The following is a 115,343-nucleotide window of genomic DNA, read 5'->3' as shown; positions in this document are numbered from 1 at the left end:
GCGGACAGTTGCCCGCGCCCGCGCCCTGGCCCGCGAGTGAGGCGTCGACGCGGATCGCGCCGGCCTCGACCGCGACAACCGTGTTGGCCACGCCCAGCGCGAGATTGTGGTGGGCGTGGATGCCCAACTCGGTCTCCGGAGCGAGGACTTCGCGGTAGGCGGAGAAGCGGTCCCGTACCCCGTCCATCGTCAACCGGCCGCCGGAGTCGGTGACATAGACACAGTGAGCGCCGTAGGACTCCATCAGCTTGGCCTGGCGGGCGAGTTCGGCCGGCTCGGCCATGTGGGACATCATCAGGAACCCGGCCACGTCCATGCCCAACTCCCGTGCGGCGGCGATGTGTTGGGCGGAGATGTCGGCCTCCGTGCAGTGCGTGGCGACCCGTACCGAGCGGATGCCCAGCGCGTGGGCCTGCTTGAGGTCGTGGACGGTTCCGATACCCGGCAGGAGAAGGGTTGTCGGGATCGACTGCCGTACGACGTCGGTGACCGCCTCGATCCACTCCCAGTCGGTGTGGGCGCCGACGCCGTAGTTGATGCTGGAGCCCGACAGTCCGTCGCCGTGGGCGATCTCGATCGCGGCAACCCCGGCCGCGTCCAGGGCGGCGGCGATCGCGCGGGCCTGGTCGACGGTGTAGCGGTGCCGTACGGCGTGCATGCCGTCGCGGAGGGTGACGTCCTGGACGTAGAGGGACGGGGTCACTTGGCGGTCTCCTTGCCGGTCCGGGCGGCCATGCGTTCCGCGGTGCGCAGGGCGGCCGAGGTCATGATGTCGAGGTTTCCGGCGTAGGCGGGGAGGTAGTGGGCGGCGCCCTCGACCTCCAGGAACACCGAGACCTTGAGCAGGTCGCCTGTGCCCGGGGCGAGGGTGCGCAGCGGGTCGGCGACGGCCACCTTGTCGTACTGCACCTTCTGCTTGAGCCGGTAGCCGGGCACGTACGCCTGGACGCGGCCGACCATCTCCTCGACGGACGCTGTGACGGCCTCGGTCGCGCTGTCGGAGACCAGGCAGTGCACGGTGTCCCGCATGATCAGCGGGGGTTCGGCCGGGTTGAGGACGATGATCGCCTTGCCGCGCGCGGCGCCGCCGACCGCCTCGATGGCCCGGGAGGTGGTCTCGGTGAACTCGTCGATGTTCGCGCGGGTGCCCGGTCCGGCCGAGCGGGAGGCGATGGACGCGACGATCTCGCCGTAGTGGACCGGCGAGACGGCGCCCACGGCGGCGACGATCGGGATCGTGGCCTGGCCTCCGCAGGTGACCATGTTGACGTTCGGGGCGTCGAGGTGGGCCTCGCCGTTGACCGGCGGGACGACGTACGGGCCGATGGCCGCCGGGGTGAGGTCGACGAGGGTGCGGCCCAGGGGCCGTAGGACCTCTTCGTGGTGGCGGTGGGCGCCGGCCGAGGTCGCGTCGAAGACGAGGTCTACGTCGGCGAACTCGTCCAGTTCGACGAGTCCTTCGACGCCCTTGTGTGTCGTGGCGACCTTCAGGCGGCGGGCTCGGGCCAGGCCGTCGGAGTCCGGGTCGATGCCGGCCAGCGCGGCGATCTCCAGGGTCTCCGAGAGACGCAGGACCTTGATCAGGAGATCGGTGCCTATGTTGCCGGAGCCGATGATGGCGACTTTCGTGGTCACTTGCCGTCCTCTTCCGTTTCCGTGGCGAAGCGGACCCGTACCGAGCCCAGGTCCGAGATGCGGGCCTCGAAGGCGTCGCCCGGGGCGGCCGGGGTCATCGGGCCGAGGGCGCCGGTCAGTACGAGGTCGCCCGCGCGCAGCGGGTCGCCGCGCCCGGCGAGGGCCGAGGCCAGCCAGACCGCCGCGACGAGGGGGCTGCCGAGGCAGTCGGCGCCGGTGCCCTCGGAGACGGTCTCGTCGCCCCGGCTCATGGTCATAGTGACCGCGCGCAGGTCCACGGCGGTCAGCGGTACGGGCGTGCCGCCCAGGACGTACAGACCGCAGGAGGCGTTGTCGGCGACGGTGTCGATCAGGGAGATGTCCCAGTTCCGCACCCGGCTGTCGACGATCTCCAGCGCGGGCAGCGCGAAGTCGACCGCGCGCAGCACGTCGACGATCGTGCACTCGGGGTGCGGCAGGTCCCGACCGAGGACCAGCGCGACCTCCGCCTCGACCTTCGGCTGGAGCAGTCGGCCCACCGGCACCTCGCCGCCGTCCGGCACCGCCATGTCGGCGAACAGGGCGCCGAAGTCCGGCTGGTCCACGCCGAGTTGGCGCTGTACGGCGGGGGAGGTGAGGCCGATCTTGCGGCCGACGACGCGACGGCCGGCGGCCAGACCGCGGCGGACGTTCAGCTGCTGCACGGCGTAGGCGGTCTCCAGGCCGCCGCCGTCGAGCAGGTCGCGCACCGGCGGACAGGCGACCCCGGTACGGGTGGCCTCCGCCAGCAGGTCGGCGGCCTTGACCACGGCCGGGGACACGGCGTCCGGGCGGGCGCCGTCGGGCACGGTGGGCACGGGTTACCTCCTGGGAGAGCAGTGCGGGTACACCCCTCGGTATAGACAGCATCCCCGCCAAGGGACAATCTTTGTTCCGTGACACGGAACAACGCGGGCGGCAGCATGCTGGAGAAGGCCGCGCTCATCCTCGACTGCTTCAGTCCGAGCGGCGGACCGTACCGCCTGTCGGAACTTTCGGAGCGCACCGGACTGCCCAAGCCCACCGTCCACCGGCTGGCGGCCGACCTCGTCCGGCTGGGCTGGCTGGAGCGCTCGGGCCCCCGCTATCTGCTCGGCGCGAAGCTGTTCGAGCTGGGCTCGCTCGTGCCGCACCGGCGCGATCTGCGCGAGACGGCCCTGCCCTTCCTCCAGGACCTGTTCGAGGCCACCCGCGAGACCGTCCACCTCGGTATCCGAGAGGGCTTGGAAGTGGTCTACCTGGAACGCATCCACGGCCACGAGGCACTGAGGCTGCCCTCCCGCATCGGCGGCAGCCTTCCCCTGACCTGTACCGCCGTCGGCAAGGCCCTACTGGCCTTCTCCGGCGCCGAGTTGACGGAGGAGGTGCTGTCCCGCCCGCTGCCGAACCTCACCCCGCACTCGATCACCGATCCGGCCCGGCTGCGCACGGCCCTGGAGAAGATCCAGGTCTCCGGCCTCGCCTACGAGGAACAGGAGGCGGCCTCGGGCGTGAGCTGCATCGCGGCCCCGGTGTTCGCCGGCGACACCGCGGTCGCCGCGCTCTCGGTCGCCGTACCGCGCACCCGCTTCCGGCCCGCCCAACTCGCCCCGGCAGTACGGACGGCGGCGTTGGGACTGTCCAGGGTGCTGCGTGGCGGAGGAGTCGCGAGGGCGCCCCTGTCCTAGCGGTGAACCCGACCGTACACTGACAAGTCACGGTAACGGGGGCGTTGTTGAGCGGGGGGAGAATCATGTCCGGGGACCAGTACGGCGGTTATCAGGGGTATCAGGGCTTCACCGTTCCACCCATGCCCTCGTCCCCGCCACCCGCTCCGCCCGACCGACTCAGATCCGTCGCGGTCGGTCTGCTCAACCTCAGTGGCCTCGGCCTCGGTTACGCGCTGACGCGCCGCTGGCTGCTGATGGCCGCGTGCTGGGTCGCGACCGCCATCCTGCTGCTGGTGGCCCTGCCGGCCGACCCGGACGGCGTCTCGGGCCCGCTCGTCGTGCTGTACGTCGTGTTCCTCGTGTTCGCCGCCGCCCACGGTGCGTTGGTCGGCCTGCGCACCCGCCTGACCTGGCCCGCACCCACACCGCTCGCGATCCTGCTCGGCCTGGTGCTGCTCGCCGTACCAGCCGGGGGAGTCGTGCTGTACGACAACGCGCGTGACGAGGCGACCCAGCAGATGCTCCTCGACCGGCTGGAGAAGGCCGACCAACTCGTGGCGGACAGCGGGAGGTTGTCGTTCTCCGCGGCCGAACCCCACTACCGCCAGGCGCTGGGCGTGTACGACGACCTCACCACCGCGCACTCCGGATCGCGGGCGGCCGGCAAGGTCCCCGACCGGTTGAAGACCTTCTACACGACGGTCGCCGCGGCCTACCCGCAGAAGAACTACTGTGACGCGATACCCCAGTTGAAGTATCTGCGGACCGTCCCCGGCACCATCGGCAAGAAGCAGTTGGGCACGCTGACCACCTGGCCGGACGACCGGCTGGCCACCTCCCTCTACGAATGCGCCTCCGCCTCGCTGGCCACTCGGAGCGCCGACTGGCCCACGAACTTCGGGGAGCTGCTGGCCACGTTCCCGCAGTCGTCCCAGGCCGGCCAGGTCGAACCGGCCGTCAAGTCGGCCGTCACCAAGGCGGCGCAGGGCGTGAGCGGTAGCCAACCGTGCGCGGCCGTCGAGCAGTTGCAGAGTCTCTCCTCCCAGATCGGGACCTTGTCGGGCGAACAGGCGGGCGTGGCCGACGAGCTCGGCGCGGACGCCACACGGGCCGGCAACCAGGCCGACGCCGGGGCCTACCAGTGCGGTGTCTCGCAGTACAAGGCCGGTGACTTCGACTCGGCGCTCAGCACGATGAACGACTTCGTGAAGAACAACACGCACGACAAGAACCGGGCCCGCGCCAAGAAGATCGCGATCGCCGCCGAAGTGGCCCAGACGGTCCCCGCCGCGGGCAAGAAGCTGCCCACGACCGCGTCCGGCGGCAGCATCTCCGTCACGGTGAAGAACGACAGCCCCGACGACATCACCGTCCTCTACACCGGGCCGGTCACCGGCAGCTTCACGCTCAAGGGCTGCGGCAGCTGCACGACGTACTCCCTGAGCACCACCCTGCTGTCCGGCTTCAAGCCGTGCAGCAGCGGCAAGAACTACCCGCAGAAGACGATCAGTCTGCCGACCGGCACCACGTACTTCGTGCACCGGCCGGACAGTTCGACCGCGAGCCCGGCCTCCGACACGGCCAAGCTCAGGTCGGGCTACATCTACACGGAATGCGCCTACGCCACGGGGGCCTTCGGCACCGGCTGACGCGCGAGGGGCCGCTCACAGCAGTGCCGGTGCGTGGAAGGTGCCGAGGCCGGTGGTCAGGTCGCGCTCCATCCAGTACCGGCGCGGCTCCGCGAGCATGACGGAGACGCTGACGCCGAGCAGGCCGGGAATCCTGGCCAGTTCGGCGTCGACGAAGAGCGCCAGGGCGGAGCGGTCGGTCACCAGACCGGTGGCCAGCACCGACATGTCGCTGGCGACATGCGCGGCGAGCCGCGTCTGCGGGAGCTGGTCGATGCGGTGCATGACCTCGGGCGTCGCGCCCGGCGCCACCCTCAGGCGCAGGATGAACGGGGTCTGGAAGCCGAGCCATTCCGACACGATCTCCAGGCGCGGCTTGACCCATCCCTCGTCCAGGACCCGGCGGACGACGCGGTGCGCGGTGGAGGTGGCCAGACCGGTGGCCCGGGAGACGCTCGCGGCGGACGCGCGACTGTCCTGGAGCAGCTCGGCGACGACGCCGCGCTCCGCCTCGCTCAGCGGCTTCGCCGGGGGTGTCGCGGTCGCGGTGCCCTCGGGGCGGGCGCCGACGAGCTTGAGGAGCTCGGAGCGCTCGGTGTCCGTGAGGAACTGCGGGTCCCACGTCCGGCCCCGGCGCAGCGTGCTGAGCGCGGGCAGCGCGTTGACACGGCGGACACCGGGGACGGAGAACATCCGGTCGATGGCCTCGCTGGTGGCCGCCTCCGACGGGGCGTGCACGACGGCGTAGAGCGGGTAGTCGCCCGAGATCTGCGCCAGCAGCTGGAGATGGGGCAGGCCGCGGAGCCGGTGGAGGACTGCGAGCGGGCTCTCGCCGGTGATGTCCAGGAAGACGTGGACGGGCATCGCCGTGGAGTGGATGCCCCAGTCGGCCTGCCCGATCACGCGCACCATGCGGGCCTCGTGCAGCCGGTCGTAGCGGCGTTTGAGCGTGCTCGCGTCGGAGGCCAGGATCTCGCCGATGTCGTCCCAGGTGGCCCGGGGCGCCAGGTGCAGCGCGCCGATGAGGCGCCGGTCGAGCTCGTCGAGGAGAGGACGGGTCATAGGGCCTCACTCTAGATGCCGTTTAATCCCACCGTTACATCTAGGGGATGGAGAATCTCTCACTTGAATGCCATTGTTCGCAGGAACATCCCCCCACCGTGTGAAGAGGTACCGATGAGTGCGACCTCGGCCCAGCCTCAGCCGCCGTCCACCGAGCCTCGGTCGAGGGCCCTGCGCACCGCGTTCCGGGGCCTGACGGCGATAGAGAAGATCGGGAACAGACTCCCCAACCCCTTCTGGCTGTTCTGGATCCTCGCGGGCATCGTCGCCGTCCTCAGCGCCGTCCTCGCGACGACCGGCCTGAGCGCTGTGCACCCCGGCACGCACGAGACCATCAAGGTGCAGAACCTGCTCAGCAAGGACGGCCTCACCATGGCCGTCGAAGGAGCCGTCGACAACTACGCGGCCTTCCCGCCGCTGGCCACCATCCTCACCGTGATGTTCGGCATCGCCGTCGCCGAGAAGAGCGGACTCTTCGCCGCCCTGCTGCGCCGCATGGTCGCGCGCGTGCCGGGGAGGTACCTCACCTTCGCCCTGTCGATGACGGCCATGGTCAGCCACGTCGCGGGCGACGCCGCCTACGTCACCCTGATCCCGCTCGGTGCCCTGGTCTTCCGCGCGGCCGGCCGCAGCCCGGTCCTCGGCTGTGTCGTCGCCTACGTCTCGATCGCCGCCGGCTACGACGCCTCACCCTCGCTCACCACCACCGACGTCCTGCTGTCCGGGATCTCCACGGCCGCCGCCCACACCATCGACTCGCACTATGTCGTCACCCCGGTCGCCAACTACTTCTTCGGCCTGGGTTCGTCCGTCCTGGTCGCTCTCGTGATCACCCTCGTCGTCGACAAGGTCCTCGCCCGCCGCTCCGACCTGGAACCCGACGAGCCGGTCGCCGCACCCGACGCGGAGGAACTGGCGGAGATCGAGATCACCGAGCGGCAGCAACGCGCCCTGCGGGTCACCGGGTTGGTGGCCGTCGGCTTCCTGGCCTTCGTCGCGGCGGCCATGATCCCCGTCTCCTCACCCCTGCGCGGCGAGGGCGGCGGCATCGTCAACTCCCCGCTCATCGGCGGGATGGCGCTCGTCCTGGGCCTGTTCTTCGCCGTGCTCGGCACCGTCTACGGCCGGATGACCGGCACCTTCACCGCCGCCCGCGACAGCATCGGCGCGATGGTGGACGGCACCCGCTCGATGGCGCCGATCCTCGTTCTGTTCTTCGCGATCGCCCAGTTCCTCGCCTACTTCAAGTGGACGAACATCGGCAACATCCTCGCCATCAAGGGTGCCGAGACGCTGCGCGACCTGCACCTCCACGGCTGGACCGTGCTCGTCGGCATCGCCGTGCTGATCACCTTCATGAACCTCGTCATCACCAGCGGCTCCGCACTCTGGGCGCTGGCCGCGCCGGTCCTCGTGCCCATGCTGATGCTCATCGGCATCGAGCCCGAGACCACCCAGGCCGTCTACCGCGTCGCCGACTCGGTCACCAACTGCGTGACGCCGATGAGCCCCTACTTCGTCATGGCCCTCGGCTTCATCCAGCAGTACCGCAAGTCCGCCGGCATCGGCACCCTGGCCTCCTTCACGATCCCCATCGCCGCCGTCGTGTGGGTCGTCTGGGTCGCCTTCTTCGTGGCCTGGTACCTGCTGGGCATCCCGCTCGGCATCGGCTGAACCCCAACTGCGCAACGTCACCCGCCGGTTCGGAAACGAAAGCAGACAATGACCGCCTCACCCGCACCCGCCGCCGCCCTCACCACCCGCGCACACGACGCCAAGTCGCGGATCGTCGACGACATCCTGACCCTCGTCCGCCACGAGACCGGCAGCTACGACCTTCCCCGCCTCGCGACCGGCCTCGACCTGCTGCGCGAGCTGACCGTGGAGCGGCTCGGCCGCCCCGACCACGAGCAGCGCCGTCCCGGCGGCGCGTACGGCGACACCCTCACCCTGACCTACGCAGGTTCCGGCGCCGGCCATGTGGCGCTCATCGGCCACTACGACACCGTGTGGCCGACCGGAACCCTCGCCGGATGGGAGCAGCCCGGGGCGCCCGAGGACGGGCGGCCCCGGTTGAGCGGACCGGGCATCTTCGACATGAAGACCGGTCTGGCACAGGGCATTTGGGCCCTGAAGCTGGCCCGGGAGAGCGGTTTGCCCCTGCCCACCGTCACCTTCCTCTTCAACGGCGACGAGGAGATCGGTTCGCTGTCCTCGCGGCCGGTGATCGAGGAGGTCGCGCGGAAGGCGGACGTCACGCTCGTCCTGGAGCCGAGTGCCCACGGCGCGGTGAAGACCGCCCGCAAGGGCACCGGGATCTTCCAGGTCACGGCCACCGGCGTCGAGTCCCATGCGGGGCTCGCACCGCAGGACGGGGCGAGCGCGATCACCGCGCTGTCCGAGTTCGTGGTCGCCGCCGCGGCCGTGGCCGCCCCGGACAAGGGCACCACCATCAACACCGGTCTCATCAGGGGCGGTTCGGCCATCAACGTAGTCGCCGGGCAGGCGACCGCCGGTGTCGACATCCGGGTGAGCAGCGCGGCCGAACAGGACCGGGTCGACGCCGAGTTGGACGCCATCAAGGTCAGCGACCCGCGCGTCCGCATCGAGATCGACCACGCCTGGAACCGGCCGCCCATGACCCTCAACGCGGCCTCCGCCCCGCTGCTCGACCTCGCTCGGACGGTCGCCCGCGAACAGGGCCGCGCCCCCCTGCGCGACACCGCCGTCGGCGGCGCCAGCGATGCCAACTTCGTCGCCGCGCTCGGCCTGCCGGTGCTGTGCGGCATGGGCGCGGTCGGCGACGGGGCGCATGCGCAGGGGGAGTTCATCTATCCGGACACGGTGCCCGGGCAGACCGCGCTGGTCGCGGGGATGTTGGGGCGTCTGGCGGACAGTTGAAGGGCTGACCACGACCGGCCGGGGCCCCCAGGGCGGGGCGCGTCGGGCGACCGACCCCTGACCGGGGACAATCGGTGTCATGACGGACGACAGAGACGACCCCGCGAGCCGCCTGGCCAGGATCGAGCGGCTGCTGGAGGACGGCAGCCGCGATGTGGTGCCCGCGTGGCGCCAGGTGACGCAGGGCGAGACGCGGTGGGCGGTGTCGGCCGTCATCCTGGTGGCGGTCGCCCTCCAGCTGATGCTGCCGCACCGGCTCGCCTTCCAGCCGTACTGGCTGCTGCCGGCCCTGGAACTCGCCCTGATGGTCGGTCTGTTCGTCGCCAATCCCCGGCGGATCGTGCCCGGGACGCGGTGGCTGCGCTGGCCGAGTCTGGTCCTGACGGGGGTCATCAGCCTGGCCAACAGCTGGGCGGCGGCCCGGCTGGTGGTGGGCCTGGTCAGGGGCACCGAGGGCCTGGACGCCGGACCGCTCCTGCTGACCGGCGGGGGCATCTGGCTGACGAACGTCATCGTGTTCGCGCTCTGGTACTGGGAGTGGGATCGGGGCGGGCCCATGGCGCGGGTCATGGGCGACCACCGGTACGCCGACTTCCTCTTCGTCCAGATGCAGAGCCCGGAGACCGCGCCACCGGACTGGGAACCGGCGTTCCTGGACTACCTGTACCTGTCCTTCACCAACTCCACGGCCTTCAGCCCGACCGACGTGATGCCGCTCTCGCGCTGGGCCAAGATGCTGATGATGGGCCAGTCCTCGGTCTCCGTGTCGATCGTCGTCCTGGTCGTCGCGCGGGCGGTCAACATCCTTCGCTAGCGGCGGACTTCGGACTTCGGACCTCGGACAGCGACGCCGAGTACGCCCTGCTCAAGGCGTAGTCGACGTCGCAGCCCATGTCCTACTGATCCCGCCGGATCAGCAGGAGCCCTCGTCCTGCCAGGGGCCCCACTGGGAGGCACCGGGCACCTCGTTCTGGGTCCACCACTTGGCCACCCAGTTGTGGTTGCCGTACGACACCTCGTTGCCCTGCGTGTAGACGGCCGTGGAACTCCACGCCGTCTTGCACGTGCCGGGGGTCGGTGTGGGAGTCGGGGTCGGTGTCGAGGTCGGCGGGGTCACGCCCGCGAACTGGACCGAGTACTTGGCGAAGTCCCACGCGTTCTGCGCCACGCTGGAGCAAGTCCCTGACGTGGTCCCGCCGTTGTCGACCGGGCTGCACTGACGGTCGCGGTTGAGGGACCAGAACGTGAAGCGGTCCATGTTGTGGCTGGTGGCGTAGTTCAGGACCGTCTGGAAGTCGGCCTGGGTGAAGTACTCGCCGGTGTCGCTGCGCCCGTTCATGCCCGAGAAGCCCTCGTGGGCGTACGCGGTCGCCTGGTCCCAGCCGAACGTTGACTGCAGGATGGAGTTGAAGTTGGTGAGCGCGCTGGTCTGGGAGGCCGCGCCGTTGAAGCCGCCGTCGAACGGCATGATGGAGAAGTTGTTCGGGGTGAACCCCTGCGACTTCGCCTCCAGCAGCATCTGCTTGCCGAACCAGCCGGTGCCGTCCGCCGTACCGGCCGTGGTGACGGAGACGTACAGTCCCGAGTTGTTCTGCTGGAGGATCTTGGCCGCGCCGATCTCGTTGTGGATGGCCGCGGTGTTCTCGTACTCCGGCTCCTCCAGGTCGAAGTCGATCGCGTGCAGGCCGTACTTGGTGATGACCTGCTGGTAGGCCGCGGCGGTCGAGGCGGGGTCGGAGCAGGCCTGGCCGAGCTTGGTGCCGCCGTAGCCGCCGATGGAGACGGAGACGTCGCCGCCCTTGGCGCGGATCGTGTTGATGACCGACTGGACGGCGGTGTCCGAGGAGACCGGTGAGGTGCCTCCCCAAGTGGGGGTGCAGCCGCCGCCGTTGGGGGCGAGGACGAAGGCGAGCTGGAAGGCCTTGAGGCCGGTGGCGTCCATGATGGTGCCGGCGTCGGGCGGGTTGTTGTCCGTCGGCATCAGGTAGGGAGCCGCGGCGTACCAGCGGTTGCTGAGCGCGGTGGCCGCGTTGGTCGCGCCCTGGGCGGTGGTCGCGATCAGCGCGGTCGTGCCCGCGGCGGCGAGCGTCACGGCGGCTGCCGCGCCGAGACATGCGCGAAGACGTGTCACGTTGTGCCTCCGGTGGGAGTGGGGGAGGCTCCCAGCTTCTGGCGCTGTCGCGGTCACGTCAATGGATTGGACTGGACCAAAGCTCGCTTTGGACTAGACCATACGATTTCTTTACCGTCGGCCCGTTGGAGCGCGTCGCGCGACACGTTTGCGACTAGTGTCCCGGCTCACATGGCGTTATAGGGGTGACGCCGACACCATGGTGCACGTCACCGGCAGGCTGAAGGGATCGGGAATGTTCCGCAAGGTGCTGGTCGCCAACCGTGGAGAGATCGCGATTAGGGCGTTCCGCGCCGGCTATGAGCTGGGCGCGCGAACCGTCGCGGTCTTCCCCCACGAGGACCGCAATTCGCTGCACCGGCTCAAGGCCGACGAGGCCTACGAGATCGGTCAGCCCGGGCATCCGGTCCGCGCCTATCTCTCGGTCGACGAGATCGTCCGCGCGGCCCGGCGGGCGGGCGCCGACGCGGTGTACCCGGGCTACGGGTTCCTCTCCGAGAACCCCGAACTCGCCCGCGCCTGCGAGGAGGCGGGCATCACCTTCGTCGGTCCCAGTGCCCACATCCTGGAGATGACCGGCAACAAGGCCACGGCGATCGCCGCCGCCCGCGCGGCCGGCGTGCCGGTGCTCGGCTCCTCGGAGCCCTCCACCGACGTCGACGAACTGGTGCGCGCCGCCGAGGAGATCGGCTTCCCGGTCTTCGTGAAGGCGGTCGCCGGTGGCGGCGGACGCGGTATGCGCCGGGTCGAGGACCCCGCGACCCTGCGCGAGTCCATCGAGGCGGCGGCCCGCGAGGCCATGTCCGCGTTCGGCGACGCCACCGTGTTCCTGGAGAAGGCCGTCGTCGACCCCCGCCACATCGAGGTGCAGATCCTCGCCGACGGCGAGGGCAACGTCATCCACCTCTTCGAGCGCGACTGCTCACTCCAGCGCCGCCATCAGAAGGTCGTCGAGCTGGCCCCCGCGCCCAACCTCGACCCCGAACTGCGCGACCGCATCTGCGCCGACGCCGTCCGCTTCGCCCGCGAGATCGGCTACCGCAACGCGGGCACCGTCGAGTTCCTCCTCGACCCGCACGGCAAGCACGTCTTCATCGAGATGAACCCGCGCATCCAGGTCGAGCACACGGTGACCGAGGAGGTCACCGATGTCGACCTCGTCCAGGCGCAGTTGAGGATCGCCTCCGGGGAGACCCTCGCCGACCTCGGCCTCTCGCAGGAGACGGTCACCCTGCACGGTGCGGCCCTCCAGTGCCGTATCACCACCGAGGACCCCGCCAACGGCTTCCGCCCCGACACCGGCCGCATCAGCGCCTATCGCTCGCCCGGCGGCTCCGGTATCCGTCTCGACGGCGGAACCACCCACGCCGGTACGGACATCAGCGCGCACTTCGACTCCATGCTGGTCAAACTCACCTGCCGGGGACGGGACTTCACCACCGCCGTCAACCGCGCCCGGCGTGCCGTCGCCGAGTTCCGCATCCGCGGCGTGGCCACCAACATCCCGTTCCTGCAAGCGGTACTGGACGACCCGGACTTCCAGGCCGGACGGATCAACACGTCGTTCATCGAGCAGCGCCCGCACCTGCTGACGGCCCGTCACTCCGCCGACCGCGGCACCAAGTTGCTCACCTACCTCGCCGATGTCACGGTCAACAAGCCGCACGGCGAACGCCCCGACCTGATCGACCCCACCACCAAGCTGCCGCCGGTCCCCACCGGTGAACCCCCGTCCGGATCACGGCAGTTGCTCGCCGAACTCGGCCCCGAGGGCTTCGCCCGCCACCTTCGCGAATCACCGACGATCGGCGTCACCGACACCACCTTCCGCGACGCCCACCAGTCGCTCCTGGCAACCCGCGTCCGCACCAAGGACCTCCTCGCGGTCGCCCCGGTGGTCGCACACACCGTGCCGCAACTGCTCTCCCTGGAGTGCTGGGGCGGTGCCACCTACGACGTGGCGCTCCGCTTCCTCGCCGAGGACCCGTGGGACCGGCTGGCCGCTCTGCGCGAGGCCGTCCCCAACATCTGCCTCCAGATGCTGCTGCGCGGGCGCAACACCGTGGGCTACACGCCGTATCCGACCCAGGTGACCGACGCCTTCGTGCAGGAGGCCGCCGCCACCGGCATCGACATCTTCCGCATCTTCGACGCGCTCAACGACGTGGGCCAGATGCGCCCGGCCATCGACGCCGTACGGGCGACCGGAACCTCGATCGCCGAGGTTGCCCTCTGCTACACCTCGGACCTGTCCGACCCGGGCGAGCGCCTCTACACGCTCGATTACTACCTCCGCCTGGCCGAGCAGATCGTCGAGGCGGGCGCCCACGTCCTCGCGGTGAAGGACATGGCGGGTCTGTTGCGCGCACCCGCCGCCGCGACCCTTGTCTCAGCGCTGCGCCGCGAGTTCGGCCTGCCGGTCCACCTGCACACCCACGACACGGCGGGCGGCCAGCTCGCCACCTACCTCGCCGCGATCCAGGCCGGCGCGGACGCCGTCGACGGCGCGGTGGCCTCCATGGCGGGCACCACCTCGCAGCCGTCACTGTCGGCGATCGTCGCCGCCACCGACTACTCCGACCGCCCAACAGGCCTCGATCTCCAGGCCATTGGCGACCTGGAGCCGTACTGGGAGAGCGTCCGCAAGATCTACGCCCCCTTCGAGGCGGGCCTCGCCTCGCCCACCGGCCGTGTCTACCACCACGAGATCCCCGGCGGCCAGCTCTCCAACCTGCGCACCCAGGCCATCGCGCTCGGCCTCGGCGACCGCTTCGAGGACATCGAGGCGATGTACGCCGCCGCCGACCGCATCCTCGGCCACCTGGTGAAGGTCACCCCGTCGTCGAAGGTTGTCGGCGACCTCGCCCTGCACCTGGTCGGCGCCGGAGTCAGTCCCGCCGACTTCGAGGCGTCTCCCGACCGGTACGACATCCCCGACTCGGTAATCGGCTTCCTGCGCGGCGAGTTGGGCACCCCGCCCGGCGGCTGGCCCGAGCCGTTCCGCACCAAGGCACTCCAGGGCCGCGCCGCCCCCAAGCCCGTACAGGACCTGACCCCCGAGGACCGCACGGCCCTCGACAAGGACCGCCGCGCCACCCTCAACCGCCTGCTGTTCCCCGGCCCGACCCGGGAGTACGAGACGCACCGCCAGACCTACGGCGACACCAGCGTCCTGGACAGCAAGGACTTCTTCTACGGCATCCGCCCCGGCAAGGAGTACACGGTCGACCTGGAACCGGGCGTCCGTCTCCTCATCGAGCTGGAGGCCGTCGGCGAGGCCGACGAGCGCGGGCTGCGTACGGTGATGTCCACGCTGAACGGCCAACTCCGGCCGATCCAGGTACGGGACACCGCCGCCGCCTCCGACATCCCCGTCACCGAGAAGGCCGACCGCACCAACTCCGGCCATGTGGCAGCCCCGTTCGCGGGCGTGGTCACCCTCGCGGTCGAGGAGGGCGACGAGGTGGAGGCCGGAGTCACCGTCGCCACCATCGAGGCCATGAAGATGGAGGCGGCGATCACCGCTCCCAGGTCCGGCCGGGTCTCGCGCCTCGCGATCAACCGCATCCAGCAGGTGGAGGGCGGCGACCTGCTCGTCGAACTGAGGTAGCCGGCGGAACGGCGACAGGCCCTCTGCCGGGTGACCGAATCGGTCCGGACCCGGACCCGATGCGGCCTGTCGCCGCCCCACCCGCACGGCGCATTCTTGGGACATGACCCGAGCACTGATCGTCATCGATGTCCAGGAATCCTTCCGCGCCCGCCCGCTCTGGGAGACCATCTCCGACCCGAAGATCGCCGAGCAGGCCGACCGCCTGGTGCAGCTCGCCCGCCGGGCCGGCGACCTGGTGGTGTGGGTACTGCACTCCGAGCCCGGCAGCGGCGACGTCTTCGACCCGGCCCTCGGCCACGTCCGCCTCATCGACGGACTGGAGCGCGCCGAGGGCGAGCCGCTCATCCACAAGACCTCGCACAATGCCTTCACCACCACCAACCTGCAGCAGATCCTCACCGAGCACGGCGTCCGCGAGCTCACCGTCTGCGGTATCCGCACCGAACAGTGCGTCGAGACCACCACCCGGGTTGCGAGCGACTTCGGCTACCAGGTCACCTTCGTCACCGACGCGACCGCCACCAACCCCATCGCGCACCGCGACGCCCCCGCCGACCAGACCGTCGCCGAACTCCTGGCCGACCCCCGCACCCTCCCCGCCGACGAGATCATCCGGCGCACCGAGTACGCCCTCGCCGGCCGCTTCGCCACCATCGCGACGGTCGCCGAACTGGAAGCCGCCGCGGCACATCAGGCATGATGACCGGATCGTGAGCCACGTCGTCTTCTTCCTGGTACCCGGAGTCCATCTGCTGGACCTGGCAGGCCCCGCGCAGGTCTTCTCCACGGCGGCCGACTTCGGGCACCCCTACACGCTCTCCTACGTCGCCGAGCAGCCCCAGGTCACCAGCGCCCAGGGGCTGCCCCTGGCGGCCCGGCTCGACTGGCCCGAGCTCGGCCTCGAGGACCTGATCGTGGTGCCCGGCTGGCGTGCGCTCCGGCTCGCCCAGGGGCCCGCCATCGGCCCCACACCCCTGCGGGCCCTACGGGACCACCACGCCCGCGGCGGAACGGTGGCCAGCGTCTGCGCCGGAGCCGACGCGCTGGGCCGGGCCGGACTTCTCGACGGCCGCCACTGCACCACCCACCACGACGTGCAGGACGAACTCGCCCTGCGCCACCCGAAGGCGACCGTCGTCCGGGACGTCCTGTTCACCACCGACGACCGGGTCATCACCTCGGCAGGCATCGCCAGCGGCATCGACCTCGCCCTGCACCTGATCGCCACCCGGCACGGCCCCGCCGTGGCCGCCCAGATCGCCCGGGACATGGTCGTCTACGCCCGCCGCAACGGCCACGAACCGCAGACCAGCGCGATGCTCCGGCACCGCTCCCACCTGGACGACACCGTGCACCGCGCCCAGGACCTCATCGACACCCGTTTCGACGAAGCACTGCCCCTGCCCGCCCTCGCCTCGGCCGTCGGCGTCAGCGAACGCACCCTCACCCGCCTCTTCACCCGGGCCACCGGACTCACCCCGCTGCGCTACCAGCAGACCCTCCGCCTCGAACGCGCCGAGCACCTCATCAGGCACGGCACCACGATCGACACCGCCGCCCGCTCCGTCGGCTTCGAGGACCCGCGCATGCTGCGCCGACTGCGCGCCCGCAGCCAGTAATTGACGGGTGGCTCGGCGGGAACGCTGTTAGGTTGCCGGGTCGACGACCGACCGGCTCGCCCCCAGGAGTGCCCAGTGATCCCACCCCGTCTGGCTCCGCTGCTCGACCAGTTCGACTTCGCGTGCGAGCGCCTGTCCGGCCGTATGACAGGGCCCGTCACGGACAGCGGTGACGGGACGGACACCCGGGTCGGGCCCATCACGGACGAGGAGTACTTCTGGGAACCGGTGCCCGGCTGCTGGTCGGTGCGGCGGCGCGCGGACGGCCCCGGAGCGCGGGCAACTCTCCTGGCGGGACAGGGTGATTGGGGCCGTGACGCAGCCGCCTACCCGCACCCCTGGCCGCCGCCCTTCACTACCCTCGCCTGGCGCCTGAGCCACCTCACAGAGATGCTGACCCTGCGCGCCGACCACACGGCCGGCAGCCGCACACTGACCCGCGACGACCACCCCGTCAGCGGCGATGCGGTCGGTGCCGTCGAGGCTTTCGACGCCGGTGCGGGCGCCTGGCGGAAGGCGGTGCTGAGCGTCGACGACACGGCGCTCGACACCGTCGGGTACTGCACCTATCCGCACGGCAGCGACGCGGAGGAGCCGCTCATCGACATCGTGTGGTGGGTCAACCAGGAAGTACTGCACCACGGAGCCGAGATCGCCATGCTGCGCGACCTGTACCGAGAGCGCGGCTGAGCGTCACAGGACCGCTCCCATGCGCCAGGGGACGATCTCCTCCGTCCCGAAGCCCAGCGCCTCGGACTTGCTCTCCGCACCGGAGGCCATGTCCACCAGAGCCTCGAACAGGGCGGTGCCGTAAGCGACTTGATCGGTGTGGCTCATGGCGGGTCCGGCGTCGAAGTCGATGTCGCCGCGCATCCGCTCGTACAGTTCGCTGGTGGTGCTGATCTTCAGCGACGGCACGGGACGGGAGCCGAACAACGAGCCGCGTCCGGTCGTGAAGGCGAGCAGGTTGGCGCCGCCCGCGACCATCCCGGTGGCCGACACCGGGTCGTAGCCGGGAGTGTCCATGAAGGTGAGGCCCGGCGCGGTGACCGGCTCCGCGTAGTCGACGACGTCGTTGAGCGGACTCGTCCCGGACTTGAGCACGGCGCCCAGGGACTGCGCTTTCGGGGAGGGGCCAACTCGCTTGCGGCGCTGGCTACTTGGCGGGGGCGAAGACGTGCTGGGCGGCTATGGCGGCGCCACCGCGGGCCCATTCCTCGAAGGGGAGGGGCCTGACGACGAGGTCGCAGTCGACCGCCGCTCCGAAGGCACGGGCCGCGAAGGTGGCGCGGATCTGGTCCTCGTACAGGTCGTAAGTGGCCACGCCCTCACCGGAGATGATGATCCGTTCGGGGCCGATGAGGTTGGCGACGGAGGCGATGGCCAGGCCCAGGGCGTGACCGGCCCGGGTGAAGACGGCGCGGACGGCGGCGTTGCCCGCGTGGGCCAGGCGGACCGCGCCGTCCATCGTCAGCTCCGGGTCGCCTGTCGCCTGGCGGGCCTGCTCGGTGATGGCCTGGGTGGAGGCGACGGCTTCGACGCAGCCGGTGTTGCCGCAGGTGCACACCCGGTCGGTGCCGCCCACGGGAAGGTGGCCGACCTCGCCCGAGACACCGTGGGCACCGGAGACGACCCGGCCGCCGATGGAGATGCCGCAGCCGATGCCCGCGCCGACGGTGACCAGGGCGAAGGACGACAACCCGGCCCCCACGCCGAACCACTGCTCCGCGACGGTCAGGGCACGGACGTCGTTCTCGATGACCGTCGGCAACTCCGTTGCCGTACGGACCAGTTGGGCGAGGGGTACGCGGCGCCAGTTGAGGAAGGGGGAGTACTGGACGGTCCCGGTGTGGCCGTCGACGTCCCCGGAGATCGTGACGCCGATGCTGTGCAGGGCACCCGGTGCGAACGGTCTCGCCTTCGCGTTCAACTCCTCGACAAGCCGGGCGACGGCCAGGACGACCGTGCCGACGTCACGCGAACCGAGCGCGGACCGCGCGGTGGCCAGTGTCCGTGCGGTCAAGTCGGCCAGTACACCGATGAGTTCGTCACCGGTGATCTTCACACCCACGAAGCGGGCGCGCTCGCCGCGCACCGCCATGAGCGTGGCCGGCCGGCCCTGGGTGCGCTCGGTGGAGCGGCCCAGCTCGGTGATCCAGCCGTCGGTCAGCAGGGGAGTGGCGACCTTCGTGACCGCGCCGGGCGACAGACCGGTACGACGCCCGACCTCGGCGCGTGTGAGCGGGCCATGGGCCAGGAGGGTCTGGAAGAGCAGAGATGCCGCGGGTGGCTGATCGGCGAGCGTCATGCGGTGACCATACATTTCCATTGGAAAAGAAGATAGAAGAAGGATCGCGTGGATCCACGCCCGTCTTCCGTGCTCATCTCCTGAATCCGGCTCCATTCTTTCCGTGAATGTCGATGATTCGCGCGGCGCAATATGTTGACGCTGGAAGAAAATCCTGGCTACATTCGCGGCACCTCACGACAGGTGCATGGGACGTCCACCGATGCAGGTGGCGGCCGGTTTCCTCCCCGACCGGCCGTCGTCGTACGGCTACGAGGGCGGATCCGAACGCCCACTCACCAATTCCCCATGCGGCTGACCGTGCAGGGGCACTTCCGGACCTTCCTGGGCCCCGCCGTGCCTTTTCGCGCCGAGATGGAGTAACCACGTGCCTCGTCCAGCAGGACCCGCTTCATTCGTACGGCGCAGATCCCGTGCGGGCGGTGCGCTCCTCCGTCACCTGCCCGTCCTGGCCGCCAAACCCTATATGGGCTGGAGCAGTTGGAGCCTGGAGGCCACCAGCTATCCCTGCTACGGCGGACAGAAGATCGGCAACCTCGGCGGCGGGGTCGTGGCCTTCACCCACGTCAGCGCGCCGAAGGACGGCACGTATCTGCTGAAGCTGGACTACGTGGACGGCGACTCAAGTCGCGTCATCGACCTGACCGTTGGGGCCACCACCCTCCAGATCCCGGTGCCCGGCACCAACGACAACGCCTGGGGCACCCCGCAGTCCCTCGCCGTCCCGGTGCATCTGGCGGCCTGCGCTGCGGCGGTCGTCGCGGCGGGGCCCTGGCTGGGGGCGCGCCCACGGCGGGCGCTGTGGGCGCTGGCCTCCTTCTGTGCCGTGCTGAGCGTGGCCGCCGCCGCGATCGTGCCGCTGGACGCCGTCGCCGCACTCGCCATGGGCGGCGCGGCCGGGTCGGCCGTACTGCTGCTGGCCGACGCTCCCGCCGACCGCCCGACGGCGCAGGCGGTCGCCGACGCCCTTGCCGCGTCCGGGATTTCGGTCACCACGCTGCATGAGCTGCCCGCGAGTGAGCAGCTGCCGGGGGAGGGGACCCGCTACCGGGCCGAGACCTCCTCCGGGTCCAGGCTGGCGATGCGGGTGCTGGCAGCCGAGGACCACAACCGGGATCTGTTCCACCGGCTCGCCCGGCGGACCCTGCTGCGCCACCCCGCCGACACGACCGCCCCGACCCCCCTCGTTGCCGCCGAGCACGAACTGCTCATGCTCGTCTTCGCGGCCCGCACCGGCGCCCGGGCCGACGAACCGGTGATGGCCTATCCGGTGGTCGGCGGCGGTGCGCTGGTGGTGACCACCGCACCGGACGACGCCCGTGCCCTGTCCGCCCTGCGGGACGAGGAGTTGACCGATCCTCTCCTCGCAGGGGTGTGGAACTCCGTGGCCCGCCTCCAGGAACACCGGCTGGGACATGGGGAGTTGCGCCCGGAGCACGTTCTCGTCACGCCGGGCGGTGGGAGCCGGCTCACCGCGTTCGCGCGCGGCCGGCTCAACGCCCCGTCCGAGGTGCTCGGCAGCGATCTCGCGGAGTTGCTGGCCACGACCGCGATACGCGTCGGGCCGCAGCGCGCCACCGCGTGCGCACTGGCGGGCCTGGGACCGGAACTGCTCGCGACCGTGCTGCCGTACCTGCAGCCGCTCGCGCTCATGGGGCGCGCGCGGAGTGCGGTCGCCCACTACGACCAGGCCCGTACACGGGCGGCCCGGGAGAAGGCCGGGCGGCGGACGCTGCGGGCAGGCGGCCGGCCCAGTCTGCTGCGTGATCTCACCGTCGAGGTCTCAACGACCACTGGCGCGAAGGAAGTTCAGCTCGCGCGGCTGGCGCGGTTCACCTGGAAGAGCGTCCTGGGGCTCGCAGGCGCGTTCCTCGTACTCCACCTCGTACTCCCGCAGTTGGCCAACGCGCCCGCGGCCGTCGACGCGCTGCGGGACGCCAACTGGTGGTGGGTGCTCGCGGTGTTGCCGATCACCTTCCTCTCGCAGGCGTTCTCGACCTTCCTGCAACAGGGCACCATCCCGGAGCGGCTGCCGTTCGGCCCCACCTACCAGGTGCAGTTCGCCAGTTCGTTCCTCAACCGGATCACCCCGAGCAACGTGGGCGGCATGGCGCTCAACCTGCGCTACCTCCAGAAGACGGGGATCGAGACCGGAGCCGCCACCGCCTCCGTGGGGCTGCAGAGCCTGGCCGGCGCGCTCTCCAACACCGTGGTCGCCGCCGTCTTCCTCACCTCGGCGGGACGACGTCACTCCGGAGTACATCTGGACCTGTCCGCGGGCCGCCCCGTGCTGTGGGCCCTCGCCCTTGTGCTCGCCGCCGGCGGACTGCTCGCCTTCACCCCGCCGGGCCGGCGTTTCCTGGGCGACAAGGTGTGGCCGTTCCTGCGGGCGGCCGGTTCGACCGTCGCGGGGATCGCGACCTAGCCCGCCAAGATCGTCGTGGGCACCGTCGGCGCCCTGGGCCTCCCCCTCGTCCAGGTCGTCGGCCTCGCCATGAGCCTGCACGCACTGGGCGCCGACCTCTCCTTCGTCCAGGTCGGTGCCGCCTACATGGCGGCCCGGCTGATCGCCAACGCGGCTCCCGTGCCCGGCGGGCTGGGGGCGCTGGAGGCCGGACTCATCGCCGGCCTGACGGCCCTCGGCGTCCCGGCCGGGGCGGCCACCTCGGCGGTGCTCGTCTACCGGCTGCTCACGTTCTGGCTGAACGTCCCGCTGGGCGCCCTGGCCCTGAACGTCGTGCAACGGCGCGGCTACGTGTGACCGGCCCGGCCGTCGTACGGTGGACGAGCGGGCGGGTGCCGCAGCCGTACAGTTCCGGGCGCGGTCGGATGACTCAAGCCCTGCCGCCGGGGAGAACCCTACGATCCCGCTGATGAAGACATGAGGTGTCCTGGACGGCTGGAGGGCACATGAACGAAGCCGAACTCCTCGGCCGTGGACCGCAGTTGAGGATCCTGCACGAGCTCCTGGGCAGGCTGCCCGACGCCGGCGGTGCCATGGTGCTGCAGGGCGGTCCGGGGGTCGGCAAGTCCGCGCTGCTGCGGGCCGTGGCGGAACGGGCCCGGGCGGCGGGATGGCGACTCCTGGAGGTGACCGGGGGCGCCGACGACACGCCGTTCAGCGGTCTGCGTACGCTGCTGCGCCCGATGTTCGGCACGGCGGACTCCTTGCCGGCGGGGCAGGGCGAGATCCTGCGGGCGGCCTTCGCCGCCGGTTCGGGGCCGCCACCGGAGACCTCGCGGGTCGCCCTGGCCGCGTTCAACCTGCTCACGGCCAGGGCCGCCGAGCAGCCCACCGTGTTGATCGCCGACGACACGACGAGACTCGACGGGCCCACCCGGGACGTCCTGGCGTTCATGGCCCGCAGAGCGAGCGACAACCCGATCGTGGTCCTCGCGGCACTGCGCGGCGGACGGACCCTGCCGGGAGTCCCCGTACTGGACGTGCTGGCGCTGGACGAACCCTCGGCCCGGCGGCTCCTGGCCCGGCACGCGGACGCACTGCCGCAGGCCGTCCGGGAGCGGATCCTCGGGGAAGCCTTCGGCAACCCGCTCGCGCTCGTCGAACTCCCCGCGGCCTGGCACCCGACGGGACCGCCGGGATCCTGGGCCCACCTGCCGGTGAACGCCACGTTGGCGAGCGCCTTCGCGACCGGTCTCGGCGAACTGCCGGACCGGACCCGGGACGCCCTGCCCGCCGACGAACGCGCCCTGCTGCTGGACACGTTGGAGGCCTGGTTCGACTCCGGCGGCTCGGCCGGGGAGGCCGCCAAGGTGCTGTACGTCCACCCCAACACCGTGCGCACCCGCCTGCGCCGGATCGCCGAACGAACCGGCCGCTCACTGACCGACCCCCGCGGCATCACCGAACTGTCCCTGGCGCTCCGCGCCGTCCGGCAGACCCCGAGGCCCCCGTCCTCGGAGTCGACCGGTGCGAACTAGGCGGCGGTTCCGCCCGCGTAGTCGCTCTTGAAGGTGGTCTCAATGGTGGTGGCGACGGACTGGGCCACTCCCGTGCCGGTGAGGATGATGCCCAACTCCCGGTTGTTGGAGAGGGAGTTGCTGCTGATGTTCATCGAGCCCGCCTCCACCTCCTGGGTGGAGAGACCGTAGTCGGCGACCATGGCCTTGGCGTGGATGTAGAAGCCGTTCGGGTCGGAGTACCCGACGACCGTGCCGCCGGCCGCCTTGATAGCGGACACCTCGCTGGCGTAGCTGGACGGGGTCTCCAGCACCACCCGCACGGTCACGCCCGCCTTCGCCCTGGCCACGATCGCGTTGACCACCGTGCTGTCGCTGAACTCCAGTTCCTCGACGTCGAGCGTCGTGGTGGCCGCGTTGATCACGGTGAGCAGTCGGCTCCGGGAGTCCGTGGGGGACCAGAGCAGGTGGTCGCCGTCGGTCGGGGTGATCGAGGTACCGGCGTAGTCGGCGTTGAAGACCTTCTCGATCGCGGCGACATCACGGGTGTCGTCGGTGAAGACGCCGTAGTCGCGACCTGTCGTGTAGTACTGCGAGGTCAGATTGCCGGTCAGGATCAGGGACTTGGTACCGTCCACGGTGATCGTCTTCTGGTGGGTGTAGACGAAGCTGGACGGCGACCACACCACGCCGACGCCCGCGTTCGTCAACGCCGTGTACGCAGAGCTGTTGGCGGACTGGTGCGCGTTGTCGAGGACCACCCGTACGGTGACGCCCTTCTTCTCCAGCGCTATCAGGTCATTGACGGCGGTGGTGTCCTCCAGCTCGTACATGGTCATGTCGAGCGAGGAGGTGGCCGAGTTTATGAAGTCGTAGATCGTCGGCTCGCTGGTGGTCTGCGAGAAGGCGAACGCGGTGTAGGTCGCCGCGTCGGCGGGGACGGCAGTGACGAAGACGGCGGCGCCGGCCACCAGGGTGACGCCGGCACGGCTGAGGAACGTCCTCAACATGCGTGACTCCTAGTCGAGTTGATGCCCACGTGGGGGGTGGTGAGCATGCGCATGACACCACGCGCGTAGAACGCTGAGGAAGAGAACCTCGGTGAACTCGGGATTACCGGCGTCGAGCAGGAGCGGACAAAGGGGACTTCGTGCAGGTGGGGGTCGGTTCATGGAGTCCCCGCGAGTTCGCAAAAACTTCGTAGTCGCGCTCGTGGGCACGCCGACCGTCGGCTCAGCTTGCTGTCGGGCTCTGCGGACCCCCCGGTCGGGTGAACCCCTGGCTCCGCTCCACTTTCGCCACGTGCAGCGTGTAGCTCTCGTACCACTCGGCCCGACCGCGCTGCTGCGCCGCGCGGTGCTCGGTGTTGTTCCGCCATTCGGCGAGGGCGTCGGCGTCACGGAAGTAGCCGACGGTGATGCCCAACCCGCCCGGGGTCTGCGCATGGTCCATCCCGAGGTACCCGGGTATCTCCCTCACCAGGTCTTCCATACGCGCGTTGGTCTCGCCGTAACCGCTCTGCTGCTGGGTCCGAACGGTGGTGAAGACGGCCACGTAGTACGGGGGTTCAAAGGCCTCGACGGGCGTGACGGGTGTTTCGGTGGGATCGCTCATGGCGCCACTGTAGGGCGGCGTGAGCCGCCTCCCGTTACGGCAGGACAGGACGGACCACGGCATCCTGGACACCGTTAGAGGATCTCCAGAAGACGCATGCCCGACCATGCCCTTCCCCGTGGTAAAGGATCTTTCGATGAGCCAGCAGAACACGCAGGACGATCGGTTCGACGTCGTCGTACTCGGCGCGGGCCCGGGTGGCTATGTCGCCGCCATCCGTGCCGCGCAACTCGGCAAGCGGGTCGCGGTGGTGGAGGAGAGGTACTGGGGCGGCGTCTGCCTCAACGTGGGCTGCATCCCGACCAAGGCACTGCTTCGCAACGCCGAACTGGCGCACATCTTCACCCGCGAGGCGAAGACCTTCGGCATCAAGGTCGAGGGGGAGGTCTCCTTCGACTACGGGGAGGCGTTCCGCCGCAGCCGCCGGGTCGCGGACGGCCGGGTCAAGGGCGTCCACTACCTGATGAAGAAGAACAAGATCACGGAGATCGACGGCCGCGGCACCTTCCTCGACGCGCACACGCTCCAAGTGGCCGGATACGACGGCGACACCCGCACCATCGCCTTCGAGCACTGCATCATCGCCACCGGCGCCACCCCGAGGCTGCTGCCCGGCACCCGCCGCACCTCGCGCGTCGTGACCTACGAGGAGCAGATCCTCGCCGACGACCTCCCGCAGTCCATCGTCATCGCGGGCGCCGGCGCCATCGGCATCGAGTTCGCCTACGTGCTGCACAACTACGGCGTGAAGGTCACGATCGTCGAGTTCCTGGACCGCGTCGCGCCCCTCGAAGACATCGAGGTCTCCACCGAACTCGCCAAGCAGTACCGCAAGTTGGGCATCGACGTCCTCACCTCCACGCGTGTCGAGTCGATCGACGAGTCCGGCCCGCAGGTCCGCGTCACGGTCACCGACAAGGACGGCACCCAGCAGGTCCTGGAGGCCGACAAGGTCCTCCAGGCGATCGGCTTCGCACCGAACGTCACCGGCTACGGCCTGGAGAACACGGGCGTACGGCTCACCGAGCGCGGCGCGATCGACGTCGACGGCCGGTGCCGTACCTCCGTCCCGCACCTGTACGCCATCGGCGACGTCACCGCGAAGCTGATGCTCGCGCACGCGGCCGAGGCGATGGGCGTGATCGCCGCCGAGACCCTCGCCGACGCGGAGACGATGGAGCTGGACTACGCGATGATCCCGCGCGCCACCTACTGCCAGCCGCAGATCGCCAGCTTCGGCTACACAGAGGCGCAGGCGCGGGAGTTGGGCCACGACATCAAGGTGGCGAAGTTCCCATTCACCGCGAACGGCAAGTCGCACGGCCTCGGTGACACCACCGGCTTCGTGAAGCTGATCAGCGACACGAAGTACGGCGAACTCCTCGGCGGCCACCTCATCGGCCCCGACGTCACCGAGCTCCTCCCTGAACTGACCCTGGCCCAGCAGTGGGACCTCACCGTCCACGAGGTCGCCCGCAACGTCCACGCCCACCCGACCCTGGGCGAGGCGGTGAAGGAGGCGGTGCACGGCCTGGCCGGACACATGATCAACATGTGACCGTCCTCTCCACTCGCCGACCTTCGAGCCGGTCACGGCAGCCGTCACCGTGACCGGCTTTCTCACGCCCGGATCAGGGTCTGTCCGGGAGCTCACGACCCCGTCCCCGGCGTGGCCCAAATCGTTCGCATGGGCAACCAGAGGTCGTCGGAGCGTCGGGCCGGACAGGTCTGGATCAGTCGGATCCGTGAGTGAACCTCCCCCCAATCGCCCTTCAGGAACCGGCTGATGTGTGTCCGGCCCCGGGAGGACGGAAGGGTCACACTCGCGAACAGAGTCCTCACCGTGGAGCGGAGCGGGGAGCGGACCAGGGAGAGGATCGTGACCGACGAAGGGCTGAAGCAGGCGCTGGGTACCTGGTTCGGGATCCATCTCGACGAGGCGCCGAAGATCCCCGGCAGGACCGCGGTGTCCGCCGCTGCCGGAGAGGGGCGTGCGTAGCCATGGCCGGGAACGTAGCTCAGGATCTGGCCCGACTCGCCCATTTCAGAGGGTGGGAGGACCGGATCGCCTTCCTGGCCGACGACCGCGCCTGGACGTTCGCCGAGGTCTTCGACGGCGCGGCGCGGGCCGCGCGGGGGTACCGGTCGGCGGGACTGCGCCGGGGCGATCGCGTCCTGCTGGCGCTTCCCGACAGCGTGGACATGGTGTGGTCCGTGCTCGGCGCCCTGCAGGCCGGTCTTGTCGCCGTTCCGGTCAACGTCCAGATGAGTTGGGAGGACCTGACGCGGGCCGTCGAGACGGTGGAACCCGCGCTGGCCGTGATCGACCCGGACACGGCAGGACGGCTGGAGGCGCCGGGCTTCGCCCCCGCCGTGAAGGTCTCGACACTGGTCGCGGGCGAACCGGACCCGGACTTCGCCGAGGGCGGGGACGCTCCGGCGCTGGCGGTCTTCACCTCCGGCACAACGGGTGCTCCGAAGCTGTGCTTCTTCCTCCACAGCAACTTCGTCGGCCCGTCTGGCCGGCAGGACGGCGACCTCAGGACCGTCGGCCTGTCGGTGTCGCGCATGTACTTCCTGGGCGGACTGCACTTCTCGGTGCTCACCACCCTCGCCACGGGGCAGACCGCCGTCCTGTCGCGTGCCCGGGCGACCCCGGCCGAGGCGATCGAACTGATCGACCGGCACCAGGTCACGAACCTCTTCGCACAGCCGAGCTTCCTGGCCCGCATGCTCCTTGCGCCCGGCCACACGGAGACGCTCGGCCGCCTCCGGGAGGTGTCGAGCGCGGGGGAGGTCCTCTCGCCACGACTGCGCGAGCAACTGGTGCCGATCCTCGGGAACCGGCTGATCAACAACTACGGCGCCACCGAGATCGGCGTGATCTCCATGGGCCGGCCCGCCGCGTGCGACACCCCCTCGGCGGTCGGGCCCCCGGTCCCCGGCCGTCCGATACGCATCGTCGATGCCGACGGCCAGGTGGTGCCCGCGGGCCACCAGGGCGAGCTGCACGTCTACGTCGACTACGCCTCCCGGGGCGTCGTCCGGGGGAGCGGGGGCCCCGATCAAGTGACGAACACCTGGTGGCCGACGGGAGATCTGGCGTCCATCGATGACGACGGTGTCGTCCATGTGCACGGCCGGCTGGACGACGTCGAGGTGATCGGCGGGCAGAATGTGGTGCCGGGCGAGGTCGAACGGCTTCTGGAGAGCCATCCGCGCGTCCTCGAAGCGGCGGTCAGCTCGGTTCGCCGTCCTGCCGGGGACACGAGTCTGCGCGCCTATGTCGTGACCGTCCCCGAGAAGGAGCCGGACGGCGCGGCGGACGGCGACGCCTTGGACGCCGAGCTGATCGCCCTCGCCCGGTCCCGGCTGTCCTGGTACAAGGTCCCGCACGATGTCGTGCGGATGGACGCGCTGCCCCGCAACGCGAACGGCAAGATCCTGCGCAGACACCTTCGCGCGGCGGGCGGCCAGTTCGTCTGATTCCGCGACGGGACGTCGTACGAGAGACAGCGCGCACAGCTGATCAAGTCGCCTTGTCCCATGCGCAATTGGCCCGCAACCCTGAGTCCGGCCGAGCACCGCACAGCTCGGCAGGAACGGGAACCGCACGGGTGGCGCTACGCTGCCGTGTCGTGCAGCAGACACGCCTCGACACGGCTCGGATCAGGGCGGCCCGCCGGGTGATCGACCCGATGTTCCTCGACACTCCGCTGTACCGCTGCGAGGCGCTGGAGCCCGGCCTCGGGTGTGCGGTGAGCATCAAGCTCGAAACGGCGAACCCGGTCCGCAGCTTCAAGGCGCGCGGAACCGAAGTCGTCGCGAGTCGGCTCGCCGACAGTGGCGTGCGGGCCGTCGTGTGCGCCAGCGCGGGCAACCTCGGCCAGGCCCTCGCGTGGTCCGGTCGCGGCCGGGGGATCGACGTCACCGTAGTGGCGTCCCGTTTCGCGACCGCGGCCAAGCTCGACCGCATCCGCGCGTTGGGCGCTCATCTGCAACTGGTGGACGGGGACCACGAGTTGGCCCGCGGGCGGGCGGCGGCCGTCGCACGCTCCGATGGCATGCGGCTGGTCGAGGACAGCCTGGACATCGAGACGTGCGACGGCGCGGCGACCATCGGGCTGGAACTGGTGGACGCGGCGCGGCCGTTCGACACCGTGCTGATCGCCCTCGGCGGCGGGGCGCTGGCCACCGGAGTGGGCCATGTGCTGAAGTCCCTGGCGCCCGAGGTGGAGGTGATCTGCGTCCAGCCGCTGGGCGCACCGGCGTTGACGCTCTCGTGGCGCGCGCGGCGGGTCGTCAACACCGACTCGGCGGTCACCATCGCCGACGGTGTCGCCGGCCGGTTTCCCATCCCGGCCGTCCTGGACGACCTCCTCCTGGTCGCCGACGACGCCGTTCTGGTCCGAGAGGAGTCGATCGTCACCGGTATGCGGATGCTCTTCGACCACGCCGGCCTAGTCGTTGAACCGTCGGCCGCGCTCGGCATCGCGGCGGTCCTCGAAGACCGTGACCGCTTCGCCGGCCGCCATGTGGTCATCATCGTGTGCGGCGGCAACGTCGATGCGGACACGTATCGCCGCTGGATCGGTTCGGCTCCGCTCTAGGGGGCCTCTTGCACGGCGCCCCGGGCACGCTCGTCACGTGCCCGGGATGTCCCGCCGCGGTGGCCGCTTTCCCTTCACCGTGGCGGTGTCCACCGGTGTGCGGGACCAGAGTTGCCGCTGTGCGGCGACGGGTGAAGGCCTCGGGAGGCCGCGTCAGACTCTCGTAAGATCCACTCCGCGCACTCGCTTACGGGGTAACGGAGTTGGTCCAGCGGACCGGGTGACCGGACGCATCCGTGGTGAGCCAGGTGCCGTCGCCGAGGGGATGGACGTCGTAGGGATTGTCCGTGTGCGGGTCGAACTCGGTTTCGACCCGGCCGGAGCGCACATCCACCCGGTAGTGCCGGAACCACTCCTGCTCGTCCTCGGTCTCGCCACCGAGGGCGACGACGACGGTGTCCGGGTCCAGGTAGCCGCCGCTCCATTCCACGTAGACGTCGTCGGGATCGTGTCCGAAGGCGTCGACGGAGAGCGTGAACCGCACCTGTCCGTCGGGGTAGGTGTGGAGGGCGACGTCGGCCTGCTCGTGGTGAACGGTCATGAACTGATGTCCGTCGGGCGACAGGGCGATGAGGCACCGGTCGTCCCACGGATAGGCGACGAGATCCATCCGGCTCCCGGTCAGCGACGCGCGGAAGACGACCGAGCCGTCCTGTCCCTCGCCCACATCGAGGAGGATCTCGTCGCCCGCCGGGTGCAGCAGGTGCTGCCCGCCGTGCCCGACGGTCGGCAGCTCCGCCTGTGCGACGGCCTCCCCGGTCGCGGCGTCCAGGGCGACCCACTGGTCGTGTGGGTCGCGGCCCGCCATGGCGTCGGGCCGGTAGACCCACATGATGAGTTCGTCCGACGACAGCACACAGCCGGGACGGTGCCCGTGTGGCCTGTCCGACCGTGGTTCGAACCGCGACCGCCAGACCTCGGTCCCGTCCGCCGTCACGCAGACCGCCGCGTGGAGGGTCGTGTAGTAGGCGCGCTGACGGCCGACGGCAACGGCGTGGTCGACGACATCGTCATCGGGGGACGGTCGGCAGACCAAGACCGGCGACAGCACGCCCTTGACGTCGCCGGCCAGGTCGTAGGCGCAGATCCGTCCCTCGATGAACCGTGTGATCGTCGGTAGGGGACGAGGTGATGGAGGCACGCCCCGGAGGCTAGCGTCCCCGCGTCTTCGGCGGTCAGGGGGGATCCCTCACGTACTCGTCCACCTGGCGCCGCAGCGGCCGACGACCCGCCGACTCCTCGTGCGGTCGTCCCACTCCGTCCGGATCGTGCTGCCGAACAAGTGGCGCCGGGCCCATCCGTGCCTACTTGAGGGCGTTCGGCGAAGCGAGTGCGCTGAAGGTCGACGTCGACGAGATGTCGAGCGTGATGATCAAGTACTGAACCCGCGACGACTTCAAGATCCCCGTCCCCTCCGCACCGATCTCCGGGGGCCCTAAAATGTGGAGCTATGCCAAGATCACCAGGGCACGGGCCGGACTTCGAGATCAGGCGTCAGGAGATCATCGACAAGGCGGCCGCGTTGTTCGCGAGGAAGGGCTACGCCGCCACCGGTATCGCCGAGGTGGGAGACGTCGCCGGTCTCGGCAAGGGCGCGCTCTACTACTACATGGGCTCCAAGGAGAATCTCCTCGTCGAGATCCAGGACCGGGTGATGCGCCCCTTGCTGGCCTCCGCCCACCGGATCGCCGCCCTGGAGGACGTCGACCCGGTGCTGCGGCTGCGCATGCTCTCGCAGACGCTGCTGGAGAACACCCTCGCCCGGCTCGACCATGTCTGGGTCTACGAGCACGACTACCGGAACCTGCGGGGAGCCAACCTGGCCCGACTGCTGGACCAGCGCCGTGAGTTCGAGGAGCTGGTCGAGGACCTGCTCGTCGCCGCGATGGACGACGGTTCGTTCCGCCCACTCGATCCCAGACTGGCCACTCTGCAGTTCCTCAACATGCACAACCACACCTATCAGTGGGTGAAGGTCGACGGCGCGTGGGACGCGTATTACCTGTCGCGCGCCTACTGCACCACCCTCTTCCGCGGCCTGGGCGTTCCCGGCAGCCGGTTCGACTACATCGAGGACCAAATGGTGGAGTACCTCGCCAAGAGGCAGTCCGCCGTCCCCGAGCCACTGCCCCACTCCGCCACGGACTGACTCCCGTTCCCGGCCGCGAGGCCCAATGCGCCGGAGACCAGGTGGATCTCGTCACCGGCACTCTCGTGCACGCACGCGATCACGGGGCCGAATGGTTGGATACGGGCATGGACCACGGCGGCCACCAGGAATCGGGCCTTTCCAAGAGCGTCTGGAGTGACGCCGACTTCCCGGAGATGGGCTGGCACGACGCCACCGTCCACGGCCTGTCCGTGCAGCCGACCGACGACATCCTGCCGCGACTGCTCCTCGACCTCGACTACATCGTCCGCTGGGTCCACCCGGTCCCGCCGGCGACACATTTCTCCTTCTGGATCGCCCCGGCGACGCTCGTCTTCGACGACGTCTGGGACCTCGAAGGAGACCTCGACTTCAAGGGCACGACCCCGGACCTGGAGATCGACGGCGTGCACCGACTCGTGCCGGACGACGGCCGCGATGACCTTCCGCTGTGGCACATCGAGGGCCACGCCTTCGACTTGAGGTTCCGCGCGTCCGGCTACCGCCAGTACTTCCGGAAAGCACCGACGCTGGCAACACGCCAAGCGCTGCCTCACGCGGCCCGGGGCGGGTGTGCCTTCACCGAGGTCGGCTTCCGCTGACCCACCCAGTGGCCGGATCTCGCGAACCAGCAGCGCTGCACGCCAGGTTCAGCGTGGCCGCCGCTGTACGACGTCGGCGAGCACCGTGGTCACCAGCTTGCCGACGGTTGCTGTGGTCGGAGGGTCCGAGGCCCGGTCGGCGAACAGGAGGTGCCCGCCCCCGACCAGGGAGAGGGTGAGCGAGTCGATGTCGGCGTCGGCCGCGATACGGCCCCTCGCGCGCTCGTCGGCCAGATAGGCGGAGACCGCCGTCGTCACCTGGGCCAGGATGGCGATGCCGCCTCCGGGCCGGGCCTGCCGCAGCCGTGCGCGCAATTCGTCCCGGAAGGTGATGAGCGGGATGATCGCCACCGGAACCGGTCCGAACAAGGTGGTCAGTGCGTCGGTGAGGTTGTCGGCGACGCTGCCGGTTCCGGCCGAGTCGCGCAGCGCCTGAGCCTGCGTCTCCAACTGCGCGGCCCGGTCGAGAACGAGCTCGGCCAGGAACGCGTCGAAGTCGGTGAAGTGCCGGTGGAGGACGCCTTTGGCGCAGCCCGCCTCATCGGTGACGGCCCGGCTGGTCAACCCGTTCGGGCCGTCCCGCAGCAGTACGCGTTCGGCGGCGTCGAACAGCTGCTGCCGCGCATCACGAAGGTGCACCCCGGTCGGCACTTGTGGATCCTCTCCCGCGCCAGTTCGCTGGCACCCATTGGCTTGTGGGCGCTTGCCCACTAAGGTGAACGCATGCCCACTTTACCGCGAGAACAGCCGGAGCCCGCCCCACTCCATCAGGCCCGACAGATGGCCGAGTCCTTCGGCGCGGACGCGCAACGCTACGACCAGGCTCGCCCCGGCTACCCCGATGACCTGGTGGCCCAGGTCGTCGCCGGGAGCCCGGGAACCGACGTGCCCGACGTGCTCGACGTGGGCTGCGGCACCGGCATCGCCGCCCGCCAGTTCCAGGCCGTCGGCTGCACCGTGCTCGGCGTGGAGCCGGATGCGCGCATGGCCGACTTCGCCCGGTCCCGCGGCCTGCCGGTCGAGGTGACGACCTTCGAGGCCTGGGAACCGGACGGCCGTACGTTCGACGCGGTGACCGCCGCCCAGTCCTGGCACTGGGTGGACCCCGTCGCCGGTGCCGTGAAAGCCGCCCAAGTGCTGCGCCCGAACGCCCGATTGGCGATCTTCGGGCATGTGTACGAGCCGCCCGCCGAGGTGGCCGAACCCTTCGCCACTGCCTACCGGCGCGTGGTGCCCGACTCGCCGTTCAGAGGTGGGTCGGCCCGCCGCCCGCTGGAGATGTACCAGGCGGCGTACGCGAAGGTCGCCGACAAGATCCGCGAGACCGGACAGTTCCACGACCCGGAACAGTCGCGATTCGACTGGGAGCGGTCCTACACGCGCGACCAGTGGCTGGACCTCCTCCCCACGACCGGCGGCCTCACCTGCCTCGGCCCCGGCCAACTGGCCGAGATTCTGGGCGAGGTCGGCCTGGCCGTCGACGCCCTGGGAGGCAGCTTCACGATGCCCTACACCACCCTGGCGGTCATCGCCGTATGCGCCACCACCCCCCTCTGATCCCCTTTGATCCACTCTCTTTCGGAACGGCGGGTTCCAGAGCGTTGCTTTCCGAATATCCCGCTCGTTGATCTCCGCATGCAGTGAGCGGTGCCCGAGCGGCATGGAGGCATGGATCGACAGTGGTGCCCGGCGGCCTCCCGTGGGCAGGCGAACGGAGAGCCCTGTGCGCATGAGTGACCTTCAGCGGTGCGAGATCCGTCCCGGACGACTCGTCGAGTGGACGCTGCACCCGACGGCCGTAGGAGCGGCGCGGGTGCTTCCCGACGACGTGCGGCCACCGGCGTATGTGCAGGAGTCCCATATCCGTACGGCGCGTTCGGTGCGCGAGGACGGGCTGTTCGTGCCGACCTGGCTCGGTACCGCCTTCGACATGCCGGGGAGGATCGAACTCGACGTTCTCCAGGGCGCGTTGCGGGCCTGGATGCTCCGGCACGAGACGCTGCGCAGCGGCTTCCGGTGGGCCGGTGACGAGATGCGCCGCTTCACCCTGGACGCCGACGCGGTGGCCCTGCACCGCGAGGACGTGGGCGAGTTCGCGGACGCGGGGACTCTGACCCGGTATCTGCAGGACCGTTTCGATGTCGCGGCGGACGCGCTCACCTGGCCCAACTTCCTCTTCGCCGCGGTCGTTCGGCAGGACTGCACGAGCGTGTACCTGGCGTTCGACCACAGCAACGTCGACGCCTACTCGCTCCATCGCATCGCGGGCGAGGTGCACGAGTTGTACGAGGCCGGGCTCGCCGGGAAGACGGTCCAGGCGGCGCCCGTCGCCAGCTACATCGACTTCTGCGCGGGCGAACGCACGGACGCCGACCTGATCGACGACACGCACACCGTCGTCTCCCGCTGGCGCGAGTTCATCGCCCGCTGCGACGGCAAACTGCCGAACTTCCCCGTCGACCTCGGCCTCGACCCCCAAGGGCCGCTGCCCACACAGAAGTTCCTCCAGGAGATGCTGACCGACGACACGGAGGCGGCGGCCTTCGAGGCATACTGCCGCCCGTACGGCGGAAGCCTCGTCGGTGTGCTGGCGGCCGTCGCCCTCGCCGCCCGCGAGATCAGCGGCCTCGACGTGTACCGCACCGTCGTGCCCTTCCACACCCGGGCCAAGTCCCGCTGGGCCGACTCCGTCGGCTGGTACGTGGGCGGCGCGCCGATCGAGATCCCCATCGAGCGGGCGACGGACTTCGACGACGCCCTGCGGATGGTCCGCGCCACCCTCCGCGAGAACCGCTCGCTGGCCCGTATGCCCATCGCCCGCGTACTGCGCCTGCTGGGCGCCGACTTCCGGCCCACGTCCCCCGACCTGTATTCGATCGTCTCCTACGTCGACTCGCGCGCCCTGCCCGGTTCGGAGCGCTGGCAGGAGCTGAAGGCGTACGGGCTGATCCGGGTGTCGTACGGCGACCAGGTGTGCGCGTGGGTGACCCGGGTCCACGAAGGCCTGCAGTTCGCCTGCCGTATCCCGGACAACGTCATCGCGGACAAGAACATGCGGCTGTGCATGGAGCTGGTGGGGGAGCACCTCGTCTCGGTGGCCCGGCGGGCACTGCCCGTGCGTCTCTAGCCCGTACACGACAGGTGATGCGCCGCAGCCCGGAATTACGCATCACGTGTTGAATGCCTGTCCCCTGCCGTGATGTCACACTTCCTGAAAGCCGAACCCGGCGCTCCGTTCTGCGGGGCGCCGCCACGGCCGGGACGCTGCTGGCCGGCGGTGCCCCGCTCGCCGCGTGCGGGCGGCAGCCGGTCCCGGCGTCGGCCGGGCCGACCGGACCACCGCGCAGGGGCGGCCGGCTGCGGCCGATGCTCGCGACGTCCTGTACTCGCTGAAGTGGATGGCGAAGCCCGGCAACGGGCTCGCCCTCGACATCGCCGACGTCGACCTGGAGAAGGTGTCCGCACCGGAGCCGTACACCGTGGTCGTCCCATGGAAGGGTCCCGACCTGCTCCCTGCCCGGGCCACACCATCGACCTGAGCACCTTCTCCAGGCTGCGGCCCGTCAACGACAAGAACTCGGGAACGGTCCTGGGCTGACGGTCACCGCCCCGCCTACACGCCGGCCCGGCGGACCGCCGCGCGCGGGTCCCAACCGCTCCAGGCGGGGATCGCCTCCAGGGCCTCCCGCCAGGCCGACGGGATGCCGCCGGTGCCGGTGCGGGCCGCGACGACACCGCCCACGATCGCGCACGTCGTGTCCCGGTCGCCCCACCCGGCGACGGTCTGCCACAGGGCCTCCGGCAGGTCGTCGGGATGCCCCGCTGCCGACCACAGGGCGAACGGCACCGTGTCCGGAGCCGAGATCAGCGTCCCCGAGCCCAGCACGGACGCCGCGTGCCGCACGGACGTCCGCGCGGAGAAGCCCGCTGCCACCAGCAGACGGGAGCGGACGTCGCCGTCCGGCACGTGCGAGGCGACCTCCCGCAGGAACTCGGCGCGCGGCAGGGCCTGTTGACCCGCACCGGCGGCGGCCAGCGCGGCGGCGACCGCCACGGCCACCGCCCCCGCGACGGCCTCCGGGTGGGCGTGCGTGGTCAGTGCGGAGAGCCGGGCCTGCTCGGCGGCGACCTTCGGGTCGTCCCGGAACCAGGCGCCGAGCGGGGCGACCCGCATCGCGGCGCCGTTGCCGTAGGACCCCTGCCCGCCGAACTGCCCCGTGGTGACCGCCCGCCAGTCCTCGCCCTCGCCGATTCGGCGCAGCACACCGTGCATGGAGGGGCCGTACTTGCGCCCCGGTTCCCGCTCGTACTCGGCGGCGAACTCCCTTGCCAGCGAGTCCGGTTGTACCTCCCCATGGGCCACCAGATGTGCGAACAGGACGAACGCCGTCGCCGAGTCGTCCGTCCACAGCCATGGCGCGGGCCGCAGTTCCCGCGCGGCCCACAACTCCTCGGCGGGCTCGTCGGACCGGGTGAACCAGCTGTCCCCGAAGGCGTCGCCCGTCACCAGCCCGTCCAGGGAGGCGTGGGCGTGTTGCGGACCGCTCATGGTGGGGCTCCTGTTAATGATCGGTGGACTTCGCACATGGTAGTTAGGGTGCGTGGATGGAGCGGATCCTGGTGGTCGGGGCGACGGGCGCGGGCAAGTCCACGCTGGCCCGGGGCGTGAGCGAGCGGCTGAAGCTGCCGTACCACGAGATGGACGCCCTCTACTTCACCGGCCCCGACTGGGCCGTCAACGAGGCCCTGACCGACGATGTTCTGCGGCTCACCGCCGAGCCCCGCTGGATCGTCGACTCGATCGGCTCGCCCGAAGTCCGCGACCTGCTCTGGGAGAAGGCCGACACGGTGCTCTGGCTGGACTATGGGAGACGCGTGATCATGCCGCGTGTCCTGCGCCGCTCCCTGTGGCGCACGGTCACCCGCGAGCGCATCTTCGGAGGCAACAGGGAGACCTGGGCGGGCTGGTTGAGCCGCGAGCACCCGGCTTGGTGGGCCTGGTCCCAGCACGCGGGCCGGCGCCGCGAGATCGAGCGCCGGACGAACGACCCGCGCTTCGCTCCGCTCACCGCACTCCGGTTCGCCCACCCCCGGGACACCGCGGCCTGGCTGGCGTCCCAGGGTTGAGCCGTCAGAGGAAGGGGGTGCCCGCGTCGAGTCCGGAGAGGACCCGGCCGTACAGCTCCAGGTTGGTGGTGGGGTTGACGAAGGAGTGCAGGCTGAGCGCGTGCAGATCGCGTACCGCCCGCTGGACGGGGACGTCCCGGTGCAGCGAGGACGCGCCCGACGCGGACGCGATGAGGTCCACGGCCTCCTTGCACAGCCGGGTCGTATAGCCGCTCTGCGCGCGGATCCTGGCCCGTTGCTCCTGTGTGTACGGTTCGCCGTGCTCGGCCGCGGACTCTATCCGGGCGACGAACTCTCGGGTCAGCAGTTCCGCGCAGGAGATCTTCAACGCGGCCTCGGCGAGCTGGAGATGGGTGACGCCCGCCTCGTACTGCCGCTCGTGGAAGGTGTACGTGATGCCCCGCCGGTGGATGCGCTCCGTGAACTCCGCGAGGGCCGCCCGCGCCAGGCCCAGCGCGTTCGGCGCCGTCCAGGCGCAGAACAGCATCAGGACCGGCATCCGGTAGAAGGGGTCGTCGGCGTTGGCCTTGGAGGGGAAGCCGCCGCCCAGCAACTGCCCCACGGGCAGGATGCGATGCGCGGGCACGAACACGTCCCGTGCCACGACGCTGTTGCTTCCGCTGCCCGCCAGCCCCGACACGTACCAGTCGTCGAGGATCTCCAGATCCGACATCCGCACTGCGGTCCACAGCACCTCGGGCGGCCCGCCGTCGGACTCGACCCGGGCCGTCAGCAGATGCCAGTCGGCGTTCTGACAGCCGGTGGCGAAGCCCGAGGTGCCGTTGACGACATAGCCGCCGTCCGTCGCCACCGCGACGGCGTCCGGGATGAGCGTGCCGCCGACCCGCACGTCCGGGCCGGTGAAGATCTCGTCCTGCGCCTCGTCCGGGAACAGCGCGGCGATATAGGAACACCCCGCCTGGATCAGCGCCATGAAACCGGTCGAACCGCATCCGGCGGCGATCTCGCTCAGCACCTCGACCTGAGTGCTCAGCCGACTCTGGTAACCGCCGTACCGCCGTGGGACGTTCATCCGGTACACCCCGGCGTCCGTCAGCGCGGACACCACCTCGGCCGTCACCCGCCGCTCCTGCTCGGTGCGCAACGCGCTGTCACGGAGCAGGGGTTGTAACTCCCGTACGCGTTCGACGAGACCGGCATCGGACGGGAGCGGAGCCATGGGCGACCTCCGAGCGCTACGGGCCCTCACCGTGACGCGGATCGCACAAGGTGTCAACGCCTGTGCTCAGACAGGTGAGTTGAGGGACCGGTAGAAGTCGAGGTGGCCTCGGGCCGCGGTGTCCCAGGTGTGCCGGGCGGCCAGCTCCCGCCCGGCAGCCTGTCGCGCCGGGTCTTCGACGGTGAGGGCGTGACCGAGTTCCGTGGCCAGCTCCTCGGGCGAGGCGGCGAACCGCGCGGCGGCCCCGAACACCTCACGCAGCACGGGCAGATCCCGCACGACCAATGGCACCCCCGCCGCCAACGCCTCCATGGCCGCGAGCCCGAACCCTTCCTTCAGCGACGGGAACGCGAACACCTCCGCCGCCCCGACCAGAGACGGCAGCTCGTCCTCCGCGACCTGCCCCAACACCACCGGTTCTACGGCGAGTTCGGCGGCCCGCGCCTCCCACCCCGCCCGGTAGTCGCGGTAGTCGAAGAGGGTCTCGCCGCCCGCGATCACCAGTCGGACATCGGGACGCGCGGCGCGCAGCAGGGCGTAGGCCTCCAGGAGGTCCAGGGAACCCTTGCGGGGCTCGATGCCGCCCACGGTGAGGACGTACGGGCCGAGACGGGAGCGCCAACTCGCCCGCGCGGCCCGGTCGGTGACGGCGAAGCGGTCGTATGCCACCCCGTTGGGAATGACCCGCGCCTCGATGCCCCAGCCCTCGGCCAGCTCCCCCGCGACCGCTTCCGACACACACAGGTGCGCGAACGGCTCGACGATCGCGCGCTCGTGGCAGGCGGCCAGTTCGGGGGTGGTGAAGTGGTCCAGGTGGTGGACGGTGCGGACGCAGCGGCCGGCCGCGTTGGCGCTGATGCAGTCCTGGGCGTGGACGATGTCGTACGGGGTGGGGTCGAACGCGGTGCGGAGGGTCGTGATGGAGCGCAGGACGCGTGCGCCGACGGTCTCCTCGGGCGGGCCGTCCGGGAACGGCACGACCTGGAGCCGTACCGCCGGGTCCACCGGGCGGAAGAAACCCACGTCGCCGCCCCGGCCCAGGGTCCACACCGTGACGTCCTCGCCCAGGGCCGCGAGGGCCTCCGCGAGGGCGAGGGTGTGGACGACCCCGCCGCGCGGCCTGGTGGAGTAGCTGAGCAGGGCGATCTTCACGTGCGGGTCTCCCGGTAGGCGTCGGGGCGGCGCTCGTCCAGGTGCCGCAGGACGCGTCGGGCGCGGTCGGTCTCGGCGGCGACGTCGATCTCGGCGACGGCGAGACCGGCCTTGGACCAGGTGCGGGCGAGGATGTCGCCGCCGGGGCCGACGACCTTGGCCTGGCCGAGGAAGCGCATGCCGCCCATGGCGCCGGTCTGGTTGGAGGAGGCGAGGACGACCTGGTTCTCGGCGGCGCGGGACTGGTCGTAGAGGTCGAAGAGGCGGGCCTGGCGGTCCTGGGCCATGCGGGGGGCGCGGTTGGTGATGCTGGTGGGCCAGGCGGAGAGACAGGCGAGGATCTCGGCGCCGTCCAGGGCCAGTGAACGGGCCGACTCCGGGAAGGTCTTGTCGTAGTCGATGAGCATGCCGATCCGGCCGACCGGGGTGTCGAAGGCGTCGAAGCGGTCGCCGGCCGAGTACGCGGCGACCTCACCGGCCGGGAGGTGCACCTTGCGGTGCCGGCCGAGGACGCCGTCGCCGCTGACGCACACGGCCGCGTTGTAGCGCTCGGTCCCGCCGTCCTCGCAGTAGCCGACGCACACCACCATCTCGGCCGCCAGCCGGGCGACTTGGAGGATCAGCGGGTCGTCCGGCTTGAGCGCCGGAGGCAGCGCCTGGGGATCGGGGTGGCGCAGGTCGGAGAGGTAACCGCCGAGGGCGGCGTCCGGCAGCACCAGCAGTCCGGCGCCGTTGCCGCGGGCGTCGTCGATGAGCTTGCCGACACGCGCGAGGTCGAACTCCAGGTCGCGGCCGAAGTGGGCGGCCGCAGCCGCGATCCGGACGGTGCTCATACGGTGACTGCTCCCGGGGCTGGGCCATAGGTCTCGGGTCGCCGGTCGCGCAGGTGCCCCATCGACCGGCGGGCGGTCTCCAGAGCCTGTGCGACGTCGAGTTCGGCGACGGCGATGCCGGCGGTCACGCCCGTGTCGGCGAGGATCTCGCCGCCCGGGTCGACGACCTTGGCACTGCCGACGAAGCGTAGCGACCCGAAGGTACCCGCCTGGTTGGCGGACAGCCACACGATCTGGTTCTCCAGGGCGCGGGCCCGGTCGAACAGGTCGAAACGGCGCTTCCAGCGGTCCTTCTCCAGGTCCGCGCTCGCGTTCGTCCGCGCGCCCGGCCAGGCCGACACGCACACCCCGATCTCGGCGCCGTCCAGGGCCAGCGCCCGGGCCGACTCCGGGAACGCCTTGTCGTAGCAGATCATCATGCCGATCCGGCCGACCGGGGTGTCGAAGGCGTGGAAGCGGTCGCCGGAGGAGTAGCTGGCGTCCTCGCTCAGGGGCTGGTGGACCTTGCGGTGGTTGCCGAGGACGCCGTCGCCGGTGACGCAGACGACGCTGTTGTAGCGGGTGTCCCCGGAGACCTCGCAATACCCTGCCACGACCGTCAACTCCCCGGCCAAGGCGGCCAGTCGGCGGATCTCCGGGCCGTCGAGGGCGAGTGCGGGCGGCCCTTCGTCCAGTGCGCTGTCGTCGTCCAGGCTCAGCAGGTATCCGCCGAGGCACGCCTCCGGCAGGGCGAGGAGCCCCACACCCTGCTCCCGGGCCTCCTTGATCAGCCGTTCGGCGATCGCGAAGTCCTCCTCCAGGTCGCGGCCGAACTCGGCGGCCACGGCCGCCATCCGCAGCGTGCTCATGCCGTCCCCATTCCGGTCACCGTCGAGGTGACCGCCTCGGTGATCTCTCCGTCGGGCCAGCGCAGCCCGACGCCCTGCCCCGTGGTCAACTCCCCGCACACAGTGCCGATCGCGGGCCCGGCGGGCAGCGGGGGCGCGTCGGGCCCGTCGGCGGTGAGCATCGCGAAACCCGGGAAGCAGGTGAGCCAGTCGCCCATGGACGCGCCCGCCGGACGGGGTACTGCGGCCACGTCGAGCACCGCCCCGCAGCCGCTCGCCTCGGCGAGCATCCCCAGCGTGCCGGCGATCCCGGCCATCGACACGTCCTTCGCGGCGGCCGGTCGTGCGGCGGCCACCGCCCTTGTCATCGTGCGGAGTTCGTCGGTACGACGCCGGGTGGTCGAGTCCCACTGGCGGCCCCGGTAGCCGGTGCGCCAGCCGCCGCCGAGGTCGGCCGTGAGCCGTACGGCATGTCCGGGACGACCGCCACCGCCCGGTACCGGCCGGCCGGTGCGGCCGAGCGCGGTCACCGACAGGGCGGCGGGGACGCCGAGTTGGGTGTGCCCGCCGAGCACCGGGACGCCGTAGGCGCGCGCGGCCCGGGTCAGTCCGGCGAGGACCAGGGCGGCATGCGCCGTGTCGCGCGCGCCGATCGCGTCCAGCAGGCCGACCGGTGAAGCACCCATCGCGGCAAGGTCGTTGACGTTCACCAGGACCGCGCACCAGCCCGCCCACTCCGGGTCCCGCTCCACCATCGACGGCACGATCGCGTCGCACGCGGCGATCACATCGGTGCCGAGGACGGGTGCGCCGTCGTCGCCGACGAAGCCGGGCGGCGCGGGCAGCGCGGCGAGCAGGGGACCCAAAGCGGCTTTCGTGGCTGCCACTTGGGCCGCGACTCGCCCTATGGGCCACCGCATGAGGACGTGCGGGGTGCGGGCGATCTCCGTGGCGCGCACGGACCGCCAGCCGAGTCGCCGGAACAGCACCTCGTTGCGGGCCTGCACGGTCGCGTCGAACCGCAGCACACCCTCCGCCTCCGCCCGTGCGCAGGCCGCCCGGACCAGCGCTGCGCCGATCCCGCGCGGACCGCGTGCCTTCGGCGCGACGACCAGTCGGCCGCCCTGCCACCAGCCCAGGTCGGGCCCGTCGTCGACCGGGCCCAGCCGCACCCCGCCGATCACCGTGCCGTCCGGGGCCTTGGCGACCAGCACGACGGTACGGGTGTCGGCGTCACGGTCGTCGAGGTCGTCGCCGGTGAAGAGTCCCTGCTCGTGGACGAAGGTGTCGGTACGCAGTCGTCGGTAGGCGCTCAACTCGGTCTCGTCAGTGGCCTGTTCGAGGTGGAACGCGGGGCGGCGGGCGAGGGTGCTGCGGTCGCCGAGCAGCGCCAGGATGTCCACCGGCCCGTCTGCCACGAGCGGTGCCGCCGAGCCGTCGAGGTACACGGCGTTCACCCGCCCGCGCTGCGCAGCACACTGCACGCGCCGCAGGCCGCGCAGCCCGCCTTCTGGTCGGCGCCGCTCATCCCGGCCGTGCGCAGCCCGGCGGCGACGCCTTCGGTGACGTACCGCAGGAGTTCCGCACCGGGCGGCTCGATCCCGTCGCGGGCGGCGAGCGTGCCGCGCATCGGACGGAAGGGGACGACGAAGGGGTACACCCCTCGGTCGATCAACTCCACTGCACCCGCGATGAGTTCGTCGGGATCCTCGCCGAGTCCGACGAGCAGGTAGGTGGAGACGCGGTTCGGTCCGAAGACCCGCACCGCCTCGTCCCAGGCGGCCTCGTACTCGGACATCGGGACACTCGACTTGCCGGGCATCCAGCGTCGGCGTACCTCCTCGTCGAGGGACTCGACATGGATGCCGATCGCGGTGGCCCCGGCCTCGTGCAGGGCGCGGATCCAGGCGAGGTCGCCGGGCGGTTCGCACTGCACCTGGACGGGGAGGCCGGGTACCGCTTCGAGGACGGCGCGGACGGATCGTACGAGAGTGCGCGCGCCCCGGTCGGGTCCCGTCGTCGTGCCGGTGGTCATGACCATCTGCCGCACGCCGTCCAACCGGACGGCGGCCTCGGCGACTTCGGCGAGTTGCGCCGGAGTCTTGGCGGCGACGGTCGCGCCGGCGCGCAGGGACTCCTCGATGGTGCAGAAGCGGCAGCGGTCGGACTCGGCGTAGCGGATACAGGTCTGGACGACGGTGGTGGCGAGGACGTCGGCGCCGTGCAGGCGGGCGATGTGCTCGTAGGGTATGCCGTCGGCGGTGGTGAGGTCGTAGAACTTCGGGCGGTCCACGGCGGACAGCGTCAGGCCGGTGTCGTCGTTGCCGAGCCAGACCCTGCCGTCCCGTACCGAGTAGGGGCTGTCGGGGTTGGTGGGCAGCGCGGCGTTGGCACCGTCGACGAGGACATGGCCGTCGTCGCTGGGTCCCGCGCCGTCCGGCCGCCGTACCGGAGCCTCCAACCGGACTCCGTGGAGGGCGAGTTCGGCCCGGGTCATGATCCGCACGTCCACCGCTGTGTTGGTGCCAACGCTCACGGCCCGCCCCTTACAGCTGGTAGGTGGAGTTGATGATGGCGCCCTTGCGGGCGTAGTGGATCAGCGCGTCCTGGACGTCGAGGGGGTGGGTCGGGATGACGCCCTCGATGAGGTCCTCCTCGCGGGCGCCGTGCAGGGAGAGGCCGAAGCGGCAGCAGAAGACCTTGCCGCCCTCGGAGATGAACGTCTTGAGCTGGTTGTTGATGTTGTGCTCGCCGGGGAAGGCCGAGTTGCCGGTGGTCGGGAACCCGCGGGTGGCAAGGCAGTTGAGGGAACCGGGGCCGTAGAAGTAGATGGCCGTCTCGAAGCCCTTGCGCAGGGCGCGGGTCGCCTGAAGGACGGCGACGAAGGAGACCGACGACTCGTGGGCGATGCCGTGGACGAGCGTGAAGTACGTCTCGCCGTCCTCGGCCTTGTAGTCGGGGAACACCTTGGTGGAGCCGTAGATGCTGGTGCCCTCGGGGAGGGACGGGTGGGGGATCTCGGTGAGGGACTTCTGCTCGATCTCGCTGAGTTCGACGGTTTCGGACATGGCTGTCTCCTTGTGCGTTACCGGACTTGAGAGGGGAGGTGGAGGTCGGTCAGTCGTAGAGCGCGGCGAACGTGTCCCTGAAGACCAGGTCGCCGAGTGCGCCGCCGCCGGTCGCTTCGGCGAGGCGGGCGTACTCGCCCGTGAAATCGCCCCACGGCTGGTCGCTGGCGAAGAGCACCCGGTCGTGGCCGATGCCGCGGCGCTCGATCTCCTTGGCCAGCCAACGGGGAGTGAAACCGATGGCCCAGGAGAGGTCGGTGTAGACGTGCTTGCCGGCGGTGATCCAGTCGAAGAACCGGGAACCGGCGAGCTTGATGTGGCCGCTCATCCCGCCGCCGAAGTGCACGAGATGGACGGGGACTTGATCGGCGTACCAGTCGACCAGGTGGCCGACCTCGTCGATGTCGGAGGCGGCACCCGGGGAGGTGTGGACGTGCACCACCAGCCCGTGCCGGGCCGCCACGGCGAAGATACGGTCGAGGTGGGGGCGGCAGGCCGGGTCGGTGGGACGCCCGCCGAGCAGAAAGCTCAGCTTGAGCGCCCTCACACCCCGTTCGCCCGCCAACTCCAGCGCCTGGGCGGTGCGTTGCTCGTCCTCGGGGCGCGGGGAGACCCACAGTCCGGCCCGGATGCGGTCGTCGGTCTGGGCGGCCTCGACGGCCAACTCGTTGAACGAGAAGGCGATGGAGGGATCGGGGACGCCGTAGTTGGGGATTACCAGGGCACGTTCGGTGCCCTCCGCGTCCAGGTCGGCGATGAGTTGCTTGACCGTGGCGCGGGCGGTGGTGTCGGGGTTGACGGGCGGGCCGCCGTAGAAGGGGTGGGCGGGCAGGACGCCGATGTGGCGATGTGCGTCGTGGACCATGGTGTTCCCGTTCCTCAGCCGATCGGGAGGGCGGAGGCGAGGTCGGTGGGGGCGCCGGTCAGGGTGCCGCACACGTCGGCCAGGCGGCGCGAGGCCTCGATGTGGTTCGCGAGGAACTCCGCGTCCCTGCCCACCGCTTCGAAGCGTCCCGAACCCCATGAGTGCTGCCAGGGCAGGCCCAGGAAGTACAGGCCGGGGACGCTGGTGGCGCCGCGCCAGTGCATCGGGTAGCCGCGGCCGTCGAAGACCGGTGCCTCGATCCAGCGGTGGTCGCGGCGGAACCCGGTCGACCAGACGACGGAGGTGATGTCGGCCTGGTCCAGGTCGAGTTCGCGGGGCTGGTCGTCCGGTTCCCACACGGGTGTGTAGCGTGGTTCGTCCGGTGCGGCGATGCCCTGCGCGGTGATGTGGGCGTCGACGGCGTCCTTGATGCCCTCGGCCACGGCGTCCGCGTGGTCGAGGTTCACCTTGAGGTCGTCGGCGAACTCCAGTGCCGTACCGCCGACTTCGGTCAGTCGGCCGTACAACCGCATACCGTCGCGGGCGAAGGCGCGCAGGTCGATGTCGCGGCCTCCGTCGCGGCCGGTGACGTAGTGGTTGACGCGCATCCGGACCGCGCCCGCGTCGTCGAAGTCGTCGATGCTCTTCGCGTAGTGGCCCATGTCGTCGAGCCAGGCCACACAGTCACGGCCGCGGTAGAAGCGGGCCACGCGCGGCGCACTGCCGACGGCCAGGTGCACCTGGCGCCCGGCGAGGTGGAGGTCCTCGGCGATCTGGCAGCCGGACTGACCGGTGCCGACCACCAGGACCGCGCCCGGGGGGAGTTGGGCGGGGTTGCGGTAGCGGGAGGAGTGGACCTGGGTGACGGAGTCGGGGAACTGCCGGGCCATCGGGGGGAGGGAAGGGGCGTGGTAGGGGCCGGTCGCGATCACCACCTGGTCGGCGGTGAAGTCCCCTGCCGTGGTGGAGAGTTCGAAGGCTCCGCCCGGGGAACGTCGCAGCCTGGTGACCGTCACGCCCTCGACCAGCGGTGGCCGGAAATGGGCGACATAGCCCTCCAGGTAGCGCACGATGTCGTCGCGGACCATGAACCCGTCGGGGTCGTCTCCCCGATAGGGGTAACCGGGCAGCCGGCACTGCCAGTTGGGGGTCACCAGACAGAAGGAGTCCCAGCGGCGCTCGCGCCACTCGTGGCCGACCCGGTGGGCCTCGACGACGACGTGGTCGATACCGCGTTCGCGGAGTTCGTGACTGACGGAGAGTCCGGCCTGACCGCCGCCGACCACGGCGACGGAGTAGTGTGCGCGGACAGCGAAGTACATCTCGGGCATGACATCCTCCATGCCGCGCGCCGAGGTCTTGCCACCTCGCCGCTCTTCATGGCGACCAACTTCAGCCCTGGGGATTTCCGAGTGAAGTCATCGGGAACAAAGGGGAGTTGCGAAAACCTCACCGTTGCCGCAGAGGCAAGTCGGCTATTCGGCGATCCTGGTGGCCGCTTCCGCGTTCGGCCAGCGGGCGAGCGAGATCATTGCCATCACCCGGTGGATCAGATAGCCGGCCAGTGGCAGTTCGGCGAAGACCGCGAGGGCCGCCGCCGACCAGACGTCGTCGGTGCCGAAGGCCAGCGACACGTCGAACCAGGCGTCGCAGATCAGCAGCGCTGCCGAGAAGACCGCCGCCACGATGACGCCCCGGTGCCGCCGCCAGCCGAGCAGCGCGGTGGCCGCCATCGCGAGCACGAGCAGGACGTCGAACCCGACCCAGGTGACCCGCCACTGGTGCACCTCGTAGGCGGACGGCAGCGTCACCGCCAGCAGAACCGTCCACGGGACCAGTCCCACGGCACACACGGTGAGCAGTTCCAGGGTGTGCCGTCGGTGCCGCCGTACCCGCTCCAGTGTGTCGGGCGACGGAGTCGGAGCGTCCGCCACCTGGCGTATGCCGGCCTTCGACGCGTTGTTCACCTTGACTGCTCCGTTCTCGGAGTCCGGTCTTGATCCGGTACCGACAAGCTAAACAGTCCTGCGCTGCGGTCTCTTCCCGGGGCGCGCGAACGCGGAGTCTGTGCTTCCGGATCCCGTCAAACCGGATGGATTATCCCGATAGCGGATGAACAGGGCGGCGGGCTAGACTCGCGCAACCTACGAAGCGGGGAAGGTCCGGCATGCGACGGTGGGCCGAATTCGTACTGCGGCATCGCAAGGCGGTCGTGGCGTTCTGGGGTCTGGTGCTCATCGCCGGCATCGCGCTGGCCGGCCGGACCACGGACCGGCTCACCATCGACTTCTCGCTGCCCGGCCAGCCTGGCACCGTGACCGCGCACAAGATCGAGAAGGCCTTCGGCAGCGGCGGCGACACCAATCCGTATCTCGTGGCGGTCACCCTGCCGGCCGGGCAGACCGTCACCGGTCACGAGACGGACGTCGGGAGCGTGTTCACCGCAGCCGGCACGGCCGCACCGGGGCTGCGGGTGATCGACGAGGCGAACACCGGCGACAAGGCGTTCCGGACGAAGGACGACCGTACCGCCTACGCGCTGGTCTTCTATCGGTTCAACCCGTCACCCAGCCAGACCCTGCTGACCGACCCGATCAAGACGGCCGCCGAGAAGGCCGCGCCGGCGGGCGCGAAGGTCGGCGTGACGGGCGAGGACCCCCTCGCCTCCGGCGGCGACGACGGGGGCGGCCCCGGAGTACTCGGCGAGACCCTCCTCGGCGCCGTCGGCGCACTCGCCGTCCTCGCCTTCGTGTTCGCCTCCTTCCTGGCCCTGCTGCCGCTGCTGGTGGCCGCGGTGTCGATCCTCGCGACCTTCGTGATGCTGCTGCCGCTCACCTACGCCACCGACGTGTCGTTCATCGTGCAGTTCCTGGTCGCCCTCATCGGCCTGGGCGTCGCGATCGACTACTCGCTCCTCTTCGTCACCCGCTGGCGCGAGGAGCGCGACCGCGGCCGGGACAACCACGACGCGGTCGTCGTCGCGATGCAGCACGCCGGGCACGCGATCGTGTTCAGCGGGGTCACGGTCGCCATCGGCCTGCTCTCCCTGGTCGTCCTGCCCGTCCCGTTCCTGCGCAGCATGGGCTACGGCGGAGCGCTCATCCCGCTCGCCAGCGTGCTGACGACACTCACCCTGACCCCCGCGATCCTCGGCGGTATCGGACCCAAGGTCGACTGGCCCAAGATCCGGCACGAGAACCGGGCGAGCCGCTTCTGGAGCCGCTGGACCGCAGCCGTCGTACGGCGCCGCTGGCTCGCGGCCGGCGCGGCGCTGGCCGCCCTCGCGGCCCTCGTCGGCGTCTTCCTCGGCATCAAGATCGGCCTTGCCTCCTCGGGGTCGCTCGCCAAGAACGGTTCGGCCTACGACACCCTGCAGACCCTGGAACGCGGTGGCGTCCCGACCGGCGCGCTCACCCCGATGGAGGTCCTGGTCAGCACCGACCAGGCGAAACCCGTCGCCGCCGCACTCGCGAAGGTCGACGGCGTGACCAGCGTCCTCGTGCCGACCGGGCCCGCGGGCAACCGGGGCGGACAGAGCATCGTCGTCGTCATCCCGGACACCGAGACGGTCAACTCGAAGAGCGTCGACGTCGTCAAACGGGTCAAGACCGCCACCGAGCACCTGCCCGGAGCCGTAGGCGTCGCCGGAGTCGGCGCGGCCCAGATCGACTTCCTGCACGCCGTCTACGGCAACTTCCCGCTGATGCTCACGATCATCGCGCTGCTGACGTACATCCTGCTCGTACGGGCCTTCCGCTCGTTGCTGCTGCCGCTGAAGGCGGTACTGCTCAACCTGATCTCACTGGCGGCGACCCTCGGCCTGATGGTCCTCTTCTGGCAGGACGGCCACGGTTCCAACGCGATCTTCGGCATCGCCGCCACCGGGGCCGTCACGTTCTGGATCCCGATCATGATCTTCGCGTTCCTGTTCGGACTGTCCATGGACTACGAGGTGTTCATCCTCACCCGCATCCGGGAGGAGTACGACGCCGGTCTCTCCACCGACGACGCGGTGGTCGAGGGCATCGGCCGCACCGGCCGCCTCGTCACCAGCGCCGCACTCATCCTCTTCCTCGCCTTCGCCGCGCTCGCCTCGGGACCGGGCACCGACCTCAAGACCCTGGCGACCGGCCTCGGCATCGGCATCCTGCTCGACGCGACCATCGTGCGGATGCTGCTCGTCCCCTCCCTCGTCTCCCTGTTCGGCGGCTGGAACTGGCATCTGCCCGCCTGGGCGGCGCGTCCGCTGCGGGTGGCCCCGTCCAGTCCGCACCCGGAACCGTCCGAGCCCGCGCCGACACCACCGGCGGCCTAGGCCTTGGCCCAAGGCCCCCGGCCGAAGCGGAACGGCGTGAGCACGTCCGGGCGTCGACCGGTGCGCACGTAGTCGGCGAGACGGTGTCCGGTGACGGGCCCCAGGGTGACGCCGAGCATGCCGTGTCCGGTCGCCGCGAACGCGTTGTCGTGCCCGGGGACGCGGTCGATGACCGGAAGCCCGTCGGGGAGGAAGGGGCGACCGCCCACCCAGGGATCGCGGATGAGGCTCACCAGGTCGTCGGGGTCGTCGAACCAGCCGCCCAGATAGTGCCGGCTCGCGAGCGCGACGGCGACGATGCGGCGCCAGTCGAGACGGTTGTTGTTGCCGCTCAACTCCATCGTGCCGCCGATACGCGTGGTGGGGCCGATCGGCGAGGCGACGGCCCTGCGCTCGCCGAAGTACAGCGTGTGCCGGGGTGCCGGGTCCAGGTCGACGGAGAAGCTGTAGCCCTTCCCCGCCTGGAGCGGCAGCGGATGGCCGAGCGAGCCGAGCAGATCCGAGGAGCGCATTCCGGCCGCGATGACGGCGGCCGAGCAGGGGATCTCGCCGGTCGCGGTGCGCAGCGCGGTGACGCGGTTGCCCTCGGTACGGAACCCGGTGGCGTCCGTGTTCTCGTGGATCTTCACCCCGGACGCCGCCAGGGCCTCGCCCAGCGCACGGGCGAAGGCCTCCGGATCGACCACGCCCTCGCCCTCCACGAGATAGGCGGCGCGGACCCGGGAGGACAGCGCCGGGTCGAGGAGACGGGCCTCGTCGCCCGTGACCACGTCGTCGGGCAACGGATAGCGGCCGTGCGCCATCTGCCGCTGGACGGCGAGGTGATGGCGGGCCTCGGCGGGGGAGAGGAACGCGTGCACCATGCCGGGCCGGGTGAGACTGGTCTCGACCCCGGCCGCGCCCAATCCGTCGAAGAGGTCGAACGTGGTGCGGTTCAGCTCGGCGATCGCCGTGTAGCCGCGCCGGAACGCGGCCGGTGTGCTGCTGCGCCAGAACCGCCACAGCCACCGTACGAACGCCGGATCGGGCAGCGGCCGTAGATACAGGGGCGAGTCCGGGCGGCCCAGGGAGCGGAGCGCGTAGCGCACCACGCCGGGGGCCGGGACCGGCGTCGAATGGCTGAGGCAGACCCAGCCCGCGTTGCCCCGGGACGCACCGGAACCCAGCGCGCGCCGCTCGACGACCTCCACCTCCAGGCCGGCCTCGGCCAGGTAGTACGCCGTGCACAGGCCCACGACGCCGCCGCCGACCACGACGACGGGAGCGCCGTTCCCGGTCATGACGTCGATCCGTAGGAGGCGAGGAACTCGCGGGTCCGGGCCTGTTCCGGGTGGTCGATGACCTGTTGGGGACGGCCCTCCTCCACGATCCGGCCACCGTCGACGAAGACGACGTGGTCCGACACCTCGCGGGCGAAGGGGAGTTCATGGGTGACCAGCAGCATCGTCATGCCGTCGGCGGCCAGTTCTCGCATCACGCTGAGCACCTCGCGGGTGGCCTCGGGGTCCAGGGAGGAGGTGGGTTCGTCGAAGAGCAGCACCTCGGGCCGGAGCGCCAACGCGCGGGCGATGGCGACGCGTTGCTGCTCGCCGCCGGAGAGCCGGTCGGGCAGGGCGAGGCCGCGGTGGGCCACCCCGACCCGGCGCAGCAGGGCGACGGCCCGTTCCAGGGCCTCCGACTCCGGTACACCGGCCTTGCGTTGGGCGACCACGATGTTCTCCACGGCCGTGAGATGGGGGAAGAGGTTGAAGCGCTGGAAGACCATGCCGACCGTGCGGCGCAGCCCGGGCAGGTCGCGGCAGACGATGCGGCCGTCGCGGTGCACCACCTCCCCGGCGACCTCGACCGTGCCCCGGTCGGGGCGTTCCAGCAGGTTGACGCAGCGCATCAACGTCGTCTTGCCGCCGCCGCTCTGCCCGATGACGCTGACGATCCGGCCGCGGTCGACTTCCAGACTCACGTCGTCGAGCACGAGCCGCCCGTCGAAGGACTTGCTCAGCCCCTCGATCCGAACGATCGCTTCCGCAGGGGCAGTTGGGGCGGACTTCGCCGTGGTGACGGGCTCGGTCATACGGCCGACTCCTTCAGGTTGGCTCCCGTGCCGAGCTCGGCGGCGAGCAGCGCCCGCGCCGCACGCACCCGGCGCCGTCGCCAGGGGGACAGCGGGACGCCCGCGCGCACCTTGCGCTCCAGCAGCAGAAGGAGCTGGGAGAGCGGATAGCACAGGGCGAAGTAGATGGCCGAGATGACCAGGTACACCTCCAGCGCCCGGAAGGTTGCGGACGTGATGAGCCGTCCCTCCGACATCAGCTCGGCGGCGGACACGGTGACCAGGAGCGAGGTGGACTTCAACAGGTCGACCAGCATGGTGTTGGTACCGGCCAGCGCCTGCCGGACCGCCTGCGGCAGCACGATGTGGACGAAGATGCCCACCCGGCCCAGCCCCAGCGCCTCACCGGCCTCGGTCTGCCCGTCGTGCACCCCGCTGATCGCGGACCGGAAGATCTCGGACAGATAGGCGGCGTAGAAGACGACGAGGCTGAGGCACCCGGCCGTGAACACGTCCAGCCGGATGCCCGCCGAAGCCAGACCGAAGTAGGTCAGGAAGATGATGGCCAGCAGCGGGACGTTCTTGAAGATCTCCGTGTAGACGGCGGCGACGGCACGCGCGGGCCAGGCCTTGCTGAGTCTGAGCAGTGCCACGACCAGGCCCAGCACGACCGCGCCGGTGAAGCTGACCACCGTGTACGAGACCGTGCGCCAGAGCGCGTCGATCAGGTCGGACCGGTAGTCGGACCAGGGGACTTGGAAGAGACTCGACATGTCGGTTCCTCACTTCCCGATGGACGGCGGGGTCCAGTCGCTCGGCCGGTCCACACCGCGTCGGGCGGCGGCCATGTCGGCGGCGGGCTTGAGGAACTGCTCGGGATCGCCGCCGTACTTCTTGACGAGCTTCGCCAACTCGCCGTTCTTGTACATGGCGTCGATCTGCGCGGAGATCGCCCGCTCCAGCTTGGTGGCCTTCTTGGGGAGGTAGAAGCCCGTCTGGTACGGCTGGAAGTACTGGTAGGCGGGCTTCGCCTTCACCTCGGCCGCGGTCGGCGGGGTCAGGTACTCCGTGGCGATCTTCAGGTCGGGCCGCTGCTTCTGCGCCGCGATGATGATCAGCGGGTCCAGGAAGCCGACGTCGATCCGGCCGGCGCCGAGGTCGTCGAACACCCCGTTGGCGTCCGGGTAGGCGTGCAGCTTCGCCCCGGGCACGGCCTGGATCGACTTGACCCAGACGTAGCCGTCGACCGTGCCGAGACTGCGGCCCTTGAGGTCGGCGACCGTCCTGTAGGTCTTGCCGCTGCGGACGGCCATCGCCGGGGGCGAGTAGTACGGCGGGTCGGTGAACAGCCCCTGTTTCTGCCGGTCCGCGGACCAGGCGACACCGCCGACGGTGATGTCGACGCGGCGGGACTGGACCCCGGCGAGCATGCCGGCGAAGTCCGTGACCTGCGGCTTGATCTGCAGGCCCAGTTTCTTGGCGATGTAGGTCAGGATGTCGCCGTCCAGCCCGACGATCTTTCCGCCCTGCTCGGTGGTGTAGGGCGCGTACGGTTCGACGGCGACCTTGAGGACGCCGGGCGTGAGCGTGCCCAGGGCGGCGGTCTTCGCGGAGACGTTCTTCGGGGCGTCGTCGCCCCCGGAACCACAGGCGGCGACGGTGGACAACATCAGCGTCGCGGACAACGCGACGACAAGCGAGCGCACACGGATCATCGGCACGGGCCTTCCGTATCGGCACTGAGGGATCGGCACTGAAGGGACCCGCCGTTCACCGCGCTGTGCCCTCGGCGGGAAGTGATTGGGCCCAAACGCTAGGCATCGGCCGAGCCCGCGTCATCGTCCACTTCGTACGAAGTTGTGGCCGGATTCGCGCGCTCCGCTGTACGGTGCGTCCAGTCCGGCACGTACCGCCAGGGGAGGAACGCCTGTGCTGAGCCCCTCACTCGCGCAGGAGATCGCCGGGGACACCTCCGCCGTCATCGGCTTCAACGTGCTGATCACGGACGCGGAGGGCATCGTCATCGGCAGCGGCGACAGCAGCCGCGTCGGCAGTTTCCACGAGGCGTCCGTAGAGGTCGTCCGTACGAAGGAACCAGCCACGCACAGCGCCTCCCAGGCACAGCAACTGCGCGGCGTACGCCCCGGTGTGACCCTCCCGCTGATCACCAACGGGCAGGCGGTGGGGACGGTCGGTATCACCGGCACACCCGCCCAGGTCCGCCGCTTCGGACTCCTCGTCAAACGCCAGACGGAGATCCTGCTCCGGGAGTCCGTGATGCTGCGCTCCCGGCTGCTCGCCGAACGGGCCGCCGAGAAACTCCTCACCGACATCGCGTCCTACGACCCCCAGGTCGTCGAGGGCGACTTCCTCGTGTTCCGCGCCGCCGAACTCGGCTTCGACCTGCGCCTACGGCGGGTCGCCGTCGCCTTCGAGGTGAGCGTGCCCCATCCGGCGCCCCGCCGCCAGGGCGGCACCCAGCCGCGGGACATGGCTCTGGTCCGCTCCGAACTGCTGCGTACCGTGGGGGAGATCTTCGCCGACCCCCAGGACATCGTCGCCTCCACCGCACCCGGCTGGATCGGCGTCCTGCACCGGCTCCCCGCCGGCTGCTCCACGACCTCCCTCGACGGCGACTGCCGGCGGGTCACCGATCTCATCGCCGCCCAGAACGGACTCGTCGCCCGCGCCGGCCTCGGCGAACCGGCCACCTCTGTGGGCGGCCTGCACGACTCCTACCAGGACGCGTGCGACGCGCTGCGGCTCGGTGCCCGGTTCGCCGAGGCCGCCTCCGTGCACCTGATCACGGACCTGCGTGTCCACCAGGTGGTGACGGCGGTGAGCCAGGCGGCCCGCAACCGGCTGCTGGACCTCACCGCCACCGAACTGCGCGCGCAGCCGGACTGGCAGGCCCTCCGCGACACGGTCACCGCCTGGTGCGAGAGCGGGTTCAACCTTGTCCGTACCGCCGAGGCCCTGCACATCCACCGGAACACCGTCGTCTACCGGATGAACAAGATTGAGCAGATCACCGGACGTCCCCTGAGGGAGTACCGGACGGCCATGGCCCTCTATCTCGCCTGCCTGGCCGACCGGTTGGGTGGTGGAACGAGCCGCTGAGCCCGTCAGGTCACCTTGCCCCGGGCGCGGAGCATGCGGCTCACCTCGTCCGAGCGCTCCAGGAGCGTGGTGCGGACCACCGGCACCGCCTCCCGGGACGCCTCCTGGGCCCGCTCGATGTACGTCGGGTCGATGGCGTGCAACGGGAAGAGGCGGTGCGTGTAGCTCATCGCCAGGAGCATTCCTCCCTGGTGCAGCTTCGGGATCGCCTCCAGATAGCGTTCGGCGTACGGGGTCAGCAGCGCGTCCTGGCCCGGGCGCCAGAAGGCCGCCGCCACCAGACCCACCGAGTTGACGGGGACGGCGCGGTCCACGGCCAGTTGCTGCCAGACCTCCGCCTTCGTGGCCGCGTCGGGCAGCGCGGCCCGGACGGTGAGGGCGCGGGTCCAGGCGTCGGGGTCCGGGTCACGGGCGAGCAGGAGCTCGGACTCCGCGGCCACGTCCCCGCCCAGTTCCGCGTCGCGGACCAGCGCGCGCCAGTGCAGGTCCACGTCGTCGCCGGCCTGTTCGCGGAGCCGGCCGAGATCCTCCCGGGTCGTCGCGGTGCGGGCCAGCCCGCGCAGCGCGACCTGACGGCGGCCCGGGTCGTCGGCGAGCCGGAGACAGGCCGCCGCTACCGCGGCCGACAATGCGGTCCGCTCGGCGGACGGCGCCCACAGTTCCGCGATGTTCGCGGCGAGGGTCAGATACGGCTCGATCACCGCGTCGGACGTCTCGGCCGCCAGCAACGCGGTGAGGCACCGCCCGGCCTCCGCCGCCGTGGCCTCGCCGGTCGTCAGCATGTCCCACACGGTGGCCGCGGCCACGCCCCGCGAGATCGCCGTGGGCAACCTCGCCGCCGTACGGAAGAGAGCGTCCCTGGTGGCGGGGTCCGGGCGGGTCGTCGCGAAGGTCAGGTCGTCGTCGTTGATCAGCAGCACGTCGGCGGGCGGGAGGCCGGTCACCGGAGTCCGGGTCTCCGTCACCTCTACCCGCACCAGCGCCCGGCGTTCCAGCGCGTCGCCGTTCTCCCCGTACGCGCCCACCGCCAGCACCTGCGGACGCGGGCTGCCCTCGGCCACCAGCGTGAGGGTGTCGCCGTCGCGCTCCAGCGAGAAGCGGTCGGTGCCCGCCGTCGTCAGCCAGGCCGTGCGCCAGGTGTCGAGGTCGCGGCCACTGGCCTCCGACAGCGAGTCGATCAGGTCCTGGAGCGTGGTGTTGCCCCACGCGTGGCGGGCGAAGTAGGCGGCCATACCTGTCCTGAAGTGCTCTTCGCCGACGTACGTCTTGAGCTGCTGGAGGACGGACGCGCCCTTGGGATACGTGATGTTGTCGAAGATCGACGCGGCCTGGGCGACATCGTGGATGGGCTGGTGGATCGGGTGCGAGGCGGGGCCCTGGTCGGACAGGTACGCGCTGATCTTGCCGATCATCAGATGGCTCGCCCACGCGTCGGTGTGCCGGGTGGCGCGCTCGGCGGCCCAGTGGCAGGCGAACTCCGCGAACGCCTCGTTCAGCCAGAGGTCGTCCCACCAGCGCATGGTGACGATGTTGCCGAACCACATGTGCGCCATCTCGTGCAGCAACACCCGTGCGAGCAGCCCGTGTTCGGCGGGAGTCGGCGTGGCCCGCCGCAGGAACGCGTCCGACCACGTCACACAGCCGTAGTTCTCCATCGCCCCGCCGAACTCGGGCATGAAGACCTGGTCGTACCGGCGCTGCGGGAACGGCATCGCGAAGGCCTCGGCGTAGAAGGCGAGGCCCTGGCGGGTGAGGGTGAAGATCTCCTCGGCGTCACGGTCGAGGACCTCCGCGAGCGAACGGCGGGCGTACAGGCCCAGGTTGTGGCCGTCCACCTCGCGGCGGACCTCGTGGAAGGGGCCCGCGTTGATGACCGTGTTGTACGTCGACAGGGGCGGGGTGTCCGGGAAGGTCCACCGGCGGGCCGCGCCCAGCTCCTCGACGTCCGCGTCACCGGAGTTGCTGGTGACGGTCCACGCTGCCGGGGCCGTCACGGTGAAGGCGTGCGGGGCCTTGAGGTCGGGCTGGTCGAAGCAGGCCCACACGAAACGGGCCTCGTCCGGTTCGAAGCTCATCCACACGTACACCTCGCCGTCGCCGGGGTCCGTCGCCCGGTGCACGCCCTCGCCGGTGGTGGTGTCGGCCTGCACGCTCTCCACGCGCAGCACGTTGTGCGCGGCGAGACCCGGGAGCTGGATCCGCCCGTCCTCGCCGGGGCCGACCTCGACCCCGTTCAGCGTCGCGCTCAGCACCCGCGCCGCGCAGTCCACGAAGGTCGCCGCGCCCGGCTCGCGACACGTGAACGCCACGGTGGAGACGGAGCGCACCTCCGGCCCGTCGGGCAGCGCGGTCAGATCGACGTCCACGTCGTACCGCTCGACCGCGATCAGCGCGGCCCGGTGCTCGGCTTCGGTGCGGGTCAGGCTTCGGATCCCCATGTGTCCTCCCTCGGCAGACAGCGGCCGTAAGCCTATGACGGAGATCGCCGGGGAGCAGGGGGTTTTCGCCGCCCCGCGGACGGACCGGCGACGGTGGCCGATCGCCCACTTGGGCCGCCCGGAGCAGACCTCGCCCTCTCCGCCACGTCGGCCCGGCGTATTCGCGGACACGGCCGTCGCCGCGGCCCGGTGCTCATCCCCGCACGAGCGCCGGGCCGCGTCGTCGGCCCCCTGGTGTCACCGCCCCCGCAGGCCCATGCCGATGGCCCGGGCGGTACGGCGGGCGGCCTCCGCGAGCCGCTCCAAGTGGTGTGCCGGGTCGGTGAGGACACAGAGCGCCGCCAGGGGCGTGGCGCCCGTGCCGAACAGCGGAACCGCCGCACAGCACACCCCGCCCACCACTTCCTCCCGGTCGAACGCGGTACCCCGCTCCCGAATCGCGGCGGCGTCCCGTGCCCAGGACGCGGGCAGCGGCCCCAGCAGCGGTGCCGGACCGGCCATGGCCACCAGGACCTTGCCCGCCGCGGTGAACCACGGCCAGGTCATCCGGGTCTGCAGCGGATCGGGCCGTTCGGCGTCGTCGGGACACCACTCGACCATCAGCGTCTCGCCCTTCCACAGCACGGCGATCCCCACCGTCGTGCCCGTGAGCTTCGCCAGCCGGCGCATCGGTTCCCGGGCGGCGGCCCGCAGCCGGGGGTGCGGTTGCCAGGCCCGCCCGAGGCGGAACATCCGCGGGCCCACCCGGTAACTCCCTCCGCACCGCTCGACCGCGCCCAGGTCCGCCAGCTGTTCCAGCAGCCGGTACGCCGTCGTCTTGGGCAGCCCGCAGTCGGACGCCAGCCTGGTCGGCCCGGCCTCCACGGCCCGCTCCACCGCCTCCAGCAACGCGAAGGCACCCTCCAGCACGCTCCTTCCGCCGGCGTTTCCCGTGGCGGCCGGTAACGCCTCCGGCCGCCGTACCGGCACCCGTGTCCCAGGTGCCATCACTTCCCCTGTGATCACACTTCTCGCCCCCGTTTGCCTGTTGCGCAGCCGCCAGGCGACGGCCCTGCCGTGGTGCCCGAACGGCGCCTCGGTCAGGGCCCGTTCGCTCCCCAGCAGACTGGCACCGGTGTGTGGCGGGAAACCTTGTCGAAGGCTTGTCGCGCCGCGTACACGTCTGTGAAAGAAGGGAGGAGGCTTTGTGCGGGGGGTGGCGCACACGATGGTGGACGTGCAGTTGCTGGGGCCGGTGGAACTGTCGGCGGCGGGGCGCGCGGTGGAGGTTGGCCCGCCCCAACGCCGCACCGTGATGGCCGCGTTGGCCGTGGACGTAGGCCGGCCCGTCGCGGTGGACGTGGTCATGGAGCGGGTCTGGGGCCCACACGCGCCGGACGGGGCGCGCGGCGCCGTGCACGCCCATGTCGCCCGGATCCGGCGGGTGTGCGAGCAGGCCGCCGAGACCGCGCGGGAACCGTTGTCGCTGGTGCGGCGCTCCGGCGGCTACCTTCTGGAGGCCCGACCGGACCAGGTTGACGTGTACAGATTCCGGCAGTTGGTCGACCAGGCACGGACCGCGGGCCCGGCCGACCCGGAGCGGGCGCGGCTGCTGCGCGAGGCGCTGGACCTGTGGCGCGGGGAGCCGTTGTCCGGTCTGCACGGTCAGTGGGCGGCCCGGATGCGCGAGGCCTGGCGGCGCCAGCACCAGGACGCCGCCGTCGGCTGGGCCCGCGCGGAACCGGTCCACAGTGATCCCGCGTTAGTCATCGGCCCGTTGACCGGCCTGCTCGGCGAGTACCCGCTCGCGGAACCCCTCGCCGAGGCGCTGATGCGGGCCCTGCACGAGACGGGCCGCAGCGCGGAGGCCCTGGACTGCTACGCGGCCGTCCGCAAACGGCTCGCGGAGGAACTGGGCACCGACACGGGACCGGCACTGCGCCAGTTGCACCAGACGATCCTGCGCGGCCACCGCTCCGGCCCCGCCAAACGGCCCGAACCGTCCGAGGCGGCCCGCTCGGCGGAACTCCCCGCCCAACTCCCCATGGGCGTACGGGGGTTCACCGGCCGCGACGAGGAACTGACCCGGCTGGAGGCGATCCTCGCCTCGGCGGAGGGCGAGTTCGCCGCGGTGGTGATCTCGGCGGTCTCGGGCATGGCGGGCGTGGGCAAGACCGCGCTCGCGGTGCACTGGGCCCGCCGGGTCGAAAGTGCCTTCCCCGACGGGCAGTTGTACGTGAACCTGCGCGGCTTCGATCCGCAGGGGGCGGTGCTGGCTCCGACCGAGGCGGTCCGCGGGTTCCTCGACGCGCTGGGAGTACGGCCGGACCGGATACCGCCGGGCCTTGAGGCCCAAGTCGGCCTGTATCGAAGCCTGCTGACGGGGCGTCGGATACTGGTCGTACTCGACAACGCCCGCGACGAGGAACAGGTGCGCCCGCTGCTGCCGGGCGCGGTCGGCTGCATGGCGTTGGTGACCAGCCGGAACCGGCTCACCGGGCTGGCCGCGACCGAGGGCGCCCATCTGCTCGCGGTCGACCCGCTGACCCCGGACGCGGCACGGGACGTCCTGGCGGAACGGCTCGGCACGGGCCGGGTGGCCGCCGAACCGGAGGCCGTCGCGGACGTCGTCACCTGGTGCGCGGGACTGCCGCTGGCCCTGGCGGTCGTGTCGGCCCGCGCCGCCGCGCAGCCACGACGGCCGCTCGGCACGCTCGCCGAGGAACTCCGCGGGGCGAGCGGCCGACTGGACGCGCTCGACGGCGGCGAGGAGGCCAGCCAGGTACGGGCAGTGTTCTCGTGGTCCTACAGCGCGCTCAGCCCGGCCGCCGCCCGGCTGTTCCGGCTGCTGGCCCTGCACCCGGGCCCGGACCTCGGACAGCACGCGGCAGCCGCCCTGGCCGGCGCCCCGCCGGGACGCGTCCGCGGACTGCTCGCCGAACTGACCGGCGGGCACCTGTTGGCCGAGCACGCTCCGGGACGGTACGCGTTCCACGACCTGGTACGCGTCTACGCCGGGGAGCTGGTGGCCGCGTACGACGACGAGTGGGAACGGCGTGCGGCACTGCACCGGATGATGGACCACTACCTGCACTCCGCACGTGCCGCCGATGTCCTGGTGACCCCGCAGCCCAACCCGGTCGCCTCCGCCGCGCCCAGAGCGGGGGCGAACCCGGTCGAACCCGAGGACTACGGCAGAGCGCTGGCCTGGCTCGTCGCCGAACACCCGGTACTGCTGGAGATCGTGCGGCAGCCACCGCCCGGCTTCGACGGCCATGTGTGGCGACTGGTCACCGTCCTGACCACCTTCCTGGACCGGCACGGCTACTGGGAGGCGCTCCTGACCGCCGGCCACAGCGCGCTCGCGGCGGCCGAACGGGACGGCGACCTGGTCGGAAGAGCGGGCGCCCACCGCGGACTCGGCCTGGCCCTGGACCGCCTCAAGAGCCCCGAACCGGCCCGGGAGCACTACTTACAGGCGTTGGAACTCTTCGCCGAACTGGGCAGCGACGCGGGGCAGGCCCGTACCCATCAGCATCTTTCACGGATGTCGGGAACCCAGGGCAATCACGGACTGGCGCTGGAACACGCCCACCGGAGCCTGGAGCACTACCGGGTGGCGGACGACCGGGCCGGACAGGCCGCGGCGCTCAACCACATCGGCTGGCTGGAGGCCCATCTCGGCGAACACCACAGCGCGTTGGCCCACTGCGAGCAGGCGCTCGAACTCGCCCGTGAGGCCGGCGACGTGGACGGACAGGCCCACATCTCCGACAGCCTCGGCTACATCCACCACCAACTCGGCCGTCACCGACAGGCCGTCGACCGCTACCGGGAGGCGGCGGCCCTGTTCCGCGCCACCGGGGAACGCCGCAGCGAAGCCGACTGCCTGCTCTGCCTCGGCGACAGCCACCACAGTGCCGGTCAGCCCGACGCCGCCCATGAGGTCTGGGCCCGTGCCCTCGCCCTCACCGACGAACTCGGCCTGCCCGACGACGATCCCCTCCGCACCGGCCTCCGCGACCGCCTCGGCGAACGGCCCCTGCTGTAGCGGACCTTGCCAACCGTGCCGCTGTGGTGAGTGGGTACAACCCTCCCTGGCTGTGCCGCGTCGAACCTCCCAGGGAGGCGATGGTGGGCGGTACCTGGGAAGCGGGGCGACGGGCGTGGGGGCTGGCGGCCTTGGCGCTGCTCCTCGTCCTCGGCGGAGCTGCCGTGCTCGCGGTGCCCTATCGCCACAGCCTTTCCACCGCGCGAGCCTACGAAGCCGCACCGGCAACCCGTGGCGTCCCTGCCGTGGTCAGGAAGCTGGAGGACTACTCCAACGGTCATGGCGGCACCTACTGGGTGGAGGTCGCGGGTCCCGCGTCGGTATCCGGCAGGATCGTCCTCGGCGACTCCGGCCCTGTCCTGTCGAGGCTGCGGAAGGGCGACCGCATTGGAGTGGTCGTCTGGCACGGTCGCCGCACCGACATCACCTTCGACGGGCGTGTTCAGCAGACAGTTGAGGCGCCGACGTTGAATCCGGGTCTGTACCTGGGCGCCGGCCTGAGCATGCCGGCCGGCGGGGTGCTCGCGCTGTACATCGCCGTCTGGCTTCGCCGTAGGACGCATGAGCAGGCCCGGGGCCGCGCCGCAGACGGGTTCCCGCTCACCGGCAAGATGATCGCCGGAGCCTGCGCGGTCACCGTTGTCTCGGGCATCGCCGCTTCCGACGCACACGAGAGCGATCCACCTGCATTCGTCGGCATCTGGCTGACTGTCGCCCTCATCAGCCTCGCTGTGTGGGCGGCACGGCACCGGATACGGAACCGACGGTCTGGCTGATGGTCCCAGCACAGGTCAATCCCCGGGGCAACTCGAAGACGTCCGCCGCTACCGCCCCCGCGCCCTCCTCGACCACCCTTGCGAAAGGCCGCACTTAGAGGTCCAGCTCCAGCACCGGGGAGTCGGAGCGGCTCACGCAGATCATCATCGTAGTGGCGGCGGTGCGTTCGGACGGCTCGATCACCGAGTCGCGGTGGTCCGGGAGCCCGGCCACGACCGCCGTCTCGCAACTGCCGCAGTAGCCCTCCTCGCAGGAGAAGGGGACGTCCGGGAGCTTCTCGCGTACGACGTCCAGTACGGAACGGTCGGCGGGCACGGTCAGCCGCAGCCCCGAACGGCTCAGCACCACCTCGAACTCACCCTCCGGAACTGCGAGTCGGCCCGAGACCGTGTCGTCGGCCGCGGTGAAGCGCTCCAGGTGAAGTGCCCGCGCGGAGTCGGCCGTGCGGCACAGCGCCGTCACCGCGTCGAGCATCGGCTGCGGACCGCAGGCGTAGACGGCGTGCGCGGCCGGGGCGGCGGCGAGTTCGGCCGCCAGGTCCGGCAGACCCGCCTCGTCCTGCGGTACGAGCAGCACCCGGTCGCCGCCCAACTCCACCAACTCCTCGGCGTACACGAGCCGCGACCGGTCGCGGGCACCGAGGACCAACCGCCACGGCAGACCGCGTGCGGTGAGCTCACGGACCATCGGCAGCAGCGGGGTGACGCCGATGCCGCCGGCCAGCAGCAGATAGCCCTCCGCGGGCACCAGAGGGAAGCGGTTTACCGGCCCGTGTACCTCCAACTCCCGTCCCACCAAGGCGGTTTCGTGAATCTCCCGGGAGCCGCCCCGCCCCTCGGGCACGCGATGCACGGCGACCGTCCATGCCTCCGTGTCCGCCACGTCCCCGCACAGCGAGTAGGCCCGCCGCAGCCCCGAGGGCAGGGTCAACTCCACGTGCGCGCCCGGTTCCCAGGCCGGGAGGGCGCCGCCGGCGGGCCGGGTCAGGCGTAGTTCCAGCACCTCGTGGGCGATCCAGCGGGCCTGTCGGACCAGGAGGCGCTCGGTGTTCGCGCGGGGGGAGTCGAGGTCAGAAGACACGGAAGTACTCCCGTTGTTCCCAGTCGGTCACCTCTTGGCTGAAGCGGTCGATCTCGGCGCGCTTGATGCCCGTGTAGTAGGAGACGAAGTCCTTGCCGAGGCGGGTCGCCAGCGCCTGGTCCGCCTCCAGCGCGTCGAGGGCTTCGCCCAGCGAACGGGGAAGGGGTTCGGCGTTGGCGGCGTACGGCTCGTCGGCCGCGGGGCCCGGGTCCATGCCGCCCGCGACCCCGTCGAGACCGGCGGCGAGCTGGGAGGCGAGGTAGAGGTAGGGATTGGCCGCGGGTTCCCCGATCCGGTTCTCCAGTCGCGCGCTTGACGGATCGTCACCCAGCACCCGCACCATCGCCCCGCGATTGTCGCTTCCCCACACCGCACGGTCCGGCGCCAACGACAGCGAGCGAAAACGCTTGAAACCATTGAGAGTCGGCGTGGAGAACGCGCTCGTGGCCCGCGCGTGCCGGAGCAGTCCACCGAGAAAGGCGGTCCCGTACGGCGACAACGGCGGCCCGGACACGGTGAGTTCGCCGCCGTCCGGTGCGAAGACCCCCACACCGTCCCGCACCATGCTCTGGTGCAGATGCCACCCGCTGGAGAACACCCCGGGCAGATGGGGGCGGCACATGAAGGTGGCGTGGTGGCCGTGGCGGGCGGCGACCTGCTTGACGGCGCTGCGCAGCAGGACCATCGCGTCGGCGGTGCCCAGGCCGTCGGCGGGCTGCAGGGTCAACTCGACCTGGCTGGGCCCGAATTCGACCTCCAGACTGCGCAACGGCAGCCCCAGGCCCTCGATGTTCGCGCGCAGGACGTCGAGGATGGGGTCGAGTTCGTCGTAGCGCAGTTCGCTGAGGTACTGGTAGCCGTGGTTGAGCATGCCGACCTCGGGCGCGGCTCCGGGCTGGCCCTGGTCGCCCGGGCCCAGACGGGGGTCGTCGAGCCGGAAGAGGTGGAACTCCACCTCCAGGCCGGTGCGGTAGGTCAGTCCGTCGGCCTGGTCGAGGACCGAGCGCAGCAGGCCGCGCGTGCACAGCGGGACCGGAGCGCCGGAGGTGAAGCGCAGGTCGCACAGCAGCCAGCCCGTGCCCGGTGACCACGGCAGCATCCGGAACGTCGACGGGTCGGGCACCATCACCATGTCGGCGGCGCCGCGCAGTTCGGGCAGCCCGAGCGGGGTCTCCTTGGTGAAGAGGGGGAAGACGGTCCGCCCCGACGTGTCCTTGGCGAGCAGGGACGAGGCGATGCCGGTGCCGTCGCGCAGCACATTGGGCAGCTCGCCCACGGTGACGGTCTTGCCGCGCAGCAGACCGTGCTGGTCGGCGAAGACCAGCCGTACCACCGTCATCCCACCGCTCTCCGCGCGCGACTGTATCTCCCGTGCGGCGGCGGCCTGTTCGGGGTTCCACAGGCCGTGGCGTTCGATGAATCCCACGCGGCTCAGCCGTCCGTTCCCAGTGGCTGCGCCCAACTGCTGTCGGCGCGCTGCTTGTCAGTGACGGCCGTCCAGTGCTCCCGCCAGCGCTCGGTGGGCCCGATCCCGTCGAGGGCGACCGGCCCGTGCAATCGGCCCGCCTCCTCGGCGGACAGGACCAGGGGCGGATCCTCGCCCCGCTCGACGGCGGTGACGGCCTCGCCGAGCATGCGCCGGTACATCACGATGGCCTTGTCGGAGCGGCCCAGATGCTCACGGGTACGGTCCTGCACGGCCCCCTGCCCCTCCACCGCCCACTGGTCGTGCACGTTGATGTCGAAGCCGAGCCCGGTGTACGTCGTCGTGCGCTGCTCCACCGGGTCGTAGCCGTAGCCGTTCGCGCGGCCGAAGCGCGGCCGGTAGTCGGGCAGGGTGACCGCGCCGACCCGCTGCCGGCGCATCTCCGCCTGGTCCACCGGGCCGCCGACACTGGTGAACAGGGCATACCAGTAACTGGAGTTGTCGTCGATCGGCACATGCCACTGGGTGATCGCCGTCTCCGCGTCCAGCGGGATGTGGAAGGCGTGCGGGAACACCTGGTGGGTGATACGGACATGGGTACGGCTGCCGTCCATCGGCAGGCCCTGCGTGTCCGTTCCGTCGAGCGTGCGCCGGGCGGTGATGCGGATGCCGTACGGGGTGCGGACGGCGTCGATGTCGGGGCGGCCGTACTCGCGCAGGATCTTCGTCATCGGGAGGTCGGTGCCCTGGGAGGCGGCGCGGAACTGTTTGCCGTAGCTGTCGGCGGGGTCCTCGTCCAGGAAGAAGCGGTGGAGGTAGGAGGCGTGCGCGGGGTCGATGCCGACCTCAAGGGCCTGGAGCCAGTTGCACTCCAGCAGCCCTTTCCAGGCGAAGGCGTGGTCCACGGGTGCCTGGAAGCAGTCCAGGGCGGGGAGTTGGGGCGGCTCGCCGGGGCCGAGGTAGCCCCAGATGATCCCGTTGATCTCGCGGACCGGATAACTGCCCAGCCGCACGCGGGACTTGAGCAGGCTGTCGACGGGCTCGGCCGGTGTGTCGAGGCACGAGCCGTCGCGGGCGAACAGCCAGCCGTGGAAGCAGCAGCGCAGTCCGCCGTCCTCCAGGCGGCCGAGCGCCAGGTCGGCGCCCCGGTGCGGGCAGCCCCGGTCGACGAGACCGAGTTCGCCGTCCTCGTCACGGAACAGGACCAGGTCCTGGCCCATCACCTTGGGTGCCACCAGCGGCCGTGCGCCCTCGAGTTCCTCGCTGAGGGCGATCGGCTGCCAGTAGCGGCGCATCCACTCACCGGCCGGGGTGCCGGGCCCGGTCCGGGTGAGCCGGGTGTTCTCTTCCTCGCGCATGGGACGCCTTTCGGGGGAGGGGTGGCGCGGTCAGCCGCAGCAGTGGTCCGGGGCCGAGGGGCTCGGCGTGTGGCAGGAGACGGGGGCGGGCACGTCCAGGGCCGGGTTGCGGTCGAAGAAGCCGTCGGGCTCCAGGCGCAGCCGCGCCTTGGCCACCGGCATCACCGGCCACTCCTCCGGGCGCGGGAAGTGGTGCGAGCCGACCGTGGCCCACAGCACCAGGTCGGTGCCGTCCAACGACCGGTTCTCCTCCTGCCACTTGTGGACGCCGTCCGCGCCCGGCTCGGCCTGGTTCGGGTACTCGCCGCCGACGAACCGCCGCTCCGCGTCGTAGGCCGTCGCCCACAACTGCCGCCCCACGAACGGCGCTCGGCGTGCGCAGACACTGTCCTCGCGCACCGGCAGCACCGCCGTGTTCTCCAAGTGCACGCGGTACGCGGTCGGTTCACCCATCCGGTTGCGGGACTCGGTGCTCTCCACCCGCCAGTGCAGCCCGCGCGACGGATCGGTGCGCCGGGCGCCCTCCGACTCGCTGAGGATCGGCCGCAGCACGGTCCGGGCCGCGTTGCCGTACGGGTCGAGCACCGGGTCGGGCTCGTGCTCGGCGGTGACCTCGACCAGGCGGTTGGGATCGCCGTCCACCGCCATGTCGAGGCGGACGCTGAAGAAGTGCTGGTGGTTGGTTACCGCGACGTTCGGCGCGACCCGGCGCGCGTACGGCGTCGCCTCGTCCTCCTCGACACCGGTCGCGGAGAGGATGCCGGTCATCTTGATCTCCAACATCACCGAACCGTCCTGGTACAGCGACCAGTAGAAGCCGTAGTCGTAGTTGGCGACGGTCGCGAACGCCGAGATGATCAGCCGGCGCGAACGGCGCACCTCCGTACGGCCCGTGCGGCCGTCGTGGTGCTTCCAGAGGATGCCGTCGTCCTCCTCGTGCACACAGACGGCGTTGGGGACGATCCGGGGGACGCCGTCGCCGCCGAGCACGGCCGCGTCGAAGTACTGGATGACACCGAGGCAATCGCAGCCCAGGGCAAGGGAGTTGGTGAGCGGGCCCGCGCCGTACTCGCCCCAGTCGAAGAAGTTCTTGCGGTACTGGGTGGAGGCGGTGTCGAAGTAGGGGACGTACATCTCGTTGACGGCCGCACGCCGGATCACCTGGCGAGGGCCCTTCCCGGCCGCCGCGAAGGCGAGGTCGTGCAGCACGAGCCCCTCGCGATGGCTGAAGCCGACCCGAACGGACCACCCCTGCCAGTCGATCCGCTGCCCGGTGACGGTGAAACTCGGACCGCCCGGCTGCACGACCTCCAGCGGCTTCAGCCCCGGGCGCTCGGCCACCGTCCCGGCCGCGAACACGCCCGACTCCTCCGACAACGGGATCACCCCGTGGTCCTCGATGTGCAGGATCTCCATGGTCTCCATGTCGATGATCGGCACGACCCCCTGCACCGGGCGGGCATAGCCGTTGTCGTCCTCGGAGACGCGGTGCCAGACGCTGCCCCAGGTCAGCCGCCGGCCCGCGTACTCGGGCGGTTCGAAGCCGCCGATCGACTCCGGGTCCACCATCACCAGCGACACGTCGTGGATACCGCGCAGCGCGAGCGCCTCCCGGAAACGCGGGTCGGCGCGGCAGGCGGCAGCGGCCTGCCGGGCCTCCTCCGAGGAACAGCCCGGACTGCGGACGTCCAACTCCCGCCAGGCGGTGGTCTGCGGCTTGTCGCCGAGTTCGAGATCGACCTCGAAGGCATGGCGTACGGAGGGGGAGAACACGACCGCGCGGGCCCGCCGGGTGTCCCCGGGCGCGGCACGGCGGGCGTGGTCCTCGTCCAGTGCCACCCCCCAGAACCGCGAGTCGTCGGGGACCCGGGTGTCGGCCCTCAACGCCCCTACGGCCGTGGCGAGTTCGGTGACGGTGAGTGGGTCCAGCGGATGCGGTGCGTCGGCCGGTACGGGTTCGGGGGCGAGAGCGCTCACAGGGAACTTCCTTCCAAGGTGGTGCCACCGTCGGCGCGGGGATCGGAGGCGCCGTCCAGCCGACCGCCGGCGGACAGTCGTACGGCCTGCGTGTGACCGGCCAGATCGGTACGGCCCGGCGCCACGACGACCGGAACCACCGATGGGAACGCGCCCGCCGGAACGGATCCGGGCTCGGCCAGCAGGGTCGGTGTCTCGTGGCCGATGTCGCGGGCACCGATCACCCACCGGGGCCGGTCCAGGACGGCTGCCGGATCGGCTGCCGGGTCCATCAGGTCGGGGACGGTCTGGGCGAGGATCTGCGGCTGCGCCCGGCCGCCCTGACAGCCCGCCGCGAGCAGCAGGTCGGCCGACCTGCCGAGCACGGGACAGAGGGTGTGCGGGGGACGCAGGCCGGGGCCGATGAGGGCCGGATGGCCGGGGAGCAAGCTGAACGCCGAGCCCCGGTTGTGCAGCACGATGCCCGTCTCCGGATCGCAGATGCCGGAACCGAAGGTCTGGTACACGCTCTGGATCAGCGAGACGGCCAGCCCGGACACGTCTACGGCGGTGATCGCGACGGTGTCCCCGGCGGGCCGGAATGACGGCTCGGGCGGTTGCGCGCCGGCGAGCGCCGCCGGGCGCAGCAGTCCGTCCAGGTCGACGGGTGAGGGGCCGAGCGGATCGCCGAGCAGCAAGTCCCGTGCCGCCGAGGCGTCTTGGCAGCGGACGGCCAGCACACCGGTGCGCTCCGGTTCGGGCAGTTTCGCCACCGAGGCTGCGGTCTCCAGTACGGCCAGCAGGCTCGCCCCCTGACTCGGCGGCGGCGCGGTCCACCACCGCGTACCGGCCACGTCCAGCGTCAACGGCTCGACGCTCGCCGCCCGATGAGCCGCGAAGTCGCTCGCGGAGAGTGAACTCCCGGCCAGGCGCAGGCCGTTCACCAATGCCTCGGCGACCGCGCCCCGGTAGAAGGACGACGGGTCGTCTGCGAGTGTGCGCAGTACGGTGGCCAGCCGGGGCTGGGGGAGTGGGTCGCCCTCGTCGAGCGGTGCGCCCTCGGGCCCGGTCAGGAGCGCGGTGAGCCCGGGGTCCGCGGCGATCTGTGGGGCCCGCTCGCGGACGGCACGAGCCAGACCCGCCGAGACGGTGGCCCCGTCCTCGGCCAGGTCGGCGGCGTCCCGCAGCGCGGCGGACAGGGCACCGGGTGTGCCATGGGCCTCGGCGAGCGCGGCCCAGCCCGCCACCACGCCGGGCACGGTCACCGTCTGTGGACCCTGCGCGGGCATCCGCTCGTCGGCCGCGCGCAGAGCATCGACGTCTACGGACTGTGCGGCGGCCCCCGCCGAGACCACCGCGCGCACCGAGCCGCCGGGTGCGTGGACGAGCGCGATCAAGTCACCGCCCAGGGAACACTGGTGGGGATAGACGACGGTGAGAGCGGCGGCTGCCGCCAGCGCCGCGTCCACGGCGTTGCCGCCCTGCTCGGCCGCGCGCCGGGCAGCCGCCAGCGCCGCCGGATGCGGTGCGGCGAGGATCAGCGGCGAGGAGGCTGTCATGCCTCGTCCCTGGGGAACAGCACGGTTCGGGAGGGGGCTGCCTCGGCGCCCTGCAAGGGCAGGGGGAGGGAGATCATGTCGTAGACCCCGGCGGGGCTGTGCAGCAGATCGACCACTTCCAGGATCAACACCTCGGCCGCGCACAGGAGTTGGTGGGTCTCCCAGTGGGTGGTGTAGGCGACCGCCTCGATGCTCAGGTAGTCGATGCCCGCGGTGCGTACGCCGGCCTCGATGAGCCGTTCCGCGCCGTCCGGGGCCAGTCCGACCCACTGCCGGGCCTTCCACGGGCTGCGCAGCACGCCGTCGGAATTGCTGGTGCGCAGCAGCACGCGTTCCTCGGTGCCGAGACCGGCCGCGTCGAGATCGGCGGCGGTGATCTGCTCCTTGACGTGGGTGAGATCGAGGACGCGGGCGGTGCCGTTGAGGGCGGACAGGTCGAGCCGGTCGACCGTCCTGCCGCCGTCGATGAAGTGGGCCGGAGCGTCGATGTGGGTGCCGGTGTGGGCGCCGATGCGCCAGCGGCTCACATTGGAGGGATCGCCTGCGGTACGGGACTCGACGATCTCCACCTCGGGTCGGCGGCCCCAGTGCAGCATGCCGGGGTGGATGGGAACGGACACGTCGATCGCCTTGGCGAAGTCCAGATTCATGCGGCCCTCCTATTGGATGCGGATATCATGGAAGTGGATCCAAAAGTGTGTGGCTGTGGACGCCCCGGGCCGCGTGGGAAACTGCTCCACCACCGCGCACCCCCCGACCGCCCCCGAGAAGGGTTTGACCGACTCCCATGACCCCTCAGACTGACGACGAGCCCCTCGTCGACGACATCGCGGCCCGAATCCGCGCGCGGATCATGAACGGCGAGCTGGCGATCGGCAAACCGCTGCGCCAGGCGGCGCTGGCCACCGAGTTCGGGGTCAGCCGCACACCGGTGCGCGAGGCGCTGCGTCAGCTCCAGAACGGTGGGCTGATCGAGATGCAGCCGAACCGCGGTGCGGTGGTCCGGGTGCCCGCGCCCTGGGAGGTGCGGCAGGCGTACGAGGTGCGCGCCGAACTGGAGGGCATGGCCGCCCGGCGCGCCGCCTCCCGCATCACGGAACGCGGGCTCGCCGCACTGCGCGAGCACAACGCGGTCCTGTGCGAGGCGGTGGCGCGGGCCGCCGGTGAGGGGACGGGGGGCGGTAGCGCCGCGACCACCGCGGCGAACGACTGCTTCCACACGGTGATCTGCGAAGCGGCCGACAACCCCTGGCTGACCCGGATGATCGACCGGATCAACGAGAGCTTCCCGCGCAACGTCTCCTCGCTCGCCCTCGCAGGTGACGAACGCCATCGGCAGCTCAACATCCGTGAACACGAGGCCGTGATCGAGGCGTTGGCTGCGCATGACGCCGACCGTGCGGATGAGTTGATGCGCGAGCACGTCATCAGTTCCGGGGAGCATCTGACGGCCTGGTACGAGCGCCGGTCCCAGACGGTCTTCCACGGCTGAGTGGATTTTGTGGCGCCGCTTCATGAGGTTCCGCCGGGGAACAGTCGGGCCGGGGACAGGAAGTCCAGGTCCGGGCGGGCGATCCCGCACACGAGGTCGGCCAGCGCCTCGCCGATCGCCGGTCCGAACTTGAAGCCGTGACCCGAACACGCCGAGCCCAGCAACACCTGTGGTACGCCCGGTAGTTCGCCGACCACGAAGCGGCGGTCGGCGGTCATCGTGTAGAGGCACGTCAGGCTCTCGGTCACCGGCCCGGCACCGGGCAGCACCTGCGCCACCGCCTCGCTGAGCAGGGCGAGTTCCTCGGCGGTGGCTCGGGGGCGAGGCGCTTGCGGGTCCCAGGTCGGGCCGCTGTCCAGACCTGCCTTGAGACCGCGCCCGTCGGCCGAGGGAAACCCGTACAGCAGGCCCTGCGGCAGATCGACGGAGAAACTTCCCAGGCCGGAGGGGCCGAGCGGGCCCGCCGGGTCGGCGGCGAAGTAGGCGTTGACGATCCGAGTGACCGTCAGGTGCTCGGCGAGGGACGGGACTTGGGCTGCGGTCCAAGGACCGGTGCACAGCACCAGACGGCGGGTGCGCAGGACGGCCTCAGCGGTGCGGACCACGACCTCGTCGCCGTCCGCTTCCCAGCCGAGGACGGCGGAGTTGTCCTCCACGCGTGCTCCGGACCGTTCGGCCAGGGCGAGTTGGGCGCGGAGGGTCTCCTGCGCGTCGATGATCCCGGCCCGAGGGTCGTGCACCGCGGTGAATCCGGCGGGCAGTCGCAGCCCCGGGAAGATCCGTGCCGCCTCCTCCGCGTCGACCTCGCGGCAGCCGGGGCCGCGCAAGGGGTCCGGGCGGCCGTTCGGCGCCGCGTACAACCCGCCCGTGATGTCGAGCAGTTGGGCCTTCGAGGCGCCCTCCAACTCCGTCCATGCCCGGTAGGCGGTGTCGACCAGGGCGTCCCAGTCGGGGTGGGGGTAGGCGCGACGGATCATCCGGGTCGCCCCGTGCGAGGAGCCCAGGTCATGGCCCAGGCCGTACTGTTCGAGCCCCAGGACGTCGAGTCCGCGCGCGGCCAGGTGACGCAGGGCGGCACTGCCGTGGACGCCGAGACCGACCACGATCGCGTCGTGGCGGCGGGAGTCGGGGCGTGTGGTGTGCGGGCTGGGAGTAGCAGCCGTGGGCGTGATGTGCGATGTCGAGGGTGCCGGTGTGGGCGTCGCGGGTTCGATCCCGGCCCGCGTCTCCCCCCTCGCGTCCTGCCGACCCGTGCCCGACGCCGTACCCCGCCCGTGCAGGCACACGATCTCGCGTACCGCCTCCACCAGGGCGTCCAGATCGTCCACGTCGTTGTAGACGTGGACGGAAGCCCGGACCACCTTGGTCAGGCCCCGGTGGTCCATGTCCCAACGGCCGTGTCCTGCCGGAACCGCGATCAAATGGACCCGGCGGTAGGTGAGTCGACGCTGAACTTCGGAGGCGTCCAGCCCGTCGACCACGAAGGTGACGATGGCGCCGCCCGCGGCCGGCGGATCGGTGACCCGGACGCCCGGCAGCGCGGAGAGACGTTCCCGCAGCGAGGCGGCGAGAGCGGCCAGGTGCCGGGCGACTGTGTCCACGCCGAGCGCGCCGAGGTCGGTCAGCGCGGCGCCGAGGCCGAGGCGCAGGGCGTGTGCGGCCTCCCAGAGCTCGAAGCGCTTGGCGTCCGGCACCAGTTCCCAACTGCGCTCGGCGGTCCATACGGCGCCCCGGACATCGGGTGCCTCGGGGGCGAGCCGGTCCAGCAGGGGGCGCCGGACCGCGAGCAGGCCGGTGCCGCGCGGGCCGCGCAGGAACTTCCGGCCGGTGCCGATGAGCAGGTCACAGCCGATGGCACCCATGTCCACCGGCAGTTGGCCGAGGGACTGCGTGGCGTCCAGGAGAAAGGGCACCCCGTGGGCGCCCGCCAACGCGCCGATGGAGGACGCGGGTTCGACCAGCCCCGAGGACGTCGGGACATGCGCGGCCGTCACCAGCGCCGCCGGTCCCGCCCGCAGTGCCGCCTCCAGGGCCTCCAAGTCCACCGCCCCGTCAGGGCCGTTGGGCAACAGCTCGACCCGGACACCGTGGTCGCGTTCGACCGACAGCAGGTGCAGCGCGCTGCTCACGTAACTGGAACGGGCCGCCAACACCCGGTCCCCGGGACGGAGTCGAAGCGCCGACACGGCACGCTGCCAGCCGGCCGTCGCGCTCTCGACGAGGGCGACCTCCTCCAGTCGCGCGCCGAGGAGTTCGGCGGTACGCGCGTAGACGGCATCCAGCGCGGGAGCCGCGTGTTTCGCGGCCTCGTAGCCGCCGGACAGGCTCTCCGCGCGGAGGTGGTCGATGACCGCCTCGACGGTGCCGTTGGCGAGCAGGGCAGCGCCCGCCGAGTTGAAGTGGTGACCGGTGAACGAGCCCGGGGTGCGGGCGCGTTCGGCCGCGACGTTCAGGCTGCGTGGGGGCGGGGGACTCGGGGGCGAAGCGGCCGTACCGGCCGTGACGGGCGCGCTCACAGGGCGATCGTCACGCTCTTGAGCTCGGTGAACCCGTCGACGGCGGCGTCGCCGAGGTCCCTGCCGAGGCCGGACTGCTTCATCCCGCCGAAGGCCACGGCGGGGTCGAACTCGTTGTACGTGTTGACCCACACGGTCCCCGCCTCCAGCGCGGCGGCCGTGCGATGGGCGCGGGCCAGACTGCCGGTCCACACACCGGCGGCGAGGCCGTACTCGCTGTCGTTGGCCAGGGCGATGGCCTCCTCCTCGCTGTCGAAGGGCAGGATCGCGGCGACCGGGCCGAAGATCTCCTCCCGGGCGATCCGCATGTCGGGGGTGACCTCGGTGAACACCGTCGGCGGTACGAACCACCCCGGCCCGGCGAGCGGTTCGCCTCCCACGGCCACCTCGGCGCCCTCGGCGCGGCCCAGTTCGACGTAACCGGTGACGCGGTCGTACTGCTCCTGCGACACCAGCGGACCGATGTTGATGCCGCCTGCCAGCCCCGGGCCGATCCGCAGCGCCTCCACGGCCGGCACCAACCGGTCCAGGAACTCCTTGACGATCGTCCGCTCCACCAGCAGCCTGCTGCCCGCCGTGCACATCTGCCCGGAGTGCCCGAACACCGCGCGCACGGAGTTCGGTACGGCCGCGTCGAGATCCGCGTCGGCGAAGACGATGTTGGGGGACTTGCCGCCCAGTTCGAGCGTGAGCCGCTTCAACGACGGCGCCGCCGCGGCCATGATGTGCCGCCCGACCTCCGTCGATCCCGTGAAGGACACCTTGGCGACGCCGGGATGGGCGACCAGTTCCGCACCCGTACGGCCGTCACCGGTCAGGACGTTGACGACGCCCTCGGGTACGCCCGCCTCCAGGCAGAGCGCCGCCAGCCGCAGCGCGGTGAGCGGGGTCTGCTCGGCCGGCTTGACCACGACCGTGCAACCGGCGGCCAGCGCCGGGGCGACCTTCCAGGCGGCGATCATGAAGGGGAAGTTCCACGGCAGTACGGCGGCCACCACGCCCACCGGTTCACGGACGCTGTACACATGACGGTCGGGACCGGCCGCGTGCACGGTGCCCGACAGCCGGGTCGGCGTGCCCGCGAAATGGCGGATCGCCTGCAGCCCCAACTCCACATCGCCACGGGCGCGTTCGACGGCCTTGCCGTTGTCCAGGGTGTCCAGCACCGCCAGTTGCTCGGCGTCGCGCTCCACCAGGTCGGCGAGACGCAGCAGGACGTCACGGCGCTGCCGGGGCGCCAGCCCGCGCCAACGTTGGTCCCGGTGTGCGGTGTCGGCGGCCTCGACTGCCGCGGACACCTCGGCCGGGCCCGCCTGGGCGACCGTGGTGAGCTGGTCCCGGGTGGCCGGGTCGAGCACCGGTATCCGCTCCGTCGCGGTGCCGGTGGTCCACTCGCCGCCGATGAGCATGGGCTCGCAGTCAGGCAGCCGGGGGAGCACGATGCTGGGGTCCACGGTGTTCTCCTTCACGCCTGGCGTCCGGGTTGGTGAGTGGGGTCGGGCCACGGCTCGCGGACCGCCGTGGACACCGCCCGGGCTGTGGTCAGGACGCAGCGGTCGAACTCCGCCTCGCCGTGCTTGGGGTTCGCGTCGGCCACGTCCCGGCCCCAGACCCCGGTCTCGCTGACCTGGTCCATGCGGTAGTCCCAGAACGAGTCGACGTCGACATGCGAGGTGGCCCGCTCCATCCGCACCAGCTCGGGTGCGAGGTGCAGCATCACGGACGTCTCGAAGAAGTTGGCGTGCATCAACGCCCGCCCGTACGTGACGTGTCCGTCGACCTCGGGCCCCGGGTACATGGTCACGTACCCCAACGCCCGCACCCGCGCGTCCCGATGACGGACCCTCAGCTTCTCGGCCGACACGTCGAGCGCGCCGTTGTTCCAGATGTGCCCGTTGAGCAGCACGAACTGCCGTACTCCGGAGGCGTACAGCGAGTCGATGACGTCCTCGATCACGGCGATCATCGTCTCGGGCCGCAGCGCCACCGTCCCCGCGAAGTCGCCGTGGGACGCGGACACACCGAAGCTCAGCGGTGGAACGACGGGCACGCCGGTCAGTGCGGAGACGCCGAGGGCGACCGCCTCGCAGATCCGGGTGTCCACGGCGAGGGGGAGATGGGGGCCGTGCTGTTCGGTGGCGCCCACGGGGATGATGACGGCGTCCTGGGCGGCAGCCGTGGACTCGGCCTCCGGCCAGGTCAGCTCCTCCCACAGCACCGGCGTCCCGGATCCGCCCAACTGCGCGGCGAGTTCGGGGACATCGAGCCCGGTGGGGACGGTCCGTCCGGACGGACCGGTGACGAAGACGGACGACATGGCTCTCCTCTCCTCGGGGCCGGTGGCGCTCACCATCGGCGTCGGCTCTTCTCGGGCAGCAGGTCCAGGGCGCGCAGCGGGACGGGCTTGTCCCCGTCGACCGTGGTGACCCACACGGTGGCGTCCGGGCAGTAGTCGCTGATCAGCTCGCGGCACACCCCGCACGGGGCGATGATCCGGAACCAGCCCGCCGGCTTGATCTGCACCGACACCACCGACGTGATGCTCAACTCCGCCCCGGCGGGCAGGGCGCCCCGGGCGGTGCCCATGGCAACCCCCTCGGCACAGATCGAACTCCGCCGGCAGGAACCCTCCACATGGACCCCGGTGTGGACCCTGCCGTCCGCCGTGCGCAGCGCGGTCGCGACCTCGTGCCGGCCCGACTGCCACACCCGGGCCAGCAAGTTCTGTGCGGTGGCGAGGAGTTCGACGTCGTCCTCGTGCATCGACGGCGGTACGGCCACGGGGCGCACGCTCGCGGCGCTCATACCGTCAGCCCCAACAGCCGGGCCATGTTGCCGCCTTCGACGAGCGCCCGGTCCTTCTCGTCCTCGACCGCCTTGGAGATCTTCATGCGTTCCAGGTCGAAGTCGGAGCCGGGCCACTCGCTGCCCATGAGGATCTTCTCCGGCCCGAGCCGCGCGTAGGCGCGCTTCACGTCGCTCATCAGCGTCGCCGAAGTCTCCAGATACACGTGCGGCTGCCGCTCGGCCACGATGATCGCCTCCGGCACGTTCCACACCGCCCCCATGTGGGCGATGATCGTGGGCACTTGGGGGTGGTCCCGGGCGATCTCCTCGATGGCCAGCGGCGCGCAGAAGGCGTCGTCGAGAGCATTGACGAGGACGAGCAGTCCGCGCCGCGCACACGCCTCGAAGACCGGGTCCAGGAGGCCGTGGTCGGCGACGTGATAGCCGTGCAGGCTCGGGTGCAGCTTCAGCCCCACCAGCCCCGCGTCGGCCATCCGGTCGATCTCGTCGAGCGCGTCGTCCGCCTGCGGCATGACCTGGCCGAAGCCGAAGAACCGGTCCGGATACGAGGTCACCAGCGAGGCGATGAAGTCGTTCTCGATGCGCTGCGCGAGCGAGCACACCATCGCCATGTCCACCCCGGCCGCGTCCATCCGGTCGAGGATGCGGCGCGGCTCGAAGGGTTTGTACGGCGGCGGGGCCTGGCCCTTGCGGGCGCCGGTGAGGTAGTCGGAACGGCCGCGGACGTCCTGGGTCGTGTTGTACGCGTCGATGATCAAGGCGGTTCGTCCTTAGCTTGTTGTTGGCTGTTCGCTACTCGCTGGAGACCAGGGGGAGATGGCAGCGCACACTGCGGCCCGGCGCGATCTCGCGCAGCTCGGGCGCGCTGGTGCGGCACTCCTCCGTGGCGATCGGACACCGGGTGCGGAACAGACAGCCCTCCGGCGGATTCGCCGGATCGGGCAACTCGCCCTCCAACACCTCCTGTTCAGGCTTCTCCCCGGGCCGCAGCACCGGAACGGAGGACAGCAGCGCCCGGCTGTAGGGGTGCGCGGGGGCGGCGAAGAAGGCGTCACGGGAGGCGACCTCGATGATCTGACCGAGATACATGACCGCGATCCGGTCGGCGATGTGCCGTACGACGCCCAGGTCGTGCGAGATGAACAGCATCGTCAGGCCCCGGTCGCGGACCAGGTCCGACAGCAGGTTCAGTACCTGGGCCTGGATCGACACGTCCAGCGCCGAGACCGCCTCGTCGGCCACCACGAACTGCGGTGAGGAGGCCAACGCCCTTGCGATGCCGATGCGTTGGCGCTGTCCGCCGGAGAACTCGTGCGGCCTGCGCCCGCCGGCCTCCGCGCCGAGCCCGACCAGGTCGAGCAGTTCGGCCACCGCCTTCGCGGCCTCGGCGCGGGTGGCGCCGCGTGCTCGGAGGAGGGGTTCGGCGACGATGTCGGCGATCCTGCGGCGCGGGTTCAGCGAACCGAACGGGTCCTGGAAGACCATCTGCAACTCGGCGCGCGTACGCCGCAGTTGGTGCCCGCGCAGGCGGGTGAGGTCGTTGCCGTCGAACTCGATGCGGCCCGAGACGGGTTCGATCACCCGCAGCAGGGCCCGGCCGAGCGTGGACTTGCCGCAGCCCGACTCGCCGACCAGGCCGAGGGTCTCGCCCTGGAGGATGTCGAGGTCGACGTCCCGCAGTGCCCTGACCCGGCCGCCCGCCCGGCCCGGATACTCGACCCGCAGCTCGCGTGCCTGGATCAGCGCGGCGGTCATGCGAGGCCTCCCTGGGAACGGGCCGTGGCGCGGGCGGGGGAGGGCAGCACACAGGCGTCGAGGTGTCCGTCGTCGCCGTGCCGCTGCCGCAGCACGGGTCGTTCGGAACACGCGTCGTGGACGAAGGGACAGCGGGGTGCGAACGCGCAGCCGGAGGGTCGGTCCACGCCGGTGAGCGGGCTGCCCGAGATGGTCGGCAGCCGTCGTACGACAGGACCGTCGATGGGTGGGACGGAGCCCAACAACCCCATCGTGTAAGGGTGTTGGGGGTGGAACAGCACCTCCTCGCGCAGACCCTGCTCCACGATCCGGCCCGCGTACATCACCGCCACCCGGTCCGCGACCTCGGCCACGACGCCCAGGTCGTGGGTGATCAGCAGGACGGAGGTGCCGTGGTCGCGCTGGACGCGTTTGAGGACGGCCAGGACCTGGGCCTGGATCGTGACGTCGAGGGCGGTGGTGGGCTCGTCGGCGATCAGTACCGCCGGATCGTTGGCCAGGCCCATCGCGATCATCACGCGTTGGCGCATGCCCCCGGAGAGTTGGTGCGGGTAGGCGCGTGCCGTGCGGTAGGGGCCCGCGATGCCGACCTCGCCGAGCAACTCCACGGCCCGGGCCGTCGCCTGACCCCGCGTCACGTCCCGGTGGGCGCGGATCATCTCGGAGACCTGGGCGCCCGCGCGGTGCAGTGGGTTGAGTGCGGCCAGCGCGTCCTGGAAGACGACCGAGATGTCCTTGCCGCGCACGCCGCGCAACTCCCGCTCCGACGCGGCGACGAGGTCACGGCCCTTGAAGACCGCCTCGCCGCTGATGTGGGTGCGTGGACCGCGGTTGAGGCCGACCAGGCTCATCGACAGGGCGGACTTCCCGGACCCCGACTCGCCTACCAGCGCGAGGACTTCGCCCTGGTGGAGAGTCAGGTCCACTCCGTCCACGGCCGGCAGTCGGCCCGCCGGTACGTCGAACTGGACGCGCAGATCCCGGACTTCGAGCACGGGTGCGGACGTCATGAGCCGTCGCCCACGGCCAGGGCCGCCGTGTGGATCAGGTCGGCGACGCGCTCCGGCCACACCAGGGTCGTGTAGTGGCTGCCGGGTACGTGCTCGACGGTCGCCTTCATCCGGGCCGCCATGTCGTTCTGGATCTCCGGGCGCAGCGTGCGGTCGTCGTCGGCGACCAGGTACCAACTGGGGAGGGTGCGCCAGGCCGGTGCGCCCGTCGGCTGGGTGAAGATGAGGTTCTCCGCCTTGCGGCCCTCCGCCTCCACCACGGCTCGCTGCTCGGGGGAGAGGTCGGGGCCTATCTCCGCCCAGAACTCCTCGCTCGTCTCGGACTTCCACTCGCCGTTCGGGCCGCGCCGCATGTACTTGGAGATCTCGGCCTCCTCGTAGCGCTCCACGATCCCGCTGACCGTCTCGCCCTCGTCCGGCCCGAACGCGGCTATGTAGACAAGCCCCTTGACCCGCGGATCGCGCCCGACATTGCTGATGACCGCGCCGCCGTAGGAGTGCCCGGCCAGCAGCACCGGGCCCGTCGTCTCCGCCAACACGGCCGCCGTGTTGGCGACGTCGTCCTCCAGCGAGGTCATCGGGTTGGTGACGGTGAACAGCCGGTGGCCGTGGGCTGCCAGCAGGGGCTGCACCGCCGACCAGGTCGTCGGCCGTCCGCCGGCGCCGTGGACCAGCACGATGTCCATGCGAGTCATCCTTTCCGTAGCCGCGGATCGAGGACCGTGTAGAGCACGTCCACCGCGTGGTTGACCAGGGTGAAGAGGAGCGCGATGGCGAGGGCGGCGCCCTGCACGACGGGGTAGTCCCGTTGCAGGACGCCCTGCACGAGCAGGCGGCCGACACCGGCGTACGAGAAGACCGTCTCGGTGATCACCGAACCGCCCAGCAGGGACCCGAACTGGAGCCCCAGGACGGTCACGATGGGCAGCCAGGAGTTGCGCAGCACGTGGTGGCGGATCACCACGCTCTCGCTCAGGCCCTTCATCCGCGCGGTCCTGACGAAGTCGTCGTCGAGGACCTCCAGCACCGAGGCGCGCACGATGCGGGTGATGAACCCGGCCATCGACAGCGCCAACGTGACGGCGGGCAGGATCAGATGCTGGATCCAGGGCCACACCAGCTCGGGGCGGTTCTGCAGAATCGCGTCGAGGAGAACGAAGTTGGTGGTCGGGTTGTAGTCCAGCGAGCTGGGCAGTCGGCCCAGGACCGGGAGCCAGCGCAGCCACACGCCGAACACGACGATGCCGAGCACTCCGAGCGCGAACCACGGCAGGGAGAAGCTGACCGTGGCGACGGCCCGGGTCGAGTGGTCGATCCAACTCCCCTTGCGCAGCGCGGCGATGACCCCGGTGACGACACCGAGCAGGACCGCGATCGTCATCGCCGCGAGCGTCAGCTCGATCGTGGCGGGGAGTGCGTCGCCGAGCAGACCCAGGACGCTGTTGGAGCCGTAGAACGAGGTGCCGAGCCGCAGGTGCACCAAGTCGTTGAGGAAGGTGCCGTATTGGGCGAGGAGCGGTCGGTCGAGGCCGAGTGCCTTGTTGACGCGAGCCTCGTTCGCGGCCAGTTCGGCTGCGGAGAGGTTGTTGCCGCCGGCCGCGAGCGAGGTCGCGGGTGAGCCGGGCAGCAGCCGCATCGCGAGGAACACCAGGCTGGCCAGCGCGAACAGGACGACGGGGATGACCGCGAGCCGTCGTAGGACCAACAGGGTTGGTCCCGCTGCCCACTTGGGCCTGCGGAGGGGGAGCAGTGCGGTGGTCACGCGGGCCCCTTCACGTCGAGCGCGTCCCGCAGGTCGTCGCCCACGAAGTTGCAGGCGACGACGAACAGCAGCGTGAACGTCGCGGGCAGGACGACCAGTCGGGGTGCCGTGTAGAGGAACTCCTGGCCCGCCTGGACCATGTAGCCCCAGTCGGGCTGCGGGGGCTGGATGCCGAGGCCGAGGTAGGAGAGGCCGGCGGCGAAACCGGCTGCGATCGACAGCGTCATGACGACCTGGGCGAGCATCGGTCCGGCGATGTTCGGGAGGAGTTCGCGGGCAAGGATGCGCGAGGTGCGGGTGCCGCCCAACTTGGCGGCGACGACGTAGTCATGAGCCGCCTCGCGCGCGGTCAGGGCACGGGCCAGCCGGGCCAGACCGGGTGCGAGGGACACGCCGATGCCGAAGACCAGACTGAGCGTGCCCGGTCCTGCGGCTGCCACGAGGAGGATGACGAGCAGGATGGAGGGGAAGGCGAGGGCGAGGTCGACGATCCGCATCAGGATCTGCTCGACGACACCGCCCGCATACCCGGCGACGAGTCCGATCCCGGTTCCCACGACGGCCGCCAGCGCGGTCGCCGCGAACGCCACCAGCAGCAACGGCCGTGCGCCGTGCACCAGTCGGGCCAGTTCGTCGCGGCCCAGGTCGTCCGTGCCGAACAGATGGCCGGACGAACCCATGGGCAGCAGCGCCGACGAGGTCTGACGCAGCGGGTCCGTCTGGACCAGCAGCGGTCCTACGACCGCCACCAGGACCAGGACGATCAGCACCAGCCAGGACAGCACGGCGGGCCAGGACCGCGCCAACCTGCGCCCGCGCCAGGCGGCCAGGACGGTCCGCACGGTCGAGGAGGCAGGGGGCGTGGGAGGCCGTGCGGTCGCCACGGGCGCCGGAGCGGCCGTCGTCTCAGACACTTGCTTTCTCCATGTAACAGCGGTGGTTGGCCAGCGCCGCCGTGTTCATGTGCTTCACGTGCGAGCCGCTGACCACCAGGTTGGCGAAGCAGGCCAGCATCGACAGGACCATGTAGTCCTCGGCCCAACGGCGTTGGATCTTTGTGTAGGCAGCCGTGCGCTGGGCGCCGAGGGGGAGGTTCTTGGCCGTGTCCAGCTCCGTCTGGAGCGAGGCGGCGTCCTTGAGCGTGTCCATGCCGGTGATGGTCGCGCCGTAGAGACCGGTGGGGCTGGCCATGGCGCCGACCATGTCGTTGGCGTCCGGGACGTAGGTGTTGCGCTCCCAGATCATCAGGTCGTGATAGTCGTCCTTGCCGTCGAGGAGCCGGGTGAAGTAGGTGGCCGGGTCGACGGAGGTGGTGACCACCTTGAAGCCGACGTCGGTGAGGTTCTGGGCGACGATCTGCGCGGCCTTCGGGTGCCAGGAGTCGCTCGCCGCCATGAGCCGGATGCGCCGGCCGCCCGCGCCGGCCTCGGCGACGAGCTTCTTCGCCTTCGCGGTGTCCTGTGTGCTGAGGTCGGCGAGGCTGGTGTCGTAGCCGCTCTGCGCGGGCGGGATGGCGTAGCCACCGGGCAGCGCGCCGACGCCGTAGAAGGCCTGGTCGAGGATGGCCTTGCGGTCTATCGCGAGGTTGATGGCCTGGCGGACCTTCAACTCGGGGACCCGGCGGGCGTCGATCATCAGGATCGCGTTGGCGTTGTACGGCGTCTTGTAGACCGTCACCGAGTCGTCCTTGCGCAGCTGTGCGGCGGCGGAGTACGGGGTGAACTGGGTGGCCGAGATGTCGCCGCTGAGCAGCGAACTGACGATCGTCGAGGGGTCCTGGACCTGGCGGAGCACCAGCCGGTCGACGGGCGGTCTGCCGAGGCGGAAGTCGTCGAAGGCCGTGAGGGTGATGGACTGGCCGGAGGTGGCGGCGGAGAAGGCGAACGGGCCGGTGCCGACGAGGTGCTTGCCGACGTCCGCGCCGTACTTCTTCAGTGCGGCCTTGGAGATGATGCGGCCACCGATGTCGGACAGCTGGCCGAGGGCCGTCCGGTCCGGCTTCTTGAGGACCATCTTGACGGTGAGGTCGTCCGGAGCGGTCAGCGAGGCTACGTTCGCGCCGAGGTCGGACAGGGGGCGGGTGGCGCCCTTGGGCAGCGTCGGGTCCTTCTCGTCGAACTGCCGGCCCAGACTGGCCAGTACGTCCGCCGAGGTCAGCGTCGTACCGTCATGGAACTTGATGCCCTCGCGCAGGGCGAAGGTGTAGGTGAGCTGGTCGTCGGAGATGGTCCAGCTCTTGGCCAGGTCGGGGGTGGGTTCGTTGGTCTCGAAGGAGATGAAGGTCAGGCCCCGGCAGATGCAGTCGACGGCCATCCAGTCGCCCAACGAGGTGTAGAACGACGGGTCGTTGACTGCGCTCGTGGCGTCGATGGCGAGGGTCAGCGTGCCGCCCTTGCTGCTTCCCTTGGCGTCGTCGGCCGCGGCACCGCAGGCACTGAGCAGGGCGGGGAGCCCGAAGCCGACTCCCACTCCGAGGAGTCCCGCGCCCCGGAGCATGGTGCGGCGCGACGCCGTCGACGGGGTGGAGCCGGGTGAGGACGATCCAGCTGACTGGTCCGGCATGTGGGCCTCCTTGGGCACCGATCCTCGGATAATGGATCTCAAAGTGTCAAGATTGGATCCAATAACATGTTCACGGGCCACAGAGTCCCTCCCGTGTCCCGGGTGTTAAAGGCGTGTGAACCGGGCTGTGGGCGCTGTTCGGCCACTCCTCGCTACGCGTCCGGTACGCCCCGGCGGTGGATCAACTCCGGCCAGACCACGGGGTCATGACCGGGGACGAGTTCGTAGCCGCGTTCGGCGGCGATGCGCTTGAGCCGGCGGATGGGCTCCACCGTGCTTTCCGGGTCGACACCGATCGAGGCGCCGATCGGACGCTCGTGCTCGATGTTCTCGGTGAGGTCGGCGGCGTCGAAGGCGAACACGAAACCGCCGCCGTCCGCGAGGTCGACCACGAAGCTCTGGTGTCCGGGAGTGTGCCCGGCCGTCAGTACGGCGGTCACACCCGGGGCGATCTCGGTGTCGCCCTCGGCCTGGCGCCAGTCGATGCGCGGGTCGTCGAAGTCGACGCGGAAGATCGAGTGGCGCTCGACCTCCGGCTGCCCGGACAGGCCGTAGGCCAGCTCCTCGCGCTGTACGTGCACCGGCACCCGGCCCGCGAAGTGCTTGAGTCCGCCCGCGTGATCGGCGTGCAGATGACTGACGGCCACCGCGTGGATCGCGTCCATCGCGATGCCGGCCGCGTCGAGGGCCTCCTCCAGAGGCTCGCCCGGACCCGGCAGGATCGGCCGGTAGTTGGGGGAGCCGTAGAAGCGGCGGCGCAGGGCCGGGTCCCGGATCAGTGCCGTGTTGAAGCCCGTGTCGAGCAACAGCCAGCCGCCGTCGCACTCCAGGAGGACCGCCGGTACGGGTTCACGCAGCCGTTCCTCGTACGGGGCGCCGTGCACGGAGACGGACTTGGGGAGTTCCTCCCAGCCCAGCAGCAGGGGGACGATCCTGCGTACGCCGTGGCGTGTCATGAGGTGTGCGGGTGGGGTGGGAGGTGCATGGGTGATCCGTTCCGGGGGTGCCAGGGGCTATGTTCGGGGGATCGGCTCTTGGGTGTGGGGACCGGGATCCACACTTTAAGTATGTGGATCCCAAAGGCGGTTGCGGAGAGGTGAACAAGTTCTCTCTGGCGCGCTGATCAGGCAGTCCTGCCGCGCAGCGTCTCCTTCTTGGCGCGGTTTCCGCAGGTGTCCATGGAGCACCAACGGCGGTTCCCGGGGCGCGAGGTGTCGAGGAACAGGGCGCCGCAGGCGGGGCCCGCACAGTTGCGGAGGCGGGCGAGCGACGGGGAGGTCACCAGGTCCAGGGTGTCGCGGGCGACGAGGGCGAGGGTGGCCCGGACGGGGTCCTCGGCCAGCCAGTCGAGCCGCCCCGCGCGGTCCAGACGCGGTACCGGGACGGGATGTGCGGCGGCCTCGTTGACCAGGGCGAGCGAGTTCGCGTCGGGCATCCGGCCGGACCGGGCGTCGGTGATCAGGACGTAGACCGCCTCGCGCAGGTCGCGGGCCCGAGCCGCATCGGCGTGCCCTCCTGTCTCGCACGGGCCGCACTGCCGCACCCATGCCGACAACGCCTCGGCGTCGGGGAGTTCCTCCACCACCCCGGGCGAACCACGGTGGCGCAGGGTACGGATGAAGTCCAGGCACAGGCGCCCGGCACCCTGGCGGAAGCGCGGAGTCGATGGCACGCCCTCACCCTACTCCCATGGAACCGGTTTAAGTGGTGCCAGTGGAACGGCTCTCCTGCTACCGTCGGCCGAACCAGTCAAACCGGTTCTCGCGTGAGGTGTGTCCGTGCCCCGCTGGGTGATCCTCGTCCTGTCCCTCGCCTGCGGTGTGGGCGTCTCGACCATCTACTTCCCGCAGGCGATCAGCTCGCTCGTCGCCGCCGACCTGGGCGTCTCCGCCGGCTCCGCCGCCCTCGTCGTCACGGCGGCCCAATTCGGGTACGCCGCCGGGATCTTCCTCCTCGTCCCCCTCGGTGACCGGCTCCCGCACCGCCCCCTGATCGTCACCCTGCTGGTGCTCACCGCCGCCGGACTGCTCGCCGCGAGCGCCGCACCGTCGCTCCCGCTGCTCATCGCCGCGAGCGCGGTCACCGGCGTGACGACCGTCGTGCCCCAGATCATCACCCCGATGGCCGCCGGACTCGTACCCGCCGAACGCCGAGGAGCCGTCACCGGCACCCTCCTCAGCGGCCTGATCGGCGGCATCCTCCTGGCCCGCACCTTCAGCGGCACCCTCGGCGAACGGTTCGGCTGGCGGGCGCCGTACATCGTGGCGGCGGTGATCGTCCTGGCGCTGGCAGCGATCCTCTCCCGCGCCGTCCCGCCGACCACACCGTCCACCCGGCACGGCTACCCGGCCCTGATATCCGCCCCGCTACGGCTGCTGCGCACCGAACCGGACCTCCGCCGTTCCTGCCTCTACCAGGCCATGGTCTTCGCCGGCTTCAGCGCCGCCTGGACCACGCTCACCCTGCTCGTCACCGGACCGACGTACGGCATGGGCGCCCAGGCGGTGGGCATTCTCGGACTGGTTGGCGCGGCCAGCATGTTCAGCACCCCGCTCGCCGGCCGTCTGGCCGACCGCAGAGGCCCCGACACGGTCAGCCTCCTCGCCATGCTCGGCACGATCGCCTCGGCGGCGCTCCTCGTGCCCGCCGCCGGGGGCGGCCGGGCAGGCCTGCTGACCCTGGCCGCCGGCATGCTGCTGCTCGACGTCGCCGTCCAGTCCGGCCAGGTCGCCAACCAGGCCCGCATCTTCGCGCTGCGGCCCGAGGCCCGGGCCCGTATCAACACCGCGTACATGACCTGCGCGTTCCTCGGCGGCAGCGCGGGTTCCTGGCTGGGTGTGCGCACGTACGACCGGTTCGGCTGGCGGGGTGTGACGGGTCTGGTCGCCGCCCTGGCCGTGGTGGCGCTGGGCCGCCACCTGCACCACGTACGCCGTGCGCACCAGGACGGGAGGCGAGCGGACCGGTCAGGATTCGAGAAGCGCGAGGCCACGCGTTCCCCCTAGCGTGACTGCCAGGTGCAGCACCGTGCACCGGAAGCGGACGTACCGCTCGAAGCCTGGTTGGATCGAGCCGGGCGATGTCCCGCCGATCGACTCTCGGCGGCCCGGCGCAAACGGAGGGAACGCACGATGAGCAAGGCCACGAGGACGGACACGCAGTCGTCCGGGCTGCACGCCGCCGACAGCCACGACCTGATCCGCGTGCACGGGGCGCGCGAGAACAATCTCAAGGACGTCAGCATCGAGATCCCCAAGCGCAGGCTGACGGTGTTCACCGGGGTCTCCGGCTCGGGCAAGAGCTCACTCGTGTTCGACACGATCGCCGCGGAGTCGCAGCGGCTGATCAACGAGACGTACAGCGCCTTCGTGCAGGGCTTCATGCCGACGCTGGCCCGCCCCGAGGTCGACGTCCTCGACGGGCTGACCACCGCGATCATCGTCGACCAGCAGCGGCTGGGCGCCGACCCCCGCTCCACCGTCGGCACCGCCACCGACGCCAACGCCATGCTGCGCATCCTCTTCAGCCGGCTCGGCACGCCGTATCTCGGCTCGCCCAAGGCGTTCTCCTTCAACGTCGCCTCGATCAGCGGCGCGGGCGCGGTCACCATGGAACGCGGCGGACAGAAGGTGAAGGAGCGCCGCAGCTTCAGCATCACCGGCGGCATGTGCCCGCGCTGCGAGGGCCGCGGCTCGGTCACCGACCTCGACCTCACCCAGCTCTACGACGACTCCAAGTCCCTCGCTGAGGGCGCGATCACCGTGCCCGGCTACACGGGCGGCGGCTGGAACGCGCGCCTCTACACCGAGTCCGGCTTCTTCGACCCGGACAAGCCGATCCGCAGGTTCACCAAGAAGGAGCTGCAGGACTTCCTGCACCGCGAGCCGACCCGGATGAAGATCGCGGGCATCAACATGACCTACGAAGGTCTGATCCCGCGCATCCAGAAGTCGATGCTCGCCAAGGACCGGGAGGGCATGCAGCCGCACATCCGCGAGTTCGTGGACCGGGCCGTCACCTTCACCACCTGCCCCGACTGCGACGGCACCCGCCTCAACGAGGGCGCCCGCTCCTCGAAGATCAAGGACATCAGCATCGCTGACGCCTGCGCGATGCAGATCAGCGACCTGGCCGAGTGGGTCCGCGGACTCGACGAGCCGTCGGTCGCGCCGCTGCTCACCGCGTTGCGGCAGGCCCTCGACTCGTTCGTGGAGATCGGTCTCGGCTATCTCTCGCTGAACCGGCCCGCCGGCACACTGTCCGGCGGTGAGGCGCAGCGCGTCAAGATGATCCGCCACCTCGGCTCCTCCCTCACCGACGTGACGTACGTCTTCGACGAGCCGACCATCGGACTGCACCCGCACGACATCCAGCGCATGAACGACCTGCTGCTGCGCCTGCGCGACAAGGGCAACACGGTGCTCGTCGTCGAGCACAAGCCGGAGACCATCGCGATCGCCGACCATGTCGTCGACCTCGGCCCGGGCGCCGGTACGGCGGGCGGCACCGTCTGCTTCGAGGGCACCGTCGAGGAGTTGCGCACCGGCGGCACCATCACCGGCCGGCACTTCGACGACCGGGCCAAACTCAAGGAGTCGACCCGCAAGCCCACCGGCACCCTGGAGATCCGGGGCGCCGCGACGAACAACCTCCAGGACGTCGACGTCGACATCCCGCTCGGTGTCCTCGCCGTCATCACCGGTGTCGCCGGCTCGGGCAAGAGCTCGCTGGTGCACGGGTCGGTCCCGGCCGGCGAGAACGTGGTGTCGGTCGACCAGGGTGCCATCCGGGGCTCACGCCGCAGCAACCCGGCGACGTACACCGGACTCCTCGAACCGATCCGCAAGGCCTTCGCCAAGGCCAACGGCGTGAAGCCCGCCCTCTTCAGTGCCAACTCCGAGGGTGCCTGCCCCACTTGCAACGGCGCCGGCGTCATCTACACCGACCTGGCGATGATGGCGGGCGTGGCCACCACCTGCGAGGAGTGCGAGGGGAAGCGGTTCGACGCGTCGGTGCTGGAGTACCGCTTCGGTGGCCGTGACATCAGCGAGGTGCTGGCGATGTCGGTGACCGAGGCCGAGGAGTTCTTCGGCGCGGGTGAGGCGGCAACTCCGGCCGCGCACAAGATCCTTACCCGCCTCGCCGACGTGGGCCTCGGCTACCTCAGCCTCGGCCAGCCGCTCACCACTCTCTCCGGCGGCGAACGCCAGCGCCTCAAGCTGGCCACCCACATGTCCGAGAAGGGCGGCGTCTACGTCCTGGACGAGCCCACCGCCGGCCTCCACCTCGCCGATGTCGAGCAACTCCTCGGCCTGCTGGACCGGTTGGTCGACTCCGGCAAGTCCGTCATCGTCGTGGAACACCACCAGGCCGTCATGGCCCACGCCGACTGGATCATCGACCTCGGCCCGGGGGCCGGACACGACGGCGGAAAGATCGTCTTCGAGGGGACACCGGCCGACCTGGTCGACGCGCGGTCGACGCTCACGGGGGAGCATCTGGCGGCGTACGTCGGCGCGTGACCGTCGTTCAACTCCCCTTGCTCTCAAGGGGTGTTGAACGACCGCTCACGTCTTCTTGCCGATGTCGTGCGACCGCGCCACGAAGCGGGCGGCTCCGCCGGTCACCCGGTACAGGAACCCTCCGCCGTCGTCGCCCGTCTCGAAGTACTGCGTGGCGGCGTCGAAGTCCATGAGGCGGGTGATGCCCTGCCAGGGGCGGCGCAGGAGTTCCGAGCGCAGGGCGGTGCGGCCGTCGTCGCCGACGGAGGCGAGGCCGTGGGCGGCGAACCGCACGGCGTCGTACGCCTCGGCCGCCCAGGGGCCCGGCGCGTGTCCGTGGCGGGCACGGAACGCGGCGGCGAACGCCTTGGTACGGGGGTCGGCGTTCGCGTCGGTGTAACTCGTACCGATCCGCCAGTCCTCGCCGACAGCGAGGAAGGGGGCGCCGAGGACGTGCTCTCCCGCGACCCGGGCGCCCTTGTGGCCTGCGTCGCGCAGCGCGCGGGCGCAGGCGGCGGCGCGGTCGGGGTTCACCCCGCCGAAGAACACGGCGTCGCGGGGGTGCGTGGCGATACGGCCGGCGGCCCCGGTGAAGTCCTCGTCCGGGGCGACCTCTTCCACCGACGTCTCGCCGTCGACCTTGCCGTAGACGGTGGTGATCCGGACCGTGGCCAGACTCTCCACCTCGGTGGCCAGGTCGTGCACGATCACCGTGCGGGCGGGTTTGGCGACCCGGTTCAGATAGATCAGTGCCGCGAACGGGCCGACGGTCCGGGTGGCGCGCAGGACGAGCGCGCTGTTGACGTTGACGGTGTCGAGGACGTCGGTGTCGGCGCGGGTGACCAGCAGGGTCAGCCGGGCCTTCGCACACGGGTCCAGGGCCGCGGGCACGGTCGTGTTCGGGCCCGCCGCGAGCACCACGGAGACGTCCGGGTCGGCGGCCAGCCGGGTGGCCGCCGCGGCGGAGCCCTTCGCGGTGCCGGCGTCGTCCGCGGTGCGCAGGACGAGGTCCAGGGTTCGCTCGGCGTCCTGGTTGTGCTGCTCGACGGCGAGGAGGGCGCCGCGCTCGTGGTCGGTGAAGAAGGGGTCGTCCGGGCTGCCGAGCAGGGCGACCACATGGCGGGAGCGCCGTACGGAACCGGTGTTCGCCGACGCGGCGCCCCGGCCCCACCGCCACCACGCCCCCGCCCCGGCCGCCGCGGTGACACCGAGCGCGGCCCCTGCGACGAACAGGCGCCGCCGGGTGGGCAAGGGCGGCGCGTCCACAGAGGTGGGCCCGGCGAGCACGGTCGGGTCGGGAACGGGCAGGTCCAGGACGCGTGCGGCACGGGCGGCGACCAGGGCAGGCAGCCCCTCGGGCAGCCACTCGTCCACGGTGAACTCGCCGAAGACGTCACGGAGTTCACGGGCGCTGGGGCGGCGCTCCGGTTCCTTCGCCAGACATCGTCGTACGGTCCGGGCGAGGCTTTCCGGGATGCCGTCCAGGTCGGGTTCCTCCCCGACGGTCCGGTAGAGCACGGCCGCCGCGCCGCCGGTGCCGAACGGCGGGCGGCCGGTGGCCGTGCGGGCGAGGACGCAGCCGAGCGAGAAGACGTCGCTGAGCGGACCGACGGTGTGTCCGCGGGCCTGCTCGGGCGAGAGGTAGCCGGGGGAGCCGACGACGGAGCCGTCCGCGGTGAGCGCGGTCGCGCCTACGGCCCGCGCGATCCCGAAGTCGATCAGGCGTGGCCCGTCCGCCGCGAGCAGCACGTTCGCGGGCTTCACGTCCCGGTGGACCAGCCCGGCCGCGTGCACCCCGTCCAGTGCCTCGGCCAGCACGGCACCCAGCCCGCGCAGCTGCGCCTCGGGCCACGGGCCGCGCAGCGCCACGGCCTCGGCGAGGGACGGGCCGGGCACATAGGCGGTGGCCAGCCACGGGGAGCGGGCGTCGGCGTCGGCCGCGACCACTGGCACGGTCCACCGGCTGGTGAGGCGCGACGCCAGCTCGGCCTCGCGGCGGAAACGGGCGCGGAAACCGGGGTCGTCGGCGTACTCCTCGCGGATCACCTTCAGCGCGCACCAGGCGCCGTGCGGTGAGCGCGCCAGGTAGACGACGCCCATGCCGCCCGCGCCGAGCCGCCCGGCGAGCCGGTGCCCGCCGATCACGGACGGATCGGTGGGCAGGAGCCGTTCCACGTCGGCCGCCTCCGTTTCCCCGTCGTTCCCGTCCGCCGACCCGGACTTCCGTCAGCTCTGGCTCTCCGCCGCGCGATGCAGATCGCCGAGCGATCCCAGCTGCCGGAACCGCCCGCCTCGCACCTCGTGGACGAAGGTCTCGTCCGCCCAGCCCGTCGAGCTGTTGTCGTACTGGTGGAAGTCGCCGAAGGCATACGTCCGCGCGATGCCCTGGTACTTCACCTTCGCCAGCCGCACGGCGAGATCGGCCCGCACCGGCCGCCGCCGCGCCCCGGCCGGAACCGTGCGGGAGAATTCGGCGAGCAGCATCCCCACGCTGTCGTACGCCTCGGTCGCGTACGGCTCCGGAGTGCTGCCGTAGCGCTTCCGCCAGGCCGCGGTGAAGTCCTTGGCCCGCTTCGTCGTCAGTACGGAAGGGTCCACGGCGTCCGTCACCACGTACCAGCCGTCGCCCGCCGCACCCGCGAGACGCGGGAAGTCCGAGCCGTACAGCCGGTGCTGCATCCAGCGCGGGCCGGTGAAGCGGGCCGCGACCAGATCCTGGGCCGTGCGGACGGTGGCGTCCAGGGCGCCCAGATACACAAAGGCTTTGACACCGGCGGCGAGCACGTCACGCACCGCCTTCGGACCGTCGTCCGTGTCCTCCGCGACGACGCGGGGCACGACCTCGCCCTTGAGGACGGTGCGCCAGTTGGTGACCACCTGAGTGCCCTCGTCCTGCATGGCCGGGCCCCCGGCCCGGTCGATCACGACGCCGGCTCGCACCACCTGTCGGGTTATGTAGGCGTGCAGTCCGATCCACGTGCCGAGCGCGCCGTGGGCGGGGCTGCTCTGGAACGAACTCTTGGGCGACGTCAGGAAGTAGTCCTGCGTGCCCGTGGTGCTGGAGACATGGGTCAGCCCCGCCGCGCCGTAGACGGTCGCGGCCCGCTGCATGGGGAGCTCGGCGACCGGTCCCAGCACGGCGACGACGTCCCGGTCGGCGGTGAACGTCCGGGCCACCGCCCGCGCGGTGTCCGCGTCGCCCTTGTCGGCGAGGACCTTCACCTTCAGGTCGTAGGAGCGCTCCTGCGTGGCGTTGTGCTGGGCGACGGCGAGGCGGGCGGCGCGCTCGGAGGCCCTGCTGACGGCGGCCTCGGTCGAGCCGGTGGTCGTGTGCACGCCGAGGACGTACACGGGACGTGCGGCGCCCGCGGACGGCTTCTCGTCGTCCCCCGATGCCCACACCGCCGCTCCGGTCCCGCCGCCCGCGAGCAGCAGCGCACCGCCGGCCAACAGCAGGCGGCGCCTGCCCGGGTGCCGGACGGGGACGGCCGGATCGTCGAGGACCGTGGGTTCGACGTCCGGGAAGGCGAGGCTCTCGGCGGCCCGTGCCGCGACCATCCGGGCGACGGGGTCGGGGAGCCAGCCGCCGGAGGTGTCCGGAGCGTCGTCGGCGAGCAGGCCCCGTATGTCGTCGGCCGTGGGCCGCGCGTCCGGGTCCTTGGCCAGGCAGCGTTCCACCAGGGTCCGCAACTCACCCTCCACACCGGCGAGTTCGGGCTCGTCGTGGACCGTGCGGTACATCAGGGCGTCGGGCGTCCCGGTGCCGAAGGGCGGTGCGCCGGTCGAGGCGTATGCCAGCACGCAGCCCAGCGCGAACACGTCGCCGGCAGCGGTGGCGGGCTGCCCCTCGGCCTGCTCCGGGGCGAGGAAACCGGGGGTGCCGACCACCAGCCCGGACGCGGTCAGTGCCGTGTCGTCGACGGCGCGCGCGATGCCGAAGTCGATCAGGCGCGGCCCGTCCAGGGCGAGCAGGACGTTGCCCGGCTTGACGTCCCGGTGGACGAGCCCGGCCGTGTGCACGGCGTCCAGCGCCCCGGCCAGCAGCCCGCCCAGGATGCGTACCGCCTGCGCCGGCAGTGGGCCGTGCGCGGCGACCGCCTCGGCGACGGAGGGCCCGGGGACGAAAGCGGTGGCCAGCCACGGCTCGCGTGTCCCGGCGTCCGCGTCCAGGACGGGAACCACCCAGGGGCTGTCCACCCGCCGCGCCAGCTCCACCTCCCGCGCGAACCGGGCCCGGAAGTCCTCGTCACCGGCGCCCTCTCCCCGGATCACCTTGACCGCGGCGAGTGCCCCGGAGTCGGTGCGCCCGAGGTAGACGACGCCCATGCCGCCCGCGCCGAGCCGCCGCAGCAGCCGGAAGCCCGCGATACGGGAGGGGTCTGACGGCCGCAGCGGTTCGCTCACTGTCCCGCCCCCTTCGTCCCGGTCGGTTCGGCGGGGGACGCATCCGCATCGGCCGCCTTGCCCCGGCTGTCGATGCTCGCCGCGACGAAGGTCATTCCCTTGCCCATGCCGGTCGTGACGTCGGAGTCCTCGGCCTCGGTCCGGCCCGCGCCGTGCCGCGCGGTCGCGGCCACGGTGACCGGCCCCATCCGGAACTTGTACCAGTCGAAGGGATGCGCCTTGCCGCCGCCGGCGACCCAGGTCCCGGTCTCCGTCAGGTCGTCGTCGGAGATCACGGTCCGCCCGTCGGTGAACGCGTCGGCCCGGGAGAACAGGCCGAGCACCCGGTCCGTGGCGTTCAGTTGCTGCCCGGGGCAGCGCAGCGCCTCTTCCAGCGACCCGGCCATGTCGCGCCGCGCCGACACGACGTCCTGGTGCACGGTGACGGTCAGCGACACGTACACCGGCCCCTTGCCGCCCTTCGCGGGCAGCTCGTACGCCCGGGTGAGGCTGGCCAGTACGGTGCCCGGCAGCTCCTCGCGCCGCCACAGGCAGTCCGCGCCGAGTACGGCCCACTCGGCCGGATCGCTCTCGAAGGGATCGCGTTCGCGGTATCCGGTGCCGAAGTAGTCGGGGCGCACGGTGAGTTCACGAACGAACTGCACCGCCTCGGCCCGAGTCCTCGGCGCCCGGTCCTCGGCGAGCGTGTACGGCTCGTTCACGGGTGACGCCGATTCCGAGACCGAGGGCGACGCGTCGGCACCCTTCTTCGGCGTCCCCTCCGCCCTGGGCTCGTCGCCCGACCCGCCACTGCATCCGGCCAGCAGCAGCACACTCGCCGCCGTACCTAAGACTGGTCTCCACCCGGCCATGCATCACTCCCACCCCTACTGCCCGCACCCTTGGGACGAGTGTGGCGCATGTCAACGCTCTCGATTTCCAACTGCCCTTACAAACATGAGTAGTTAGGGGTTCTGACGACGGTGTACGGCGCTCCGGTTGCAGCCGGTGCGTGCGCGGTGCTCGGTCTTCGGCCACCGCCGTCAGCGGAGCGTGGCCACCGCCGTGCCGTGGAGGACCTCTTCGGCACGGTCCCACGACCAGCCGTTCTCGACCACGAGCGTGCGCCAGCCGGTGGGGCCGAACCAGTACCAGAGAAGGTCGCCGGTCTCCTTCGCCGAGTGCGACGGCGGGGGAGTGAGACTGTGCAGATGGCGGGCGGCGGTGCGGAGGGCGTCCCGGTACGCGGCCGTCGCGCGCTCCCACAGCTCCTCGCCGTTCTCGTGGACGGGCAGCGCCTTGCGGATCGCCTCGTGCACCGCGAACTGTCCCTCGTTGCCCAGGCGAGTGCCGTGGGCCAGGGCCTTGAGAACCGCCTCCGGGCTCCGCAGTTCGAGCAGTTCCTTCATGGCCTGGTCGTAGCCGGAGGCGAGCACGCCCCGGTCGACGATGTGATCCAGGATGTCGCCCTTGCTGCCGACGCTCGCGAAGACCGTCTTCGAGGCGACACCGGCCGCCGAGGCGATGTCGGCGACGGTGACCCGGCCATAGCCGCGCTCGGCGAACAGCTCCGTGGCGTGTTCGAGGATCAGCTCGCGCGTCCGCGCGGCGGCCTGTTCGCGCAGCGGGGAGACATAACGGCGCTTGGGAGGCATGGCCAGATCCTACGGGTGAAGAATTCAATAGGCGTCCTGTAACCTCAATTCCTGCCGGACGGCAGCACCCCTCGGAACGCACCCCCTGCGAAAGGGATCACGCAATGGGCATGGACGCCACGGAACTGGCCCACGGGCTCTTCCGCATCCTCGAAACCGGCGACCCGGTACTGGCCGCCGAGGTGGTCCACGAGGACTTCCGCAACCGCGAGGCAGCCGTGTCGCCCGCGGCCTGCGCGCTCCCCGGACCCGCGGGCGTGCTCGCCTCCAGCGCGTGGATGCGCTCCGCCTTCAGTGACCTGACCTTCCCCGTCCTCGGGATCGCCCACAACGACGAGCAGGTCTGGCTACGGCTGCGGATGCGGGGCCGTCACGCAGGACCCTTCGTGCGCTTCCGTGACGGCGCCCTCGGCCAGGCGATACCGCCGACCGGGCGGGACGTCGACTTCGAGCAGATCCATGTGCTCGACCTCCGCGACGGCAAGGTGGTCGGACACGAGGCGGTGCGCGACGACGTGGCCATGCTGGGACAGCTCGGCATTTTCCCGCCGAGCCCTGGCACGGCACTGGGCATGCTCGCCTGGCGGGTGACGGGACGAGCCGCGCGCGCCGCCGCCGACGTGACGGCGAAGGCCGCGGAGGCGGCGGCCGGGGCGGTGCGGGTGAACCGGGGACAGAGCGGCTGAGTCGGAGGTCCTCCCCTCCCGCCGTGGCCTCCGCGGGCCCGGGGGTGACGACCAGGGTGTCCCACCGGTGCGACCGGCGGACCGCGCGCGGGACCGTGGCACCAGGTGGCGGTTCCGCAGTGTGAACGCAGGCGGCGGGCCCTGGACGGCAGGAGTGATCGAGATGGCGAGGGTTCTTTTCGTGCTGACCGGCGCGACGTACTGGGTGCTCAAGGACGGCCCAGGTATGCGACCGGGTACTGGGCCGAGGAGTTCGCGGCCCCGTACAAGCTGATCACGGAGGCCGGTCACGACGTCGTGGTCGCGACACCGAACGGTGTGACACCGAACGTCGACATGATGAGCCTGCGCCCCTCCATGGCGGGCGGTGAGCAGGGGGCCCTCGACCTGGAGGAGATCATCCGGTCCGCGGAAGTGATGCGACGGCCGCTCAAACTCTCGGACGTCCGCCTCGAGGACTACGACGCGGTGTACCTGCCCGGCGGCCACGGCCCGATGGCGGACCTGGCCCTGGACGCCGACGTGGGCCGGATCCTCACGGCACAGCTCGCCTCGGGCAAGCCCCTCGCGATCGTGTGCCACGGCCCCTCCGCGATCCTGGCCACCAGGATCCACGGCGAGTCGCCCTTCAAGGGCTACCGGATGACGTGCTTCACGAACGACGAGGAGGAAGGCGTCGGCCTGGCCTCCCGGGTGACGTGGCTGCTGGAGACGGAGCTGAAGGACAAGATCGGCGTCGAGTTCAGCCGCGGCGAGATCTGGAAGCCGTACATGGTGGAGGACCGCAACCTCATCACCGGGCAGAACCCGGACTCGGCCGCGGTCCTCGGCGAGCGGCTGCTGGAGTTGCTGAAGTAGCGCCCCTGCGCATGACTGGTGCCCGGGCGAGAGGCCGTACCTCCCACATACGAGGAAACCGGTCGTGGCGCCCAGGACGACCGGCAGCGGAACCTGATCAGGGCCGCCCTCCAGCGGGTGGCACTCCGGCACCCCCAGAGGCAGGACGGTTCACATGATCAACAGGCGAGCGCTCGGCAGGACCATCGGAGCCGGGACCGCGGCCGCGTCCCTCGCGGGATGGCTCAGCTCGTCACCCGCGTCGGCCGCTCCCGCCGGACCGGAGACGCCAACTCCCGCGCGGACGACGGCTCGTACGTCGTTCGAGTCGCTGAAACAGGTCAGGGCTGGCGAGTTGACCATCGGCTACGCCGAAGTCGGCCCGGCCAAGGGCCCGGTGGTCGTCCTGCTGCACGGATGGCCGTACGACATCCACAGCTATGTCGACGTCGCGCCGCTGCTCGCCGCCGAGGGGTACCGGGTGATCGTCCCCTACCTGCGGGGCTACGGCACCACCACGTTCCGGTCGCCGAAGAGCTTTCGCAACGGCCAGCAGGCCGTGGTCGCCCTCGACATCATCGCCCTGCTGGACACCTTGCGGATCGAGAAGGCGCTGCTCGGCGGTTTCGACTGGGGAGCGCGGACGGCCGACATCATCGCGGCACTCTGGCCGGGGCGGTGCAAGGCGCTCGTCTCGGTCACCGGCTACCTCATCACCAACCGGGAGAAGAACAAGCAACCGCTGCCCCCGGCCGCCGAGTTGGCGTGGTGGTACCAGTACTACTTCGCCACCGAGCGCGGTGAGCTGGGCCTGGACCGGTACGGGCACGACTTCGCCAAGCTGATCTGGCGCAGCGTCTCCCCGACCTGGCACTTCGACGACGCCACCTTCGACCGCACCGCGAAGGCCTTCGAGAACCCGGACTACGTGAGCATCGTGATCCACAACTACCGCTGGCGGCTGGGCCTCGCCGCGGGAGACCCGCGCTACGACGGCATCGAGGCCCAACTCGCCGCGGGACCGGCCATCGCCGTCCCCACGATCACCCTCGACGGTGAGCTGGACCCCTTCACCCCGGCGGGCGACGGGAGCGCGTACCGCGCCAAGTTCACCGGCCCGTACGACCACCGTGCCCTCGACGGCATCGGGCACAACGTGCCCCAGGAGGCGCCGGAGGCCTTCGCCCGTGCGGTCCTGGACGCCGACCGCCTCTGACGCGCGGGCCAGGGAGTCTCCCTGGCGCGAATCAGGGCCGCAGCGGCGATTCTGGTGGAGTCCGCAGTTCGTCCGAGAACGGAGGCGCAGCTCATGGACATGAAGCTCGAAGTCGTCGTGGTGCCGGTCGGTGACGTGGACCGGGCCAAGGACTTCTACACGGCGCTGGGCTGGCGGCTGGACGCCGACGTCGCCACCGGCGAGAACTTCCGGGTGGTACAGGTGACCCCGCCGGGCTCGCCGGCCTCCGTCATCTTCGGAACCTCCGTCACGTTCCAGACACCGGGCTCGGCTCAGGGCCTGCACCTCGTCGTGGACGACATCGACGCCGCCCACGACGAACTCAAGCGGGTCGGCGCCGATCCCAGCGACGTGTTCCACGACGAGGGCGGCGTCTTCCACCACGGCGGGACCGACGCCCGGGTGCCCGGTCCGGATCCCGAGCGCACCAGCTACGGATCGTTCGTGTCGTTCAGTGACCCGGACGGCAACGGCTGGATCCTTCAGGAGATCACCACCCGGCTCCCGGGCCGCCTGGACCCTGCGGCCACGACGTTCGCCTCGGCCGAGGACCTGGCGAGCGCACTGCGCCGGGCCGCGACGGCGCACGGCGAGCACGAGGCGCGTACCGGCGCCGAGGACCCGGACTGGCCCGACTGGTACGCCCGGTACATGGTGCGCGAACAGGCCGGTACCGAGCTGCCGTCGTGAGCACGGCCGCCGGGGCGGCGGCGGAGAAACCGCTGGCCGGAGCCGTCGCACTGGTCACCGGTGCCAGTAGCGGCATCGGTGCCGCGACCGCGCGCCGGCTGGCTGCGGAGGGTGCGGCGGTGGCGCTCGTCGCACGGCGTCGCGAACGCCTGGACCGGCTTGCCCAGGACATCACGGAGGCGGGCGGCCGGGCTCACGTCGTGGAGGCCGACATCAGCGAGCCCGAGCAGGCGTACCAGGCGGTCCAGGTCACCCTCGCGCGGCTGGAGCGGCTCGACATCCTGGTCAACAATGCCGGGATCATGCTGCTCGGCACGGCCCTGCACGCCACGATCGAGGAGTGGGACCGGATGGTCTCGCTCAACGTGGCGGCGCTGCTCCACGTCACCCACGCCGCCGTGCCGTACCTGATCGACGCGGCCACCACCTCCCCACGGCAGGTCGCCGACATCGTGAACGTCGGCTCGACGGCCGGACGTGTCGCCCGCCCCGGGAGCAGCGTCTACAACCTGACGAAATTCGGCCTCAACGGCTTCACCGAAGCCCTGCGCCAGGAGTTGCTCGTGGAACGGGTACGGGTCGGCGTGGTCGAACCCGGCACCGTACGGACGGAGCTGGTGGACCACCTCGGCGAGGCCACCCGGGAGGCGGCTCTCCGGCAGGTCAGCGGGATCGAACCGCTGCGGGCGGAGGACGTCGCGGACGCGATCGCCTACATCGTCACCCGGGAACGGCGGGTGGCCGTCAACGAGCTGCTCGTCCGCGCCGGCGACCAGACGTGGTAATCGCAAGTGAGGAGGACGGACCGATGAGCCACGACTACGACGTCATCGTGATCGGCGGCGGATCGCCCGGAGAGCACTGCGCCGGCGCCCTGGCCGACGGCGGCCTGCGGGTCGCCCTGGTGGAACGTGAACTGGTCGGCGGGGAGTGCTCGTACTGGGCGTGCATCCCGTCGAAGACGCTGCTGCGCCCGGGCGAGGCCGTGCACGGCGCACGAGAGGCCGCGGCGAGCGCCGAGGTCGACGTCGAACAGGCCCTGGCCTGGCGGGACTTCATGGTGTCGGACTACTCCGACGCGGGACAGGAACGCTGGCTGGCCGACAGCGGCATCGACCTGCTGCGCGGCACCGGCCGGCTGGCGGGACCGGGGGTCGTGGAGGTGGCCGGAGCCCGGCACACCGCCGAGCACGTCGTCGTGGCCACGGGAGCGTCGCCGATCATGCCGCCGGTCCCGGGCCTGTCCGAACTGACAGGCGTGTGGACCAACCGCGAGGTGACCGGCATGAAGGCGGTGCCGCGTCGGCTGATCGTGCTCGGCGCGGGCCCCGTCGGCGTGGAAATGGCCCAGGCCGTACGCCGGCTGGGCGGCGAGGTGGTCCTCACGGCCCACGGCCGCTACGTCCTGCCCCGCGAGCCCCGGCGGCTGGGCGAGGCGCTCGGCGAGGTGCTGCGCCGCGACGGCGTCGAGCTCCTCCTCGGCCCGCGGACGGTCGCCGCCGGGCGCGACGGCGAGGACTACGTCCTGACGCTCGACGACGGGCGGGAAGTGCGCGGCGACCACCTCCTCGTGGCCACCGGACGCCGCCCGCGCGTCGACGACATCGGCCTGGACACGGTGGGCGTGAAGGCCGACGAGCACGGCATTCCCGTCGACTCGCGACTGCGCGCCGCCGAGCGGCTCTGGGTCGTCGGCGACGCCACCGGGCTCTGGATGCTCACCCACGTCGGCAAGTACCAGGGCGAGATCGTCGCCGCCAACATCCTCGGCGAACCCCGCGAGGCCGACTACACGGCCGTGCCCCGCGTCGTCTACACCGACCCGCAGGCGGCGTCGGTCGGCGCGGACGAGGCACGGTTCAGCGCCACCGTCCCGATCTCCGGGGTGGCCAAGACCGCCGCCTACACCCGCGCCTACGCCGACGCCAACGGGTTCCTCACCCTGCTCAGCGACGGCCGGGTGATCACCGGCGCCCACGCCCTCGGCCCTGAGGCGGGGGAGTGGCTGCAACAGGCGACCCTCGCCGTCCGTGCCTGCGTCCCGCTGGACGTGCTGCGGGACACGATCCAGCCGTTCCCCACGTTCTCGGAGATCTACGTCGCCGCACTCAAGGACCTGCACGACCGGATCCGCGCCACGGACGGGAAGGCGTCACGATGACGCGCTACCGCACGCTGAAGGTCGACGACCTGGAGATCTTCTACCGAGAGGCCGGACCGCCCGACGCCCCCGCCCTGCTGCTCCTGCACGGTTTCCCGTCCTCGTCGCGCATGTACGAACCGCTCCTCGGACGCCTCGCCGACCGGTGGCGACTGATCGCGCCCGACTACCCGGGGTTCGGCCACAGCAGCGCTCCGGCGCCGACCGGGTTCGCGTACACCTTCGACCACCTGGCCGAGGTGATGAACGGCTTCGTGGACACGCTCGGCATCGAGCACTGCACGCTCGTCGTGCAGGACTACGGCGGCCCGGTCGGGTTCCGCATGGCCATGGCGCACCCGGAGCGACTGGAGGCGTTGGTCATCCAGAACGCGGTGGCCCACGAGAGCGGGCTGGGGCCGCTGTGGGAGACACGACGCGCCTTCTGGGCAGATCGTGCCACCCATGAACCGGAGCTACGGGAGAACTTCCTCTCCCTGGCCGCCACGCGGGGACGACACCTGGGGAACGATCCCGCGACCGACCGCTACGACCCCGACCTCTGGACGGACGAGTTCGCCTTCCTGAACCGGCCCGGGCAGGCGGACATCCAGGTGGACCTGTTCTACGACTACCGCACCAACCTCGCCGCCTACCCGGTCTGGCAGCAGTGGCTGCGCGCCCGTCAGCCGCGCACGCTGGTGCTCTGGGGACGCCACGACGCGTCGTTCCGGGCGGGGGAGGCCGACTTGTACCGGGCCGACCTGCCCGACGCGGAGGTCCATCTGCTCGACGGCGGCCACTTCGTCCTGGACACCTGCGCCGACGAGGCCGCAGAGCGTATCCGGGCCTTCCTGACCGCATTGGCCTGAAATCTGCCCCCAGTGGCCTGACTCGCCGCCTGCGACGAGACCACGAGCGGGGCTTTACCCCGTCAGGATTCAGGGTGCGGCCCCACCGTTGTAGCGTGCAGTGTGACCAGGGGGCAGACCGCGACGAAGGCGGGCAACCGTGGCGCATGCGGAGCACAGCTCACGGGACGGGGCACAGGCCGGTCTCCTCGGCAGGCGGACCGAGTGCGCCCTGCTGGACCGGATGATCGGCGCGGCCCGTACCGGAGAGAGCAGCACGCTCGTGGTCCACGGCCCACCCGGCGTCGGAAAATCGGCCCTGCTCGACTACGCGACGCAGGCGGCGACCGACCTGCGCGTGCTGCACGCCGTCGGCATCGAGTCCGAGATGGAGCTCGCCTTCGCCACCCTGCACCAGGTCTGCGTGCCGCTGCTCGAACGCCTGAAGAACCTCCCCCAGCCGCAGTGCGCCGCACTGGAGACGGTGTTCGGGATACGGGCGGGACCCCCGCCCGATCGCTTCCTGGTCGGGATGGCGGTACTCGGTCTGCTGTCGGACGCCTCCGCGAAGCGCCCGCTGCTCTGCCTGGTCGACGACGCGCAGTGGATGGACCGGGTCTCGGCACAGATCCTGGGCTTCGTCGCCCGCCGACTGCTGGCGGAGTCGGTCGCCCTCGTCTTCGGAGCCCGCGAGGAGCCCGAGGACCTGCGCGGACTGCCGGAGCTGGAGGTCACCGGGCTGCGTGAGGCCGACGCCCACACCCTGCTCGACTCGGTCACCCACACCCGGCTCGACCAGGACATCCGCGACCGCCTCGTCGCGGAGACGAAGGGCAATCCCCTCGCCCTCCTCGAACTGCCCCGCGGGTTGACGCTCACCCAACTCGCCGGAGGATTCGGCCTCTTGAACGGCGACACACTGCCGGGCCGTATCGAACGGAGCTTCCTGAGCCGGATCGAGGCCCTCGCGCACGAGACCCGGCTGCTCCTGCTGATCGCCGCCGCGGAACCGGTCGGCGACCCCGCCCTGGTGTGGGCGGCGGCCGACCGGCTCGGCGTGACACCGGAGACCGCCCTCGTCGGCGGCACGGACGGGCTGCTGTCCTTCGACATACGCGTCACGTTCCGTCACCCGCTCGTACGGTCGGCCGTCTACCGGTCGGCGACGGAAGAGGACCGCCGGGCCGCGCACCTGGCCCTGGCGGAGGCCACCGACCCGCAGGCCGACCCGGACCGTCGTGCCTGGCACCTCGCCTCCGCCGCCGCGGGCCCGGACGAGTCCGTCGCCGCCGAACTCGAACGCTCCGCCGGCCGCGCGCAGGCACGCGGCGGACTGGCCGCCGCGGCCGCGTTCCTGCAGCGATCCGTGGCACTCACCGGCGACACGTCACGGCGCGCCGAACGCGCGGTGGCGGCGGCGGACGTCAGCCTTCAGGCCGGCGACCTCGACGCCGCCCGCCGGTTCGCCGACATCGCGGACCAGTACGCACAGAGCGAGTTCCATCGCGCCCGAGCCCATCTCGTACGCAGCCGACTCGCGTTCGCCGCCGGCCTCAACCAGGAGGCGCCACCCCTGCTGCTGACGGCCGCACAGCGGCTCGAACCCTTCGACAAGGACCTCGCGCGTGAGACCTATCTGATCGCGTGGGGAACCTCGGCTCTGGTCGCCGCGGACGCCGACAGCCTCCTTGCGATCTCGCGGGCGATGAGAGCACTTCCGGCGGCGACGGGAACTCCCCACGCTCTCGATCTCGTCATCGAGGCCTGCGCGCTGCTCGTCACCGACGGCCGCGCCGCCGCCGTCCCCGCACTGCGGCGGGCAGCCGCGGCGCTCGCGGATCTTCCCGCGTCCGACGTCCTGAAGTGGGGCTGGGTGGCCAACGGCGTCAGCGCGGCCGTCTGGGACGACCGGGCCATGCGCAGCACGTACCACCGGGCCGTCGAGGTGGCACGCGCAGCCGGCGCCCTGACCGAACTCCCCTTCTGCCTCGCGTCGTTGGGCGTGGCGACCACCTGGACCGGGGACTTTACCGCCGCCGCGTCGATCGTCGACGAAGCGGACATCGTCGCCGCGGCGACCGGCGTTCCCCTGGCACCGCACGTCAAGCTGCGGCTCAGCGCACTGCGGGGCCGTGGCGCCGATGCGGAGGCCCTGATCGCCGCCACCATCGAAGAGGCCGGCGCGAGCGGCCAGTTGATGGGAGTCACGACCGCCCACTGGGCCGCCGCCGTCCTCTACAACGGCCTCGCCCGCTACGAACAGGCGATGTCGGCGGCCCAGATCAGCAGCCGGATCGCCGAACTGTGGGTCTCCGTGTGGGTGTTGCCCGAACTCGTCGAGTCGGCGGTGCGCGTCGGGGAGAAGGACGTCGCCGGTGACGCGCTCGAGCGACTCGCGGACGCGGCGGAGCCGTGCGACACCGACTGGGCGCAGGGAACCCTGGCCCGCTGCCGGGCCCTGCTCAGCACCGGGGCACCCGCGGACCACCTCTACCGCAGGGCGATCGAGCGACTGGGCCGGACCCAGCTGCGTCCCGAACTGGCGCGTGCCCACCTGCTGTACGGCGAGTGGCTGCGCCGGGGCCGGCGGCGGAGCGACGCGCGCGGCCATCTCCGTACGGCTCACGAGATGTTCGGGTCGATCGGCATGGAGGCGTTCGCCGAACGAGCCCGCCGCGAGTTGCTCGCCACGGGGGAGACCGTACGCAAGCGCACGTTCGAGGCCTCGTCGAGCGACGAACTGACGCCGCAGGAGAAGCAGATCGCGTCGCTCGTGCAGGACGGCTTCTCCAACCCGGAGGTCGGGTCCCGCCTGTTCCTGAGCCCCCGAACGGTCGAGTGGCATCTGCGGAAGATCTTCGCCAAGCTGTCGATCACCTCGCGCAGACAGCTCCGCGATGTACTGCCCCGCGCCGAGTTCGGGGCCACGCCGGAGTAGGGGGCCGGGGTCAGGGGATGAGCTGCTGGCCGCCGTCGATGTCGTAAGTCGCCCCGGTGAGTGCCGTGTTGGTCATCAGGTGCCGGGCGAGCGCGGCCACGTCCGACGGTCCCACGACCCGCCGGATCGGCAGCGTGGCGCGCAACTCCGCACGGCGATGCTCCAGTTCGTCGCCGAGCAGGCGCGCCGACAGCGGGGTGTCGACGAACCCGGCGGCGATCGCGTTGACCCGGACCGGGGCGAGTTCGAGGGCGGCGTTCGCCGTGATGGCGGGCAGGGCGGCCGCTCCGTCAGCAGGCAGCAACGACTCCAGCACCAACCACTGCTCATCAGAAAGATCCCCACGCCCCACACCATGATCATCATAGTGCGAGGCGTGGACCGGAACCCCGGCCTAATACCAAGGGCGGGTGTCGTGCGCGGGCAGCGGCCGCAGTCTCGGCCAGCATTCCAACAGGCGCCCGGCCAGGGTCGAGCTGAGGCGGCCTACAGCGTGCAGGTGGTCTTGATCACGGGTCATGTCGGCGACCACGCCGAGGCGGTGGACGAGCCGCTCGCGGGCGGAGATGTAGCCCCACTCGAAGTCCTCGGTGGATACCCGAGCGAGCTGGTCAACCGTCCCGCGGTGAGCCCGCTCGACAAGCGCGTCCCCCTGGATCAGCCAGCCGGCGCACGCGTCGGCGAGGTCGCCCGGCACATCCCCGCCGGTGAGGCCGCGCCAGGTGGTCCGGTAGATGTCCTCGACCTCCGCGAGCGGGGCCGCGGTGACCGACATCGCGCACCAGCAGGTGGGAAAGCCGATGCGGAAGTACGCGAGCTCGACCAGTCCGTTGCCGAGCGAGGCCCGTTCGAAGTCGACGAAACGGACACCGTCGGTGGTGCGCAGGTCGTTGCCGGGGCACGGATCACCGTGCAACAGCGCATGATGCGGAGTGGGGTCCAACCGGTCCAAAAGAGCGGTGAGTTCATCGAGTACCGCGGACGGGACGGGCACGTCGAGCGCACGGGCCAGAGCGAGGAAGGACTCCGCGTCGGCGGCTGTAGGCCCCGACCAGGCCGGAAGCGCGCCCGCGTCGGCGGGTCCGGTCAGGGCGTGCAGTCGGGCGAGCGACTCGGCGTACCCCGGCATCCAGTCGTCCGTCTTGCCGAGGTCGTCCAGGTGCTCGAGGACCATAACCCGCGCGGGCAGGTCCGTGGCGAGCACCGCGGGAGCCACGGCGGGCCCGATCGCCCGCCCCGCCAGGCGCAGCCCGGCGACCTCCCGCGCGAAGCGCATGTCCGCGTCGGCTCCCGCGTCCCCGCCGTCGGTGATCTGCTTGACGATCACCAGACTCCGGTCGGCCAGTCGGACCCGCCACACCCGTGACCGCGGACTGCTGTCCAGGAGCTTGCTCCACTTGGGGATGCCCACGGTGGAGCGCAGCGCTTCGTTGAACGGAAGCCGATTCAGCATGCGGACGACCCTAGTCGTAGCTCCGTACGCATATGAGCGCCATGGACTGGGCCGATCCCTTAACACACGCGCCAGACCGTAACGCCGAGCCCGGCCGGGCGAAGGACATCCATGTGATCGGCGTGTTCGTGGGTCACCAGCACGGCGTCGGCGCCGGTCAAGGCAGCCGGCTCGCTCCACGTCCCGGGATCGATGCCCTGCGCCGGCCATCGTGTTCAAGCCGTACACATACGTGGGTGTACTTCGTGATCCGCATGGCGCCCAAACGTACGTTGCCGCACCACCCCGCCCGCTGGTCCCAGGGTGAACACGGACCTGCGTGACGACGTATGCAAACTCGACCCGGACGTTTGCCTATCAACCGCCAAGCCCTAAGTGATCGTGAACCAGAGTTCGGGGCGCTCCCACGTGGTCATGGGAGGCTTCGCCGGCACGGTACCGATTCGGCGAGCGCCAAGGCGGCTGCAGAACCCCTCGGCCGGCGGGTGAGAGACCACCCTTCCGCCTGCAAGCCGGCTCCGTCGCGTCCGTTCAATCATGTGATCCACAAGTAGACGACCGATCCCCCGCCCTTGCGCCTGGTCGGCGACGAAGAGCATGTCCAGTTCCGGCGGATCGCGAATCAATGAGCAGAAACCGAGGAGGTGGGCGTCCTGACCGGCAGCGAGGAAGACCAGGTGTCGAGTGATGTAGGCAGGTGTGAGCTCAACTGTTGAGATTGCCTCCGCGTAACCCCCTGGTAGCTGCTGGACGCATGACACAGGCGCGTGAGCCGCTGAGCATCTTCGGTCGAAGCACGCGTAATCGTCACCTGTCCCATGCAGCGAACTCGACACAGGGACGGGGCGGTCGGCTCTCGGCCAGTTCGCTGGACCATGGACCGTCTGCATCTGCTTTTCGCTCGGGCTCGGGCATCGTCGCGGCAACCGTGGCTGCCGCCTCCACCCGTCCGGGCGAAGTGCAGGTAAGCCGATCAAGCCGTGCAGCCGCTGGAAACGCGGGGCCCCTGGACGCTCGCCGGGTCGCCGGGATGCCTGGTCAGCGGCATCGTCTCGACGGTGAGCCAGTCGGCAGGCGGCAGGGAGCGCAGGACGTCCCGCATCTGCCCGGCTCCGGCGGCGTGCCAGAGGCCGAGGTTGCGCCCCTCGCCGGGCAGCCTCCACAACCGGATCAGATGGCCCTCGGCGGCCGGATCACAGGCGCGGTCGTCGTCACGGGTGGTCATCTCCTCAAGGCCCTCGCCGCTCGTTCCGTACGGCAGCTCCACGACGAGCGTGACCAGGAACTCCTGGCTGCTCTCCGAGAGCGGAATCCGGCCCCGCCCGGGGTCGCCGGGGTGCGGGCCGAGCGCGGTGACCTCGTCCGTCCGCCAGACCCGCAGGGGCATCGAGGCGAGTGTCCGCTCCAGGCCGTCGGAGTCGTCGGCGGCGAACAGCCCGGTCGTGCGCCACTCGCCCGGCTCCGGCGGCGGACGCCACAGGCGCAGCACCTGCCCCCGGGCCGCCAGTTCACGGGTGTGCGTGGCCTCGCGCCCCCGGACGTCCTCCACCTCGTACGCCGGTGTTCCGCCCGGAACCCGGGTCGTCATCGTGACCAGGTACTCCATGTGGGGCCTCCTCGGCCGTCGCCCCGCCCAGCATCGGCCGGCCGGGTCGTCGCTCGCGCCCGTGCTCCTCCCTGGCCGACGGCCTTCCAGGGTGTCGCCCGTTGCCCGCCCGGTACGGCACGGACCAGTGAGTTCCACGGGCGCGACGGTCTCCGGCGCCGCGGGACGCTGGACGAAGTCACCCACCGTCCCGCGAGTCGCAGCGCCAGGGCGACGAACTCCGCACTGCGCGACCACCTCGTGGCCGACCGAGGGAATCGCCATGTCCAACCACTTCAGCGCCGCCTATCTCAAGTTCCCCGGCGACGACGCGCGCCTGGACCTGACCGACCTGTACGCCTTCCCGGCGTCCGGCGACGCCGGCAGAACGGTGTTGATCATCGACGTGAACCCCTTCGCGACGGGTATGAGCGCGACCCCGCCCTTCCTGATGAGCTCGGAACTGCACCCCGACGCGGTGTACCGCATCGCCGTCGACAACGACGGCGACAACCAGGCCGACGCCGCCTTCTCCTTCGTGTTCACGGAGGAGAAGGACGGCAGGCAGACGGGCACGGCCTTCTACGCCACCGGAACCGACGCCCGCAGCGCCGAGCCGGCCGGCGAGGTGCTCGCCAGTGCCGTACCGGTCGGTTTCGACGCGTCGGCGCAGCCCGTGCAGGCGGGGCGCTGCCGACTGTTCACCGGCGTGCGCGGCGATCCGTTCTTCGCCGACGCCGAAGGCGCCCTGCACGGTTTCGAGTGGACGGGGCAGGACGCCTTCGCCGACAAGGACGTGCAGTGCATCGCGCTGGAGGTGCCCGACGACATGCTCGGCCCGGATCCGGTGATCCAGCTGTGGGCGACCGTGAGCGTGCGCCGCGACGGGGCGCTCGTGCAGGTGGACCGCGGTGGGCATCCGACGATCAACCCGTTCATCAATCCCGACTACGCCAAGGACGCGTACAACGCCGGGCATCCGTCGGACGACGTGGCGAAGTACCTGGAGCCGTGGTCGAAGATCCTGGAGGGGAACGGCTATCCGCCTGCCGAGGCGAGCGCGGCGGCTGCCACCGTCCTGCCGGACCTCCTGCGCTACGACCGCGGCCGGCCGGCCGTGTATCCCAACGGGCGGGGACTCACCGATGACGTCTTCATCGCCCGGATGGCCTTCCTGACCAACGGAAAGGTCACCTCCGGCGGGGTGCCGCCGCACGACTACCTGCCCGAGTTCCCCCACCTCGGACCCCCGCACAGGTAGGCATGCCCCACCCGAGCGGGACCGGCCGACACGGTCCGGTCCGCACCGTCACCACCCAGAGGCCGCCATGGACACTCCCGTCAGGAAGGTCGCCGTCATCACCGGCGCCTCGCAGGGCATCGGCGCAGGCCTTGTCGAGGCGTACCGGAAACTCGGCCATCGCGTCGTCGCGACCTCGCGCGGCATCTCGCCCTCAGCGGACCCGGACGTCCTCACGGTCCAGGGCGACATCACCGATCCCGGCACGGCCGAACGCGTCACCACCAGGGCGATCGAACGGTTCGGCCGGATCGACACCCTCGTCAACAACGCGGGCCTCTACCTCGCCAAGCCGTTCACCGACTACTCCCGGGAGGAGTACGAGACGGTCGTCGGCGTCAACCTGACCGGCTTCTTCCACATCACCCAGCTCGCCGTCCGGCAGATGCTTCGTCAGGGCACCGGACACATCGTCCAGATCAGCACCAGCCTCGCCGACCACGCCAACTCCACGATCCCCGCGGTGCTGGCCTCCCTGACCAAGGGCGGGCTGCAGTCCGCCACCAAGGCGCTGGCGATCGAGTTCGCCTCCCGCGGCATCCGCAGCAACGCGGTCGCGCTGGGCGTCATCCGAACTCCCATGCACCCGGAGACATCCGCGAGTCTCGCCGCACTGCACCCGCTCGGACGGATGGGCGAGGTCGCCGATGTCGTCGACGCGATCGTCTTCCTGGAGAACGCGGCCTTTGTCACAGGCGAGATCCTCCACGTCGACGGCGGCCAGAGTGCCGGCCGGTGAACTCGCCACGGTGGTGGGCTTTATGAGCAGTAGTGACGAAGTATCGATTCGGCTAACACCTATCCAGGTTGTGCAGGAAATGTGTGAACGTCGTGATTGAATCATGCACAACTCGGCCTGGTGGCTTGAACTCGACCGTTCGGTTCCCCGTGTCCTGTCTCCGTTCGCAGGATGTCCGCGCGCTCGTGCACGTCCGCCCGGCCGAGCCGGTACGAACGTGCGGCAGGGGCGGGAGTGGTCGATCCGCGCGCGCCCCTGCCGTGGCGCACCCTGTGTCCCCGCGCGTCTCCCGACCGGAGGCCCGCGCCAGGCGCGGCCCGGCGGTTTCCGTGGCCCGTCGGACGGGAGCGTGCGCACGTCACCGTGCCGGCCCGCCGCTCCTGCGGTGCGGCCTGCCGTCACGTACGTGAAGGGAACCTCGATGACCGCCACCGTCTCCGACTTCTACTACGGCGCAGTGACACCTGTCGCCGCCTACCTGATGGCATGCCTGGGAGCGGCCCTCGGGCTGCGCTGCACGACCCGTTCGCTGCGCCGCCCGCAGCACAGAGCCCGGTGGCTGGCCATGGGTGCCGTGTCGATCGGCTGCGGCATATGGACCATGCACTTCATCGCCATGATCGGCTTCAGCGTCCAGGGCGCGCTGGTCAACTACGACACGACGAAGACGCTCCTGAGCCTCCTCGTGGCGATCGTGGTGGTCGCGATAGGCGTGTTCCTGGTCGGCTACCGGGGCGGCTCACCGCTCAACCTCGGGGTCGCGGGCGCGGTCACCGGACTCGGCGTGGCGGCCATGCACTACCTCGGGATGGCCGCCATCCAGACGAACGGCACCCTCCACTACAACCCGCTGACCGTGGTGCTGTCCGTGGTGATCGCGGTCGGTGCCGCCACCGCGGCGCTGTGGGCGGCGGTCTCCATCCACGCACTGTGGGCGAGCCTCGGCGCGAGCCTGGTCATGGGTGTAGCCGTGACCGGCATGCACTACACAGGCATGGCCGCGGTCTCCGTGCACCTCACCCACCAGGCCTCGTCCGCGCAGTCCTCGGCCGACCTGGTCGCGTTCCTCCTGGTCATGCTCGCCGGCCCGCTCGTCGTCCTGCTGATCGCCGCCGTGATCGTCATGTTCGACCCCGACATGATGCTCGGCGACGACGAGGAGACGCTGCAGGCGCCCGCGCCCGCGCCGCTGTTCGGCGGTGACTCCGTGTTCCCGGCGCAGCAGTCGTCGGCGCAGCAGTCGCAGACGCGCACCTCCTGGTGACCTGACCCGACACCCCGAACACACACGGCCGTCCGGGCCCGATCCCGGGCGGCCAGATGCGCTCACATGCCGTTCTCCGCAGGGGTGGTCCGGGTGCGTGACGCTGCCGCACCCTCGGTCCTGGCCTCCAGCGCGCGCAGTACGGCCACCATGTCCTCGCCGCCGTGACCCCGTGCCACGGTCTCCTCGTAGAGGGCGTGGCAGACGTCCAGGAGCGGGGAGGACAGCCCCGCCTTGCGGGCGGCCTCCGCGATCAGCCGGTTGTTCTTCAGTACGTCGGTCGCCGCCGCCTGCACGGCGAAGTCGCGGGTCACCAGCTTGGGCGCCTTCACCCGGGAGACCGAACTGGCCATCGGTCCCGCGTCCAGGACGTCCCCGAGCAGGCGCTGGTCGAGCCCGTGCCGGTCGGCGAAGTGGAACGCCTCGGCGAGCCCGGTGACCAGGGTGATCAGGAACAGGTTCACCGAGAACTTCATCAGCAGGGCACCGGGTACCGCACCGCAGTCGAACGTCTCCTGGCACACCGGGGCGAGCAGCGGTCGTACGGCCGTCACGGCATCGGTGTCCCCGGCCAGCATGCCCACCAACTTCCCCTGCTCGGCCGGGACTCGGGAACCGGAGACCGGGGCCTCGACATATCTCCCGCCCGCGATGCGGATGTCGTCCTGGAGGGCGCCCGAGTACTCGGCCGAGGTCGTGCCCATGTGGACGACGGTGTGTCCGGCGACCCGGGCCGCGAAGTGCGGGGTGCCCCGACCCAGTACGGCGTCCACGGCCGTCTCGTCGGCCAGCATCAGGAACACGACGTCGTCGGCCCGGTCGAAGACCTCGGCGGGGCCCGCCGCGACCTCGGCCCCGGCGGCACGCAGGGGTTCGGACCGGCCGGGCGTGCGGTTCCACACCACGAGGGGTGTTCCGGCGCGGGCGAGGTTGAGCGCCATGGGCTGGCCCATGACCCCGGCGCCGACGAAACCCACGTACGCCACGACGCACCGCCGTTTCCCTCCGGGGCGAGGCCGGACCGTTGCCGTCTGCATCGCCGCTGTTATGACAGCGGTCATAGTAGTTCACGCTATGACGGCGGTCATAGAGTGGAGTCCGGAGAGCCCGTGCGACGGTGACGGAGGTCGGGGATGGCGGCGGCAGAGGTGCCCCGGTACGGGGCACGCGAGCGGATGGTCTTCAGTGCGGCGCAGCTCATCCGGCGCGACGGAGTCGCCGCCACCGGGATGCGCGAGGTCGCCGTGCACGCGCACGCGCCGCGTGGCTCGCTGCAGCACTACTTCCCCGGCGGCAAGGAGCAGTTGGTCAACGAGGCCGTCGGCTGGGCCGGTCGGTACGCGGGCAAGCGCGTCGACCGTTTCCTCGCCGCGCTGCCCGAGCCGACGCCGAGCGGGCTGTTCGCCGAGATGGTCCGCCAGTGGACCGCCGAGTTCACGGCCGTCGGCTTCGCGGGCGGCTGTCCGGTGGCCGCCGCCACGGTGGACTGCGCGGAGACCAGCGCCGCCACGCGCGAAGCTGCTTCCGCCGCCTTCGCCACCTGGAGCGGCTCGGTCGCCCGCGCCCTCACCGGGATGGGTGTGCCGGAGGAGCGGGCCGGCACGCTGGCCACCCTGATGGTCAGTGCCCTGGAGGGGGCGATCCTCGTCGCCCGGGCCGAGCGGGACGTCCGTCCCCTGACGACCGTGGCCGGGGAACTCGGCCCCCTCCTTGACGCCGCGGTGCGCGAGGATGGGTGATCGGAGGCCCAGGGGCATCGTTCGTACCGCCAGTAACAGGCCATCCTGTCCGACACGTCGGACGTGTGGCACCCTCACTGTTACGATTCAGTGACGCACGCCACCCCGGTCGGGCGCACGGCACCGGCATGTCCGAGATGTTCCCAGGAGGCTCCCATGGCGGGCAGGACCGGCCGCGTGACGGCGACCGACGTCGCCAAGGAGGCGGGAGTCTCGCAGACCACGGTCAGCTATGTGCTGAACGACGTCCCGCACCAGAAGATCTCCGAGCAGACCCGGCGCAAGGTCCTCGACGCGGTGGCGAAGCTGGGCTACAAACCGTCGGCCGCCGCCCGCGCCCTCCGGCTCGGCCGCAGCGACCTGGTGCTGATGTTCCTCCCGGACGTCCCGGTCGGCGGCACGATCACGGCCCTCGTCGAACTGCTGGGTGACGAGCTGGAGCGGCACGGCCTGAACCTCGTCACCCGGCGCGAGCACCACGCCCCGCTCAAGTCGCTCTGGCAGGAACTCATGCCGGTGGCCGTGATGACGGCGTTCGAGGTCTCCGCCGAGGACGTGGCCGGTATGCGGGCGGCCGGCATCCACGTGGTCAGCGCCGGGATGGGCCCCGACGCCGCCCCGGGCGTGCTGACCATCCCCCAGACCCTCATCGGCGCGATGCAGGTGGAGCGGCTGGCCGACACGGGGCATGTCCGCCTCGGCTACGCCGCGCCGGGGGATCCCCGGCTCCGTGACTTTCTGACCCTGCGGCTCGAAGGTGCCCGAACCGCCTGCGCGGAGCGCGGACTTGAGCCGCCCGTGCTGCTGGACGTGCCCCTCGACATCGGGGCCGCCGCCGCCGCGGCCGAGCAGTGGCACTCGGCCGTCCCCGCCGTCACGGGAGTGTGCGCCTACAACGACGAGACGGCTTTCGCCCTCCTCGCCGGCATGCGCCGGGTGGGCCTGTCCGCCCCGGGCGACCTGGCCGTGATCGGCGTCGACAACGACAAACTGGCGCCCTTCGCGATGCCGCCGCTGACGACGATCGACAACAACCTCGACGTCGTGGTGGGCCGACTGGCCCGGATGATCGTCAGCGGCGTGACCGGCCGGGCACTGCCGGCGTCGCCCCAGGTGACCCCGCTGAGCCTGGTCGTGCGCGAGTCGGCCTGACAGTGGTCGGCCCGATCTGACAACAGCCGTTCCGGCTCCGGGCGCGCGGTGACGCGACGCTCCGGTTAATTCCGGCTTTCCGGAAAACAGTGACGCACGGGTCTTGTGGCCCGCCAAGGGCTGGGCTTACGTTACGCATACGTTTCACTTGTACGTATCAGTGGCTGGTTCTCACCCACCGAAAACGGTGGCGAACACACCCCCTTCGGCCAGGGACGGCTGACCGCCAAGAACGGTTGACGCCGCGTCAGGACCTGGTTCTCCCTTCACCTCCGAGGCTCTTGAGGGCGGCTCTACGCCTGATGCCGCCCGGTCATCCACTCACCAGCGGAGTACCCATGCGAAGAATCGCGCTGACGGCCGTATCCGCGGCCCTGATGTTGTCCGCGGCCGCGTGCGGCTCGGGTTCAGGTTCCGGTTCCGGCAAAGCGGCCACCGGCGGCACCCTGACCCTGGCCCCGCTCGTCGCGGCGCAGCCGTGGGACCTGGCCGACGCCGGACTCGGCAACAACGCGCAGTACTACCAGCCCGTATACGACTCGCTGTTCCGGCTGTCCCCGACGGCCGAGGTCGAACCCAACCTGGCGACCAAGTGGTCCTACGACGCGGCCCGCACGGTACTCACGCTGACCCTGCGCAGCGGCGTCAAGTTCACCGACGGCACCCCCCTGGACGCGACGGCGGTCAAGACCAACCTGCTGCACACCAAGGGCGGCACCAGCGAGGCGGCGGGCCAACTGGCCAGCATCAGCGGGGTCGACGTCGTCAGCGCCACCGAGGTCAGGATCCGGCTCTCGGCCCCCGATCCCTCGCTGGTCCCGAACCTCGGAAACGTGGCCGGCATGATCGCCAGCCCCAAGGCCATCACCGCGGGCACGATCAAGAACACCCCGGTGGGCTCCGGCCCGTACAGCCTGGACAAGTCGGCCACCACGGCGGGCAGCACCTACACCTTCGTCCGCAACCCGGGGTACTGGAACAAGGCCGCCTTCCCCTTCGACAAGATCGTTCTCAAGCCGCTGACCGACCCGACCGCCGTGCTCAACGCGCTGCGCTCGGGCCAGGTCAACGGCGCGCTGCTGGCCAGCGCCAAGAGCATCGCGCCGGCCAAGAGCAGCGGGCTGACCGTCACCAAGTTCACCTCCGGTGACGTCGAGGGCGTCTACATCTGGGACCGCGCCGGAAAGATCGTCAAGGCACTCGGGGACGTCCGGGTCCGCCAGGCGCTCAACTACGCCTTCGACCGCTCCACGATCGTCAAGACGGCGAAGCAGGGTCTCGGCAAGGCGACCACCCAGATCTTCAACCCGGCCGGTTCGGCCTTCGACAGCACCCTGAACTCCCAGTACACCTACGACCCGGCGAAGGCCAAGCAGCTGCTGGCCGAGGCGGGCTACCCGCACGGCTTCTCGGTCACCGTCCCGGACGTGTCCTCGGTCTTCCCGGACCAACAGGCCGCCATGGTCCAGCAGTTGGAGGACATCGGGATCAAGGTCAAGGTCGACAAGATCCCGGTCACGCAGTTCATCAGCGCCCTCCTCGCCGGCAAGTACCCGCTGTCGTACATGACGCTGGCCTCCTTCCGCCCCTGGGACACCATCCAGATCGAGGTCGGCAAGAGCGCGCTGTGGAACCCGCTGCACACCGAGGACCCCAAGGTCACCGACCTCGTCACCAAGGCCCGGTCGGCGACCGGCGCCACCCAGGACGCCCTGTTCACGCAGCTCAACACCTACCTCGTCGACCAGGCGTGGAACGCGCCCTGGGACTCCGTCGAGGCCGTCTACGCGACGACCAAGGGCGTCACCTTCACACCGCAGACGTTCGCCGCGGTGCCCCCGATCTACAACTTCAAGCCCGCCGGCTGACCAGGACGGCGGACCGGGCGGGCACGGTGGCACCGATCCCGCCCGGCCGCCGACGCACCGTAACGGCCGAGGAAAGGCAAGGTGGAGAGACTGATGATTGTTTTCTTGGTCCGGCGCATCGCCGCCGGGCTGGTCCTGGTCCTGGTCATCGCGACCACGACCTTCGCGCTGATGGGCCTCACCGGCTCCGATCCGGTGCGCCAGATCGTGGGACAGACCGCCACCCAGCAGCAGGTGACCGCGAAGTCCGCCGAACTCGGGCTCGACCAGCCCTTCGTGGTCCGCTACGGCCACTGGCTCGCGGACGCGGTGCACGGCAACCTCGGCAGCTCGTGGTTCAGCGGTGAGTCCGTGACGACCTCGCTGGAGAACAAGCTGCCGGTCACACTGTCGATCGTGCTGGCGGCACTGCTGCTGTCGGCCGTACTGAGCACCGTGCTGGGAGTGGCCGCCGCGGTCCGCAGGGGAGCACTGGACCAGGTGGTGCAGCTGCTCGCGGTCCTCGGGTTCGCCGTGCCCAGCTTCCTGGTCGCCCTGGTGTTCGCCGTGGTGATCGGTGTCGACCTGGGCTGGCTGCCCGCGACCGGCTATGTCCCGCTCGCGGACTCGGCGGGCGGCTGGCTGAAGTCGATCACCCTCCCCGCGCTGTCGCTCTCCGTCGGAGCGATCGCCGCCACCGCACAGCAGGTACGCGGCTCCATGGTCGACGTCCTGCGCGCGGACTACGTACGGACCCTCCGCAGCCGTGGCATCAGCGAGCGGAGCCTGCTGTTCCGGCACGCGCTGCGCAACGCGGCCC

Annotated in this window: 96 protein-coding genes and 4 pseudogenes (2 of these 100 only partly in view); 43 read left to right on the top strand and 57 right to left on the bottom strand. The window is 71.0% G+C overall.

What is annotated here, in order from left to right:
- The 3 genes in view from dmpG to mhpD are tightly spaced (each overlapping or abutting the next) and all read right to left on the bottom strand, a layout consistent with a single transcriptional unit that may run on beyond the window.
- On the bottom strand, positions 1-703 hold the 5' portion of the coding sequence (dmpG, locus tag OC490_RS25350) for a 4-hydroxy-2-oxovalerate aldolase (RefSeq protein ID WP_262060288.1). Its footprint begins 320 nt before the window's first position; the window shows 703 of its 1,023 coding nt (coding positions 1-703); its start codon is at positions 701-703; the stop codon falls past the left edge of the window.
- Positions 700-1,635, bottom strand: coding sequence for an acetaldehyde dehydrogenase (acetylating) (locus OC490_RS25345; RefSeq protein ID WP_262060287.1), 936 nt, complete (start codon positions 1,633-1,635; stop codon positions 700-702). Before OC490_RS25345 ends, dmpG begins: the two co-directional genes overlap by 4 nt.
- The gene (gene mhpD, locus OC490_RS25340) at positions 1,632-2,471 is read right to left on the bottom strand and encodes a 2-keto-4-pentenoate hydratase (protein WP_262060286.1); all 840 of its coding nucleotides are present in this window, start codon (positions 2,469-2,471) and stop codon (positions 1,632-1,634) included. Before mhpD ends, OC490_RS25345 begins: the two co-directional genes overlap by 4 nt.
- A 105-nt stretch (positions 2,472-2,576) precedes the next feature.
- Here mhpD and OC490_RS25335 point away from each other — a divergent pair, with 105 nt between their 5' ends.
- Positions 2,577-3,320, top strand: a complete 744-nt coding sequence (locus OC490_RS25335; protein WP_262060303.1) for an IclR family transcriptional regulator — start codon at positions 2,577-2,579, stop codon at positions 3,318-3,320.
- Between the two features lie 65 nt (positions 3,321-3,385).
- Positions 3,386-4,951 (top strand): hypothetical protein, encoded by a 1,566-nt coding sequence (locus tag OC490_RS25330; protein WP_262060285.1) that lies wholly within the window; start codon positions 3,386-3,388, stop codon positions 4,949-4,951.
- A 15-nt stretch (positions 4,952-4,966) separates the two neighbouring features.
- On the opposite strand, the gene OC490_RS25325 is transcribed toward OC490_RS25330, so the two are convergent.
- Entirely contained in the window at positions 4,967-5,992 is a 1,026-nt protein-coding gene (locus OC490_RS25325) for an Lrp/AsnC family transcriptional regulator (protein ID WP_262060284.1), read from the bottom strand.
- A 114-nt stretch (positions 5,993-6,106) separates the two neighbouring features.
- On the opposite strand from OC490_RS25325, the gene OC490_RS25320 reads away from it, so the two are divergent.
- The 3 genes from OC490_RS25320 (at position 6,107) to OC490_RS25310 (ending at position 9,707) form a co-directional block, all read left to right on the top strand.
- Complete coding sequence (locus OC490_RS25320) at positions 6,107-7,666, top strand: AbgT family transporter (protein WP_262060283.1); 1,560 nt, start codon at positions 6,107-6,109, stop codon at positions 7,664-7,666.
- 48 nt (positions 7,667-7,714) lie between these two features.
- A complete protein-coding gene (locus OC490_RS25315; RefSeq protein WP_262060282.1) occupies positions 7,715-8,893 on the top strand; it encodes a M20 family metallopeptidase in 1,179 nt (392 codons plus the stop codon).
- Between the two features lie 79 nt (positions 8,894-8,972).
- Positions 8,973-9,707 carry a DUF1345 domain-containing protein gene (locus OC490_RS25310; RefSeq protein ID WP_262060281.1) on the top strand — a complete coding sequence of 245 codons (735 nt, stop codon included), beginning with the start codon at positions 8,973-8,975 and terminating at the stop codon, positions 9,705-9,707.
- 99 nt (positions 9,708-9,806) lie between these two features.
- On the opposite strand, the gene OC490_RS25305 is transcribed toward OC490_RS25310, so the two are convergent.
- The gene (locus OC490_RS25305; protein ID WP_262060280.1) at positions 9,807-11,024 is read right to left on the bottom strand and encodes a chitinase; all 1,218 of its coding nucleotides are present in this window, start codon (positions 11,022-11,024) and stop codon (positions 9,807-9,809) included.
- A 235-nt stretch (positions 11,025-11,259) separates the two neighbouring features.
- On the opposite strand from OC490_RS25305, the gene OC490_RS25300 reads away from it, so the two are divergent.
- The 4 genes from OC490_RS25300 (at position 11,260) to OC490_RS25285 (ending at position 16,946) form a co-directional block, all read left to right on the top strand.
- Positions 11,260-14,634, top strand: coding sequence for a pyruvate carboxylase (locus OC490_RS25300; protein WP_262060279.1), 3,375 nt, complete (start codon positions 11,260-11,262; stop codon positions 14,632-14,634).
- Positions 14,635-14,737: 103 nt separating this feature from the next.
- On the top strand, positions 14,738-15,337 hold the full coding sequence (locus OC490_RS25295; RefSeq protein WP_262060278.1) for an isochorismatase family protein: 600 nt from the start codon (positions 14,738-14,740) through the stop codon (positions 15,335-15,337).
- 10 nt (positions 15,338-15,347) lie between these two features.
- On the top strand, positions 15,348-16,256 hold the full coding sequence (locus OC490_RS25290) for a GlxA family transcriptional regulator (protein ID WP_262060277.1): 909 nt from the start codon (positions 15,348-15,350) through the stop codon (positions 16,254-16,256).
- Positions 16,257-16,331: 75 nt separating this feature from the next.
- Positions 16,332-16,946 carry a DinB family protein gene (locus tag OC490_RS25285; protein WP_262060276.1) on the top strand — a complete coding sequence of 205 codons (615 nt, stop codon included), beginning with the start codon at positions 16,332-16,334 and terminating at the stop codon, positions 16,944-16,946.
- Positions 16,947-16,949: 3 nt separating this feature from the next.
- Here the strand turns inward: OC490_RS25285 and OC490_RS25280 are convergent, their stop codons facing one another.
- Both OC490_RS25280 and OC490_RS25275 read right to left on the bottom strand, forming a co-directional pair.
- On the bottom strand, positions 16,950-17,369 hold the full coding sequence (locus OC490_RS25280) for a UxaA family hydrolase (protein WP_262060302.1): 420 nt from the start codon (positions 17,367-17,369) through the stop codon (positions 16,950-16,952).
- A gap of 43 nt (positions 17,370-17,412) precedes the next feature.
- Entirely contained in the window at positions 17,413-18,564 is a 1,152-nt protein-coding gene (locus OC490_RS25275) for an ROK family transcriptional regulator (protein WP_262060275.1), read from the bottom strand.
- Between the two features lie 466 nt (positions 18,565-19,030).
- On the opposite strand from OC490_RS25275, the pseudogene OC490_RS49395 reads away from it, so the two are divergent.
- Positions 19,031-21,325 (top strand): annotated as a pseudogene (locus OC490_RS49395) (flippase-like domain-containing protein).
- Between the two features lie 149 nt (positions 21,326-21,474).
- On the top strand, positions 21,475-22,506 hold the full coding sequence (locus tag OC490_RS49385; protein ID WP_315986700.1) for a helix-turn-helix domain-containing protein: 1,032 nt from the start codon (positions 21,475-21,477) through the stop codon (positions 22,504-22,506).
- On the opposite strand, the gene OC490_RS25255 is transcribed toward OC490_RS49385, so the two are convergent.
- A complete protein-coding gene (locus tag OC490_RS25255; protein ID WP_262060274.1) occupies positions 22,503-23,495 on the bottom strand; it encodes a phospholipase D-like domain-containing protein in 993 nt (330 codons plus the stop codon). The genes OC490_RS49385 and OC490_RS25255 overlap by 4 nt on opposite strands.
- Before the next feature lie 223 nt (positions 23,496-23,718).
- Positions 23,719-24,099 (bottom strand): antibiotic biosynthesis monooxygenase family protein, encoded by a 381-nt coding sequence (locus OC490_RS25250; RefSeq protein WP_262060273.1) that lies wholly within the window; start codon positions 24,097-24,099, stop codon positions 23,719-23,721.
- Between the two features lie 136 nt (positions 24,100-24,235).
- On the opposite strand from OC490_RS25250, the gene lpdA reads away from it, so the two are divergent.
- From lpdA to OC490_RS25230, 4 genes and pseudogenes are all read left to right on the top strand, one after another.
- On the top strand, positions 24,236-25,657 hold the full coding sequence (gene lpdA, locus OC490_RS25245; RefSeq protein WP_262060272.1) for a dihydrolipoyl dehydrogenase: 1,422 nt from the start codon (positions 24,236-24,238) through the stop codon (positions 25,655-25,657).
- Between the two features lie 207 nt (positions 25,658-25,864).
- Positions 25,865-26,098 (top strand): annotated as a pseudogene (locus tag OC490_RS25240) (arylamine N-acetyltransferase); the annotation flags it as partial.
- A 2-nt stretch (positions 26,099-26,100) separates the two neighbouring features.
- A complete protein-coding gene (locus OC490_RS25235; RefSeq protein WP_262060271.1) occupies positions 26,101-27,585 on the top strand; it encodes a class I adenylate-forming enzyme family protein in 1,485 nt (494 codons plus the stop codon).
- Between the two features lie 152 nt (positions 27,586-27,737).
- On the top strand, positions 27,738-28,709 hold the full coding sequence (locus tag OC490_RS25230) for a threonine/serine dehydratase (protein ID WP_262060270.1): 972 nt from the start codon (positions 27,738-27,740) through the stop codon (positions 28,707-28,709).
- Positions 28,710-28,896: 187 nt separating this feature from the next.
- On the opposite strand, the gene OC490_RS25225 is transcribed toward OC490_RS25230, so the two are convergent.
- A complete protein-coding gene (locus OC490_RS25225) occupies positions 28,897-29,850 on the bottom strand; it encodes a hypothetical protein (protein WP_262060269.1) in 954 nt (317 codons plus the stop codon).
- 309 nt (positions 29,851-30,159) lie between these two features.
- Here OC490_RS25225 and OC490_RS25220 point away from each other — a divergent pair, with 309 nt between their 5' ends.
- Positions 30,160-30,858 (top strand): TetR/AcrR family transcriptional regulator, encoded by a 699-nt coding sequence (locus OC490_RS25220; protein WP_262060268.1) that lies wholly within the window; start codon positions 30,160-30,162, stop codon positions 30,856-30,858.
- Positions 30,859-30,965: 107 nt separating this feature from the next.
- On the top strand, positions 30,966-31,460 hold the full coding sequence (locus OC490_RS25215; RefSeq protein WP_262060267.1) for a hypothetical protein: 495 nt from the start codon (positions 30,966-30,968) through the stop codon (positions 31,458-31,460).
- Between the two features lie 48 nt (positions 31,461-31,508).
- On the opposite strand, the gene OC490_RS25210 is transcribed toward OC490_RS25215, so the two are convergent.
- Entirely contained in the window at positions 31,509-32,111 is a 603-nt protein-coding gene (locus tag OC490_RS25210) for a TetR/AcrR family transcriptional regulator (protein WP_262060266.1), read from the bottom strand.
- A 72-nt stretch (positions 32,112-32,183) separates the two neighbouring features.
- On the opposite strand from OC490_RS25210, the gene OC490_RS25205 reads away from it, so the two are divergent.
- The 3 genes from OC490_RS25205 (at position 32,184) to OC490_RS25195 (ending at position 34,999) form a co-directional block, all read left to right on the top strand.
- Positions 32,184-33,017, top strand: coding sequence for a class I SAM-dependent methyltransferase (locus OC490_RS25205; protein ID WP_262060265.1), 834 nt, complete (start codon positions 32,184-32,186; stop codon positions 33,015-33,017).
- Between the two features lie 172 nt (positions 33,018-33,189).
- Entirely contained in the window at positions 33,190-34,587 is a 1,398-nt protein-coding gene (locus OC490_RS25200) for a condensation domain-containing protein (protein ID WP_262060264.1), read from the top strand.
- Between the two features lie 166 nt (positions 34,588-34,753).
- Positions 34,754-34,999, top strand: a complete 246-nt coding sequence (locus tag OC490_RS25195) for a hypothetical protein (RefSeq protein ID WP_262060263.1) — start codon at positions 34,754-34,756, stop codon at positions 34,997-34,999.
- A 74-nt stretch (positions 35,000-35,073) separates the two neighbouring features.
- Here OC490_RS25195 and OC490_RS25190 read toward each other — a convergent pair whose 3' ends face one another.
- Positions 35,074-36,009 carry an ADP-ribosylglycohydrolase family protein gene (locus OC490_RS25190; protein WP_262060262.1) on the bottom strand — a complete coding sequence of 312 codons (936 nt, stop codon included), beginning with the start codon at positions 36,007-36,009 and terminating at the stop codon, positions 35,074-35,076.
- Between the two features lie 56 nt (positions 36,010-36,065).
- Here OC490_RS25190 and OC490_RS25185 point away from each other — a divergent pair, with 56 nt between their 5' ends.
- A complete protein-coding gene (locus OC490_RS25185) occupies positions 36,066-36,587 on the top strand; it encodes an adenylate kinase (RefSeq protein WP_262060261.1) in 522 nt (173 codons plus the stop codon).
- A 4-nt stretch (positions 36,588-36,591) separates the two neighbouring features.
- Here OC490_RS25185 and OC490_RS25180 read toward each other — a convergent pair whose 3' ends face one another.
- The 10 genes from OC490_RS25180 to OC490_RS25135 form a co-directional block, all read right to left on the bottom strand.
- Positions 36,592-37,767: an acyl-CoA dehydrogenase family protein gene (locus OC490_RS25180; protein ID WP_262060260.1), complete on the bottom strand. Its 1,176-nt coding sequence runs from the start codon at positions 37,765-37,767 to the stop codon at positions 36,592-36,594.
- Between the two features lie 66 nt (positions 37,768-37,833).
- Positions 37,834-38,919 carry an MSMEG_0565 family glycosyltransferase gene (locus tag OC490_RS25175; RefSeq protein ID WP_262060259.1) on the bottom strand — a complete coding sequence of 362 codons (1,086 nt, stop codon included), beginning with the start codon at positions 38,917-38,919 and terminating at the stop codon, positions 37,834-37,836.
- Positions 38,916-39,752: a carbon-nitrogen hydrolase family protein gene (locus tag OC490_RS25170; protein ID WP_262060258.1), complete on the bottom strand. Its 837-nt coding sequence runs from the start codon at positions 39,750-39,752 to the stop codon at positions 38,916-38,918. Before OC490_RS25170 ends, OC490_RS25175 begins: the two co-directional genes overlap by 4 nt.
- Entirely contained in the window at positions 39,749-40,600 is an 852-nt protein-coding gene (locus tag OC490_RS25165) for a carbon-nitrogen hydrolase family protein (RefSeq protein ID WP_262060257.1), read from the bottom strand. The genes OC490_RS25170 and OC490_RS25165 overlap by 4 nt, the downstream gene beginning before the upstream one ends.
- Positions 40,597-42,036: an MSMEG_0567/sll0787 family protein gene (locus OC490_RS25160; protein WP_262060256.1), complete on the bottom strand. Its 1,440-nt coding sequence runs from the start codon at positions 42,034-42,036 to the stop codon at positions 40,597-40,599. Before OC490_RS25160 ends, OC490_RS25165 begins: the two co-directional genes overlap by 4 nt.
- Complete coding sequence (locus OC490_RS25155) at positions 42,033-43,115, bottom strand: MSMEG_0568 family radical SAM protein (protein ID WP_262060255.1); 1,083 nt, start codon at positions 43,113-43,115, stop codon at positions 42,033-42,035. Before OC490_RS25155 ends, OC490_RS25160 begins: the two co-directional genes overlap by 4 nt.
- 10 nt (positions 43,116-43,125) lie before the next feature.
- Positions 43,126-43,647 carry an MSMEG_0572/Sll0783 family nitrogen starvation response protein gene (locus OC490_RS25150; RefSeq protein ID WP_262060254.1) on the bottom strand — a complete coding sequence of 174 codons (522 nt, stop codon included), beginning with the start codon at positions 43,645-43,647 and terminating at the stop codon, positions 43,126-43,128.
- A 49-nt stretch (positions 43,648-43,696) separates the two neighbouring features.
- On the bottom strand, positions 43,697-44,512 hold the full coding sequence (locus tag OC490_RS25145) for an amidohydrolase family protein (RefSeq protein ID WP_262060253.1): 816 nt from the start codon (positions 44,510-44,512) through the stop codon (positions 43,697-43,699).
- Positions 44,513-44,526: 14 nt separating this feature from the next.
- Positions 44,527-45,843: an MSMEG_0569 family flavin-dependent oxidoreductase gene (locus OC490_RS25140; RefSeq protein WP_262060252.1), complete on the bottom strand. Its 1,317-nt coding sequence runs from the start codon at positions 45,841-45,843 to the stop codon at positions 44,527-44,529.
- Positions 45,844-45,987: 144 nt separating this feature from the next.
- Positions 45,988-46,479, bottom strand: a complete 492-nt coding sequence (locus OC490_RS25135) for a hypothetical protein (RefSeq protein ID WP_262060251.1) — start codon at positions 46,477-46,479, stop codon at positions 45,988-45,990.
- Positions 46,480-46,679: 200 nt separating this feature from the next.
- Here OC490_RS25135 and OC490_RS25130 point away from each other — a divergent pair, with 200 nt between their 5' ends.
- A complete protein-coding gene (locus OC490_RS25130; RefSeq protein ID WP_262060250.1) occupies positions 46,680-48,827 on the top strand; it encodes an MMPL family transporter in 2,148 nt (715 codons plus the stop codon).
- Here the strand turns inward: OC490_RS25130 and OC490_RS25125 are convergent.
- The 4 genes from OC490_RS25125 to OC490_RS25110 are packed head-to-tail and all read right to left on the bottom strand — an operon-like array spanning position 48,824 to position 52,592.
- Positions 48,824-50,107 carry an NAD(P)/FAD-dependent oxidoreductase gene (locus OC490_RS25125; protein ID WP_262060249.1) on the bottom strand — a complete coding sequence of 428 codons (1,284 nt, stop codon included), beginning with the start codon at positions 50,105-50,107 and terminating at the stop codon, positions 48,824-48,826. The genes OC490_RS25130 and OC490_RS25125 overlap by 4 nt on opposite strands.
- A complete protein-coding gene (locus OC490_RS25120; protein ID WP_262060248.1) occupies positions 50,104-50,898 on the bottom strand; it encodes an amino acid ABC transporter ATP-binding protein in 795 nt (264 codons plus the stop codon). Before OC490_RS25120 ends, OC490_RS25125 begins: the two co-directional genes overlap by 4 nt.
- A complete protein-coding gene (locus OC490_RS25115) occupies positions 50,895-51,650 on the bottom strand; it encodes an amino acid ABC transporter permease (RefSeq protein WP_262060247.1) in 756 nt (251 codons plus the stop codon). The genes OC490_RS25120 and OC490_RS25115 overlap by 4 nt, the downstream gene beginning before the upstream one ends.
- A 9-nt stretch (positions 51,651-51,659) precedes the next feature.
- On the bottom strand, positions 51,660-52,592 hold the full coding sequence (locus OC490_RS25110) for a substrate-binding periplasmic protein (protein ID WP_262060301.1): 933 nt from the start codon (positions 52,590-52,592) through the stop codon (positions 51,660-51,662).
- Positions 52,593-52,806: 214 nt separating this feature from the next.
- Between OC490_RS25110 and OC490_RS25105 the strand changes: the two genes are divergently transcribed.
- Positions 52,807-53,997, top strand: a complete 1,191-nt coding sequence (locus OC490_RS25105) for a CdaR family transcriptional regulator (RefSeq protein WP_262060246.1) — start codon at positions 52,807-52,809, stop codon at positions 53,995-53,997.
- Positions 53,998-54,002: 5 nt separating this feature from the next.
- Here the strand turns inward: OC490_RS25105 and pepN are convergent, their stop codons facing one another.
- Positions 54,003-56,435, bottom strand: coding sequence for an aminopeptidase N (pepN, locus tag OC490_RS25100; protein WP_262060245.1), 2,433 nt, complete (start codon positions 56,433-56,435; stop codon positions 54,003-54,005).
- A gap of 237 nt (positions 56,436-56,672) precedes the next feature.
- Entirely contained in the window at positions 56,673-57,422 is a 750-nt protein-coding gene (locus tag OC490_RS25095) for an IclR family transcriptional regulator (RefSeq protein WP_262060244.1), read from the bottom strand.
- Positions 57,423-57,630: 208 nt separating this feature from the next.
- On the opposite strand from OC490_RS25095, the gene OC490_RS25090 reads away from it, so the two are divergent.
- Complete coding sequence (locus tag OC490_RS25090) at positions 57,631-60,465, top strand: AfsR/SARP family transcriptional regulator (protein WP_262060243.1); 2,835 nt, start codon at positions 57,631-57,633, stop codon at positions 60,463-60,465.
- 131 nt (positions 60,466-60,596) lie between these two features.
- Positions 60,597-61,241: a hypothetical protein gene (locus OC490_RS25085; protein ID WP_262060242.1), complete on the top strand. Its 645-nt coding sequence runs from the start codon at positions 60,597-60,599 to the stop codon at positions 61,239-61,241.
- Positions 61,242-61,335: 94 nt separating this feature from the next.
- Here OC490_RS25085 and OC490_RS25080 read toward each other — a convergent pair whose 3' ends face one another.
- Genes OC490_RS25080 through OC490_RS25055 form a run of 6 tightly spaced genes read right to left on the bottom strand, consistent with a single transcriptional unit; the run spans position 61,336 to position 69,271 of the window.
- Positions 61,336-62,322: a PDR/VanB family oxidoreductase gene (locus OC490_RS25080; RefSeq protein WP_262060241.1), complete on the bottom strand. Its 987-nt coding sequence runs from the start codon at positions 62,320-62,322 to the stop codon at positions 61,336-61,338.
- Positions 62,312-63,748, bottom strand: a complete 1,437-nt coding sequence (locus tag OC490_RS25075; protein WP_262060240.1) for a glutamine synthetase family protein — start codon at positions 63,746-63,748, stop codon at positions 62,312-62,314. The genes OC490_RS25080 and OC490_RS25075 overlap by 11 nt, the downstream gene beginning before the upstream one ends.
- A 5-nt stretch (positions 63,749-63,753) precedes the next feature.
- The gene (locus OC490_RS25070; RefSeq protein WP_262060239.1) at positions 63,754-65,106 is read right to left on the bottom strand and encodes an aromatic ring-hydroxylating dioxygenase subunit alpha; all 1,353 of its coding nucleotides are present in this window, start codon (positions 65,104-65,106) and stop codon (positions 63,754-63,756) included.
- 30 nt (positions 65,107-65,136) lie between these two features.
- Complete coding sequence (locus OC490_RS25065; RefSeq protein WP_262060238.1) at positions 65,137-67,083, bottom strand: primary-amine oxidase; 1,947 nt, start codon at positions 67,081-67,083, stop codon at positions 65,137-65,139.
- On the bottom strand, positions 67,080-68,621 hold the full coding sequence (locus tag OC490_RS25060) for a gamma-glutamyltransferase family protein (protein WP_262060237.1): 1,542 nt from the start codon (positions 68,619-68,621) through the stop codon (positions 67,080-67,082). The genes OC490_RS25065 and OC490_RS25060 overlap by 4 nt, the downstream gene beginning before the upstream one ends.
- On the bottom strand, positions 68,618-69,271 hold the full coding sequence (locus tag OC490_RS25055; RefSeq protein WP_262060236.1) for a cyclase family protein: 654 nt from the start codon (positions 69,269-69,271) through the stop codon (positions 68,618-68,620). The genes OC490_RS25060 and OC490_RS25055 overlap by 4 nt, the downstream gene beginning before the upstream one ends.
- A gap of 137 nt (positions 69,272-69,408) precedes the next feature.
- On the opposite strand from OC490_RS25055, the gene OC490_RS25050 reads away from it, so the two are divergent.
- Positions 69,409-70,113, top strand: coding sequence for a GntR family transcriptional regulator (locus OC490_RS25050; RefSeq protein ID WP_262060235.1), 705 nt, complete (start codon positions 69,409-69,411; stop codon positions 70,111-70,113).
- A gap of 20 nt (positions 70,114-70,133) precedes the next feature.
- Here the strand turns inward: OC490_RS25050 and solA are convergent, their stop codons facing one another.
- The 13 genes from solA to OC490_RS24985 all read right to left on the bottom strand — a co-directional run bounded on the left by solA (position 70,134) and on the right by OC490_RS24985 (position 84,198).
- On the bottom strand, positions 70,134-72,629 hold the full coding sequence (gene solA / locus OC490_RS25045) for an N-methyl-L-tryptophan oxidase (RefSeq protein ID WP_262060234.1): 2,496 nt from the start codon (positions 72,627-72,629) through the stop codon (positions 70,134-70,136).
- Positions 72,626-74,083: an aldehyde dehydrogenase family protein gene (locus tag OC490_RS25040; protein ID WP_262060233.1), complete on the bottom strand. Its 1,458-nt coding sequence runs from the start codon at positions 74,081-74,083 to the stop codon at positions 72,626-72,628. The genes solA and OC490_RS25040 overlap by 4 nt, the downstream gene beginning before the upstream one ends.
- 11 nt (positions 74,084-74,094) lie before the next feature.
- A complete protein-coding gene (locus tag OC490_RS25035; RefSeq protein ID WP_262060232.1) occupies positions 74,095-74,946 on the bottom strand; it encodes a creatininase family protein in 852 nt (283 codons plus the stop codon).
- Positions 74,947-74,975: 29 nt separating this feature from the next.
- On the bottom strand, positions 74,976-75,434 hold the full coding sequence (locus OC490_RS25030; protein ID WP_262060231.1) for a cytidine deaminase: 459 nt from the start codon (positions 75,432-75,434) through the stop codon (positions 74,976-74,978).
- Positions 75,431-76,195: an amidohydrolase family protein gene (locus OC490_RS25025; protein ID WP_262060230.1), complete on the bottom strand. Its 765-nt coding sequence runs from the start codon at positions 76,193-76,195 to the stop codon at positions 75,431-75,433. The genes OC490_RS25030 and OC490_RS25025 overlap by 4 nt, the downstream gene beginning before the upstream one ends.
- Before the next feature lie 34 nt (positions 76,196-76,229).
- Complete coding sequence (locus OC490_RS25020) at positions 76,230-77,192, bottom strand: ABC transporter ATP-binding protein (protein ID WP_262060229.1); 963 nt, start codon at positions 77,190-77,192, stop codon at positions 76,230-76,232.
- Positions 77,189-78,202, bottom strand: a complete 1,014-nt coding sequence (locus OC490_RS25015; protein ID WP_262060228.1) for an ABC transporter ATP-binding protein — start codon at positions 78,200-78,202, stop codon at positions 77,189-77,191. Before OC490_RS25015 ends, OC490_RS25020 begins: the two co-directional genes overlap by 4 nt.
- The gene (locus OC490_RS25010) at positions 78,199-78,888 is read right to left on the bottom strand and encodes an alpha/beta hydrolase (RefSeq protein WP_262060227.1); all 690 of its coding nucleotides are present in this window, start codon (positions 78,886-78,888) and stop codon (positions 78,199-78,201) included. Before OC490_RS25010 ends, OC490_RS25015 begins: the two co-directional genes overlap by 4 nt.
- Positions 78,889-78,893: 5 nt before the next feature.
- Positions 78,894-79,964, bottom strand: coding sequence for an ABC transporter permease (locus OC490_RS25005; protein WP_262060226.1), 1,071 nt, complete (start codon positions 79,962-79,964; stop codon positions 78,894-78,896).
- Positions 79,961-80,878: an ABC transporter permease gene (locus tag OC490_RS25000; RefSeq protein ID WP_262060225.1), complete on the bottom strand. Its 918-nt coding sequence runs from the start codon at positions 80,876-80,878 to the stop codon at positions 79,961-79,963. The genes OC490_RS25005 and OC490_RS25000 overlap by 4 nt, the downstream gene beginning before the upstream one ends.
- Positions 80,871-82,526, bottom strand: coding sequence for an ABC transporter substrate-binding protein (locus OC490_RS24995; protein ID WP_262060224.1), 1,656 nt, complete (start codon positions 82,524-82,526; stop codon positions 80,871-80,873). The genes OC490_RS25000 and OC490_RS24995 overlap by 8 nt, the downstream gene beginning before the upstream one ends.
- A 152-nt stretch (positions 82,527-82,678) precedes the next feature.
- Positions 82,679-83,482, bottom strand: a complete 804-nt coding sequence (locus OC490_RS24990; protein WP_262060223.1) for an N-acyl homoserine lactonase family protein — start codon at positions 83,480-83,482, stop codon at positions 82,679-82,681.
- A 167-nt stretch (positions 83,483-83,649) separates the two neighbouring features.
- On the bottom strand, positions 83,650-84,198 hold the full coding sequence (locus tag OC490_RS24985) for a CGNR zinc finger domain-containing protein (protein WP_262060222.1): 549 nt from the start codon (positions 84,196-84,198) through the stop codon (positions 83,650-83,652).
- Positions 84,199-84,298: 100 nt separating this feature from the next.
- Here OC490_RS24985 and OC490_RS24980 point away from each other — a divergent pair, with 100 nt between their 5' ends.
- Together OC490_RS24980 and OC490_RS24975 are read left to right on the top strand one after the other, a co-directional pair.
- The gene (locus OC490_RS24980; RefSeq protein WP_262060221.1) at positions 84,299-85,531 is read left to right on the top strand and encodes an MFS transporter; all 1,233 of its coding nucleotides are present in this window, start codon (positions 84,299-84,301) and stop codon (positions 85,529-85,531) included.
- Positions 85,532-85,657: 126 nt separating this feature from the next.
- Positions 85,658-88,048 (top strand): excinuclease ABC subunit UvrA, encoded by a 2,391-nt coding sequence (locus OC490_RS24975; protein ID WP_262060220.1) that lies wholly within the window; start codon positions 85,658-85,660, stop codon positions 88,046-88,048.
- Between the two features lie 45 nt (positions 88,049-88,093).
- Here OC490_RS24975 and OC490_RS24970 read toward each other — a convergent pair whose 3' ends face one another.
- From OC490_RS24970 to OC490_RS24955, 4 genes are all read right to left on the bottom strand, one after another.
- Positions 88,094-90,202: a bifunctional serine/threonine-protein kinase/ABC transporter substrate-binding protein gene (locus OC490_RS24970; RefSeq protein WP_262060219.1), complete on the bottom strand. Its 2,109-nt coding sequence runs from the start codon at positions 90,200-90,202 to the stop codon at positions 88,094-88,096.
- Positions 90,203-90,253: 51 nt separating this feature from the next.
- Positions 90,254-92,431, bottom strand: coding sequence for a bifunctional serine/threonine-protein kinase/ABC transporter substrate-binding protein (locus tag OC490_RS24965; protein ID WP_262060218.1), 2,178 nt, complete (start codon positions 92,429-92,431; stop codon positions 90,254-90,256).
- Positions 92,428-93,282, bottom strand: coding sequence for a hypothetical protein (locus OC490_RS24960; protein WP_262060217.1), 855 nt, complete (start codon positions 93,280-93,282; stop codon positions 92,428-92,430). Before OC490_RS24960 ends, OC490_RS24965 begins: the two co-directional genes overlap by 4 nt.
- A gap of 171 nt (positions 93,283-93,453) precedes the next feature.
- Positions 93,454-94,065: a TetR/AcrR family transcriptional regulator gene (locus OC490_RS24955; protein WP_262060216.1), complete on the bottom strand. Its 612-nt coding sequence runs from the start codon at positions 94,063-94,065 to the stop codon at positions 93,454-93,456.
- Between the two features lie 110 nt (positions 94,066-94,175).
- Here OC490_RS24955 and OC490_RS24950 point away from each other — a divergent pair, with 110 nt between their 5' ends.
- The 8 genes and pseudogenes from OC490_RS24950 (at position 94,176) to OC490_RS24915 (ending at position 103,444) form a co-directional block, all read left to right on the top strand.
- On the top strand, positions 94,176-94,751 hold the full coding sequence (locus OC490_RS24950) for an ester cyclase (protein WP_262060215.1): 576 nt from the start codon (positions 94,176-94,178) through the stop codon (positions 94,749-94,751).
- 163 nt (positions 94,752-94,914) lie between these two features.
- Positions 94,915-95,609, top strand: a pseudogene (locus tag OC490_RS24945) (type 1 glutamine amidotransferase domain-containing protein).
- Positions 95,610-95,763: 154 nt separating this feature from the next.
- On the top strand, positions 95,764-96,804 hold the full coding sequence (locus OC490_RS24940; protein ID WP_262060214.1) for an alpha/beta fold hydrolase: 1,041 nt from the start codon (positions 95,764-95,766) through the stop codon (positions 96,802-96,804).
- 93 nt (positions 96,805-96,897) lie between these two features.
- On the top strand, positions 96,898-97,515 hold the full coding sequence (locus OC490_RS24935) for a VOC family protein (RefSeq protein WP_315986699.1): 618 nt from the start codon (positions 96,898-96,900) through the stop codon (positions 97,513-97,515).
- Positions 97,512-98,300 carry an SDR family NAD(P)-dependent oxidoreductase gene (locus OC490_RS24930; RefSeq protein ID WP_262060213.1) on the top strand — a complete coding sequence of 263 codons (789 nt, stop codon included), beginning with the start codon at positions 97,512-97,514 and terminating at the stop codon, positions 98,298-98,300. The genes OC490_RS24935 and OC490_RS24930 overlap by 4 nt, the downstream gene beginning before the upstream one ends.
- Positions 98,301-98,323: 23 nt before the next feature.
- Positions 98,324-99,676 (top strand): dihydrolipoyl dehydrogenase family protein, encoded by a 1,353-nt coding sequence (locus OC490_RS24925; protein ID WP_262060212.1) that lies wholly within the window; start codon positions 98,324-98,326, stop codon positions 99,674-99,676.
- Positions 99,673-100,527, top strand: a complete 855-nt coding sequence (locus tag OC490_RS24920; RefSeq protein WP_262060211.1) for an alpha/beta fold hydrolase — start codon at positions 99,673-99,675, stop codon at positions 100,525-100,527. The genes OC490_RS24925 and OC490_RS24920 overlap by 4 nt, the downstream gene beginning before the upstream one ends.
- Positions 100,528-100,666: 139 nt before the next feature.
- Entirely contained in the window at positions 100,667-103,444 is a 2,778-nt protein-coding gene (locus tag OC490_RS24915) for a helix-turn-helix transcriptional regulator (protein ID WP_262060210.1), read from the top strand.
- Between the two features lie 10 nt (positions 103,445-103,454).
- Here the strand turns inward: OC490_RS24915 and OC490_RS24910 are convergent, their stop codons facing one another.
- The 5 genes and pseudogenes from OC490_RS24910 to OC490_RS49380 all read right to left on the bottom strand — a co-directional run bounded on the left by OC490_RS24910 (position 103,455) and on the right by OC490_RS49380 (position 106,503).
- On the bottom strand, positions 103,455-103,760 hold the full coding sequence (locus OC490_RS24910; protein WP_262060209.1) for an SDR family oxidoreductase: 306 nt from the start codon (positions 103,758-103,760) through the stop codon (positions 103,455-103,457).
- Positions 103,761-103,838: 78 nt separating this feature from the next.
- Complete coding sequence (locus OC490_RS24905; RefSeq protein ID WP_262060208.1) at positions 103,839-104,897, bottom strand: phosphotransferase family protein; 1,059 nt, start codon at positions 104,895-104,897, stop codon at positions 103,839-103,841.
- A gap of 71 nt (positions 104,898-104,968) precedes the next feature.
- Positions 104,969-105,153 (bottom strand): annotated as a pseudogene (locus OC490_RS24900) (MBL fold metallo-hydrolase); the annotation flags it as partial.
- Positions 105,154-105,268: 115 nt separating this feature from the next.
- Positions 105,269-105,787 carry a GNAT family N-acetyltransferase gene (locus OC490_RS24895; protein WP_262060207.1) on the bottom strand — a complete coding sequence of 173 codons (519 nt, stop codon included), beginning with the start codon at positions 105,785-105,787 and terminating at the stop codon, positions 105,269-105,271.
- Between the two features lie 83 nt (positions 105,788-105,870).
- Positions 105,871-106,503 carry a muconolactone Delta-isomerase family protein gene (locus OC490_RS49380; RefSeq protein ID WP_315986698.1) on the bottom strand — a complete coding sequence of 211 codons (633 nt, stop codon included), beginning with the start codon at positions 106,501-106,503 and terminating at the stop codon, positions 105,871-105,873.
- A 262-nt stretch (positions 106,504-106,765) separates the two neighbouring features.
- Between OC490_RS49380 and OC490_RS24880 the strand changes: the two genes are divergently transcribed.
- The 3 genes from OC490_RS24880 to OC490_RS24870 all read left to right on the top strand — a co-directional run bounded on the left by OC490_RS24880 (position 106,766) and on the right by OC490_RS24870 (position 109,785).
- Positions 106,766-107,743 carry a DUF4331 domain-containing protein gene (locus OC490_RS24880; protein WP_262060206.1) on the top strand — a complete coding sequence of 326 codons (978 nt, stop codon included), beginning with the start codon at positions 106,766-106,768 and terminating at the stop codon, positions 107,741-107,743.
- Positions 107,744-107,810: 67 nt separating this feature from the next.
- Positions 107,811-108,521, top strand: a complete 711-nt coding sequence (locus OC490_RS24875) for an SDR family NAD(P)-dependent oxidoreductase (RefSeq protein WP_262060205.1) — start codon at positions 107,811-107,813, stop codon at positions 108,519-108,521.
- A 421-nt stretch (positions 108,522-108,942) separates the two neighbouring features.
- Positions 108,943-109,785: an MHYT domain-containing protein gene (locus OC490_RS24870; protein ID WP_262060204.1), complete on the top strand. Its 843-nt coding sequence runs from the start codon at positions 108,943-108,945 to the stop codon at positions 109,783-109,785.
- A 62-nt stretch (positions 109,786-109,847) separates the two neighbouring features.
- On the opposite strand, the gene OC490_RS24865 is transcribed toward OC490_RS24870, so the two are convergent.
- The gene (locus tag OC490_RS24865) at positions 109,848-110,822 is read right to left on the bottom strand and encodes an NAD(P)-dependent oxidoreductase (protein ID WP_262060299.1); all 975 of its coding nucleotides are present in this window, start codon (positions 110,820-110,822) and stop codon (positions 109,848-109,850) included.
- 96 nt (positions 110,823-110,918) lie between these two features.
- Here OC490_RS24865 and OC490_RS24860 point away from each other — a divergent pair, with 96 nt between their 5' ends.
- From OC490_RS24860 to OC490_RS24845, 4 genes are all read left to right on the top strand, one after another.
- Positions 110,919-111,524: a TetR/AcrR family transcriptional regulator gene (locus OC490_RS24860; RefSeq protein WP_262060203.1), complete on the top strand. Its 606-nt coding sequence runs from the start codon at positions 110,919-110,921 to the stop codon at positions 111,522-111,524.
- 156 nt (positions 111,525-111,680) lie between these two features.
- Positions 111,681-112,676 (top strand): LacI family DNA-binding transcriptional regulator, encoded by a 996-nt coding sequence (locus tag OC490_RS24855; RefSeq protein WP_262060202.1) that lies wholly within the window; start codon positions 111,681-111,683, stop codon positions 112,674-112,676.
- A gap of 338 nt (positions 112,677-113,014) precedes the next feature.
- Complete coding sequence (locus tag OC490_RS24850; protein ID WP_262060201.1) at positions 113,015-114,544, top strand: ABC transporter substrate-binding protein; 1,530 nt, start codon at positions 113,015-113,017, stop codon at positions 114,542-114,544.
- Positions 114,545-114,637: 93 nt separating this feature from the next.
- A protein-coding gene (locus OC490_RS24845; protein ID WP_262060200.1) for an ABC transporter permease crosses the window boundary here: on the top strand, positions 114,638-115,343 show its 5' portion. Its footprint extends 236 nt past the window's final position; 706 of the gene's 942 nt are visible here — the first part of the coding sequence; the start codon lies at positions 114,638-114,640; its stop codon lies beyond the right edge, outside the window.

It is taken from the genome of Streptomyces sp. STR69 (assembly GCF_024519455.1).
Lineage (GTDB): Bacteria > Actinomycetota > Actinomycetes > Streptomycetales > Streptomycetaceae > Streptomyces.
This window is presented reverse-complemented; position numbering and strand designations above follow the sequence as displayed.

Bases quoted from the DNA above. Each gene is read 5' to 3' on its own strand.
- OC490_RS25255 (WP_262060274.1), bottom strand. From the start codon at position 23,495: ATGTTGAGGACGTTCCTCAGCCGTGCCGGCGTCACCCTGGTGGCCGGC.
- lpdA (WP_262060272.1), top strand. From the start codon at position 24,236: ATGAGCCAGCAGAACACGCAGGACGATCGGTTCGACGTCGTCGTACTC.
- OC490_RS25330 (WP_262060285.1), top strand. From the start codon at position 3,386: ATGTCCGGGGACCAGTACGGCGGTTATCAGGGGTATCAGGGCTTCACC.
- OC490_RS24990 (WP_262060223.1), bottom strand. From the start codon at position 83,482: ATGACACGCCACGGCGTACGCAGGATCGTCCCCCTGCTGCTGGGCTGG.
- OC490_RS24870 (WP_262060204.1), top strand. From the start codon at position 108,943: ATGACCGCCACCGTCTCCGACTTCTACTACGGCGCAGTGACACCTGTC.
- OC490_RS25250 (WP_262060273.1), bottom strand. From the start codon at position 24,099: ATGAGCGATCCCACCGAAACACCCGTCACGCCCGTCGAGGCCTTTGAA.
- OC490_RS25030 (WP_262060231.1), bottom strand. From the start codon at position 75,434: ATGAGCGCCGCGAGCGTGCGCCCCGTGGCCGTACCGCCGTCGATGCAC.
- OC490_RS24925 (WP_262060212.1), top strand. From the start codon at position 98,324: ATGAGCCACGACTACGACGTCATCGTGATCGGCGGCGGATCGCCCGGA.
- OC490_RS25110 (WP_262060301.1), bottom strand. From the start codon at position 52,592: ATGATCCGTGTGCGCTCGCTTGTCGTCGCGTTGTCCGCGACGCTGATG.
- OC490_RS25235 (WP_262060271.1), top strand. From the start codon at position 26,101: ATGGCCGGGAACGTAGCTCAGGATCTGGCCCGACTCGCCCATTTCAGA.
- OC490_RS25020 (WP_262060229.1), bottom strand. From the start codon at position 77,192: ATGACCGCCGCGCTGATCCAGGCACGCGAGCTGCGGGTCGAGTATCCG.
- OC490_RS25140 (WP_262060252.1), bottom strand. From the start codon at position 45,843: ATGCCCGAGATGTACTTCGCTGTCCGCGCACACTACTCCGTCGCCGTG.
- OC490_RS25320 (WP_262060283.1), top strand. From the start codon at position 6,107: ATGAGTGCGACCTCGGCCCAGCCTCAGCCGCCGTCCACCGAGCCTCGG.
- OC490_RS25115 (WP_262060247.1), bottom strand. From the start codon at position 51,650: ATGTCGAGTCTCTTCCAAGTCCCCTGGTCCGACTACCGGTCCGACCTG.
- OC490_RS24975 (WP_262060220.1), top strand. From the start codon at position 85,658: ATGAGCAAGGCCACGAGGACGGACACGCAGTCGTCCGGGCTGCACGCC.
- OC490_RS25335 (WP_262060303.1), top strand. From the start codon at position 2,577: ATGCTGGAGAAGGCCGCGCTCATCCTCGACTGCTTCAGTCCGAGCGGC.
- OC490_RS25275 (WP_262060275.1), bottom strand. From the start codon at position 18,564: ATGACGCTCGCCGATCAGCCACCCGCGGCATCTCTGCTCTTCCAGACC.
- OC490_RS24860 (WP_262060203.1), top strand. From the start codon at position 110,919: ATGGCGGCGGCAGAGGTGCCCCGGTACGGGGCACGCGAGCGGATGGTC.
- OC490_RS25095 (WP_262060244.1), bottom strand. From the start codon at position 57,422: ATGGCACCTGGGACACGGGTGCCGGTACGGCGGCCGGAGGCGTTACCG.
- pepN (WP_262060245.1), bottom strand. From the start codon at position 56,435: ATGGGGATCCGAAGCCTGACCCGCACCGAAGCCGAGCACCGGGCCGCG.
- OC490_RS25145 (WP_262060253.1), bottom strand. From the start codon at position 44,512: ATGGTCCACGACGCACATCGCCACATCGGCGTCCTGCCCGCCCACCCC.
- OC490_RS25130 (WP_262060250.1), top strand. From the start codon at position 46,680: ATGCGACGGTGGGCCGAATTCGTACTGCGGCATCGCAAGGCGGTCGTG.
- OC490_RS25215 (WP_262060267.1), top strand. From the start codon at position 30,966: ATGGACCACGGCGGCCACCAGGAATCGGGCCTTTCCAAGAGCGTCTGG.
- OC490_RS25165 (WP_262060257.1), bottom strand. From the start codon at position 40,600: ATGAGCACGCTGCGGATGGCGGCCGTGGCCGCCGAGTTCGGCCGCGAC.
- OC490_RS49385 (WP_315986700.1), top strand. From the start codon at position 21,475: ATGAACGAAGCCGAACTCCTCGGCCGTGGACCGCAGTTGAGGATCCTG.
- OC490_RS24995 (WP_262060224.1), bottom strand. From the start codon at position 82,526: ATGCCGGACCAGTCAGCTGGATCGTCCTCACCCGGCTCCACCCCGTCG.
- OC490_RS24935 (WP_315986699.1), top strand. From the start codon at position 96,898: ATGGACATGAAGCTCGAAGTCGTCGTGGTGCCGGTCGGTGACGTGGAC.
- OC490_RS25015 (WP_262060228.1), bottom strand. From the start codon at position 78,202: ATGACGTCCGCACCCGTGCTCGAAGTCCGGGATCTGCGCGTCCAGTTC.
- OC490_RS25205 (WP_262060265.1), top strand. From the start codon at position 32,184: ATGCCCACTTTACCGCGAGAACAGCCGGAGCCCGCCCCACTCCATCAG.
- OC490_RS24895 (WP_262060207.1), bottom strand. From the start codon at position 105,787: ATGCAGACGGTCCATGGTCCAGCGAACTGGCCGAGAGCCGACCGCCCC.
- OC490_RS24875 (WP_262060205.1), top strand. From the start codon at position 107,811: ATGGACACTCCCGTCAGGAAGGTCGCCGTCATCACCGGCGCCTCGCAG.
- OC490_RS25315 (WP_262060282.1), top strand. From the start codon at position 7,715: ATGACCGCCTCACCCGCACCCGCCGCCGCCCTCACCACCCGCGCACAC.
- OC490_RS25070 (WP_262060239.1), bottom strand. From the start codon at position 65,106: ATGCGCGAGGAAGAGAACACCCGGCTCACCCGGACCGGGCCCGGCACC.
- OC490_RS24865 (WP_262060299.1), bottom strand. From the start codon at position 110,822: ATGCAGACGGCAACGGTCCGGCCTCGCCCCGGAGGGAAACGGCGGTGC.
- OC490_RS24880 (WP_262060206.1), top strand. From the start codon at position 106,766: ATGTCCAACCACTTCAGCGCCGCCTATCTCAAGTTCCCCGGCGACGAC.
- OC490_RS49380 (WP_315986698.1), bottom strand. From the start codon at position 106,503: ATGGAGTACCTGGTCACGATGACGACCCGGGTTCCGGGCGGAACACCG.
- OC490_RS24940 (WP_262060214.1), top strand. From the start codon at position 95,764: ATGATCAACAGGCGAGCGCTCGGCAGGACCATCGGAGCCGGGACCGCG.
- OC490_RS25050 (WP_262060235.1), top strand. From the start codon at position 69,409: ATGACCCCTCAGACTGACGACGAGCCCCTCGTCGACGACATCGCGGCC.
- OC490_RS25125 (WP_262060249.1), bottom strand. From the start codon at position 50,107: ATGACCGGGAACGGCGCTCCCGTCGTCGTGGTCGGCGGCGGCGTCGTG.
- OC490_RS25220 (WP_262060268.1), top strand. From the start codon at position 30,160: ATGCCAAGATCACCAGGGCACGGGCCGGACTTCGAGATCAGGCGTCAG.
- OC490_RS25060 (WP_262060237.1), bottom strand. From the start codon at position 68,621: ATGACAGCCTCCTCGCCGCTGATCCTCGCCGCACCGCATCCGGCGGCG.
- OC490_RS25300 (WP_262060279.1), top strand. From the start codon at position 11,260: ATGTTCCGCAAGGTGCTGGTCGCCAACCGTGGAGAGATCGCGATTAGG.
- OC490_RS25120 (WP_262060248.1), bottom strand. From the start codon at position 50,898: ATGACCGAGCCCGTCACCACGGCGAAGTCCGCCCCAACTGCCCCTGCG.
- OC490_RS25150 (WP_262060254.1), bottom strand. From the start codon at position 43,647: ATGTCCGAAACCGTCGAACTCAGCGAGATCGAGCAGAAGTCCCTCACC.
- OC490_RS24905 (WP_262060208.1), bottom strand. From the start codon at position 104,897: ATGCTGAATCGGCTTCCGTTCAACGAAGCGCTGCGCTCCACCGTGGGC.
- OC490_RS25310 (WP_262060281.1), top strand. From the start codon at position 8,973: ATGACGGACGACAGAGACGACCCCGCGAGCCGCCTGGCCAGGATCGAG.
- OC490_RS25055 (WP_262060236.1), bottom strand. From the start codon at position 69,271: ATGAATCTGGACTTCGCCAAGGCGATCGACGTGTCCGTTCCCATCCAC.
- OC490_RS25325 (WP_262060284.1), bottom strand. From the start codon at position 5,992: ATGACCCGTCCTCTCCTCGACGAGCTCGACCGGCGCCTCATCGGCGCG.
- OC490_RS25190 (WP_262060262.1), bottom strand. From the start codon at position 36,009: ATGAGCGGTCCGCAACACGCCCACGCCTCCCTGGACGGGCTGGTGACG.
- OC490_RS24855 (WP_262060202.1), top strand. From the start codon at position 111,681: ATGGCGGGCAGGACCGGCCGCGTGACGGCGACCGACGTCGCCAAGGAG.
- OC490_RS25035 (WP_262060232.1), bottom strand. From the start codon at position 74,946: ATGTCGTCCGTCTTCGTCACCGGTCCGTCCGGACGGACCGTCCCCACC.
- OC490_RS25010 (WP_262060227.1), bottom strand. From the start codon at position 78,888: ATGGACATCGTGCTGGTCCACGGCGCCGGCGGACGGCCGACGACCTGG.
- OC490_RS25200 (WP_262060264.1), top strand. From the start codon at position 33,190: ATGAGTGACCTTCAGCGGTGCGAGATCCGTCCCGGACGACTCGTCGAG.
- OC490_RS24960 (WP_262060217.1), bottom strand. From the start codon at position 93,282: ATGGCCGGGTGGAGACCAGTCTTAGGTACGGCGGCGAGTGTGCTGCTG.
- OC490_RS24955 (WP_262060216.1), bottom strand. From the start codon at position 94,065: ATGCCTCCCAAGCGCCGTTATGTCTCCCCGCTGCGCGAACAGGCCGCC.
- OC490_RS25170 (WP_262060258.1), bottom strand. From the start codon at position 39,752: ATGAGCACCGTCCGGATCGCGGCTGCGGCCGCCCACTTCGGCCGCGAC.
- OC490_RS25185 (WP_262060261.1), top strand. From the start codon at position 36,066: ATGGAGCGGATCCTGGTGGTCGGGGCGACGGGCGCGGGCAAGTCCACG.
- OC490_RS25180 (WP_262060260.1), bottom strand. From the start codon at position 37,767: ATGGCTCCGCTCCCGTCCGATGCCGGTCTCGTCGAACGCGTACGGGAG.
- OC490_RS24950 (WP_262060215.1), top strand. From the start codon at position 94,176: ATGGACGCCACGGAACTGGCCCACGGGCTCTTCCGCATCCTCGAAACC.
- OC490_RS24920 (WP_262060211.1), top strand. From the start codon at position 99,673: ATGACGCGCTACCGCACGCTGAAGGTCGACGACCTGGAGATCTTCTAC.
- OC490_RS25295 (WP_262060278.1), top strand. From the start codon at position 14,738: ATGACCCGAGCACTGATCGTCATCGATGTCCAGGAATCCTTCCGCGCC.
- OC490_RS24850 (WP_262060201.1), top strand. From the start codon at position 113,015: ATGCGAAGAATCGCGCTGACGGCCGTATCCGCGGCCCTGATGTTGTCC.